This window comes from Paenibacillus sp. BGI2013, from assembly GCF_002843485.1.
Taxonomy (GTDB): domain Bacteria; phylum Bacillota; class Bacilli; order Paenibacillales; family Paenibacillaceae; genus Paenibacillus; species Paenibacillus amylolyticus.
This window is the reverse complement of sequence record NZ_PJFA01000003.1, coordinates 692,058-807,400: the sequence shown is the minus strand read 5'-3', so window position 1 is coordinate 807,400 and position 115,343 is coordinate 692,058. Positions and strand designations below refer to the sequence as shown.

The window sequence follows — 115,343 nt, the reverse complement described above, 5'->3', positions numbered from 1 at the left end:
TTTCATCTTCGCTATGTGCGGAGTCCATCTCCGAAGCTGGTGCCATTCGGAACAGTCTCAACAAGCCGTTAGCCATACCGTTCAGTGCCCATATGAATGGATACATTAACTTGTAGAAGAACGTTAGCAAAGCCGCAGACCACAACGTGATCGTCTCAGACTTTCGAATCGCCATCGTTTTGGGAGCAAGTTCTCCCAGTACAATGTGCAAGATTGTAATAATCACAAATGCAATGGCAATAGAGATTCCATGAACGTAGACTGGCCCCAGTCCAAATGCGGTAAACACGGGCTCTAACAGATGTGCAATTGCCGGTTCTCCCAGCCACCCTAGTCCCAGTGAAGCCAAAGTTATACCTAGTTGGCAAGCTGACAGATATGCATCCAGATTACGTACGATATTGGAAGCATAGATGGCATTTTTGTTGCCTGTTTCCACCAAAGCCTCAATCCGGCTTCCACGAACCTTCACCATCGCAAATTCCGCCGACACAAAGAAACCATTCATTAATACAAGTAAACCAATGATTACTAAATTTAAAATACTCGGTAAGGGGTCACTCAAATTTTCATCCTATTCGCCGTCATTCTTCGGCAAATAGGTCCACCTCCTTCGAAAATGTAGGATATTTGCCATTCTGCCGCTCATATGCAATTTCAACTTCCCAATGCTTCCACCTCCACCTTGTTCTGTCGAATAAAAAAGATATGCTTCTTTTATTATATAATTCTAAACTACACAGTCAATCCGTGTCCTATGACAACGAAATGGCACAAACGCCTTTTTTCTTTAACAAAAGTCTCGATTACGCTGTTTTTTTAACATTTCACAAACAATGATCTACCAGAACCAAACCAAAGAGAGCATCCTCGCTCATGCTTCCGCATGGCTGGATACTCTCTTTTTGTAATACGTTATTTCCTCAGATTCTATCCGTTAATTACGATGTCGACTCAATCTCCACTACAGTTTCTGAAGCGGTATTCCAACGCCATCTGGCTAGTTTCCCGCTTGGGTTATGCAATCCACCGATCCAGAATTCATCCTGCTTCAGCAGCGCCCAATCGACTTCTCCATTCAACACCTGAATTCCCAGCTCCGTTAGCGACAGGACTCCGTCACGGAATTTTTCATCATGCTGCTTGAAATTAGGGAAAGTGGTTGCACCGGTCATCTGAAGAAGGGCATGAGGTCCTTCTGTCATCCGCTTCAGATGTGCCCAGTATTCAAGATCACCCATCCCAAGAATATGCAGCTTGTCCCCTACCTCGCGAAATAATGGATACGGATGCTCCACACCTGCTCTTATGGTCTCCAGTGTTGTCTGTTCAATGAGTCCCAGACCGTTCGATACAGATGGCAGACGGGACAAATGTGCCTTAAAGGCAGCTTTCGCAAAGGGTAGCGCAGAAGTATCTGCCTGCAGGTAATCCAGATGATACCGGAAATCAGTCGACGTATAGGCTTCCCAGAACTGTGCACCGGCTTGTAACTCGTTTTTCTCAATCACATGCCAACTGCCGGACAGACGTTCAATTTGTGTGGAGGTAAGCTGTCCAAGTCCTCTAAAGTGCTCAATCTCTGGATACGAGTCAATACAGAGCAGATTCAGTTTCGTATTCTGGAGTGCTTGTCCTTTGAAATAATGCAATAGATACGATAACATCGTCTGATCATAGAGATCGTATTCGAACCATAAGACAATTTCCTTGTATTGTTGAAACGAATGTAACTTGCGTTCAAGTTCCTCAATCTTCAAGTATTCCGCCTGTGGAATGCCCAAATGCTGTTCTAACACGGATGCCCGATTCTGCCGCTCCTTTGTATCTCCCATCTCTTTGGCTACCGGGCCGAACGTATACAACTCTCTCCATACCAGGATGTCTCCCTGAATTCCACTCTCTCTTAAACGATTGGCAGCATGATCCCCATTCATAATGTGTAACAATCCTTTTCCCCCTTCATACAAGTCACTGAATACAGAGACCAGATCCCTTACTGGCATAGAGCGCTTGAGTTTGGATCGGGCATCGAACAGTCTTTTCTTTAATGCAGGTACCTTCACCCCGAGGAAATCCGATATTTCCTTGAGCGAGTATCCTTCCAAATAAAACAGTTCAACAGCAATCCGCATCGATGATGGCAGTATTGCAATGGAATCACGCAGCGTACGATGCATTTCATTTTGCACCGCTTGTTTTTCCGGATTATGCGACTGATCCTCTTCATGGAATACATGCTCCAGCTCCTGAACTGGGATCATGGTATGCTGCTTGCGTCTTAGCCAGCGATAACACTGCCTCTCCACGATTACCTTGAACCACCCGGGAAAAGCCTCAGGAGCTTCCAACTTGGACAGATTGCCAAAGGCTTCAGTAAATGCTTCCTGTACGACATCTTCAGCCCAAAATGTATCTCCTAAACGATTGTAGGCAACAGCAAGAGCCATCCCGCGATATTGAGACATCAGTTGTGCGTAAGCTTCGGTTTCGCCCTTCATCGCTCCTTCAATCCATGAATTCAATGCTATGGACTCCCTTCATATAAGCATGCTGCTTGTTCTATTCATGTATAAGTGCCATGTTATCGCCAAAAGGTTACGTATGACTTTAAACCTATAGTAACCTTCGTATATATGTTTATGTAAAAGCTGTCCTGTCTGCGGATTACCTCCACATTCAGGACAGCGAAATAAATCAGTATGTGTTAGACATGTGACATGTCAGTTATCAATCAACATGATGAAGTGCCAATGATTATCTGCTTGGAGCTTGCGGGTAATTGCCTACCACGCCCGGATATTGATACAACAACGGCTCATCAAATGTAGCATAGTCGAAGTTGACCATCAACAGCATGATTCGTCTACCTGTCTTTGGGTCACTGATGATAATATGGTCACGTCCCGCTGCTTCAATGATACCTTGGAATATGCGAGCGTTCCATTCTTTATTGCCTTCATATGTCATGTAGAACGTACCGAATTTCCCAAGGTTCAAACGTAAAATATTCTCAATGTATGACTGCTCAAACTGTGGAGCAGTTGTTGTAATCACTGCACCCGTTGGTGTCATTGGGCTTCCACTGGATACGAGTGGCGGTACACTTGTGGAGCTTGGTGATACCATCCCTGGCGTTGGTGACATGGCAGGCATTCCGTTACCGATTTTGTAAGACGTACCTTGAACCTGAGAATTGGCTTGTTGACCCAACACGGAATTCGCTTGCTGACCCAGTGTTTGAGTTGTTGGTTGATAAGGCTGATTAATCATGGTGATTCCTCCCAAAATTTAATATACTTCCGGACAGTCATCGCCTGTCGGACTGAAGAAACAATGCGCTTTGAAACGTCCTGTATTTTGCTGGTCATACCACGTTGGTGGGCAGTCGCCCACAGGTCGGAAAAACCACAATGAATTGCTCGCTGGCCAGATGCGCTCTCCATTGATCACCCGTTGTGCGAGACGAATCTCGGACTGTCTTGCCCGTTGGTAAAAGTACCCCTTCTGTGTTGACTCGTAGCCTCCTGGATTCTGGAATACCATACGATTGATATCGCGAATATCCTTAAAGTCCAGACAATCCACCAGCACCCGGTTCACACCTACATTGCCCACAAGCAACATACCCTGATCGCCGTCACCTTCAGCCTCTGCCCTCATGAGCCTAGCCAGCAGCTTGACGTCCTCTGAGTTGGCTTTAATAACAGCCATAGTCTGTTTCCTCCCTTGTTTCAGCTGTTCATCACCGTACATCGTATTGTGCAGGAGCCCATTCGGTGACACGATTCCATCTTTTTTCCATAAAAAAAAGCCCGGAACCTCACCCAAGGTGAAGTCCCGAAGCAACTCGTTTCTTATAATACTCGCCTGTTTAAGGCTTGGCTTCAATCCAATAATCATAGGCATGAACAATGTTACCTTGGTAAGCCTGATGTTCGGCCAGCAGATCCGGAAGCTTGGCAAGCTGAAGTTCCATCTCCGCTGCCCCTTTTTCATAAAAAGAAATATGAGGACCTTCGTGGTTCTGCTTCATTTCTACCGAAATCATTAACCTTTTTCCCAAACGATCCGCGATCTCCATCTCCTGACTCACAACAGCAGCAATCCCATTGGAACCTTCGGCGTTGTTACGGAAAGCCATCAGCGACACATGATCGAGTGTACGGATCATAAATTCAGTCACAGATGTATCCTTTCCTGGCAACGCGAAGCTATCCAACCATACAGCAAGGTCTGCGCTTGTTTCGAGATCACTATCCTTCTTTGTTTCTTCCTGGAAAAATGTAATGTTGGCAGCCCATTCGGTCAATAAGGTGTCCCGACTATTCTCCCACTCTGGCAATGTGTAAGGCTCAATATCCAGATGGATGCCTTCAAATCGTTCATCCGGCTCGGATTCGGCATTATAGTTTTTCACATAATCAATCAAGCGCTTAATGCGTGGACGATTCTCCTTCTTACCCCAGATCGGATGTCCACCCATCGCATGGATCTCAATGCCCTGCGCTTTTGCCCGTTTCACAAAACTGCGATAGCTGGAATAGGGTTGATCCAGGTCCAACCTGACATACAACCAGTTAATATTCTGCTCTCTAGCAAATGCTAGTATGTGCTCTCCCCCGTCATTCGTCACCTGAGAGGCCTCCCAGATATACGTTCCCCGAATCTCTGGCTGATTGGATGGAGTCTCCGGTGATGGCAGTTCCGAGGGCTCCAGTTGTCCCCAGTATACGATGTCATGTACAGCAGAACCTGCGTAGGAACTATGCTCGCCGAATGCGGAGGCAACTTCTTCAATAACACTTTCCAGTTGTGCTGCACCTTTCCCGGCAAATGACGTGAACTCCTCGCCAGGCATGGGCTTGGTGTTCAACCCAACCGTCACGCTCACATTGCTGGCATCTGCCCAGTTCATTTCCTGTTCAATCAAACGTATGATACCATTGTTCCCTTGCGCGTTATCACGGTAAGCGAGTAAAGTGACATGCTCCACTTGTTCAATGAACCAACGTGACAATGGTTCGTTATCTGCATCCTCAGAAACTCTATTTCCTGTGACGGTATAGGAATCCAGCCAAAATGGCAGGTCAATATTCACTGCAACTGCGCCATCCTGTCTCACTTGCTCAAATAACAGATTCATATTGGCTACCCAGGATTGTACCAGTGGCTTAGCATCTTCTTTCCAGGCTGGTAACACATAGGGCTTGATATCCAGATGTATGGCATCAAATTGTTCGTTGGGCTCAGCAGCTTGATTGTAATCACTTACCCAAGACGCTAATCTGAGCATGGGGCCTTCACGGCCACTGAGTGCCCAGGATGGATCGCCTCCCAGCGCTTCAACCGCAATACCTGCACGGCTTGCTTGGGCTATAAACGTCTGGTATACCTCTTTGGACAGCGCCATGTCTACATTCACGTACAGCCTGTTTATCTTATGTTTAGCTGCATTGGCCAACAGCTCATCTCCGTTGCTAACAGACTGTGCCTGCCATACCCAGGCCGCCCGTATATCTGCGCCGTCTGCTTCAGCAGGTGACTCATTCCCTATCATTATCATCCCTCCGATCAGCAGTAACAGCCAAAATACCTTCCGGGATTGTTTCCCGAACATATACTCCCTCCATTCCTCTACTGTTGTAAAATCACATTTATTATAGCAACCGAGTTATTAAAAACAAATAAGCCCAAGTGCTTAACTTGGGCTTATTACTCTTATGTTGGATAATCTTAGGGCTTGCCCGAGTCAATCCCGGTTCTAGTCCTCATATATCATTTTTCGGGTCATGCCTCCATCAATAACGAGGTTGGTCCCTGTGACAAAGGTATTGCTTGGGTCAGACAAATATAGACAAGCACGGGAGATATCCGAAGGAACACCCACACGACCGGAGGGATGCTGTTCATGATCCTCCTTTTTCAATTTCTCCACGTCTCCTGTCTCAATCCATCCCGGACTGATACAATTGACCCGAATTTGGTCCTTGCCCAGTGAGACCGCCAGCGCATGTGTCAGAGCTACAATCGCTCCTTTGGATGCGGCATAAGCTTCGGTATCCGGCTCAGACATCAGTGCACGGGTAGAAGCCATGTTGATAATGGCACCCCCGTGTTCATTGCTTTTCATATGTTTGGCTGCTTCCCGACTCGCCAAAAAGCAACTTCTCACATTGGTATTGAGTACATCGTCCCATTCTTCCAGCGTCAGCTCATAGGGTGATTTCCATTTGGCGAGTCCTGCATTATTCACCAAAACATCAATTTGTTTGAATTCTTCCACGGTTGTCCGAAAAAGATTCGTAATATCCTGCTCGCTCCGAACATCACATTGGACAAAGATGGCTTCTCCGCCTTCATTACGAATGGAAGCTGCGGCTGCGGCACCCTCGGCTTCCTTGTGATCGGCAAGTACAACTTTGGCTCCAGCGACCGCATAAGCTTCAGCCACACTTCGTCCTATCCCTTGAGCGGCACCGGTTACAACAACGACCTGATCTGTAAATGACATATTGATTGCCTCCTCTATGGTAATGATCTTTTGATCATAATCTCATTAAGCCTCTTCTTATATAAAAACACGTTAGGCCCATTAAGAAACGCTTGTCCAGTAAATAATCAAAAAAAGCTCACGCCATTCTGGCGCAAGCTGCTCAGTTTAACCCCGTAGGCGTTCAGAATATACGCGATTATATCGCTCGAAGCCTACATAACGCGTTCCTTTGAACGAGAGCCGTCCTTCATCCCCCTCAGCGCACAAACCATACTCTTCGCCATTGACTTTGAATTCGAGCCGATCTCCACTTTCTACTTCAAAGGTGACGTAGTATAACGTTCGTGCTGTACTACCCGGTTCAGATTGCGACTGACTCATCTTCATCCGTCTGCTGGTGATACGTGAAGGCACGGTCAATAGCGGCTCCGAGTTGTTGCGTCCCCACTTCCATACCTCCTTTCCCATCGACAGAAGGACTATACCTATAATCAGAACAAATACAACCGGAAAGACGGTTCCAAACAAATCAAACATCCAGGATGATTCAATGCCCATGTCTCTCCCTCCGTTCATACAACTTAGGACAGCCGGAGTCTTGACCCGTCTCCTGTAATGTATATGCACGTAAACAAGGAACTTGTTATCCGGATTGAAATCCAACGATGTGAAGGGAAAAACCCTCCGGCAGAATACCGAAGGGTTGCTTCAGACGAAAAATAAGTACTATTTCATTATCTAATACATGCTTAACTAGCAGCCCTGTTTTACTTAAAGGTTGTTGCAAATCGTTGATCCGACAATATAACCTGATTAACCTGTCCCTCTTTTGTCAGCATAAACGATGCACGATAGATAGCCAGATCATCTTTTTCCGCTTGCAGCGACTTCTCATCCAGGAATGTTTCCTTCTGAATATGATAGGCATAATCGATATTACGTTCAGATTCGACCAAAACATGTTCCTTGCCATACAGATCGAGAATCTCTTGATGTGTCATCCCCGCCTCTGCCCCGCGAGCCGTCTTAAAGTACCCTTTCGAATCCTTATTCAGGATTATACTAACGACCTTGGCATCCCTATAGCCAATCGTGATCCCTTTATTGTATTGATAGGATTGACCCACACCGGTTGATGTTCCCTCGCCGAGAATTTTCTCCGTCTCTTCCTGACTCATTCCATACGTAATCTTATCCTCACTGTCGGTCTTCGTCACAGCCAGATCCTGTTCTGAAAATTCATTTGGATTGAATTTGCTATTGCTGCAAGCCGTGACCATGATTAATAATAATGCCGCAACAACCCATGTAATTTTTCTCCAGTGTCCATTCTTCATGTACTCACCTCTGATGTTTTTCCAATATTTTATCATATTATCAACTGAAAAAATAATTAGTAGTGACGTTTTCACCATTCCTCGCAAACAAAAAGAGTATCCGATATGTAGTTACTCCTGTACCATTATCCGCTCCAACTGAGATAACAGCCTCAGGTAAAGCACTGCTATCTCAGTTCAAGCAAACCCATGTTACCCTTGTGGATGCATATTTAATAAAGCTGAGGACAATTAGCTAGCCTGTTAACTGATTCACGCTAATTGTGTGATCACAAGATGTGCCGATACAGGTCTTGTTCCGCCCGCAAGTGGCGTGATTGTTAATGCAGTAGCATTACCAGCCGGGTTCCGCACGGTCAGAATAGAATTAATCACGGTTGTCTGCACTAAAGCCATACCCACAATCTGAGACGTTCCCGTTGCTCGCCCAACTACAGTAGGAGCCAAATCTGCCCCATTGAGAGTTAAGATTAATTGACCGGCTTCATTGATGCTCACCTGGAACAAAATCTGATACGTACCAATGGCTGCCAGATTGAATGAACTAGGCCCCGTACGGGCGATAGTTGTTCCACTTGTCGGCCCATCCTGAGGAAAGCTTACATCAGTACCGGGAGCAACCGTTGCTGCATTATCAGGTGGCATCAGTGCGAAAAAGTCAGCAAATCCCAGTACGCTTCCGGCTGCTCCTGTTGCACCTGTACCTCCCGTGGCTCCAGCTGGACCAGCTACTCCTGTCGCACCCGTCGGGCCTACTGCTCCTGCTGCACCGGCTGGCCCTGCTGGGCCTACCGCTCCTGCTGCACCGGCTGGGCCTGCCGGGCCTACTGCTCCTGCAGCTCCTGTCGCACCCGTCGGCCCAACAGCTCCAGCAACACCTTGAGGCCCAATTGCCCCGGCAGGTCCAGGATTACCCTGCGGACCTTGTGGCCCTACGGCCCCTGCTTCTCCCGGAATCCCCTGTGCTCCCATAGGTCCAGCAGGCCCGACCGGACCTTGAGAACCTACCGCTCCAGCAGGACCAGGCTGTCCCTGAGGCCCTTGTGGACCAGGTGGCCCCCCTGCTGGTCCTTGAGCTCCAGTTGGCCCTTCAACCCCTTGTTTACCTGGAATACCTTGTACGCCCTGTACGCCTTGTATACCTTGTGGTCCTGTTGGGCCAACGACAGTAGGGGTAGATATATTCACTTCTGGAGGCGGACATTTTACTTGAACGAACTTTTTGACCACTTTCAATCGGCGTTCTTTTCTTTTAACTTTACACGGATGGAATGTTGCTTTTTTTCTCTTCATACGTTTCTTCACTTCTGAATGACTCACAGTGTGGACACCTCCCTATAGACATGGTTTAACGTACGTATGTAGATGAAAAGATGCGTGGACGAACAACCATTTTAACCAAAAAACTCCGCTAATTATCAGGTAAAACAATAAAATCAGTAGCAACTGCCTATACGTTTGATCTATTTTGTTCAAAACCATTAATTGAGTCGAGCTGGTTTACGTGAGGAGATTTGTTCAAAAAAACTCATGCCATTTGGGCATGAGTTGCTTGGTTTAACTAAGCAGACGTTCCGAATAAAGCAGATTAGTTCGTTTAAAGAAATATATCTTGTCCCTTGAAAGAGAGCCGTCTTAAATCTGCATCGGGTGTACGACGATATAGGAGTTTTGAGAAAAAGGTAACCACGACCTCCATAACATGTTGAGTTCATTTATGCTGATTTTTCGATTGTAATATTCTTCATTACAATTAATCTTGTGGTCTAACGATTCTGCCAAGTAAAAATGCGTTTCATCATAACCAACGACGGGAACAAAATGTAAATAACGTTGTTTGGGATGTACTCTAATAAATAAAATAACAGGCACACCTTGGCTGATCTGTTTTTTCAACGTATTCACATTTCCTCGTAAGTACATTGCCTGATATCCTAGTTTTCCGAAAAAAACAACGACCGCTTTGGGATATACCGTCCCATCCAGTAATTTGCGAGGATAGGTTTCATAAAGCTTTGTTCCGTTGGACTCCAAACCGAAATGTCTCAAGACAAACGCACTGGAAAATGCAGCGCATTCGTAGTTTTTCTGAATATCTAACCGATTTGAAGATTGAATGTAATATGCGCTTGGCACATTGACTGTGTACATGCGATCTTTCTTAGGGAAACTGAAATAAAGGGAGATCACCCAGAGAATAATCAACCAAAGTAATACATTGAGAAACAATTCGTGACCTCCTTCGTCTCATCAAGATGTCTTTTAAATGTTCATTCAACACACCAGTTCTTTAAAACCCATTCTTTAATTTGTTCAGCTACTCCCTCTACTGTAACTTCTGTCGTATCAACTGTTTGCATTGGCGGGTCAAACGCAGTTTCCGAATTCTGGAGTAACCAATTGGCAAAATTCTTGTGATCTTCAACCAGGTTCTCGTCCCACCCACGGGCTCTTAAACGCGTCTCGCGAGTAACATCGTCACAATGCAAGTTCATATATAGAATCCGATCAAATCGATCTATGTAATCCGACGATGCAATGTTTTCCGGAACCATCGTTCCGCATAAAACAGTCCCTCGTCCACTTAGCGATATGTTATACGCAATCCTCAACCAATTCTCTTTGGCAATCTGCCAATCCACGTTATCGATGATATCCATATCAAAGACGTCAAATTCGGGAAGTTGCTTGCGAACAAGCGAAGAGATCGTTGTTTTTCCTGTTCCACTTGCGCCTGTCACTATAAAAAGCGGTAATCTTCTCATAACTCGCTCCTTGAGTTAAAATAAATTTTGATTTATTACGTTCTCCATTGATCTGCTTTCAACCCATAAATAATCCTGTTTAAATATGCACCGTTAATATATTCGTAATCCCTTAATTCACCTTCACGTTGAAAGCCTAATTTTTCAGGAATTGCGCGGCTTTTGAGATTATCTGTTGCTACGCCAATTTCAACTTTATTTAATTCAAGTTCATCAAATGCGTAATCAATTAAATTTTTAATCGATTTTGTAATAAGTCCCTTACCCTCATATTCCTGACCAAGCCAATATCCTATTTCAGTCTTCTTGTTTTCTTGATCAATGTACAAGTATCCAATAGAACCAGCAAGCTCGTCTCCACACCAGATTCCTAACCAATAACCATCATCTTGAGCATAGCGTATACGTGTTCCCTTGATGAAATTTCTTGAATCCTCTTCTGTTAATGTCATACTGGGGAACTTCAACCACGCTCCTATATGATCCCTGTTTCGATCGATCAGATTATATAATTGGGGTGCATCTTTCATTGCCAATAGTGATATATAGGTAGCAGTATCCATTTGATATTTAAACATAGCCCACTCTCCGATTCATTTCATTTAATCACCGTTTTCTTGCTTTAATGACAAAGGATACAGGTAACATCTTCGCTCTTTTAAGGAGACTATCGCTATTATTATGTAATTGCATGATATCCTCATCAGATTCTTCTATCATTTGTTCAATGACAAATCCCGCTTTTGCTAGAGCGTTGACATAGGTTGATATTTGACGATCAGTTAAAACTAATTCTCCCTGACAAAAATCAGGAGACACCGCATACCAAGATTCAGCAGAATATGACTTATTGAAAACAAATCTATCATTTTCTTCAACGACACATCTATGAATTGGATGAGACCAGCTGAAAATAAAAATGCCATCTTTCTTTAAATAAGAAGCGATTCGGCTGAAAGTACCTTCAAGATCGGTTGTCCAACCTATGGCATAAATCGAATACACAGCGTCAAAATAATTAGTAGGAATCCCACATTCCTCTTCCATGGGTGAACATATCAATGTTGCAGAAATACCGTAAGTCCTCAAGAGTTGTTGTGTCTTTTCTATCTGTTTCTGGGATATATCCATCCCCCACAGTTCATCTGCTTTGCGATCCCCATGATACTGCAAGGATTGACCATTTCCACAGCCCACCTCTAACATCTTTAATCCTGAGACATCTCCAAAAAGTTGGTGTTTTTCTTCTGAGATAAATGCTCCATAATGTGGAAGCACAATTGCTCTCAAAAAGTCATTCCCTTTTGTATCCCAATAAAAGCTGTTTGTTTCATAAACACTGTACTTGTTCATCTGATAGTCTCCTTTATACACCACATTCAGAACATCACTTGTTACCTTCGTTGAAATATGTAATCTCATTGCCATTAAGTAAGCTTTTAAAGCCGTTCTTGTAGTAAGGCATAAGCTCATCTGCCCGTGTTATATCCAACCATGCAATCTCAGAGATTTCGTCTGGTCTTGATATCTCTTCTCTCCCTCCGACGATTTCCGCTCTGAATGTGATAAAAATGGCATGTTCATTGATTTCTTCAAATTTACACTCGTTTATTGCTACAATACCGTGGACGCCAACATCAAGCCCTGTTTCTTCTTTGGCTTCCCTGATTGCTGCTTGTTCCCATGTTTCATCGGCTTCAACAGCTCCACCAGGCAGCGACCAGCTTGAACGCCCTACATTTATTACGGCAAGCACTTTAGACTTGGATGGATTGGTTAGTAGTGAGTAAACTACATCGACTCGTTTCATAGATTGAACTTCCTTCCTGGAATTGATCTTCCTATGTTTTTGATATAAAATTCATAGCCTCAAGATACATAAACTAGCACACCCATGTACATCAACTAAGTTGGTCTATACTCTCCTTGAAAATTAAATTGATAGCTTTCATCTACACGGATATATCCGAGAATACAATGTCCTCTTTCTCTGTATAAAACGCTAGAGTAGTTTTTATTGTCTGTGTTCCCCTCTGCAACCAATAATTGATCACCGTCACAGGCCAAAACAATTCCAATGTGATCGTGAGAATTATCCGTTAAGAGCTTCTCATAAATGACTATATCACCACGCTCTGGTTCAAATCCTTCTTGCATATCCCGATAAAAGAATCCTGTTTCAGCTAGCTGAGCCCAGTCTAACCAAGCACCCACCCCAGCTAATCGATACATTCGATTAGGATATCTAATAGGGAGTTTTATTCCAACTTTCATACAACAATGATATACGAATGCGGCACACCAATTGGCTTCAAGTACTTTACAGATATCAGAATCCGGCCAATACCTGCAAATTTCCTGATATCGTTGATCCCCTGAAGTACCAATAATATTTTGCTTTGCCAGCGTTTCTGCGAAATCAGCTAACTTAGAACGCCGCTCTTCAGTATTTATGTGAACTGTTTGCACATTAACATTAACGTCTGCTTTTATATTCTCCTTCGAAATCCCCAATTCAGTAAATACATTCTGTATTCTACTTATCTCTGCCTTTGATAAGTTTCTATTTGGATTCTGGAAGTATATCTGAAACAGTATGGCATCTTTAATAACTTCTTCATATGGGCCATGAACTAGATGTGTATCTTCCTGATAGAAGATTGACTTAAGAATGATAGACAATTCATCTGTCGTAAAAATTTCAGCACTGCGACCAGGAAAGTCTTCGATTCCTGTTTTGTAGAAATAAAAACCGTGGAGTAACCCTGCAATCGCAGTAATTTCCGAATCCTGTACTCTTTTCATAGCAAGCATGGAAGCGAAATTAGAAACCCCATAAAGATGAGCCAACATACCTTCCTTGTTAATACTTTCCTCAAGAAGCATTTCATGAACGAGACTACGAACAGTGTCCAGCCGTTTAGATTTCTTTCCTGAACTCAAACTTTGGCCTCCCTACCTTTCTTGACTGGGTCATATTCGGCTTTATTCCTAGACCCATATCTATGATGAATCTGCAATTAAAGGTAATTTTAGAGAATACACTGTAATATGTAACACGCTTAAATATTATTCTTATCACTGAACTCAATGCAAAAAGGTTGCATCTCAGATTTTAAACAATACTCTATTCTTTCTCTGAAGTTTTTCCATTCGACTTTTAAAATGGCTTCTTCGATCGGAAAGAAACCAGACTCTAAGCTCTCCGATGATGTGATTAATTCTCCTCCTATTGGTTTGGCTAGGAATAATGTATTACATATTGAATTTTCAATATTTTGAAATATTCCACAGAATCTGATGATTTCAATGTCGATTCCGGACTCCTCTTTCGTTTCTCTGACCGCAGCTTGACTTAGGGATTCTCCTTCTTCTACTTGACCACCTGGCATTTCCCATCCTCTTCGTGGTCCTCTAATAAGTAATAATTCATTTTTGTCGTTTATCACGATAGCAGCGGCAGATAAAATATGTTTTGGAGGGCTCATTTATTCAACTCCTTCTAGAGAGATTAATATACGTTTGAAGAACAATTTATTGGCACACTAAAAGAAGTTATATATCCCATCTTCAAAGTAATTATATTCTTCATCCGTTATTCTTAACTTTCCATACCCGTTATAAAATATTTCTCTATCTCTTTCATTATCAAAAGCATTATGTTTCGGTCTAATGGCTAATGCTACATCATATCTTGGATCGCCATAAGCTGCTCCTGCCCAGTCAATAACTCCAACAATATTGCAATCATTAACTAGCACATTATCTATAGTAAAATCTCCATGGATGAAAGTGTTCTCTATTGGTTTTGGTCTTGCTTCTTTCAACTGTTGAAGTAGCTCTGCTGATCCGTCTACAGCAAAGTGAGTTAGATTATATTCTGCTTTATTAAGCATTGTATCTAACCAAGGACTGTCATTGTTCAATAATTCAACAGGACAAGAGCATTCATGTATTTTCTTTAAACAAAGCCCAAAGTTAAAAATCGCTTTTTCTTTACTTTGGAGGTCAGGCATCTTAGAGAGAAATTCTCTTAAACTTATTCCATCAATATAATCCATCAGAAGCCATCTCGATGTGTTCTCAGTATGAAATGAATATACCTTTGGAACAGGGAGTCCCGTATGGTAAAGGTATTGGAGCACCTTATATTCATCGGATAACCATTCATTATAAAGATCGTTTTCTGTCTTCTTGATGATGTACTTTTGATCAAACGTATCCAGTATAGCCACAGTAGAAGTATGACCTTGCTTAGGAAAAGTGATTTTCTGGACTTCCCCTATATGTTCTTTTATTTCAATTGGGAGATCCTGAATATTCATAGTTTCATCCTTTCTACTATCTCATGCTCTTTCTGATCATGTTCTCGTCGATAATTAAGCTCTAAAAGTACAAATCCCATCCCATAATAAAAGCAGCAAATAGGAAAGCCGACATGCCAGACATGATGTATACCGCCTTTTGCTTTTTACTATAGCTTCTTTTCAGCAGTTTGTAGAACAACAAGACAAGATACACCACAGCTAGAATCACATAAACCAGGTTCAAGATGAGATGTATGCGCAATGAAGAATAGGGGGAGAAGCCTAAGGCGCGCATGAACAATAGGATCGTATTCAAAATGAATGCCAGACTGGCGATATTAATGACAATATGATATTTATCGAACCCTGTACCGGGTCTTTCCCAGTTGTTTAATTTGTATTTGGATAACCGAATAAAATAGCCAATTATCGCTCTCAAACTGAGCAGGATCGCAATTGCAAGAGCAATAAAAGATGCTTTGATCAAGTTTATCGTTAAGTTGGATACGGGCAAAAAGTCATTATAAGGAATGGAGGCCTTCTCAATAGCACCGTTACTCTCAACAACATTTGCAAAGTTACTAAGCTCAAATGTTGTATACTTCTGCAGACTTAACATCGAATATGCCTTTGTAAAACCGGAAACGACCCGTCGCGCAGGCAGATAATATCCTCCACTCTCAGATTCAACTGAATTCGTGCTGAAACTACTTCCATACACCTTCTGGACAAGACCAACGTTATAAGCCATTTCATTTGACTGGTTTGTCATGACTACTAACCCAAAATTAGATTCCGGGTCAAAAACAAATTTACTTGAAAATCCCGCCGTACTTCCAGCGTGTTCCAGTGCAGGCACCCAGTATTCCACTTCAAAGAAGCCATGTGCAATTCGTGGAGTTGAAGTCCCATCGTAATATAGACTTGTTGACAGCATCTCGTCTAAGGTGTCATTGTTCGCAAATAATAAATTACTACGATCCACCGGCATTAAGGCTGCAAGAAATCTAGCTGCATCCTCTGCTGTGCCCATGGCGCCCCCCGCAGGGTACAAGCTTATGTATGCTCTATTCTTAGAGATGAGTTTCAGATTCGTAGTGTACCCCTGAATCTCGTTTCTTCGTTTCAAGACGTTTAAATTATCATACTGTGACGGGTGAATCGAAGTGTCTTTCATATTCAGCGGTTTAAATATATGTTCGTTGACATATTTGTAAAAGGGTTGTCCGCTTTGTAATTCAACGATGTAAGCAGCCATAGCCGTACCATAGTTTGAATAAGCAACGACACTCCCAGGTTTATCGATCTGCCTCGGTTCAAATTTTTGTAAAGCTTCACCTAATTCCACAATATCACTCTCGGATGAATACCATAAATCGATCAATCTATCCTCCCATCCTGCGTTATGATGCATAAGGTTGATTAGGGTAATGGGAGCATCGTATTCAAGATTCTTTAGAAATCCTTCCGGCAAATAGTCCTGAATATCGGTATCCAAATCAAGCTTTCCCTGTTCTACAAGCTGCATAACACTCGTCCAAACCAATAGTTTAGAAGTTGAACCCCATTCAAACACAGTAGAGGTGTCTGCTTTTCTCTGTTGCTCAATATCTGCGTATCCATAGGCCTTATTCACAATAGTCTCACCGTTCTTGATAGCTACAACCGAAACGGCAGCGGTATTCTTCTGATTAGTAGCCACATATGAATCTATTGTTTCCTCTAGCGAAGACAACGCAATCCTGGAGGGCGTTGTCTCCACATTCTCTACCTCAGCGTTTACAGGTACCGCACATGTCGTAATGATGAATGCAAGTATCAGAACACAAGCGATTACTTTATTAACATAGTAATATCTTCGATTAATCTTCATTAGCCACTCTCCTTCAAATTTTTTATTCATTGTAGAGTGTTAGTTCTATGGATTAAATAGCGCTTAATTCATTTGTTGAAATGAGGAAGTCTCAACCAGTTAATTACCAAGTAAGAAGTGATGAAGTACCAAAGCTTGAATAACTTAGTAAACTGCTGATCGGTCGGAAATATGCCGTTTTTTCTCCAATCTGTAACAATATCTTTACAACTAACATTTTCTTGTGTGTTTATTCCGTTAATACTTTTGATTTGGTGACTGCTGTGACGTGAATAAGGGCCAAATAAATCAGAAGCATTAAACATACCAAAGAAGCACCCTTATAATGAGAATTACTATGAATTTGTTTATCTAGCGAATATACCAAATGGTTTACTTCAGGTCTGATAGACTTTTTATCATATAAGCTTTTGTTTCGAGTTATATCCATATTTATGGTCTCTAGAATATTGCTTAGCCTTTTAATAAAATCAGATTGTGTGTAACTATATAAGTTAGCCCATTCATACAGTACTATGCTAATTTCTTTTTTTACTATTGCACCCTTAAACAGATAAGAACTATTGAATATGTCTTTATTATTGATCGTAACTTTTTCAAATGCGGACAAATTATATGTTCGAAGAAGCTCGGTCATCTGAATTGCCCATAAATACTCTTGAAATGAATTTGCTTCTACGTAATGTTCTTTTCCTTTGTTCATGATATGATTTGCATACTTCAAAGCTCTTGAATCAGCGATTTGAACATCTTTCGTTTCTAGCACATTCTCTATGTCGCTTATATTAATATGCTCCCCCTTTTGTACAACTTCTTTAGTAACCTGATGACTCCAAAGGTGTCCTAATTTAGAGTGCGCTTCATAGTAGCTTAGGAACACGCGATGTAATGAAAAAAAATTACTTTCACCTACACTTGAAATCATGTTATCCACATCTTTATGATGAACCCGAAATAAGCGCTTTTGCTTGGTAGCGTACCCATCTTCTACATTAATTGTTTCTCCATCCTCAAAATCAATATAAAAAGAATTTAACGCAGGTAATGTATCAAAATGAGCAGAAACAATAAGTCCGGAATTTTCTGAGGATAATCTATGCAAGTTAATTTCTCCTTTTAATTCGTAAATTCAATTCCAAGTAGATTCAATTCATTTATACTAACTTCATGCCCCTATAGTTTTCGTGCCTTTATCACAAAGGTTGCAGGGAGCATCTTTGCTTTAGTGGCAAAATCATCATTTTGCAGTTGCATTAATTCATTAAAGTAACATTTTTTTAAAACAATTCTATTCTCTTCTGCAGCAACACATTTGTGGATGACAAAAGTTGTCCTTTGGTATCCCAAAACAAGCCATTGGTTTAATAAATACTACGTTTATCCATGTCACCTTCCTCCAAACTAAGATTCAATAAAACAATTCCACATTTTGAGTAATTTACCTTAATTATTTCTATAATAACCCATGCTGCAATATTTGCGAAGTGAATTTAAAAGCGCATACATTTCTCTCCAAATCAAAAAGAACCCTCCCGCAGGAGCGTTCTCCGTGATTGATCCGTGTATCATTAGCCTAAGCGTACATTAGATCCATATACCCGCGAGTTACATCTCCACCTTCGGCTGGTTCGGGTTGGTCTGCCTGTGCGTGTTCTGCCATGCAAGCCTTCACTGCTTCCTCTGTTGTACAACGATTCGCATCGTCACATGTGTAGCATAATTGAAGCATATATCTGGTTAATTCATCCGCCTGCGTGATTTGAGTTTGACCGTTGGTTCTCATCTTCATCACTCCTTCTCTTGTTGAGTTAAATATATCACCTTCTAACATATTTATTTGTGATTTATTTCACAAACTAAGCAAAAAAAGAAAAGGAACCCCTTAGGCTCCTCTCCTTTCTCCTATCTATTCACATCGATAACACTCTACTTTAGAGTACTTTCCAATGTCCACCGCCGTCCACCGTTTGCAATAACAACGATCTTTTGGCATCTGTATTTTCAACCAGTATCCAGCCAAGCTTGGAGGTAACCATCTGCATCTTCACAATCTCAGGATAGTCTTCGAGAATTTTCTCCAGTACACTGCTTGCAGGAAGAGCACTCCACGTTTTGCCCGCATCCTTGGTGTGGTAGGTTATGCCCTTTTGCATCGCCCAACCTTCAGATGCGTTCAGAAATACTGGTGAAAGGTTACGATTCGCACCTGTTTGTTTGTTTAAAGTGAAATTGGACAGCTTCCAGCTCTTACCGCCATCGGTGGTAAAGAATCCATTGAATGTTGTGCTCTCCCCTTGAGAACAGGACATTGACATCCAGGCTGACTGCGCTTCACGTCCAAAAAATTGTGGTGAACTAACACTGAAATTACCACACCCGTTGAATTTGTTTCGATCAAAGAAGGATGGTCCAGTATTCCAGTTCTCTCCGCCGTCTGATGTTACATACAACTTCGGTGTGCCGAACTCCAGCGCTGTTAAGAAACCATGCTTTGGATCCGAGAAAGTCATGCCCGTGGTGTATCCACGTTTGGAAATCTCTTCTGCTTCCTGTTTGCCATCTTCATCACTGGAAGACATCCGATTCCAGGTAATTCCACCGTCCTCGGTAAAGTAAAGTTTCTTGTCCTGTTTACCAATAGCGGTATCGACCGTGGTGAGAATCCAGCCTTTTTCAGGAGATACAAATGAGATCGCAGTCACTTTATCCGTCTTGGACAGAGAAGACAGACTCCATGTCACGCCCCCATTGTTGGTGCGAAGCACCATGGTATCTGTTCCACCCATACCTTCACGAACAATCCAACCGTGCGCACGATCTACAAAATAAATGCTTTGTCCATATTTAGGGTTAGCCGGAAATTGTACATTTTCCGAAGGTGAAATATTGGTCCAGGTCTTTCCCTGATCCTGAGTGTAGTACAGGCGCAGCGCATTCCGCGTCACCCCCCACGCCAATCCTCCGTTGTCATTGAGCAACTGAAAATCGGTCAAACGGGTCTGTATCTGGTACTTGGCCATGTCTGCAGATTCTGTACTATTCACAGGGGGAACGACAGTTAACGTCTGCCCTGTATTCCCGGCGTCCTCCTGCTGCTGCGGAGGTTCTGCTACCGGAGGTTGATCTGAGTCGGTGCATGCAGCCAATACAGCTGCTATACCTATAGACAGCAATGCTGTCTGCGCGATTTTAATCCATTGCGAACGCAAGTGGGTTCCACCTCTCTCATCCAATATACAGGCGCGCATGCCTGTCCTATGGCGTTTTTATTTACGATTCATCAGAATCCACTGCTCCTATTCTACCACAAACCTTATGTAAAAGGCTCATTGCCCACTCATGGTCGGCCCGCTCCCTTTTTCCAGCTCATACTCTGGGCTATAGGTCGCACATTTATTACCATTAATTTCATCCTAAACTGTTTTTCGACGGAATAATTGGTAAAAAGACATGAAATGTGAACTATTTTATAGACAACACTCGCTTTATATTCTCTAATCCCTTAATATGGATGGGAGTATAACCCAAAAAGGAGAGGATATTGAACATGACAAATAGTGCAGCTCTGAAACCAAGTCGTGTCGTGATTGTAGGCATGGGTGCGGTGGGAACAACAACGGGATACACGCTAATGTTGAGACAGCGTTCGTCCGAGTTGGTATTTGTGGATGTGAATCATGATAAAGCAACCGGCGAAATGCTGGATATGAACCACGGTCTTCCATTTACGGGAGGCGTGAAAGTATGGGCTGGCGATTATTCCGACTGCAAAGATGCAGATATCATTATTATTACAGCGGGTGCTTCCCAGAAACCGGGCGAAACCCGGATTGATCTGCTGAAGAAAAATGCAAGCATTTTCAAAGATATTATTGAGCGTATTACTGAAGTGAATTCTCATGGTATTTTACTGATTGCAACCAATCCTGTAGATATTTTGTCCTATACTTCATGGAAACAAAGTGGATGGCCTGCTTCCCGTGTCATCGGTTCAGGTACATTGCTCGATAGCGCACGTTTCCGTTACCTGATTGGTAAAAATAAAGGGATCGACCCGCGTAGTATTCACGCACACATTATTGGTGAGCATGGAGATTCCGAAGTACCGGTATGGAGCCTGGCTAACGTTGCAGGAACAGATCTGGAATTGGATGAAGAAACACAACAGGATATCTTCGACCGTACCAAAAATGCAGCGTATGAGATTATTAATGCCAAAGGAGCGACTTCCTATGCAATCGCCCTTGCTCTGGACCGCATTGTAGCTGCAATTCTCGGCAACGAAGGCTCCGTTCTGAACGTATCCACGTACCTTGAAGATTACAATGGTGTATCGGATGTTTATCTGGGTGTTCCATGTGTTGTCGATCGCAACGGTGTGCGCGAAATTCTGCCTCTTCCGTTGAATGAAACCGAAAAAGTGGCTTTCCAGGCTTCTGCTAACAAATTAAAAGAACAGATCGCTGGACTCGAGTAATTCAATCGCGCAATCATTCATATCGTGAACGATTCAGCACGTTAAAAGTTGTAAATTAAGATATCTGTCTTAGCCAAAAGGGCCATTTGTTTCTTCTAAAGAGAAGAGGCGAATGGTTCTTTTGTTTGATTTCTATTATAGGCCTATTTAGATTTCAGATATTAGTTTACATAATATTAATTATGTTTAAATATCCACCATCCAAATCAATAACAAAAAAAGCCTGTCACTTGGACAGACTACTTTTCGGATTAAATATTGGCTTTTTTCTTCTAATATGTCGGAAGTTTTACGTCCAGCAGAGCCATAGCCTCTTCTTTCTCCCTACTGGTGACGTGTGTGTACACGGTTGTTGTTTGAATCGATGCATGACCAAGCAGTTCCTGTACCGTACGCAAGTCGGCTCCACGCCGTAACATCATGGTCGCGAACGAGTGACGCAGCTTATGACTGGAGTAGTTTTGACGTTGATTGGCTGGTGATTCCTGCTGGAAGCGTTCAAAGGTTTCCGTAGATATGAGCTGGATGCTGCGAATCGACAGTCTCTTCCCTTTTTGCGAGACAAATAGTGCTTCCTCTTTTGGCCGCCAAGGATCGAGACGCTCAGCCATCGCTTGAGATAATACTTTTGCCACAGTCTCCGGTACAGGGAGTGAGCGCCATTTACGACCTTTACCAAATACATCTAATGTACGCCGCTCCGCATTATAGTCTTTGCAATCCAGAGCATGCACTTCTCCAACCCGTAATCCCATATATCCCATCAGTAGAAAAACAGCCAGATTACGTGTACGATACTTGCCTTCTACCGACTCCAGAAAACGTGTCAGCCCACTTTCATCAAGGAAAACAGGCGCACGGTTTTTCTCGGTTTTGGATTTTTTGATCCCAAACGCCGGATTATTCGTTAACAATTCGAGTTCAATGAGGGACTTGTAAAAACAGTTCACCGCCGCATGTTTGCGATTTCTCGTGGCATCACTAACCCCACGCTCCCGCGCGCGGGACAGAAAAGACAACACATGCAGCTTTTTGACCTGCTCCAGTGACTTTCCTTGAATGGAGACCAGGAATTCCACCACGTCACCGGTGTATGATTTTACCGTATGGCCTGTATATCCGGCGTCCTTCATCCATATGTGAAAAGCTTCTAGCTCGTCCGCATATTGCTCCTGAATCTCCTCGGTCATCATCTGTCTACGTCACCTCAATTCGGTTCTTTATAAATTGACTAAGATTATTTACACGGGCACTGCGATGACAGAACAACCTTCTTAAGCTGAACAGAGCCCCTAGGCTTCATCCACAATGACAACGTCAATTAGTGGAATGATCGTTTCGGGTTTGCCTTGACTGCGAGTAAGTACAAACGATGGCAATGGATTCTCGTGCAACCCATTCACGGATTCACAGATCTGAGTATACAGATCCATATGCAACGTCTCGCCTTCACCCGCCACATCAATAACAGGCCAATCATTCTGCACACAGGCAGGCCAATAAGCCAGCTCATTCGCAGGTACGATACTTAATTGCTGAATGGACGGATCAATACGGTAGATCCCTTGCCGTTCAGGTTCATCGCCCAGCTTGTCCACGGCGAGTATTCGAGCAGACTGCTCATCTGGTGCAGAATAGAGTGAATAACACCACGGAGTCACGCCCCAGGCGATCGCCATCAGCCCCTCATCCAGCAAAGTATCCGACAAGTTTCCTTCAGCAAATTGTTCGATCAGATTATGGTTACCCGGTCCTATCAGTGCCTCTACACGTTCAGCGAGTCGAGGCAGGTCAGCGAGAATAAATCCTCCTCTGCCGTAGGAGTCAAACACATGATGGTTTCTGCTCCACACAGCTTGAGATGGGGAACTCAACGACGCTGCATCTGCCGGGAAAAGCGATATATATACGGTGATAACTTGCGCATACTTAACCATTGCAAGTTGTTCTGGTTCGAGTGTACCTTCAGCAATACGAGGTGTTTTCATATGCAGGGAGATTCGAAGTTCGTATTCCCCCTCTGTAAATGCTGCCCAACTAAGATTAACAGACTGTTCAACGCCTTCAATAGATGCAATGGAGATTGAGCTATCCGGTTTCAGGTTAACAGCATACTGCACGTATGCCAGCTCCTGACCATAGATGATATTGGCATCCTGACGATTGACCGGTGAATCCAACTGTTGTGCAATGACAGATACTTTACGTCCATCCTTCAGAAGGCGCTGCGGATCAATATCTAACTGTAGGTCACCTGCACCTCCTGATTGTGAAACAACTAATTGTGCCTCTGCAAGTACGGATGAGTCAGCTAATGCAAATCCAAAAGCTGCATTTTGATGATCTGAATTCGTATGTAATGGTGTGTTCATGATACATCCCCTCTCTTATGTCTGATGGCATGTCACATCCCCAAATATATTTCATATTTGGCTTAGCCGCAACCCCGCCCCATGATTAAGTTGGTTACGTCCCTTATTACTTACCCATATATGAAGAAAATTCCAACCTTCCCCTGCTGTTATCTTCCTTTATCTTTCTATATAAAAAAAATCCCCATGCCGCTTCGCCTAAGCGATACGAAATGAGGAAAAATGAAGATGTTCTCGGTTAAAGACGTTCTCAACTAATCTATTTATCCTTTGCTCTGAAAGCACTCTCAATCCGGCGTGCCGGATTCAGATGACTGTAATGCCTTCCATACGCAAAGTAGATAATTAATCCGATGATCAACCAAGCAAAAAACGTAATCCATGTCAGCGCTGCAAGGCGTGTCATTAAGTATACACAACCCAAGGCACTCAGAATCGGAATCAGTGGCACAAGTGGAACGCGAAATCCGCGTTTGAGATCCGGGTTATTTTTACGCAATACGATAATGCCCAGACTTACAACTGCAAAAGCAAACAACGTTCCGATGTTCGTAAGCTCCGCCAAATGTCCCAACGAGATGAACCCGGAGAACAGAGCCACGATAATGCCCGCAACCCATGTCCCTACCGCTGGTGTCTGACTCTTGCCACTAACTTTGGAGAAGACAGGTGACAGCAGGCCATCACGAGACATGGAATAGAGCAGACGTGTCTGACCATACATCATGACCAGCAATACGGTCGTAATGCCGGCAATCGCTCCAAGAGATACAATCCAAGACAATCCCTTCAATTGAACAAATTCAAATGCAAACGCAACTGGATCACTTACATTCAACATGTTATAAGGCACAATCCCTGTGAGGATCAACGATACAACGATGTAGAGAACGGTACAGATTGCCAGTGACGCAATAATTCCAATCGGCAAATCCCGTTGTGGCTGCTTAACTTCTTCTGCCGCTGTGGAGACCGCATCAAATCCGATGTAAGCAAAAAATACGGTTGCTGCTCCAGCTGTTACACCTGAGATACCAAAAGGCAAAAATGGCTGCCAGTTAGTTGGCTCTACATAGAAAACACCTACACCAATGAAGATCAGCACAACAATAATTTTAATCGCTACCATGATGCCGTTCGCACGAGCCGCCTCCTTCACCCCTCGGGTAAGCAGAAAAGTGATAATTAACGTAATGACCGCAGCTGTGATGTCAAAATAGGTTCCCTTTTCCGGGCTAAACGCACTCGTTAGCGCATGGGGTAACTCCAGTCCGAATCCGGACAATAACGTTTGGAAATATCCAGACCAGCCACTGGCTACCGCCGCACTAGCAAAACCATACTCCAATATCAGATCCCATCCCAGAATCCAGGCAATAACTTCACCAAAAGCCGTATAGCTATACGTGTACGCACTACCCGATGCCGGTATGCTTGATGCAAATTCCGAGTAACACAATGCCGCGAATGCACATATGATACCTGCCAGTAAAAATGACAGTACAAGTCCCGGGCCGGCATACGTTGCGGCAGCTACACCAGTCAACACAAAAATCCCTGTGCCGATAATCGCACCTACCCCGAGTGTGGTTAAGTCCAACGGACCAAGCGCCCGTTTCAATGCACTGCTGTTATCGCCCCCGGAGGCAATTGGTTTTTTACGAAATAATGAAGATCGTTGTTTGTTCTCACGCATAGTCATGTTCCTCTCGTCATGAATCTTGAATGTGCAATATGTGCTATGGATGTAGCAGCGATTGGATGGCTTCCCATCTGTTCTATGAAAAAGTCATTTGTTCTATCTTATCGATCACCTATAAAAACCTATCGAATTCTACACGTTATCGCGTTGCTTGGTTAAATTTATTTTTGTAGATCACTTATTTTGTTCTTTTTCCGCGAAATTTATCATGATCTGTTGCACGTGGTTGAATATGAAAATGGATTTAAAACAAAACTGCGTATAATTTATATTATGCGCAGTTTTTATGAGCCTATTTTCCCGCGAAAAACATCTTTGGTTCATTGTTATCTGAAGTTAAGAAAAAGAGAGCTCTTTTCGTCTTTTTCCGCTGTATCTTCCTCCCTTATCCTGTCTAATTCCACGATATGAAGGCATGTAAAAGAGCCACATATCATTATGCGGCCCTTCATTTCTTACTATAGGTAGAGGTGTATATAAAAATACAAACTGACTTCATTTCAGGTTTTTATGAAAAAGTAAATTATGAGAAAGCAATTCTCTCTGCATCTGACATCCGGTATTGGGTTAACAAATAATCTTTGCTCTGCATCGCCGCATGACGAATCGCATCCAGATCAACATTCAACAGCTTACCCTCTCGCTTCACAAGTCTACCTGCCACAAAGACCGTATCCACGTTGGATGGATTGGCAAATTGCACAACAGCGCCGATTGGATCATGAACGGGGAACATATTCAGATCGGTGGTACGAATCATGATCAGATCCGCTTCCTTCCCTGGGGTCAACGTACCCACCTTCTGCTCCAATCCCAACGCTTGGGCACCAGCTGAAGTTGCAAATCTCAGCACTTGGCTGGACTGCAAGTTCAACTCACCAGGCATCTCACCCTGCTGCAAAAGTTGTTCATTGGCTCTGGATCGTTCAGCTTGAAGTGCGAACTTCATCTGCGAGAACATATCTCCGCCTGTAGACGTCACCACATCTACACCAAGTGTAGGTGTTCCCCCATGTTCAAGAAAATAGCCGGTGGCTGGATATCCATGCCCCATCATCATTTCAACCTCAGGTGTGACCGACAAGGAAGCGCCGCTATCTGCCAGCATTTTGTATTCATCCATGCCCATGGTGTTGCCATGAACGATATTCACCCGTGGACTTAAGAGTCCCGCTTCGTACAAGTGGCTAATCGAGCGATCCACAGATCCCCAACTGCCAAATCCGGCATGCATGGAACAGATCGCATCCAGTTCTTGTGCTAGCTCGATCTCTTTCACGGTTGTATCCCAATGACTGAACTCCGGACCACGAATGGCAAGCCCATAAGTAAGCAATTGATCCCGTGATGAAAAATAACGTTCTTTGACTCTTCTCACATCATTATTCGAATACGTGAGTTGACTATCCCGATTCCAGTAGTCCGTCTCACCAGGTAATCCGTGAGCAAATACCGCCCGAATGCCAGCATCCTGAAGTCCACGAATCAGTTCATCCGTATGGTCAGGGGAATATGGCATGCTCCAATCCATTACTGTCGTCACTCCTGCGTTAAGCGCTTCCAAGGAACCGAGCAGGTTGGCAATATAACTATCTTGTGGGCGGAGCTTGCTTCCCATCGCACCATAATAGAGATTTTGCAAATAAACTGGTAACGACCAGTTGGTTCCCGCTGTTTTGACAAGTGATTCCCACATATGCCGATGCGTGTCCACCAGCCCAGGCATAATAATCATCGATGAAGCATCAATGATCTCCGCATCCGGAATATCCAGGTCGGGCTGAACCGCCATGATCAGTGAATCCTGAATCAGAACGTCCGCCCTCTTATACTGTCCAATTTTAGCATCCATCGACAACACACAGCCATTTTTCAACAGATAACTTGTCCGCACAAGAAACATCTCCCATCTATTTTGGTTTGAAAGACGATCACATCCTGCTTACGAATCTGTACTGCTTCTGACTATTTTTTCGCTAGTATATATACATTATATAGTTATTGTTAGTATTTATCAATTTTGGAATTTGCGTTTCGCCCGAAATCTTCTGACCTTCATCAGATTGCCACACATCTTATCATCACAGTACTTCTGTGTTCTGCTTCGGGTATCATCATAGAACATCCAGCGACAATCCGAATTATCACAGATCCGAATCCTGCCGCCTTCTCCCTCCACCAAAGTCATGGCAAAATCAGCAGCTACCTCAGCCATAACCTGATGCCAATGTGTTTCTACAGCTACCAGTTTGAGTTTCAGTTCCTGATCAATTGTAGTCAATGTCCTTCTCACATGCCCTGATTCCATAACGCCGTTCAACCATTGTTTTTCTATATCCGTTAATGATGCTCCAGAAGATAAGCGGGCTCCAAGAGCTATCAATTCATTCCTGAAATTTCTCATCGACAACTCCTCTTCTGGAGATGCAGGGACAGAAGCGTTAAGTTGCCATCGTTCCAGAAAATCTTGCTGCCAGTTCGCCTTCCCAAGTCTGTCCTCCGATCGATCTCCCCCACGCCAATCGTGATAATCGCTGTTTACAAAATCGGTCCATAATCTGTCCATACATATACCTCCGTTCATGTAACCATCTAAGTAAATAAAGAAGGTTACAACTCATCTTTGATGTGTTATATTAAGTGTAACCTCATTAATCAGTTTTAGCTAGTTACATCACCTATCACAATTATACGCAAGGAGGAAAAGGCAATGACGAACACAACAGCACTAGATGTGTTACTTATTCAAAAGGATGATACTTGGGATCAATGTAATTGGATTGTACCTTTGTCGAAATCCTTGGAGGGCCTTACAGCAGAACAAGCAGCCTGGATTCCACCCTCAGGGGGATTAAGCATCTGGCAGTTGGTTAACCATATGTATTATTACAACCATCGCTTATTATGTCGCATGCAAGGTAAGGAGCCTACCCTTCCTGCTGTAGACTCCAATGAATACACATTTGGGAATCCGGGAGATGCAACGGATGCAGCTGGTTGGAATACACTGATGCAGGGTACAACTCGATTAGCCCAGCAGTTGCGAGATCAATTAGCTGCACTACAAGAGTCTGATCTTGAAGCCGCATATATGGACTCCGAAGAGAAATGGGCACACGAACTGGCTCGCTGGGTACTCCATGATGCGTATCACGCAGGCCAGATCGTGCTCCTTCGCAGACAGCAAGGAAGCTGGAAAATCGTTTTCTAAAAAAAATGCTTGAACTGCTAGCGCTTACAGGAATAAGATGAACTTATTAATGTTACAGCTTGTTCAACACACTATATAATTGAATAGGATCTTCGGGGTAGGGTGCAATTCCCAACCGGCGGTGATGTTCTTCGGAACCAGCCCGCGACTCGCTAATTGTTCTTAACGAAGGACATTCAGCGACTGACTTGGTGTGAATCCAAGGCCGACGGTACAGTCCGGATGAGAGAAGATCAACACATTGACATGCCGTTCACGGGAAGGCCTCTTTCCTGACGCATGTCCTTGGATGAGCCCCCGTTTATTTGGTATATACCAAAACGGGGGCTTTTGTCGATTTTGCCAACTGAAGATTCCGTGTTCTGACGAAGGAGTCCTGAATATGGAAAAGACATCAGCAGCATCACCTGTTTACCGCAAGGAACGAAGTAATACCGGATTCTGGCTTGTAGTTCTCGGCGCCGCCTTATGGGGTGTCGACCCACTCTTCCGCATTATTTTGCTAAATACAATGACATCCACGCAGATTGTACTGGTGGAACATATCATCGTCAGTCTTATTGCCATTCCCGTACTGTGGAAATTTCGGGCTGATCTGAAAAACCTGCGTGCTCGCCACTGGATTGCCGTGATTTTTATCTCATGGGGAGGATCAGCACTCGCAACGGTATTGTTCACCATGGCACTAACACATAACGATCCGAATACGGTGCTTTTATTGCAAAAAATGCAACCACTCTTCGCTATCGTGCTGGCTAAACTGTTATTAAAAGAAACGTTGCCACGTCGCTTCGGTGGATTGTTCTTCATAGCATTAGCAGGAACGTACCTGCTTACATTTGGCTTCACATTGCCATTAGGTAACTGGGACAACTGGATTCATGCTGGAAGCTTGTTATCCCTTGGGGCTGCTGCCTTATGGGGAGGTTCAACCGTTATGGGACGATTGATGCTGGGTCAGGCGCGTTATGAAACGGTCACCTCTCTTCGTTTTGTCGTTGCTCTCCCGCTCCTGATCTTTATGACGTGGAACGAAGGCGCAGCATGGACGTTTCCGTCCGGAACGGGTGAACAGACCGCTGTCATCCTCAACATTCTCGGTCAGGCATTGTTACCAGGTTTGCTCAGTCTTCTGTTGTATTACAAAGGTCTGTCGTCAACCAAAGCCTCTGTTGCAACTCTCGCAGAACTTAGCTTCCCGATGGCCGGTGTGTTGGTGAACTGGATTGCTTTCCGTACACTGATTACATGGGAGCAACTGCTTGGTTTTATCCTGATCTGGGTGGCCCTCTTCGCCATTTCCAGACAGCAGGAAAGATCATCAACTGCGGCCGATGCTGCACCGAAGCTGCGTACAGAGTAAGTGGATATATCTGAGGTCCACATATAAACAAATAGTCAAATATAAAATAAAACCATTGCACATCAAATTAGATGAGCAGTGGTTTTTTATTTCCATGACTCGATATTACTCGTTCATTTTCTCAATTAGTAATATGAGCTATTAACCCTGTGCTTTATTTCCATATCGCAAATGCAAATCCCCCTCTTTTCCCTCCAACCTCATAACGAGTATGCATATCATCGCACTACGATTCTTCTATGTTTTGTCTTTTGTCTAATCCGGTGGTACGATGACATATGGAATAAACAGATGAATTATATTCAGAGAGGAACGATCATAATGTCTTCATTCTCATATACCTCCTACGACGCCGTAGGTTTGGCTGAACTGATCCGATTCCGGGAAGTATCCCCGGTTGAAATGCTTGAAGCGGCGTTTGCACGCCTTGAAGAAGTAAATCCGCAACTTAATGCGGTTATTCGTACATATGAATCTCGTGCACGGGAGGAAGCCGGTTTGGTTCGACCTGGAGAACAACCTTTTGCCGGTGTTCCCCTGCTCCTAAAAGATATCTCGCAATCCTTGGAAGGTGAATTTCTGACTTCAGGCTCCCGTTTGTTCAGCGAGCATCGTGCATTGCGCAATTCCAATTTTGTCACTCGACTCCGTGATGCAGGCTTTATCTTCATAGGACATACCAATACGCCTGAATTTGGTTTGAAAAATATTACCGAGCCCCGTCTTCATGGTCCCACTCGCAATCCATGGAATATCAACCACTCTCCAGGTGGTTCGAGTGGTGGTGCCGCTGCTGCTGTAGCTTCGGGTATTGTTCCTCTTGCCGGAGCCAGTGACGGAGGAGGTTCGATTCGTATCCCGGCTTCCTTTAGCGGATTGTTTGGATTAAAGCCAACCCGCGGGCGCACACCTGTAGGACCGGGAGTTGGTCGTCAATGGCAAGGCGCATCGATTGATTTTGCCCTCTCTCGCTCGGTTCGGGACAGTGCTGCATTGCTTGATACGTTACAAGTCATTCAGCCCGAAGCTGCGTTCCATGCTCCACTCTTTCCAGGCAGTTACTTGGCTGATATGAGCTATCCACATCAACGCAAACTGAAAATTGCATACACAACGGATTCGCCCGTGGGAACACCTGTCAGCGCAGAAGCCAAAGAGTCTGTATACAAGCTCGTTCGCTGGTTGGAAGATCAAGGTCATCATGTTGAAGAAAAACTGAGTCCAGTCAATGGAGTTCGGTTGATGGAGAACTATTACATGATGAACAGCGGTGAGATGGCTGCGATGATCTCTTCCATGGAACGATCCATGGGCCGGGCTCTGACCTCCGATGATATGGAGATTGAATCTTGGGTTCTGGCTGAAGCAGGCAAAAAGGTGTCCGCTGCGGAATTTGTACATAGCTTAGCTGAATGGGATGTAGCTGCAGCCCAGATGTCCACTTTGTTCGAGCGTTATGACTTCTACGTCACACCTGTTAATGCTTTTCCTGCGCCTAAGATTGGTGAATTAACGCCTCATGACGAACAGATTCGTAACCTAATGCGGATTAGTGAATTGGACAAGACCCAGCAGCAGCAACTCATCTATGAAATGTTTGAGCCAAGTCTTACGTATACACCGTTCACCCAGCTTGCGAATCTGACAGGTCAGCCTGCGATAAGTGTACCTCTGCATATGACACCTGAAGGGTTGCCAATGGGCGTTCAAGTGATGGCAACCAAGGGACGCGAAGATTGGTTATTACATCTGGCTGGACAGCTTGAACAATCAGACCTCTGGATCGGGATGAGAGGTAATCCACTGTTCCCAGCATAAAGGCATATAATGTGGTTTGTGTTTAAATTCACCATTGGATGTTCCTGCCTGAGTAGAGTACGGCGCCATAACAGTGCATGAAAGCTTCATCTGCTCCGCATACTGAAAGCAAAAAGTAGCGGAGGAATGTGACGGATGAATACGAATCAGCGCCATAAACAGTCTTATCGTATCCCAGCCAAAACGGGATATGCCCTGAAAGTAAGCAAGGGTTCTTTACTACGCATAACGGATCTGGAGGGACAGCAAGTCATTGATTTTGTGGCATATGATGCTACGGATGCTAACCATCGCTTGGATCCCGGCGTGACAATGGACGTATTGCGTACTTATCGAATTAAACCAGGACAATTTGTATATTCCAATCAGTATCAACCTTTACTCAAGATTGTCCGTGACACCGTTGGGGTACATGATTTCTTCAACTCTGCTTGTCGTCCAGAGATGTATGAGGTGTTATACGACAAAAAGGATCACGCCAGTTGTTATCACAATCTGAACACGGCACTAGAACCCTTCGGAATCTTACCGCCGGATCAACACTATCCATTTAACCTGTTTATGAAGTCCGTTGTAGACAGTGAAGGCAAGATTGATGTTGTAGCTCCCGACTCTCGTGCAGGTGATTATATCGAGATGGAGGCATTAATGGATCTCACAATTGGGCTCTCCGCCTGTCCTTGTGAGGAAAGCTCATGCAACGGATACAACTGCACCCCTATTCAATTGGATGTGGAACTTTAACAGAATGACAAGGCCTTGACGCAGTATGAGATAAAAGTAGTTTGTTCTAATTCACTCCTTGCGGGAATACGATGACTTGTACCCATTTTCTGTGACGACTGGTACAATTCATCGAACCCGTTAAGGAGTGAACGTGTTTATGTCTGTACTGTTCAGTTATATCATTCTGGGAATATCATTGTCCGCTCCAATCGGTCCGATTAACGCCGCCCAACTCGACCGTGGAGCCCGCCACGGATTCATGCATGCCTGGATTCTAGGACTCGGAGCTATGTTTGCAGATTTGGTGTATATGCTGCTGATTTATTTTGGAGTTGCCCATTTTCTGGACACGCCGTTCATGCGCTCTTTTCTCTGGTCATTTGGCAGTTTTATTCTGATTTACACGGGAGTGGAAACGCTCTCGAAGCTAAAGCAAGGCATTCAGGGTACATCTACTGCGGAAGCAACTGTTCGAAAATCATTTATATCCGGATTTTTGATGGCCCTGTCCAATCCACTGAATATTTTATTTTGGCTTGGGATCTATGGCTCTATTCTCGCGACAACTGTGAAACATACGGATACCGCTCATTTGCTGCTCTACAGTTCAGGCATATTCATTGGTATTCTGGTGTGGGATGTCATTATGGCTGGCATGGCCAGTCGATTCCACAAACATAGCAGTGAGAATGTATTGCGCTGGATCTCTATCATTTCGGGAATCTGCCTGATCGGATTTGGTTTGTATTTTGGGTACGAAGCTGTACGTTCCATATTTTTCTGACAACAAAATCAGGCTGGACAGTCACCCAACTTCCCCCACATTAATACTGTAACGGTATCATGTGGAATGGAGTTGGGAATCAATGGCGGAGCTGTATAGTGCCGACGAAATAAACACCTTGTTTGAGCGTCTTCCATCTTGGCAGCAGGACGCTTATTCGCAATTTGGTAAAATGATCGCCGACGAAGATAATACGTATCCATGTGTACCTGGACGAATGGGATTTCTGTCAGGACATTTGAGGTACGGATTTACGTGTGACCCCCGATCTGAACATGCTGCCGAAGATATGGCCGATCTGCTTAGACAATATGGTCCTGTCTCCAGAGACACCGGTCATTACGCTTCCATGGTTGTGATCTGTGAGACGCCAAGTGATCTGAAAGATCATACAACGGTAGAGCAATATCAGACGTTATTCTGGCAAATGCTCAATCGGGTAAGTTCACACGATACCGAGCCGTGGCCGGAACATATTTCAACCGATCCTCATGATTCATCATGGGAGTTTTGCTTTGGCGGAGAGCCTTACTTTTGTTTTTGTGCAACTCCTGCACATGAACTCCGAGCCAGCCGGCATTTTCCTTATCTCATGTTTGCTTTTCAACCACGGTGGGTATTCGAATCCATTAATGACAACACCCCTCTTGGCCGTAAAATGAAAACCTTAATTCGCAAACGTCTCGCTGCATATGATGCTGTACCTGCTCACCCTTCGCTGATGTGGTATGGTCAGCAGGATAATCTGGAATGGAAACAGTATTTCCTGCCTGATGATGAGCAGACACCTTCCAAATGTCCATTCATGCGGATGAAGCAAGCCTTAGGCAAGTTGACGAAATAATCTTAAAGCACTCATAATCCGTTGTACGACCTCCACGAAAGTTGCTGAGAGTTGCTTATGGTTTGGATGGTGCTGACTGCGATGCTTTCGAGCCACGTACCTTATGAACAACATACGTGATGATCCCAAGGAACACCAAAAGTCCCACACTTGCCAGCAGACCCGTTCTGCTGGCTTTTTCCATCGCTGTCCCAGCCACAGCAGCTACAATTAATACTATGGCAATCCATACTTTGATGCGATTCCACTTCACGGGCTTCATTTTTTTAATGTACGTGATGCAGATGAGCAGCCATGTATACATTAATACCAGACTACCTGCTGTCGTCACATATTCAAACAAACTCTTGGGCATCCATAATGCCATCAAAGTAGACAGGACTAATCCAGCCGCTGTGCAACACAATGCCTGAAGTGGTATGTCCTTTTTTCCCCAGGTCTTCGTGAACAGTTTTGGTGCATCTCCATCTTCTGCGAGTTTCACCAACATGGACGTAATGGCATATAACGAAGCCACCATCGTCGAGAATCCGGCTATAATCAGAATTCCGTTGAGAATGTGGACCACAACAGTGAATCCAATGGTTGCCATGGCTTTGACAAGCGGACTTTCATCTGGAGTTAACTGAACTGAAGGCACAAGCAACAGGATCAACGCAATTGCAATCACATAGAGTGTACTCACCGATAATAGCATCACTCGACCTGATTTCACTGCATCTTTTGGTTCTTTCAGGTTAGCTGCCATCAGGCCCATAACCTCGATCCCGGCAAAAGCAAAGAATGCATAAATGAAACCGGTCCATACCCCTTTACCCCCATGCGGGAACCATTCATTCTTCAATTGCTCGGGTGTGACTTTTACAGGTAACCAACCCAGACAAGCCGCTCCTGCTATAGCTATAAATGCAACCGTTGCAGCAAGTTTGATTACAGCAAGAATATTCTCCGTTTTGGTTAATCCCTTTGCTCCCAGTGCAGCAATGAACAGACCTATAGCGGCATAGATCGCAACAAATGCCCATAGCGGAAACTTGGGAAACCAGAATTGTGAGAACAGCCCAAGTGCCGTTAATGAGCTGCCCATGATGAGCATTTCAGAGAACCAGTACATCCATCCACTACCAAAACCAGCCCAAGGTCCGAATGCTTCGCCCGCATACGTTCGAAAAGCACCTTCCTTAGGATCATCTGCCGTCATCTGCGCCAGCGCAACAAATACAAAGTAAGTGCCCGCAGCAGCGAGCAGCAACAATACAAGTACAGATATGCCGGCCCAATGAATCGCCAGACTGGTCCCTAGAAAAAATCCCGTTCCCAGTGTGCAACCCGCGCCAAACAAGGATAGGCTGACCCAACTTAGTTTTTCGTCGTCGTTTTTACGGTGTTGCTGACTTTTCATGAAGTTCCTCCTTCTGCCTTATCCCCTTACGATTTACAGGTCATGGAGGTTTTATGTCTGTATTACCAAAAGAATTATTATTAGTTTACATAATAATTAATATGTTAAGATTATTCTGATAATGAATTTAAGGTGTATGCTTTTAGAGATTATTCATAAAGATATATTTTCAATTTGATTAAAATTCGCAAAAAAAGGGGTTGACTTCAATCGCTTAGAATGGTTTTCCTTTTAAACTTGGTGGTGCGTGAATGTGGCATATGAGAGATGGTAACTAAGGTGAGAAAATGATCTCTCTATTGTGAATTTTTCATATGTTGAAATATTATAACTCAGTCGTTATTTCTTTTACATTGAACGTAGATTGCCTATTTTTCGTATTTTCTCAATATCTTCGTCGTTTTTTATAAATTTAGTCGCTTATAAGAAGGGATATTTCCTGGGATTTTTCCTCTTTCATCCTTTGTCACCCGTTTTGAACTAAGCTGACGTATAGACATTATTCCCTAAAATTTTTCGCAGCCCCTGATCCGAAAGTTATTGTGAATTTTTCATATGTTGAAAATATTTTATGTTGGTCATAAAAAAGCCGCCATATGGCGGCTTCGCTAATATTTCTGACTTAAGTCCGGCCAGTCCAATCTGCTCCGGCGATTTCTTTCCATCGTGCTCTAATTTCATCATACAATTCCTGTGGGAGTTGCCCTTTAGCCACAAGATCAGCATTTTGTTGCCAGCGATTGGGCTTGGCTGTTCCTACAATAGCTGTGTCTACACCTTCGGTACTTAGCGTAAAACGCAGTGCTGTTTCCACCGCTGCCTGGGCATCTTCACCCAGAAAACCATAGTTCAGTTCACTTAAGCGCTTCCAGTATATAAATGGATAAGCCTCTTCCGAAAGTGTATCATACGTCCAAGCCGCATTGGCAATTGGTCTTTTGGCGATGACACCCATGTTTCTTTTTCTTGCCTCAGGCAACGTAAGATCAATTGCTTCCTGATCTGCGATATTTAATGAAGTCTCCAGGCTGTCAAATACTCCGGTCTGAATCGCATATAGCGCATCTGTTGTATCCCCACTGTATCCGATAAACCTGGTCTTACCTGATTCCTTGGCACGCTGTAGCACTTCGATCACTGCTCCTTGTCGGAGTACTTCTTCGGAGCAGCTATGCAAATGGATAACATCCACATAGTCCGTTTTCAGCCTTTTCAGACTACGGTCAATCGTTTGCTCCAGTACTTTGGCATCCCAATCCGGACCTTCGATCCCGGCAGCATGTCCACATTTGGTGAACAAATAGTAGTCATCACGCCGATATGACAACACCTCGCCGATTAATTCCTCGCTGTCACCGTAACATTCAGCCGTGTCTATCACGTTTAATCCAGCATCCAGGGCACTATTCAGCAATGTCGCTACATCCGTTTTGGATACATTTTTTCCTATTTCCGCTCCGCCAAATCCAAGTGTACTTACGTTCATGCCAGTATTACCGTACTTGCGCGTTTCCATGGTTATCTTCCTCCAAGTTCAGTGAATTGGGTACAGATAAATAGAAATACAGATTAACTTCAACTTCCCTTATGTTATTACCCATGATTTGGTTATGCCACCCACTTTTCCAAACTGCAACCAACTTCATTTATTTAAAAGCCATAAATGGACATTCCACCGTCAACCAATAACGTCTGACCCGTTATGTATCCCGCTGCATCTGATGCCAGGAATACAACCGGCCCTACCACTTCTTCCAGTTCTCCCACTCGCTGAAGCGGTGTACGGCTTACAATTTCCTGCAAATACTGGGGATCATCCAGCAGTTTTTCAGTCAGAGGTGTTCGGAAATACCATGGCCCTACTGAATTGACACGGATTCCATACTTGCCCCATTCCAGTGCGAGCACTTTGGTCATATGAATTAACGCAGCTTTGGTCGCGCCATATACAACCCCTGTCCGCAAAGCCGTGTGACCGCCTACCGAAGAGATGTTAATGATCTTCCCAGTCCCACGTTCTTTCATATGCAGACCCGCCAACTGCGAAGCGAAGAAAGCCGATTTTAAGTTTGTCTGCATGATGGTCTCCCACTGCTCGTCCGTTACTTCAAGTGCTGGTGTCCGTATGTTCATACCTGCGTTATTCACCAGAATGTCCAGACTACCCATCTCCGAGATTGCCTCTTGAAACGACTCTTCCATTTGTTCTTTTGATGTCACATCCGCAGTCAGAGCTAGCGCTTTACGCCCTGTCTGTTCATAGATGTAGGCTGCTGTCTCCTCAATTTCTTTCATCGTTCGGGATACAAGTACAACGTCACTGCCTGACTGGGCAAGTCCAATCGCAATTGCTTTTCCGATCCCTCTCCCTGCACCTGTCACCAGTGCTGTCTGTCCATCGAGATGGAATGTGGGTACGTTCATGTCACTCACTCCTTCATCAGATTCTTTATTTCAGCATTCAAGCAGAATGCTTTATATGTAGGTAAACCCCGATGGGAATCAGGTTACAAAATACTGGCTTGGATTGCCCAGTTCCGGATGGAACTTTTCTCGAAAGCGGCCTCCGGTATAATCCCCTATAATTTTTCGCCAGAACGCCTGCGCAATGACATTGTTACGAACCTGGGTCACTTTCCATCTTCCTGGAAAACGTTTAAACAGCTCATAGGCTGCCCGAGTGCCCACCCCACTGCGCCGATATTTTTGCATCACAAAAAACTCAGTCAAATAGTAGTCATTATCCTTACTACCAGGCTCCAATTTCTCCACCAGAGCAAACCCTGCAGGTGCCCCATCACTTGTAATCAAAAAAGGAAACTTGCGGTCCTCTTCTGCCCAGAATGCCTCCAGACCGGGATATTCCGGAAAAATGCCGTTACTGTCCACATCAATATTCAGGTATTTGGTAAAATCATATAGATAAAATTGCATTAAATGCCGAATCACCTGACTGCGTTCCCGGGGAACCAGTTCTATTTTCATATTCATCCGGTTCACCTCCTCTGCTCTACGTATACTAATTACTTTAAAGGTTTACGCGCCGAAGGGCAAGGAAGCATACCCTACTTACTGCCTGCTTTGGTGAACAAGCTGTGAGCATGTAAATTATGGTACACTAGAGCATAGAATACTATTAAATTGAATATTAATCTTATATGTTTTTCACATGGAGGTGTCGAACTTGACCAACGTGCAAAAAGAGATTGATCGACGCAAGCTGGATGACAAACTACCTTCCATGCCTTGGTTCGTTCAGCAATTCATGGACTACAAGCTGCCTGACCTGTCCCCCTCTACCCTGCTCGAATATCTGAGAGATTACGAAGCTTTCTTCGGATGGTTGCGAGCAGAGGGGCTATCCGAGGCAAGCTCTAATAAAGAAGTTACCTTGACTGAACTGGAAGTCCTTCGCATGGATTCGGTTACCGCCTATCGGTTATTTCTTACAACCAAACGGGAAGGAACCAATTCCAGAATTACCGTATCTCGCAAGCTCTCTTCCCTTCGCTCCCTTTTTCATTACCTGAGCCAGATTGCGGAAGATGAAGACTTTTATCCTTTGCTGAAGCGGAACATTATGGCCAAAATCGAGATCAAGCGTACCCATAAACCCAAGGACACCGCTGCCAAACTCAAAGGTAAAATTCTGGAGGAAGAGGAGCTGCTGGAATTCATCGGCTATATTCTTGAAGGTTACGCTGTCGATATGGAGAAGAATAAGCAGGCCCTATACTCCCATGAAATCAACAAAGAACGGGACGCCTGTATTGCCAGCCTGATTCTGAATTCCGGCTTACGGGTGTCGGAGGTCGTGAACCTGAACGTCGATGACCTTGATCTGAACAACAAACTCCTGTATGTCTATCGCAAAGGTAACAATGATGAGACGTACAAAACTCCCGTTTATTTCAGGGAACAGGCCAAGGACGAACTCGCAACATATATGAACCTGCGGCAATCACGTTACCGCACGCCCAAGCGGGAGAAAGGTCTGTTCATTGCTTTGCGTAACGGAGATTCTGAAGGCAGTCGAATGACCAAAAGAGCGATCCAGGCTATGATCATGAAATACGCCAAACGTTTTGGCAAACCTTATCTAACCGTGCACAAATTACGCCACTCATTCGCAACCGACTATTATTTGCAAAATGATATTTACAAAACGAAGGAGCAGCTTGGACACGCTTCTACGGAAACGACCGAGATCTATGCTCACCTTACCGACAAAACGATGTCCGAAGCCATCGAACGCCGTACTGACGACGGGATGTAACATCCCGAACATAATAAAAGCAGCAAACCACATCAAGGATTTCGATCCGAGAAAGGTCTGCTGCATTTTTTTGTTTTTTTGCATCATTCAAGGAGAAGAGCACAAGCAGAAATAATTTGGTTTACATAATAAAAATTACGTTATATTCAAAGGGGATCAATCACGCTCTCTGTACATTCAATCATATCCAGCGATCATAATATCCCACTTTTGACGTTTCTACCATTAGACTTCACCATTCTGCCTACACTCGCTCTCAACCATCGCTAGCAACGCTTTGGCTATATCCTCCGTTTCATGAACCGAGTACCATGTTATATCTCTGCTTACGGTACTCCGCTCTATAAACTGCTCTGAAGGTAACCATGAGATTATACCCACTACCCCTTTAAGTTGATTAACCAAGGTCAGATCTTTCTCTTCTCGAACCATCACAAATTTGGGATAAGAAACATTCTTGAATCCTTCAACAACAATCCAATCATAATCCGATAGATAGCTCAGCATATCCTCCAGCTTGGTTGCCTGTCGCTCCATAATCGCAGTACGTTTCTCTGACATGATAACCACCGCCGAAGCCCCAGACTCTCCAAATCGATAAGAATCCGTTCCTTCTTGATCCATCTCAAAATGATCATGACCATCATGCTTAATTGCTGCTACTTTAAGTCCCATAGAAGAAAAGTGCCCGATCAGCGCGGCTGTCAGGGTTGTCTTGCCTGTGTTTTTGTATCCAACAATCTGTATGATATGTGGCTTTGTATCACTCATTGTAGTCATCCACCACTACCTCACATGACCTGAGGGCAGTTTGAGAATACGTACCTGCTCACCCGCAGGAATGCCTTTTTTCTCAGGTGGAACAACAATCAGGCAATCACTGTCCTTAATGGTGATCATCACGCTGGATTCATCTACACGGGCGGCAGCCGGTATTGCGTACACCATGCCGTTGCGGATCTCCGTGCGTCCACGGACGAACCGTGTGAAATTATTAACTTTGGTGTACTCTTCTTCCAAGATCGCAGTCCATTCTTCCATATAAGGATGAGCATCCGCCTGCATGGAACGTATGGTTGGACGAACAAACAAACCAAAACCTACAAAACAGGCCCCCGGGTTACCCGAAAGTGCAAAAAGCAATTTATCTTTATATATAGCAGCTGTGGTCACACTGCCTGGTCGCATCGTCACTTTGTTAAACAACATCTCCACATGTTCTTCCAGCACAAGTTCGCCCATAATATCATAATCCCCGACGGATACACCGCCTGTGGTCACCACGATATCATTATCTTGAATGGCTTCTTCCAGTTTGGCCCTTGCCGTATTCACATCGTCTGCAATAGAACCGTACATCACAGGCTCTCCACCTGCTTCAACAACCAGAGAGCGCAGCATGTAACTGTTGCTGTTCCGAATCCGACCTGGTTGTAATGGCTCATCTACATCAAGCAATTCCGTGCCGGTTGCGAATATCGCCACCTTTGGACGTTGAAATACAGGAACTTCTGCTATGCCAAAAGTAGCTAACACGGACTGCTCTCCTGCCCTGATGATCGTTCCTGCTTCGAGCAGTTGCTGTCCCTCTTGGACTTCCAGTCCGATTGGGGTGATATTAGCACCCGACAATATGTGCCGTTTCAATGCAATCCACTGTTCTCCATTCTCTACCTTGCTCTCGGTCATCTCCATCATAACTACCGCATCCGCACCTTCCGGAACCTGTGCACCCGTCATGATGCGAGCCGTCGTACCTGAAACAATGGTGTGATCCGAGGTGTAGCCGCAAGGAATTTCATCAATGACTCGAAACCAAACTTGATGATCACTCGATGCATCTATGGTATCTGTACTGATAATCGCGAATCCATCCATACCCGATCTCCTGAAGAATGGATACGGATGGGGGGCCTGAATCGTCTCTGCAAGTGTGCGGCCATGAGCAGATTCAAGGTGAACTTTCTCTATGGAGCCTACAGTAACTCTTGCAGCTATTTTGGCCTGGGCATCCGGTACCTGTACAGCTGTACGATTGAATTTGGCAGTTGTCATATCATGTGAATGTGAGTTCATTTTCAAAAGTATTCTTACCTCCTAAAGACTATCATCTTTTAAGAAAGTGTAGCCCGAATACTGTAAGATAACAAGTACATCACTTATTGAATGCTGTGACAAAATCTTATTTCTTACAGGTGTAACATTCCTTGACCTATGTTCAACATGAAAGGCATCTTGTCTGCCCATAATATAAGTGACAAAGGGAGGCGATGATCATGAGTAATCGATGTGAATTATGCGGAAGAGAACCTGTGAATACGACCGTTCATCATCTGACACCGAAAGAAATGGGCGGAACATTTCTGCCAACGGCCAACCTGTGTATCCCCTGTCACAAACAGATTCATTCGCTATACACCAATCGCGACATTGTAACCCTTGGTCTCACTGATCTGCAATCCTTGAGACAGGATGAACGAATGATTCCATTTATCCGCTGGATTCGCAAACAGCCTGCTACAACGATTCCCCGTGTACGTAAATCCAATCATGTTCGCAAATTGTAAACCAAAAAGAACAGCTCCAAGGTAAATGCGCGGATAGAGATAAATCCGTCATACCTTTTCCTGTTCTTTTTGGATTGAACTATATGTTGGGCAGCCAAGCTTATAATTAAATCATTATCTTCGCCTCTTAATTCGGCCGCCGCCCACTCTGGTTTTTGGTTTTTTGTAGGATTTCTTAGGTGAATCAAACAACCCACCACTACTCTTGTTGCGATCAATGGTTCCCTTGCTCTGATCCTTGTTACGGTTGAATAATCCTCCGCCAGATCCCACGCTTGAATCTTTATCGCTTCCGCGCCTTGTAATCGTACCTTTCCGATCAACAGTAATAGGTGGAGCAAGCTTCTTGTCATTACTTGTTGGTGCACGATAAGATCCTGCACTCGGTTTATACGTATCTTTATTGGTATATCCTCGATAGTTGCCATAACCTCGCCCGCCAAAAGAATCGAACAGATTACCAATTAATGTAGCGGTGAGGTAACCTTGTAAAAAAGATGAATCGTAGTTCTGCCGAACATATTCCTTGGAGTCCACCTCAACCAATGTATCCTCCGGCTTGTTCGGGTCTTGTTGCAGGTGATAATACTCGTCCTGATACACGAGGAACATACGCTCTGTATTCTCTGCCGAGATTTGATCCGGTTGCCGCTGGTCAGACAATTCCTGAGCCACTTCCGGAACGGTACGGTCCGAAGCCCGGTACACATAGGACGTTGAGTTACCACTGCCGTTAACCGATTCAAGCGGATATGTGTCCTGAACAGAAGGCGCTGCTCCGCACGCGGACAACAGAGACATGACAAGGCTGAGGACCAGCATTAATTTTAATCCATGTGCCAAGCGTTTTTTCATTGGAACCTCTCCTAGCTCGAATGAATCACTTTGATATCCGCAGGAAGAATGGACTCACCCTCATACAGTGTAAATCTTCTGTCTTGCCACTCCACGCGAAGAAGCATATTATCATCCGACTGATACTGCCATACCAATTGTTCTCCAGCCTGGCCATATGGAGTTCTACCTGCCGTTGATACCATGCCTCCATACTCTTCCTCCAGATGATATGCGCGCCCATCCAGGTCCAGCAATGTAGGCACCTCATCAGGCGCATCAAGCCTGCCATCAATTGGTGTATATAGGGCGTAACGTGTGAGTTCCCGTTCTTCGATATGCAAATATCGAAATGCGGTACCATCCTGTAGCGTGAGCACAACTGCATTTCGAGCACGATTTTGTACCCGACCAACGACTTCATAAGTGACCAGAGAAACCTCACAGATATCACCAGGTGCAAGCTGAAGCATCGTTTTCTCTGCCTGCGGTGGTTCAGGTTTCGTTAGTATTCCTTTAATTCGTTTCCATACACTCATGAGAATTACTCCTGTTCCTTATCTTATAAACAAGCTGCAATAATCAGTGCGCCCACGATATGTAAAGCGCCAGAGAACAACCCGTACCCTGTCTTCCCTTGCTGAATTCCCGTATCCAGATCCAGGTTGGCCCATTTGCGAATCATAAAGTGTACAACACTCTCCAGAATCAACAAAATGATAAAGGATACAACGGAGACCAGCAGTGCTTCTCCCAGGTGACCGGCCGTAGAAATGGACGTAGCGAGTACATATCCTTGTGCAAATAATTTCATAACCATACGTGTAGTAACGGCCATATTGCCAGCCTTAACTTCAGCAAAATCCTTATATTTCGTGAACAGTGAATCAACATACATCAGGACAAACAGCAAAACCGAACCAGATCCGGTCCAGACCAGCATCGCCAAAATGTTCAAATCCATTTACACAGCCCCCACATATCAACATGAACCGCATTTAAAAGCGAAGGAGAAATACTCTTCTCCTCCGCTGGTTAACCTTGCTGACAACCAAGGTATTAGTTCTTATTATCGTACTGTTTCATCAATGCTGCGAGTTCATCTTCAACAGCCTGATCTTTACCCAACTTCTCGAACTCTTCATCCAAAGATTTTCCTTTGGAAGACATTTCGTTACTTGCTTCAGCCTGTGCTTCCATCTGCATCATTTTCTCTTCCATACGCTTCATACCAGCACTTGCAGTATCAGAGCCAAACCCATTCAACGCTTTGTTGATTTCCGTTTGGGCTTTTGCTGCATTGTAACGGGCTACCAGTGTTTCACGTTTGTTCTTCATTTGAGTCAACTGCTTACGCATTTCGTCAAGCTTGCCACGCAGGTTATCTGCAGAAGCCTTGTTTTGGTCATAGCTGGTTTTGTACTCAGCCATCTTCTCTTCAGCAGCCTTTTTCTCTTCCAGGGCACGTCGAGCCAGATCCAGATTCTGAGCACGTGCCGCCGTATGCGCCTGCTCTTCACGTTTCTTCACAAGAGCTTCCTGCTCTTCGAACAACTGCTTGAATTTCTTCTCAATGGCGATCTGTTGAGCTACTGCTTTCTCCGCATCTTCCAGATCCTCTTGCATGTCACGGATATATTGGTCCGTCATCTTGATTGGATCTTCCGCCTTGTCAATAATGGCGTTGATGTTAGACATAGTTAGATCACGCAAACGTTTGAAAATGGACATTATGTTATTCCTCCTAGTCGATATTACATCGTATATAAACATACATACGTAACAATCTACAACTCGTTTCAATTTTAGCAAATAAAATCAAAACATTGAATGGTTCTTATGTCAGGAAAATCGTTTATCTTTGTTCAGATGATCCTCCATCAACCTCTCTGCAGTCTGCACGATTTCGTCGATCTGCATCCGCGTGATGGAATCAAAATGGATACCCATGATCACCGTAACGGTTACTTTCAGCTGCAAGGCAGCCTTTCGGGCAAGCCGCTCACACAGCTCTTGTTCTTTATGCCCAGGAATATGTACTGTCATCCCGCTTACGCGCTCATGATCCACGTAGAACGTGGCTACTGCGCCAATATGTGCCTTTCCTCCGGTAACGAGAAAAACCTTATCTTCTCCTGCTTCAATCACCTGTAAACGTATGGATTTCAAATCATATGTACTCATACCCATCCACCTATCCTTTTCTATATGTTATATATGGAGGAATTATGGCTGTCATGAGCTAAATCGGCAATGAAACTTCTCACACTGCGCATATTTTATGGAGCTCCCGGGCATACCAAGGAGAACGTCATTTTGGAAAAGGAGGCCGTTATTATGCGCGTACGCCTCATTATGCTAATGGTTATCGTTATTTTTCTCGGAGGATATCATGCTCCAGTTTCATCGCGGGATGTTTCAAGCCCGCCAAGTGAATCCGTATCAGGTTCGGATTCTGCGGAAGAAGAACAACTGACATTGGGACAATTACGTCAAAAATATGCCGATACGTTCAAAACCAATGGTCCTTCAACCAAGAAGGTTGCACTGACTTTTGATGATGTACCTGATCCACGATTTACTCCACAAGTGCTGGATGTATTGAAGAAATACAATGTCAGAGCTACATTCTTTATCGTGGGTAGTCGTGCTGAGAAACATCCGGATCTGGTGAAACGCATCGTTAAGGAAGGGCATATGGTTGGTAATCACAGCTACAATCATCCTGAATTCAGTAAGCTGTCGATGAATGCCTTTCGCAAACAAATTTTACATACCGGGGATATTATTCGACGTTTGGCAGGATATACGCCCAAGATGATTCGGCCGCCTTATGGAGACATTAATGAAGAACAGCTGAGATGGGCTGCCAAACAACACTATAGCATTGTGAACTGGAACGTAGACTCCCTGGACTGGAAAGGCCTTTCAAAGGAACAGGTGAAAGATAACATCCTCTCTGCCGTGAAACCTGGCTCCATCGTTCTGCAACATGCTGGAGGCGGTGTAGGATCAAACCTGAACGGCACGATTGAGGCTTTGCCTGAAATCATTGAGGAATTGCGTAATCGGGGATATGAACTGGTCACCTTGGACGAAATGTTGGGATTGCCAAAGGCCAAAGATTAAGATGAACGTGATAGAAAATAAATTAGAATATTAAAAGGGTGCTGTTCAATCGCGAATTAGCGACTGGCAGACACCCTGTTTGAATTCATTTAAAATGTTATTTTCTCTCTACTTCAGAATGTACAGCTCGATATCCTGAAATCCAAATGAGCTTACAGACTGTTTGCTACCGGGGATAAAGATATCAATCCGGTGACCTTTGATTGCACCACCCACATCCCGCGCTGTGGCTACAAAAGCCTGTTTTGGCAATCCTGGATGGCTATGACCAGTTACCAGTACTTTGGTTCCGAGTGGAATTACACTTGGATCAACTGCAATCGTGCCCAGTTCAAGGTCATTTCCGAAATAATCGACTGCACCCCATCCTCCATTTTCAGACGGATCTGCAGAGTATGCCGTTGCTTTCACGTTAACGGCTTTGCTGTAATCGAATGTTTTACCCCAGGCTTGAACCACTTTGTTATCTGCGTTAACGTCCAAACTTGCTGTGGTAACTGTTTTGGCTGGGGTCTTGCTCTCCGTTGCCGCAGCGGCTGCAACATTGTTTGCCTTACCGGGAATCGTAATTTTCAAACCACCATAAATGTTGTAAGCCGAAATGTCGTTGTTTGCTTTAACCAACGTGTTGAGTGCTACTCCATATTGTTTTGATAAGGTGTAGAAGGTATCCCCTTCTTTGGCCACATGAACTGAATCGGCGTGAGCCGGAACGGCTTGAATGAGCATTGCTGTTGTCATTAATGCTACTGCTGTTTTGGCTATACGTTTCTTGTTAATCATGGTCTTCCTCCCTCATTGTGCCTGCGAAGTTAGTTGTCGGATTCGGATGAGGAGCCCACCCTATAGGTTATTCGTTACATTTGAAACGTTATGTACCCAATTCACCCCAAGCAGTGTGCTGTAGATCTTCCCCCTGCACAATCTGCATCGTTACATCCCCCACACTCCCTGTCCGGAAGTTTCGGCAGAGTTCAATATATCACAATTTTGTAACCTGAACTTGTAGTAATTCTTACCAAATGGTTTTTAGCATGTCATCAACTGTAAGAATACTGGATAATTCAGAAAAGTTGGCGAACCGACTTCTTTATATTTGGTAACAGAAAAGTTACTTTTCCGAATCCACACGTGATTATTATCCATAAAAAAATAGCGTTACCGACTCGAAGTCAGTAACGCTATTTGATCACATCGTTTAGAGTACTTTCGCAAGAAAATCACGTGTACGTGAATTTTTGGGTGCTCCAAACACCTCATCAGGTGTTCCCTCTTCCACAATAACCCCGCCATCCATGAACAGGATTCGGTCTCCCACTTCACGTGCAAAACCCATCTCATGTGTTACGATGACCATCGTCATTCCGCCTTCTGCAAGACGTTTCATGACATCCAGCACTTCACCGACCATCTCAGGGTCCAGTGCCGACGTAGGCTCGTCAAACAGCATCACATGCGGCTGCATGGCCAATGCTCTAGCAATGGCGATCCGCTGTTTCTGTCCACCAGACAGCTGATTCGGGAATGTATCTTTTTTATCGTACAAACCCACGGTGTTAAGCAGATCAGAGGCAATTTTCTCCGCTTCCTGAGTGGATTGTTTCTTCACTTTAATCGGAGCAATCGTGATGTTTTGCTGTACCGTTTTGTGTGGGAACAGGTTGAAGTGCTGGAACACCATGCCCATTTTCTCACGAGTTGCGTTAATGTTATGCTTGGGGTCCGTGATTGACACGCCTTCAAAATCAATCTCTCCTGAGGTAGGCTGTTCCAGCAGATTCAGACAACGCAAGAAAGTACTTTTACCTGAACCGGAAGGACCGATGACCACGACAACCTCACCTTTGCCAATCGTCACGTTTATGCCCCTAAGCACATCGTTATTTCCATAAGATTTGTGTAATTGTCTAACGTCTATCACTTGCACTCAACTTCCTTTCCAGTCGTCCCAGCAGCTTGGACAAAATGAACGTCATTACAAAGTAGATGGCTGCTGCAATTAGAAACGGACTCAACCCTTGGAACGTAATGTTCTTGACCACGCTAGCCTGATACATAATGTCCACCATACCGATAACGGAGATAATGGAGGATTCTTTGATGATAGTTATGAATTCATTACCGATCGCTGGTAATACAGCTTTGAAGGCTTGTGGCAATATGATATAACGCATCGCGGCGCCTCTTCCCATACCTAATGAACGCGCTGCCTCCAACTGACCACGATCCACACCTTGGACACCTGCACGGAAAATCTCCGCCAGATAGGCACCACTATTGATTGAAAGTGTAATGATACCTGCCTGAAGTGCAGTGAAGTTAATGCCAAAGCTCAGGGAAAAACCATAGTAAATAATCATCAACTGTACCAACATCGGTGTGCCACGGATCACTTCAACGTAAGCCGTACCAATCCAGCGCAAGATTGCAACGTCATGCAAACGGAACAAACAGATGATCAATCCAATAATTACCCCGAAGATAACCCCAAGTGCAGACAACAGAAGTGTGTATCCTACACCTGTAGCATAGAAACTTTTGTACTCCCAGAATACTTGGAAAATATTTTGTGATTTGTTCGCTTTATCCGCCATCAAGAGGCTGGCGTCCGTCACCATCTGATTGATTTTATCTTCGCTTTTCAGTCGCTCCAGTGTTCCATTTACTGCAGCTAGCAGCTCGGTATTACCTTTACGAATCCCGATTGCCGCTTCTGCTTGCTCTTCGTCCGGAACAGCAGCAGCAAGTCCAATGATATCGTCCAGATAACCTGCAGCAACGGTATCTTCAACGATTGCCGCATCAATGCGTTTTGTTTGCAGTTGAAGCACGATATCCGAGATTTTATCCAGCGCAGTAAGCTTCGCTCCTGGAATACTCTGTCCGATCGTTTCCTGAATGGAGCCTTTCTGAACGCCAATCTTCGCATTTTCAAGTTCTGCCATAGTTGGATATTTGTCTTTATCCACATTGCGAACCATAATCACTTGTTTTGATTTATAATAGGTGTCGGAAAAATCGATACTTTTCTTCCGCTCATCCGTCGGCGTCATACCTGAAATCACCAGATCAACACGCCCGCTCTGCAATGAAGGCAGGAGACCGTCGAAGCCCATATCCTCAATCACAAGCTCAGCGCCAAGATCTTTGGCAATCTCTTTGGCGATCTCAATATCGAAGCCGACGATTTCATCTTTGCCATTAATCACTTTATGGAATTCGTATGGTGCAAAATCGGCACTTGTACCGAGCACCAGCTTTTTACTGTTTGAATTATCTGTAGTTCCACTTGCAAGTGCCACAGGAACGGCAGTCGTCAGCAGAATAACAAAGGTCAACAGCATCATGGTGTAACGACTTATTAATTTCAACCTTTTTCTCTCCCCTTACAATACTTTGTATGCTTCTCATGTTGATGACTGAGTCATTATAAAGTACAATGCATGATTATGCAATGCATTTTGACAATACAAATCTTGACTTGTTTCTGAAAAAATAAAGCAAACATGATATAATCAATGAATTATTTTCATTTTTGCATAAGGAGTTTACTAATGACAGCTAACAAATCACAAATTCTGACGGTTATTGATCAATATGCTTCCCGTTTTAAAGCCATTTCATCATATATCGGTGCCAACCCCGAACTGGGAAATGAAGAGTTCCTTGCTTCTGCTCGTCTAAAAGAAGAACTTGTCTATCACGGGTTCACTGTAGAGGCTCCTATCCTTGGACTAGACACAGCTTTTATTGGAACCTATTCAGCCGCTAAACCCGGCCCTACCATTGCGTTATTGTGTGAATATGACGCGTTGCCGGAGATCGGTCACGCTTGTGGTCACCATCTGATCTGTATGATGAGTCTTGGAGCTGCAGTTGGGCTGAAATCCATTCTGGATGAAGTAGGTGGAACGATTAAAGTGTTTGGCACCCCCGCTGAAGAGACACGTGGTGCCAAAGTACCGATGGCGGAAGCAGGTTTGTTCGATGACTGTGACGTCGCTCTCATGGCGCATCCATATTATGCCTACGAAAAGTCAGGCAGCTCGCTGGCTATTGATGCTGTGCAATTTGAATTCCATGGCCGATCTTCACATGCCGCTGCAAGTCCGCACGAAGGTATTAATGCACTTGATGCTGTCATTCAAACGTTCAACGGGATTAATGCATTCCGTCAACAAGTGAAAAGCACCGTTCGGATTCATGGTGTGATCAACAACGGAGGTCAGGCAGCAAATATCATTCCTGACTATGCTTCTGCGCAATTTTATGTACGGGCAGCAACTCGTAAAGAACTGAATATCCTCACAGAACGTGTGATTCAGATCGCTGAAGGTTCTGCTCTCCAGACAGGATGCAAGCTGGTGACATCCAACTATGAAACGTCCTATGACGAGATGGTTACCAATGAAGCATTCTCAGCTGCGTTTAGTCAAAATCTGATGGAACTTGGGATCCCGCAAGAAGAGATTGTGAGTGGTAATGATCACGGCTCTATGGACATCGGTAACGTTTCCCTGAAATGTCCTGCAATTCATCCCTACATTCGTGTTGTAGACGAGGTGCATACACTGCACTCCATAGCCTTCCGTGACCTTGCACTTCAGGAGCGTGCGCTGGATGGCATGATTCTGGGAGCCAAGGCACTTGCAACAACAGCCTATGACGTACTGAGCCAGCCAGAGCTGCTTCAAACCATCCGCACGGAGTTCGAGCAAGCTATTCGCTAAAATTCACTTTCAACATGTTATATAGGGGTGCCCTGAACAATCTTGAATTCCAAGCTGTTTAGGGCACCCTTTTTTCTAAATTAGCTGTAAGTATATTCAGCACAAAGCTGGAAATGCTGTGAAAGAAACCTTTGAAAACGATGAAAATAATACATTTTATTACAGTAAATGTGATTCGTTTGCTGACTAACTTGGTTAATTATAACTATAAGTGCGTGTTCAAAAGACCGGTTTTCAGTACCGAGAAGATGGGATGAAGCGGTCTTTTGAACAACCTCTATAACTTATCCTATATTCAGGAGGTGCTGTCATGCTGCTCGAAGCCATGTATCATGTTCCTCGTGACAAATGGGCTTATGCCTATAATTCGTCTACCATACATCTGCGCGTACGAACCAAACGTAATGATGTGCAATACGTGACTGCACTGACCGGAGATAAGTACGATTGGAATGGAACGTACAAGGAAATTCAATTGGAGAAGGCTGCTTCAGACAATATGTTTGATTATTGGGAGGCTGCCGTCAAGCCACAATTCAAACGTCTCACTTATATATTTCGGATAACTGCGGGTTCAGAAGATGTTTTTCTAGCGGATAATGGAATTCATTATGAGACCCCCTATCCAACGGGAGGATATTATGAGTTCTCGTATATACATGAAATTGATGTGTTTAAGGTGCCCGAGTGGGCCAAAGAAGCCGTCTTTTATCAGATCATGACGGAACGGTTTGCTAATGGAGATCCCAAGCTGAATCCAAAAGAAACCCATGACTGGGGTGGCAAACCTGAGTTGGACAATTATTTTGGTGGAGATTTGCAAGGTGTGCTGGATCATCTGTATGACTTAACTGAACTTGGAGTGAACGCCATTTACTTTACCCCGTTATTCCAGGCCAATTCCTATCACAAATACGACACGATTGATTATAAAAAAGTCGACCCCCATTTCGGTGATAATGCCCTGCTTAAACAATTGACAGAAGAATGTCATCGCCTGGGTATACGTGTCATGCTTGACGCGGTGTTTAACCATTGCAGCGAAGACTTCCCTCCTTTTCAAAACGTTCTCCAGAATGGAAAAAACTCTAAGTATGCCGATTGGTTCCACATCAATGAGTATCCGGTTCAGATCAAGGACGGTATACCAACCTACGATACATTTGGTTTCTATGGCAACATGCCCAAGTTCAATACAGCCAACCCTGAGGTTAAGGCATATCTACTTGATGTAGCTGAGTACTGGATCAAGGAAATTAAGCTGGATGGGTGGCGTCTGGATGTAGCAAATGAGGTGGACAACCATTTCTGGCGTGATTTTCGCAAGGTTGTTAAGGCAGCGAACCCTGAAGCCTATATTGTTGGTGAAGTATGGAGCGACTCCTTGACCTGGCTTATGGGAGATCAATTCGATTCCGTCATGAATTATCCATTTGCCGACAAAGTGCTTCAGTTCTTCTGTGGTTCAATGGACGGTTATAACTTTGCCAACGAGATGGGTTCACTTATTATGCGCTATCCGCAGCAAACCAACGAAGTGATCTTTAATATGCTGTGCAGCCATGATACTCCTCGCCTGCTCACCCGGTTAGGAGAAGACAAACGCCGATTAAAGTTGTCGGTTGTATTTCTTTTCACCTATATCGGTACACCTTGTATCTTCTACGGCGACGAAGTTGGGATTAGTGGTGATGCTGACCCGGATTGTCGAAAATGTATGGAATGGGACCCTGCCAAGCAAGACAGAGAACTGTATGATTTCTATCGTCTGATGATTGATTTACGCAAAAGCAATGAAGCCCTGCGCAAAGGACGCTTCCGATTCCTCAAGGCGGATCACAATGATCCCTGTATCGTGTACGAGCGTGTGGATGACAACCTTCACTTTACCGTATGGATGAACAATACACCTCAAGATCGAACGCTTTCTCATCCCATGGAAACAAAAGACTGGAAAGATGCATTAACTGAAGAGCCTGTGTTTCCAGCCGATGGAATGATGAACATTAAGCTTGACCCCTATGGGTATCGCATTTTGTACAGACAGCTTGATCCGGCAACTATCCAACACAACTGAGGTTTAAATTCTAAACAGTCATATAAAAGAAAAGAAAAACACTTCCACCGTCTCAGATGATACTTCATTCTGAACTTTTGGAAGTGTTTTTCTTTATTTGATTAAAAAAAGCCACAGCATGATATGCTGTGACTTATTCATGATTGCATCAGTTTACAGGGTCAAGTGTGATCCGACGATAAATGTCCATATATTCTTCAGCTGAGACGTTCCAACTGTATTCTCCGCCCATTGCATTTTTCACAATTTTCTTCCAATGTTCTGGCTGTTTGTAGATCTCCTCAGCACGCCGAATGGTACTCATCATGTCATGAGCGTTAAAGCTTGTGAATGAGAAACCATTACCTTCTCCAGTAAACTCATTGTATGCCTGCACAGTGTCGTTCAGACCGCCTGTTTCCCTTACGAGAGGCACACTCCCGTACCGCAGAGCCAGTAGCTGACTAATACCACATGGTTCGAACCTCGATGGCATCAGGAAGATATCACTGCCTGCATAGAAACGGCGGGATAACCCATCGTTAAACGTGATCTGTGCAGACATTTTGAGCGGATAACGATTCGCGGCTTCACGGAACCAGTGTTCATACATAGGCTCTCCTGTTCCCAATACCGCGAATTGAATGTCATCATAGTACAGCAATTCATCAAGGATACGGCAGACCAGATCAAGCCCCTTAGAGTCGACGAGTCTTGTCACCATCACCATGAGTGGTACATCAGGACGAACAGGCAATCCAAGTTCCTTTTGCAGTTCAATTTTGTTCTCCGTTTTCTTGGACAGACTTGTTCTGTATTTCACTGGAATTTTGGTGTCCGTTGCCGGGTTGTAACTCTTGGTATCAATCCCGTTCACAATCCCGCTGAAACGATCTCCAAGTGAACTGAGCAGTCCGTCCAGGCCGTATCCATAATAAGACGTTTGCACTTCCTGTGCGTATGTTGGGCTTACGGTTGTCACATGGTCAGCGTACACAATTCCTGCTTTCAAGAAATTGACGTTACCGTAATATTCGGCTCCATCCACGGTGAAATATCGATCGTCCAGCTCAAGGATATCACTGAATAACTCATGCGGGAATACCCCTTGGTACAACAAGTTATGTATGGTGAATACCGTACGAATATCACTGTAGAATGAATCATGTCTGTAATGGGCTTCAAGCACCAAAGGAATCATTCCAGCATGCCAGTCATGACTGTGCAACACGTCAGGCTTGAATTCAATCTGTGGCAACACTTCGAGAACTGCACGGTTGAAAAAGGCGAAACGTTCGCCATCATCCATATAACCGTACACTCCATCACGCCCAAAATAATACTCATTATCCACAAAATATACTGGAATCCCATCATGAACAAGCATTTCTATCCCACAATAGGGTCTGCGCCAGCCAAGAGGCACATCCGTTGTAATTACGGGCTGTAACGCGTCTTTATACTCATCGGGAATACCCTTGTACTTAGGCATAATCACCCGCACATCTGCCCCGCTCTTCTTCAAAGCAAACGGGAGAGCACCGATTACGTCAGCAAGGCCTCCTGTTTTGATAAATGGATGTACTTCAGCAGCAGCAAATAGAATATTCATGCCTTTGTCCTCCTCTTCGGTTTGAGCGTGTTGCTTTCCTTTTTATTCTTCGTTTTTGAACTGACGGAAGTTATACTCGCAGGTGATTCATCCGTTTTCCGACGTGTGTTCTTTTTTAGAATCACGATGCTAAGCGGAGGTAATACCAATTCGAGACTATGCGGATGCCCATGAAAAGGAATCTTTTCGGTAGGCAGTTGCATATCATTAGTAATGCCTGAACCGCCGTACACGGAATGGTCACTGTTCAGAACTTCGGTATACATACCGGGACGCATGACACCAATCCGGTAACGCTCCCGCTTGACCGGCTGAAAGTTAATGAGCACAAGGAGTGTATCCGCAGGTTTTTTTCCTTTGCGTACGTATGAAATGACACTCTGGTCCTGATCGTCCGGAGTGATCCATTCATAACCGTCCAAGGAATGATCAAGCTCCCACAAAGCTTTTTCACTCAAGTACAGGTTAGACAGCTCACGCTCAAACTTATGCAAATTGCGGTGACTGTCATAATCCAGCAAGAACCAATCCAGTTGATCCTCATCTTTCCATTCGATGAACTGGCCAAAGTCTCCACCCATAAACAACAGCTTTTTCCCTGGGAAAGTCATAAAATAGCCCAGAAAAGCACGCATGCCGGCAAATTTCTGCTCATAGGTTCCTGGCATCTTGTCGAGGAGCGACTTTTTGCCATGAACAACCTCGTCATGTGACAGAGGTAGCACATAATTTTCAGCAAAGGAGTATACGACCGGGAAAGTCAGCAAATGATGTTTGGAAGGACGCTCATGAAAATCAGATTCCATGTAATCAAGCGTATCGTTCATCCAGCCCATGTTCCATTTGTAGTTGAAACCCAGACCACCTTCATCTACAGGTAAAGTTACCATAGGCCATGCACTGGATTCTTCAGCCATCATCAATGCATAAGGGAAATACTTGAACACCGTCTCATTCAGCTGCTGCAAAAAGGCTACAGCTTCCTTGTTCTCCAGACCACCTTCATCATTGGTACGATATTGTCCTGGCTGCTTCTCAAAATCAAGCCGTAGCATACTCGTAACCGCATCAACACGGAGTCCGTCAAAATGATACATCTCCATCCAATATAATGCATTGGAGATCAGAAATGAACGAATCTCAGGTTTCGAGTAGTCAAAGCTAAGTGTGCCCCAGCCCGGCTTCTCTGCTAACATCGGATCTGCATACTCATACAAAGGCGTACCATCAAACATACGCAACCCATGAGCGTCTTTGGCAAAATGTGCAGGTACCCAATCCAGCAATACGCCAATCCCGGCCTGATGTAGTGTATCCACTAGATACATCAGATCTTTTGGATGCCCATAACGACTGGTTGGCGCATAAAACCCTGTGTTTTGGTAGCCCCACGAAAGGTCATATGGATGCTCACTGAGGGGCATCATTTCAACATGTGTATATTTCATTTCTAATAAGTAAGGAACAAGCAAATCAGCCATCTCGCGATAACTATAGAGGCTTCCGTCTTCTTTACGCTTCCAGGTTCCCATGTGCATTTCGTAAATATGTAGAGGTTTGTTATACATGGCACGTTGTTTGCGTCTCCAGGCTCCATCATTCCATTTGTACCCTTCGATTGAACTGGTGACAGAGGCTGTCTGAGGTCGAACCTCTGCTTGAAACGCATATGGGTCCGCTTTGAGCAATTCTGTTCCATCTTCCGTTAATATACGGAACTTGTATAAAGTTCCTTCGCTAATTTCCGGAAAAAAACGACTCCAAAATCCTGATTCGGGTATCTTATATAAAGGTTCCTTTTCGCCTTTCCATTCATTGCGGTCCATAGCCAGTCCTACTTCTAAGGCGTTTGGTGCCCACACGGTAAAGCGATACCCCTGAAGGCCATCGCAAGTCTCAGGTTGCGCGCCCAACATTCGATAACTGTGATGAAGGTTACCTTCATGAAATAAATAAATATGCTCCGGCAATATGTCCGGGTGTGCTAACGGTTGAATGGCCAAGAGATCACCTTCTTCTCAAGAAAATAGATATAACAGTAACCATTACCCCATTCTAGCCAAGTTGAAAAGAAAAATGCGGTGAATTAGAAAATGTTGTTCATTTTCAGAATTTTTACAGTAACAATCGTTTCATCTGCTCTACTTTGCGTTAATGATGTACTACAATGCACAATATTTTGGGAGGGAAACGATTATGTTTAATAAAGATTGCATCGCTATGCTGTTGGCGGGAGGAGAAGGGAAGCGATTAGCCCCTTTAACCTCGAGTATCGCAAAACCCGCTGTACCGTTTGGCGGGCACTACCGGATCATCGATTTTCCTCTCAGTAACTGCGTAAACTCAGGGATCGATACTGTAGGAGTATTGACGCAGTACCAAGCGGAATCTTTACACGATCACATCGGTGGAGGAGAACCATGGGGACATGGTAACTCAAGTGAGGCAGGAATCTCCTTGCTTCCATCTTATCATACAGGAAATGACGAATACTTGGGAACGGCGGATGCTATTTATAAAAATATCGACTATATCGACCAACAAAACCCCGAAAATGTTCTAATTTTGTCGGGTGACCATATTTATCATATGAATTATCGCGATATGTTGGAGGCTCATCAAGCCAATAATGCCGCAGCAACGATTTCAGTTATGGAAGTTCCATGGGATGAAGCACATCGCTTTGGAATTATGGCTGCCGATGCTGATTTGCGTGTAACCGAGTTTGCCGAGAAACCGGCTGAACCAAAAAGTAATCTGGCTTCAATGGGCATTTACATGTTCAAATGGGATTATCTGAAACGCCATCTCTTGCAAGATGCGGCTAACCCTGAATCCAGCCATGACTTCGGTAAAGATGTTATTCCTCAAATGTTGAACGAAAATAATCCCCTCTTTGTCTATAACTTTAATGGTTATTGGAAAGACGTAGGTACGGTTAAGAGCCTATGGGATGCACATATGGATCTGTTACACAACGAGGAAGACTGGAGTCTGCAAAAAGAAAACTGGCCGATGTTTACTCGCGACTGGCGCACCAAACCAAGTGCTTACAAAGCAAGACATACAAAGATCGAACATGTTACTTCCATGATTCACGACTCTTGTGCAATCGAAGGTCGTTCAGAACGTTCCGTTATCTTCTGCGGCGCAGAAGTGGGTAAAGGCTCTGAAGTTAAAGACAGTGTCGTTATGCCTAACGCACGCATAGGCCGTGGGGTTCACATCGAACGTGCCATCATCGGTGAAGGTGCAATAATCAAGGACGGTGCAATCGTTAAAGGTACGGCGGATGAAATTGTGGTCGTTGGACCTAACGAGATCGTCTCTGCCAAACCGGCTGTCCGTACGCAACCTGTTCGTATGTTGAAAGAAGTATATGAGAAAAGTGGGCGCCTGCGCGCTGGTGAACTTTCTTCATAATGAAGTAAACATAAGATGAAAAAGGCGAGCCTCAGATGGCTCGCCTTTTTTTGGTGTTGATATGGATATTATAAAGCGTACATGCTCGATCATCAGATAGAAAAATCTCTTATCTTTTGAAACCTTAAGACTTTTCTAGATCTGATTTTGTATCGCTAGCATCACTAGCTGTTCGCTCATCTGTGACTTCAGCATCACCAGACGCGGTTACAGATTCTTCTGGACCCATCTCCTCAGCCACAGCCGGTAACGTAACCGTAACGGTTGTACCAGATCCAAGTTCACTCTGCATCGTGATCGTTCCCTCATGCAGTTCTACCAGTTCTTGCGTAATCGCAAGACCCAGTCCCGTTCCCCCATTTTGATGATTCACCTGGAAGAAGCGGTCCCGTACTTTGATTAGGTGTTCTTCACTAATTCCGATACCGGTGTCCTGAACAGCTGCAATGATCTGACCATTCTCCTCTTTGACCGACAAGAAGATCCAGGAATTCTCATGTGAAAATTTGATCGCATTATCCACAACATTCAGGAAGACTTGTTTCAGTCTGTTACCGTCTCCATGGACATTATAAGCACGAGTCTCGTCCGTTTCCAACTTGAGATGGACCTGTTTTTGTTCCGCTTTGGCCCAGACATTCAACATCGTTTCCTGTACAATTTCACGAATGTTGACGGTTCCTTTGACCAGCTTCATCTGATTCTGCTGCAATTTGGAGAAATCCAGCATCTCTTCAACAAGTCCAATCAGTCGTTCGGTTTCCTTGGAGATAATACCCATACCGATACGGGTTTCTTCCGGATCATAACCGCCTGAATCGAGTGTCTCACTCCAGCCCTTAATACTGGTCAAAGGTGTTCTTAATTCATGTGAGATCGAAGAGATAAAATCATCCTTGATCTGATTACTCCGCACAATCTCATGTGCCATGAAGTTAAGTGTTGATGCCAATTCGCCCAGTTCGTGCTTATAATTCCCCTTAACCCTTACATCCAGCCGTCCTCTAGCCATTTGGGCAGATACTGCGGTGATGTTGTTAATTGGACGTACAATGGAATTTGCCATACCAATACTGATGATCAACACTATAGCAAGCACGCCAACACCGACGGCAGCGGCGAGTAGTCCCATATTCAACAGCTTTGAATTCACATCTTCAAGTGATGTCAGATATCGAATAACATAAGTATTTTCGCCGCCCAGATCAAACTTGTGTGAAACGGCCATGACGGATTCTCCAGTACCTGGTTGTCTTCCAATCCAGCGTCCCATATCCCCATTCAGAGCCTGCATAATATCACTGGTTTGGAGCACAGCACGGTCAGATTCAAAAGCAGTCGAACTCGCCAATACGCGCCCGTTCAGATCCAAAATTTCCAATTCAGTATTGGACAATGCCAAGTTCACAAGGAGTCTAGACAGATTATTGCCATCCTCCGTAGTATTCTCACGAGCGATCGGCTCGAAAAAGTCCTTTGAATTAGAAATGTGGGTACTAATCGTATTGTAGATACTCTCATAATAATACCTTTGAACTGCCAACATAAATACGAATTCGACCAACAGCAGAGCGAGAAAAACTACAAAGAAATAATGTAGTACGATCTGCCGTGTAATGCCTTTTTTAATCATTGCTCCCGGCCCTTCCATTTGTACCCGTGACCCCATACAGTCTGCAGGTATTCGGGCTCGGAAGGATTGTTCTCAATTTTTTGACGCAGACGACGAATGTTGACATCCACAATTTTTGGATCACCCATGTACTCTTTGCCCCATACGTGATCTAACAACACATCGCGGCTGAGCGGTGTATTTTCTTTTTCCAGGAAAAACTGAATCAAGGAAAACTCCGTTGGAGTCAACTCAATGGCTTCATTCTGTTTTTTGAATTGCTTCGAGATCAGGTCCAGTGAGAATGGCCCGGACTGGAACGTAACCTTTGCCGCAGTTTCCCGATGCACGTTCACTCGACGCAATAAAGACTGAATACGTGCAATCAACTCTGTTGGGCTGAAAGGCTTGCTGACGTGATCATCTGCACCAACGGAGAGTGCGTACACTTTATCCTGTTCCTGAACTTTCGCGGTCAAAAAGATGATGCCCAGACGTTCATTGGTTTCACGGATCCGTCGACACACCTCAAATCCATCAATACCTGGTACCATAACATCCAGCAGAGCCAGATCAATATCCGGTACTGTCTGCAGTATGCGAAGCGCTTCATGACCGTCACCCGCTTCAAGCACTTCGAATCCGTTTCTCTTTAAATTAATCACTATAAAACTGCGGATGGATTCTTCATCCTCAAGAATAAGTACTTTACTCATTAAGTTCTCCCTTTCTATTCAGCTGAGAAGTATTGCTCAGTGCATCTTTACCCGCCTCTGATTGTGCTACCCGTGAAGCAATAACCCGATCTTTGGTACGCGTAATTTCCTTCCAGCTTTTACCCTTCTCCTGTTCCCACTTGGAAAGGGTGAAATATTTGATCTCTGCTACGGTTTCGTCCGTATCAATCATTTTAAATCGAATATATTTTTCCTTCTCCGATTTGGTGTCAATAGTGATCTTACCGTACCACTCTGGCTTGAGATTTAGATGGAATAAATCAGCATCATCTCGGAATTGGAATGAGACAAATTTCTTGCTATCTTTGCCATCCCACTGATAATAGGTGTAAAACCACAACCGAGAGTCAAATACGTAATGCTCCCAACCTTTTGGAGTCTCTTTGAGCCCAAACTCAATAATACCATCATTATCAACATCACCGCTTAAAATTTTGTCATCTCTATACGTTTGATCCGGTGATTTGAAAGCATTGACTAACTTGTTATCTTTAACATACATAATTTGCGAGAAGGAACTCCGATCATCCAGCTCGGCATCCAGTACAATGCCCATCTGTCCTTTGGCAATCTCTCCGCCCAGAGCATTATAAACTTCTTTAACGGTATAATCGGTCTGCACCCGATCAACTTCCTTGAAGCTGCCATCTTCGTACTGGTATAACGCAATCGTTGCAAAACCGCTGTTGTTCAGCGAAATGATAACAAAATCACTTTTACCATCTCCGCTCAAATCCAGCGTGTTCCCCTGCGCATCATCAATGATATATTGATTATACGGAACTCCACCCAAGACCTGCTCCAGTGCCCCGCCCTTGTAGGAATATGCAGTCAGGGCTTTCTGCTCCTGCAGGCTTACACCAAGAATAATATCCGGATTTCCGTCATTCGTAATATCCAATACTTTAAAGGATTGCAACTCATTTCCCGGCACATCAAATGTAAGTTTTTTAACCCATGTGCCTCCCTGCTCTTCCAAAATCATGCCATGGATTCGCACATTCTCATTTGGTGTCTCATAAAAAACAATCGCTTCCCGAGTTCCATCCCCATTCAGGTCTTCCACCCGAATCATGCTGGTATTATTCATATCCTTGGGACGAATCAATGTACTCTCTGGCGGCAGTTTAACCTGAACCACGTTGTACAGTTTCTCCTTATCGGTGGACATCATTGGTTTTCTCATCAAACCCTTGGGGTCACTTATGACTGTGCATCCGCTTAGAACAGAACCAAGCATAATTGCCATAGTTCCTGCTGCTACAAAGCGTCCCCACCGTGAATTAAACAATCTCATCACTCTTTTCAATAGTTTAAATCTGGTTTTTTTCTTGCTGTGTCAGTCTTCGTCCACGAATATCAAAAGCAATCTTGCCTTCTGCCAATCCCCAGATCCGTGTGGCATGTTTCTCAGCAAGTTCAATAGGCAGTACTGCAATGACTGTTGCACGTTCTTCTTCACATAATTTGCGCAGCGTTTCCAGCACCGAATCTGCTGTGTGAGGGTCAAGACCAATCACTGGTTCATCCGCCAAAACGACTTTGGCACCGTGAGCAAGTGCTCTTGCAATAGCAACACGCTGCTTCTCGCCACCACTGAGCTTCTCTGCTATTTGATGTGCTTTATCAAGTAATCCCAATCCTTCGAGATAATCCATAGCACCCATATAATCATCGGAACGTACCATACCGGTTACCATTCTCCATACAGGAGTCTGACCTGATCGTCCGATTAATACATTTTTAAGAGCCGTACGTCTAGGAAATAATTCTGGATTTTGTTCCAAGTATGCCCATTCCCGTTTGATTTTCCGTTTTCCGGACCAGCCTTCTTTCAAAATCTCGGCGCCATCCACCGTAAACCGGCCGGAATCCCATTTTTCCATCATGGCCAAACATTTAAGCAACATGCTTTTACCGCTACCGCTTGAGCCAACTACAGCTATCATTTCACCCTGTTGCATATCAAATCGAATATCCCGCAGAACGGGAACGCGGTCCACGCCAACGGATTTACTCAAGTTCTCTACTCTGATCATCGCGATGTCTCCTCTTGTCCATGTTTTTCCCTACCACTAGTGTACTCGGAAATGGACATCAATTTCCATGCGAACACCAGCTTCTATTTTAACACAGATTCGAGCTCAGGTTTACGACGAAATAATATACCTGCCACGCCGAAAAGAAGGTACATGATTCCGAGCAAGGTGAACATGCTTCCGGGTGAAATCCAGTTGATCATCTGACCACCCAGATTCGGTCCAATAATACTTCCAATCGTGAAATGAAAAGACGCCACAACGTTGGCTGCAGGCAGCAACACTTTAGGCAGAATATCTGCGGCATAGGCCAGGCCCAGTGAGAAAAAGGAGCCGACCAGGCCGCCTGCGATTGTTAACAATACAAGCGTCCACCAGAAATGCGTACCTGCCACTGGAACCAGCATGAAGATGATTCCCCCGCTGATGCCCGCAAACATCAATATCTTCTTCCGCCCATATCGGTCACTCAACATTCCGAGAGGTAATTGAAGGAACAAACCTCCAATCCCGATAAAAGGAAGTAACGACGAAATCTGATTGGTATCGAATCCAATACGTAGCCCATAAACGGGGAAGTTACTATTCATACCCGCTTCCATATATCCGTATAAGAGTGCTGGTAAAAGTGCATACCAGGCCCATGCCAGACTACGACGGAAGCGACGTTCAGGCAGTTGGCCATGCTCTGCTTTTTCCGGTTTTGTATCCGGAAGCTTCATTAATACCAGTATAAGCACTGCTGCTATACAGATGAACAAGACCCAGAAAGGGACAGCATCACCGAAGCCAAGCAGCTTAATTCCCAGCGGTCCAATACTGAAGCCCAGCCCGTAGGACATGCCATATAGTGATATGTAGCGTCCACGCTTTTCAGGTGCAGTAACAAGTAGCACCCAGAGCTGAGCCGCATAATGAAGTGCGCTGTCTCCTATTCCAACGATCAGACGCAATATGAACCATATTTTAATATCTGGTAAATACGGAAATAGTATTAAAGGGACCATGACTAATATCAGGCCACCTACAATCAACTTTTTGAAACCGAATGCACCCAGTAGTCTCTCCGCAACGAGAGTCATGGCAAAAGAGCCAATGTACAACGCGGCGGCGTTTAATCCGTTTAAACCTGGTGAAACCCCTTTTTGCTCCAAAAAAATCGAAAGCACAGGTAGCAAAAGCCCCTGACTTATTCCCGCCACCACAATAACCGTAATCAAAATGAGATAGTTGGCTGTCGAGTGTGATAGTTTGGGACGAGTAATCGATGACACGAATTCATTCCTCCTGCGAGCACACAAAGAAAAATCGCCATCGCTGACGACTTTTGTATGTTATACATATGGTTTTAAACTGCTATTCAAAGATCAGGGCTTTGCCCCGGACTTGAACATTATAGTGGACAACGCCCTGCAAAACAAGCCATAATAGAGGTTGTTCAAAAAGTTCACTTTTGATTACGAATCATGCCTAGTGGCATCATCAGCTTCGAAGATGAATTTCAGCCGAAATGTCCGTTGCTCACGTAGTTTTCCTACGCTCCGCTACTCCATTTCCATCTTCTTGGTACTGAAAACCAGACTTTTTGAACACGCACTAATCGTACTTAAGTCGCTGCGTACATTTAGATGTGACGGGAGGATTCTGCAACAATATGGCTTATCATGTGACAATTGATGTTTCACCGATATATGAAATGCTCAACAGCTTTCTGGTTTATGTCACGAAAAAATGGATTCAGCATCTGGATATTGGTCCTGAATGGATTCTGGAAGTGGAAGGCAAACTAAGTTCCAATGTACGAGCTGCGCTCGCACCTGCTGCCACTTGGCCTTTTGATGATTTTGATGTTTTGTTTGCATGGGCAGCCTATCAAAATGATACATCGGAGAATCGTGATTTCCTGGACATGCTTGCCGGAATGACAGCGGAAGACCTGTTTGCACGTGTTTCTCCTCTTCTGCCGGCTCTTACAATAGAAGAATCTACGCGCATTCGGAACAGTTATGTCCCATTATTGCGACTATGGGATGAACACTACTGTCAGAATATGAGCGAAGATCAGCGTGTGTGGCTGGAAGAAGATGCCGAAGAAAAACGCATTTTGCTTGATAAAATGGGCTCTGAACTGCTTATTGAATATGCTACAGCGGGCGTTCTTGTTGAACCGATGCCTGGACTGAACGAAGTCATCCTCTTCCCAACGGTTCACAATCGTCCTATTAATATGTACTGCTTCTATGAGGGTATGATGATCATGCAGTATCCCGTAGATGCACCTGAAGAGAACGAAGACCAGCCACCAACATGTCTTTTACGTTTCACCCATGCGCTGGCTGATCCCGAAAGACTTCGCCTGCTTCGTTACGTATCGGATGAACCCAAATCCCTCGCTGAGATGTGTGAAGAATTGGGTAAAGACGAAGACACGGTCAAAGACCAGGTTATGGCGCTACGCATCGCAGGTCTGCTACGGACCCATCTGCTCGGAAGTAACCGTAAAGAGAAATACAGTATTCGGCCGGATGGCGTATCTGAATTAAATATGTTCCTGGAATCCTATATTCGCATTTAATTTAGTTGAACCATTGTGGATTTACTGGCTACAAGGAGTGAGTTAGATCATGAAAATAATGAAACAACATATTTTGTTTGACCTTGATGATACACTCGTATATTGCAACAAATACTTCAACCTGATTTTGGGAGAGTTCTTTGAGAATATGCAAGAGTGGTTTGATGGACATTCTCTGACAACACAAGAGATTCGGGAAAAACAGCTGGAGATCGATGTAACCGGAGTGAACAAGCTTGGTTTTGCGAGTCATCATTTCCCGCAATCCCTGATTGATACCTATCGTTATTTCTCCGGCAAGTTCGCCAGATTAACCTCTCCCAGAGAAGAATCTTATCTGAGCAAGTTGGGTATGAGTGTGTACGATCAGGAGGTTGAACCCTACCCTCATATGGTTGAAACGCTTGAGAACCTCAAGGGTGCTGGACACTCCCTCTACTTATATACCGGCGGCGAAACCGTGATTCAGCAGCGCAAGATTGATCAGATGAAACTCTCAGCTTATTTTGATGATCGGATCTATATCCGACAACACAAAAACGTCGAGGCACTGGAAGGCATTCTGTCTAATGGTCCGTTTGATCGTCGTGCAACATGGATGATTGGCAACTCACTACGCACAGATATTATGCCTGCGGTAAAAGCCGGAATTCACAGCATTTATATCAAACAACCGAATGAATGGCAATACAACATCGTAGAACTTCAGCCTAATCCGGAAACGTCGATGTATACCATCACTGCACTGGAAGAGGTACCAAAAGTCATACACGAAAATATACAACAGCAGCAACAGAAAAGGACCCTTGGATAAGGGTCCTTTTGCTGTATGTTAACTGTTAACTAAGATCAAGCATCCTGCTTCTCGCCAGATAATTTGCCTGTTACCACATCTTGCAAAATAATACGTGCTTTCACCGTACTCCCGTCTTTTCGTTTGAACGACAATACTTGTGTACTGCCCTTCTCAATCAGCGATTTTAACATCGTACTGGTGATTTTTTTGCCTGCATACTCTTTCCAGACCACAAATGAACAGCCTTCCTTGAAACGTGAGCATCCATAACCCTTCTTGCCCTCTATAATCTGACCCGAGCAGCCAGGAGAAGGGCAAGGTGCCAGTAACTCTCTCACTCCAGATGAGCTCGCACTTGAGGACGGCGCCTTGGTGGTCGTGCTTTTCCCACTGCCAACTCTCGATGAAGATGCCGAAGTCTGACGGGACGTTTTTACAGTTGAACCGCCACTAGCCGTCTTGGCTGATGTCCTTGTATTGCCTGCCTGGGTTCTGGCTCCCTTGCCTTTCCCCCTGCCTGCCCGTGAATCTTCTCCAAAAGCATCTGCTGGTGCTGGGGCTTGTACACGCACTTTCTCAATGATGGACAAGGTGAATTTCTTAACGTTCTCCATGAACTTGTCCTGACCCGCCTCACCTTTGGAAATCTGATATAACCTTCTTTCCCATTGCCCGGTCATCTCAGGTGAAGTTAACAGATCTACACCCGCGCGACGAATCAACTCAATAGCCGTTCTGCCTTTGAGCGTTAACTGCATTTTCTTCCCTTGCAGCGTAATGTAACCTACGTTTTTGAGGCGTTCAATTGTAGCCGCACGTGTAGCCGGAGTACCCAGGCCACTATCTTTCATCGCGTCTCGCAGCTCTTCATTCTCGATCTGCTTGCCTGCACTCTCCATCGCTTTCAGCAATGTTCCCTCGGTATAACTCTTGGGAGGCTGGGTCGCCTTCTCCTTGAACTCACTCTTCGTGCATTGAACAGGCAATTCAGGTTGCACACTAAAAGCCTTGTCCGTCCACTCTTCAGCTTCCTCTTCCTCATTGCCGTTTTTCTTGGTCTTCTTCTTGCCTGCACCGCCCTGTTCCTGATCTCCAGAACCGAGAACCACTTTCCATCCGAGGGACAACAGCTCTTTGACAGATGTCTTAAACTGATGTTTCTCCACTTCGGTGAGCACGGTATGTTGCTTATACTCTGCCGGAGGATAAAAGTGAGACAAGAAACGTCTGACAATCAAATCATAGATGTTCTGCTCATCCTTGGATAAGGTACCTGGTCGCTTCAAAGTAGGTAGGATCGCATGGTGATCCTCAACCCTGCTCGGATTACATACCCCTTTATTATTCTTATGAACAAGCTCCGGCTTGGCCCCCTGCGCAAGCTCACTATAGGTACCATTTTTAAGCAGGTTTAGTGTTTTTTGCATACCTTCAATATTCTGTTCTGTAACATAGTTGGAGTTTGTCCGCGGATACGAAATTACCTTGTGTTTTTCATACAAGGCCTGTGCGATATCCAGTGTTTTTTTGGCTCCATACCCAAACTTGGCATTGGCTTCACGCTGTAAAAGGGTCAGGTCATACAAACGATACGGATACTCCTTCGTCTGCTTCGCTTCGTATTTGGTAATCTGCCCTGTCTTGCCCTTCACACTGGCTGCAATGGCCTCTGCTGCCTCCGCATCGGTCAACTTATCTCCCTGACGCAGTCCCCGGTACTCAACACCTTCCTGCCGAAACCAGGCGGCTACTTCATAAAAGGTCTGTGACTGGAACGCTTCAATCTCGATTTCACGATCGTAGATTAGCGCGAGTACCGGCGTCTGCACACGGCCTACAGACAACAATGCATTATGGCGGGTTGTAAACGCCCGTGAGGCATTCATCCCGATCAGCCAATCGGCTTCACTTCTGGCGCGAGCAGCATGGGTCAGATTTTCAAATTCAGAGGCATCCTTCAGACCATCAAAACCACGTCTAATGCTCTCTGCCGTCAAATCCGATATCCATAAACGCTTTACAGGCTGACGCAGCTTCAATTGCTGTTGTATGAGGGCGAAAATGTACTGACCTTCTCTCCCTGCATCGCAAGCATTAACGATCGCTGAAGCCCGTTTTGCCAGTTCTCCAATCATTTTAAGCTGATCTTTAGTCCTCGGATTGGGTACAATCTTGAACTGATCGGGTATGATCGGGAGGTCCGCTATATTCCAGCGTTTGTACTTTGTATCATAGGCATCCGGTTCAGCCAGTCCAAGCAAATGCCCTATCGCCCAAGTGATGATGTAATGTTCACCCTCCAGATACGTGCGATTGTTCTTGGCCTTTGGTTCTATGACGGCGGCAATGGTTCGACCCATGTCGGGTTTTTCCGCTATAACCAGTGTCTTCATCCGTCCATCTCTCCTCCTTCACCGTCCGCATGACGGCAAAAAGGGGCATTCCGCCGACGGAAGCCCCTTGCTTCTGAAACTCATTATATCAGATTTTGGATTCGGGAGCACCTTCCCGAAATGAATTATCCTGCTGCCTGTTCCTTTAATACATGCTTTTGTCTGCACTCTTTGCATACTCCTTGGAAATCCAGACGATGATCCGTAACAGCAAAGCCATACTGACGCTCGATTTGTTGTTCCAAACGAAGCAGACCATCTTCCATAATCTCTTCCACTTTACCACATTCTGTACAGATCAAATGATGGTGGTGATGGGAACCGTCTGTACTTCGCAGATCAAAGCGCGCAGCGCCGTCACCAAAGTTAATCTTTTCAACGACCTGAAGGTCACTCAGCAGTTCGAGAGTGCGGTATACGGTAGCCAATCCAATCTCAGGGAACTGCTCCTTAACCAGCAGAAATACTTCCTCTGCGCTAAAATGATCCTTTTCATGTTCAAGCAATACACGTACAGTAACTTCCCGTTGTTGTGTTAACTTATATCCTTTTTCAACCAATTGATTTTTAATGTGAAAGATCTGTTCTGAAATGGACTTGTCCCGGTTACTTGCCATAGCAGGTCGCACCTCCGATTTATATTCATTGAAATTTACTTTTATCGTACGGATTCATGGTTTCAGTTAATCCTTATTTATAATCATTATAATATAATAATAAATCTTTATCACTTAAAAAGCAATGATATTGCTCACACTTACATGAAATATGTAGTCAAATTGGTTAAAATAACAGCAAACAACCCTCGCTGATCGCGAAGGTTGTCATTGATATCTTGTTCTATACTTTACACCAGAACCGAAGCACCCATCAAGTATTTGTCCACTTCACGAGCAGCCTCCCGGCCTTCATTAATTGCCCATACAACCAAACTTTGACCACGACGCATGTCACCTGCTGCAAATACTTTATCCACATTGGTGTTGTATTTGCCGTAACGTGCCTTAACGTTTGTGCGACGATCTGTTGCAAGTCCCAGTTGCTCTACCAACGTTTGTTCCGGTCCATCAAAACCAATGGCAATCATGGCCATCTGAGCCGGGAATACACGCTCTGTACCGGGAATCGGCTGATAAATTTTGCGACCAGTCTCATCCACAATACGCTCGATCTGTACTGTATGCAATTCTTTGAGGTTCCCCTCATCGTCTCCGACAAATTTCGTTGTCATGATGGAGAACTCACGCGGATCTTGACCAAACAACGCTTTGGCTTCCTCTTGCGCATAATCAAGTGTGTATACGTTCGGGAATTGTGGCCAAGGATTATTAATGCGATCACGCTCCATAGGCGCTTGTGTATGCGTACCGAATTGAGTGATCGTACGACAACCATGGCGCAGCGATGTAGCCACACAGTCAGATCCTGTATCACCGCCACCAATGACGATAATATCTTTATCTTTAGCGGACAGATATTGACCATCTTCCAGATTGGAGTCCAGATAACTCTTAATACTGCCATTCAGGAAATCCATTGCGTAATGAACGCCTTTTAAGTCGCTGCCTTCAATATTGAATTCACGCGGCTTCGTTGCACCACCGCACAATACAACAGCGTCATACTCATCCACCAGCTGTTGTGCTGCAATATCTTTACCAATCTCGGTGTTCGTAATGAATTGAATGCCTTCTGCTTCGAGCAGATCAACACGACGTTGAACTACGTTTTTATCCAATTTCATCGTTGGGATACCGTACATCAGCAATCCGCCGACACGGTCCGAACGCTCATATACGGTTACCGAGTGTCCTGCTTTATTCAACTGAGCCGCAGTAGCCAATCCCGCTGGACCTGAGCCTACGACAGCTACACGTTTACCCGTACGTTTTTCAGGAGGTTGGGGAACCACCCATCCTTCTTCGAAACCTTTTTCAATAATAGCTTCTTCAATGGTTTTGATGGTTACAGGCTGACCAATTAAGCCAACTGTACATGATCCTTCGCAAGGAGCTGGACAGACGCGACCTGTAAACTCTGGGAAATTATTCGTTTTGTGAAGGCGCTCAAGTGCTTCTCTCCACAGTCCGCGATATACAAGATTATTCCATTCTGGAATCAGGTTATGCACGGGGCAACCTGACGTGCCACCAATCATATCTATACCTGTATGGCAATACGGGGTACCACAATCCATGCATCGTGCACCTTGTGTTCTGAGCTCTTCTTCAGCCATGTGTTTATGAAACTCTTCCCAATCCTTAATCCGCTCCGCTGGCTCACGATCTGTTGGCAGTTGACGTTTGTATTCCATAAATCCAGTAGGTGTAGACATCTTACGTTTTCCCCCATCCGTTCTTGTCTTAATCCCTTCATGTGCATGGTTCTATATGAAATGGATTACTCATTACTTGAGTTTTTGTCTATTGTATCACAAAATCTTCTCGAAGATATTTCAATTATAGTAGCATTTACTGTGCTGAATATTAAATGGATTATCCGCATAATTATTTGTATTTTATACATCATATCTTTCAAGTCTACCCATGGTCAATACCCTTATTTTGGTGTTAAATGTGATTTTGAACTGCGAAATCTGGTGTGTGTTAAAGAAATAAAAGGTCGAAACGTTAAGTAAATGTCAGATAATTTGTCATCAAATCCAACATATTTTGCTATAAATCGTTCTCAATTCCGAATATCAGACCTGTTTTAGGGCTTCACAACGTTAAAACCCCAAAACTTTTACACTTTTTTACTGTTTAATGCTTGGCCGTATGTATAATATACATAAATACCAATTACTCATGTGATATTAATGTTATATGTATTCGAGTTTAAACAAGTGACTCATTTTTTTTATAAAGAAAAGACGCTGTTCACGAATATTTCGCAATCAGCGCCTCTCATCATACAAATACGACCGAAGTCAGGAATTTCTTATGTCATATTTACCGTTTACGTTCGTAAAATTCGAATGTATACGCATGAACATTTTTTTCATCCTGTTCGCCTTCAATCTGTTCAATCAGTTCCCATTCGGACCAATCCACTTCAGGGAAAAACGTATCTCCCTCAAAATTCTCATGAATTTTGGTCACCACAAGACGATCTGCAAGTGGCAGGAACTCACGATACACTTGGGAACCCCCAATTACGCACAGTTCCTCACCTTTGGTTACACTCAGACCCTCCTCAATCGTATGTACGACTTCAGCCTGTTCCACCTTGTAGTTCAGATCTCTTGTCACTACGATATTACGACGCTGAGGAAGCGGCTTACCGCCAAAAGATTCCCACGTATTACGTCCCATGATAATGGTTTTGTTCAGCGTACGTTGTTTGAAAAAGGCCATATCCTTGGGTAAACGCCATGGAATCGAATTATTTAATCCGATCACACCGTTCTCCCCCATTGCCCATACCAATTCAATACTCAAGGGTAATACACTCCTTCAATCCAAGTCTCTTGTCGAGATTGAACACATAATTAGACTGCAATTGGAGCTTTAATGCCCGGATGATGCTGATAGTTCTCAAACTCAAAATCTTCAAACTTATAATCAAAAATAGAATCCGGCTTACGCTTGATTACCAGCTTAGGTAAAGCATAAGGTTCACGCTCCAGCTGCGTTTTAACCTGATCAACATGGTTAGAGTAGATGTGAACATCCCCTCCAGACCAGATGAAATCACCCACCTCAAGATCACATTGCTGAGCGATCATATGAGTCAAGAGCGCATAACTCGCGATGTTAAACGGCAATCCGAGGAACGTATCCACGGAACGCATCGTAAGCATACATGATAATTTACCCTCTGCAACGTAAAACTGAAACGCAAAATGACAAGGTGGAAGCTTCATATTATTGATCTCAGCCACATTCCATGCGCTGACAAGGTGACGACGTGAATCCGGATTATTTTTGATCGAATCAATGACTGCGGCGATCTGATCAATTTTTTCTCCGTTTGGGGCTTCCCATGTACGCCACTGCGAGCCGTATACCGGACCGAGATCCCCATTTTCGTCCGCCCAGTCGTCCCAGATCTTCACACCGTTTTCTTTCAAATAAGATATATTGGTATCGCCACTCAAAAACCATAACAGTTCATGAATAACCGATTTGAGATGAATTCGTTTGGTTGTTACCAGCGGAAATCCTTCGGAGAGATCATAACGGAGTTGTCTGCCAAATACAGATTGTGTTCCTGTTCCTGTACGGTCTCCTTTATGCACGCCGTTGTTCAGAATATCCTGCAATAAATCGAGATAGTTTTTCATGTTGAAATCCCCTCACTAAAGAATATTTACACTTACCACTCCATGACAGAACAACCTTCCGATCGCTGTTATCCCCAGATTTTTTTAATCTCCTTTTCCAAAGGTAAAATCCGGGGATAAAGGCGAAGCGTATGCTTCCGATGTAGCTTTCCTTCAGAAAGCTTTTAGCTCCGCTTCTTCAGGTTTTTTCCGTCCTCTACGTTCTCGTGTAAAAGGTTAGTTTAACTAAATATATAGACCGCGATTGGCTTGGAGCCACATCATGACTGATCATTACTACAGTGTACCACAAATTGAGTTGTTGGATAAAATCAATTCACTGAAACTTATGAGCGTGTAAATTTTCATCATATCACATACACGAGTATTTTATATTTCTCGACTCTTGCTCAGAAAAAAGAGACGAATAACGCGTTAACGTCATTCGTCTCTTCTGATATACGTATAATGCCGGACGGATCCGAAGCTTAGTTGATCTTAACGGGAGATGATGTGGATCGGGTGACCCATAACCAATTCCGCAGCTTCCATCACGATTTCGCCCAAAGTTGGGTGAGCGTGAATTGTGAGAGCCAGATCTTCCAAAGTAGCGCCCATCTCAATTGCCAAACCAAGCTCAGCAATCAAGTTGGAAGCTTCCAGACCTACGATTTGGCAACCCAATACAAGGCCGCTTTCTTCGTCAGCTACGATTTTCACGAAACCTTCAGCGTGGTTCAAAGATACAGCACGGCCGTTACCCGCATAAGGGAACTTGCCTGCTTTTACTTTGTAACCTTTTTCTTTAGCTTCTTTTTCAGTGTAACCTACGCTGGAACATTCTGGATCTGTGAACACAACAGCTGGCATACATTTGTAGTCAACTACAGATGGTTGTCCTGCGATTGCTTCAGCAGCCACTTTACCTTCATAAGAAGCTTTGTGTGCCAGAGCCAGACCAGATACGATGTCACCGATAGCAAAGATGTGAGGAATGCTGGTACGACCTTGGTGGTCAACTTTGACAAATCCACGCTCGTCAACGTCAACACCAATCATGTCGAGACCCAGTTCTCCATCTGTGTTTGGACGACGTCCAACAGTTACCAGCAGGTAATCTGCAGTTACTTCTTTGGACTCACCATTTACAGAGTACTTAACAGTTACATCTTTATCCGTTTGCTCAGCACTTTCAGCTTTTGCACCCGTTACGATTTCGATGCCTGTTTTCTTCATGTTTTTAGCCACGAGGCTAGTCATGTCTTTATCGAAACCTGGCAGTACTGTATCCAAACCTTCGATGATTGTTACTTTTGCACCGAATTTGGAGTACATTTGACCAAGCTCAGCACCGATATATCCGCCACCGATAACGATCATGCTTTTTGGTACTTCAGGCAAGTTCAGAGCTTCTGTCGAAGACAGAATGCGTCCACCAAATGGGAAAGGTTTCAGTTCGATTGGACGGGAACCTGTTGCAATAATTGCATTTTTAAATTTGTAACGTGGAGACTCGTGGTCATTGAATACACGAGCTTCGTTTTCGTTGATGAACATGCACTCACCGTTGAAAACTTCAACTTTGTTGCCTTTGAGCAAACCAGCTACGCCGCCAGTCATTTTCTTAACAACGCCGTTTTTGAACTCTTGAGTTTTGCTGAAGTCCACTTTTACGTTCTCAGCAGAGATACCAAAAGCTTCACCGTGAAGTGCAGACTCATATTGGTGTGCAGCAGAGATCAGGGCTTTGGATGGAATACATCCACGGTTCAAACAAACACCGCCCAGTTCGGATTTGTCTACGATCAATACGCTTTGGCCCAGTTGAGCAGCGCGGATGGCAGCTACATAGCCGCCAGGACCCGCACCAATTACTAATGTGTCGATATTGAGAGAAGCGTCGCCTACTACCATATCTTACACCTCCATAACAAGCAGCTCAGGGTTAGCGAGCAGCTGTTTAATGTAATTCATAAAGTTTTGTGCTGTTGCGCCATCGATGATACGGTGGTCAAAGCTCAGGGAAAGAGCCATTACAGGTGCTGCAACTACTTCGCCGTTTTTGATCACTGCTTTTTCGCTGATGCGTCCTGTTCCGAGAATAGCAACTTCAGGGAAGTTGATGATTGGAGTGAAGAACATACCGCCAGCAGAACCGATGTTACTGATGGAGATTGTGCTTCCTCTCATTTCATTCGCGCTCAATTTGCCTTCACGACCACGAGCAGCCAGATCACGGATAGAATCAGCAATCATCCAGATGGATTTACGATCAGCATCTTTGATAACAGGAACGATCAAGCCGTTGTCTGTATCTGTAGCAATACCGATGTTGTAGTATTTTTTGTAAACAATTTCGTTAGCTTCTTCATCAATCATAGCGTTCAGAGCCGGGAATTGGCGGGAAGCCGCAACCAGTGCTTTAACGATGAATGGCAGATAAGTAACTTTTGTTCCTTTTTTCTCTGCAATTGGTTTCATGCGAGTACGGAAAGCAACCAATTCAGTTACGTCCACTTCGTCCATGATTGTAACGTGAGGTGCTGTGTAAGCCGATTTAACCATTGCATTAGAGATCGCTTTACGGATACCTTTAAATGGTACGCGCTCTTCTTCAACGTGTTGATCAGCTGCAGCTGCTGGTGCTGCGGATTTTTTCTCTTCTTGAGCCGGAGCTTCGGAAGATGCCGCTGCGGAAGAACCGCCACCGTTTTTGAAGGATTCAACATCTTCTTTGGTTACTTTACCGTTGTTGCCAGTGCCGTTAACCTGAGCGATGTCTACACCTTGTTCGCGAGCAAATTTACGCACGCTTGGTGTTGCCAGAACGTCTTTGGCAGGTACTGCCGGAACGCTGTTGTTGCCGCCTTCTTTAGCTGCATCCGAGCTGGAAGCTGCTGCAGAAGAACCGCTTGTGTCAGCTCCGCCTTGAGCTGCATCTTTCTCTTGCTCGCCTTGATCGCCAGCAGGAGCGTCGTCTTGCTCAGGAAGTTCGCCTTCTGCATCGATGATCGCTACAACTTCACCAACGTGGCAGACTTGACCGTCTTTAGCGAATACTTCTGTAACTGTTCCGTTAACCGGACAAGGTACTTCTACAACCGCTTTGTCGTTCTGTACTTCCATGATGATGTCGTCGTCAGTTACTTTGTCACCGACTTTGATGTGCATCTTGATGATTTCGCCTTCGTGCAGGCCTTCGCCCAATTCAGGGAATTTATATTCAAATTTAGCCAACTGAAAAACCTCCTTGATTATGTGCTCAATCCTGAAAACAACCCTTAACTCCAAGAAACAACTGTTACTGCTAATGCAAATAACTGTTACTCAAGGGGCTAATGGCTGTTTACAGTGCAGCTTGCGCTGCGGTGTGAATCACCATACTGCGCCTTGCGGCATGTCAGATGATTAAATTAGAAATTTACGACTTTGTTAACCGCAGCAATGATACGCGCCGGGTTAGGCAGCCATGTATCTTCGATTTGTGCAAATGGATATACAGTGTCCGGACCAGCTACACGCAGAACCGGAGCTTCCAAGTGCAGGATTGCTTTTTCATTGATTTGGGCAATGACTTCAGCTGCAACACCTGCGCTCTTTTGAGCTTCCTGTACAACAATTGCACGGTTTGTTTTCTTAACGGAAGCAACGATAGTATCGATGTCGATCGGGCTAACCGTACGAAGGTCGATAACTTCAACTTTGATTCCTTGTTTTTCGAGTTCATCTGCTGCTTTCACAGAAGTGTGAACCATCATACCGTAAGTAATGATCGTTACATCAGAACCTTCACGAACAACGTTCGCTTTGCCCAATTCAACAACGTAATCTTCTTCAGGCACTTCTGCACGGAAAGCATGGTACAAGTTCAAGTGCTCCATGAAGAATACAGGATCGTTATCGCGAATAGAAGCGATCATCAGACCTTTTGCATCGTAAGGGTTAGAAGGAATTACGACTTTGATACCTGGTGTTTGCGTGAGCAGACCTTCCAGGGAATCTGTATGCAATTCTGCCGCTTTTACGCCGCCACCGAATGGTGTACGGAATACGATTGGAGAATTGTATTTTCCACCGGAGCGGAAACGCATACGAGCAGCTTGCACTACCATTTGGTCAAGGGCTTCGAAGATAAAACCAACGAATTGGATCTCAGCAACCGGACGGAAGCCTTGTACACCCAGACCTACAGCCAGACCACCAATAGCGGACTCAGCCAATGGTGTATCAAATACACGCTCTTCGCCAAACTCTTTTTGCAGACCTTCCGTTACACGGAAAACACCGCCTACATTACCTACGTCTTCACCGAAAAGCAGAACGTTAGGATCACGTTTCAACTCCACGCGAAGCGCATCACGGATTGCTTCTTTCATGTTCATTTGTGCCATTTGCTTCATTTCCTCCTTAAACATTGACAGTTCACATTTGAATTCGTACATGTATACCGGGACATTAAAGTCGCGGATGTTTATGCTTTATCGGAAAAAACTTATTGGAAATCAGCTTTTTGCTCTTCCAAGTGCTTAGGCGTTTGTTCGAACATGCTGTCGATCAAGCCTGAAATCGTCATTTTCTCGGTTTTTTCCGCTTTTTTGATCTCTTCATTTACTTTAGCTTTTGCTTCTTCTTTCACACGTGCTGTATCTTCTTCAGTCCAAAGACCTTTTTTCTCCAGATATTTAGCGAAACGTGCGATAGGATCTTTAGCAGACCATTCTGCCTCTTCTTCTTTTGTACGATACTTGGAAGCATCATCCGAAAGGGAGTGAGGACGGAAACGGTAAGTTACTGCTTCGATCAATGTTGCGCCTTCTCCGTTACGTCCACGCTCAGCAGCTTCCTGAACAGCTTTGATAACAGCGAAGATGTCCATACCGTCAACTTTAACACCTTTGATACCTGCTGCTACCGCTTTGTGAGCGATGGAAAGAGCTGCAGTTTGTTTAGCAAAAGGAGTAGTGATGGCATAACCATTGTTTTGTACAAAGAAGATAACAGGCAGTTTGTATACACCAGCGTAGTTCAGACCTTCATAGAAGTCACCTTCAGAAGAACCGCCATCACCTGTGTACGTGATAACAACTTGTTTTTGTTTCTTCAATTTGTAACCCATAGCGATACCCATTGCATGCAGAATTTGTGCACCAATGATGATTTGTGGCATCAATACATTAACGCCATCTGGAATTTGTCCACCATGTTGGTGTCCACGGGAGTACAAGAATGCTTGATAAAGAGGAAGTCCGTGCCATACGAGTTGCGGAATGTCACGATAGCCAGGACATACAAAGTCTTCTTTTTCAATTGCAAATTCACTACCAACCATTGTCGCTTCTTGACCAGATACTGGAGCATAGAAACCAAGACGACCTTGACGGCCAAGGTTTACTGCACGGTCATCCCAAGTACGGGTAAATACCATGCGGTACATAATTTCTTTTAATTGATCATCGGAAAGTGTAGGCATCATGTCTTTGTTAACAATTTCGCCGTCAGGAGACAGCACGGACAGAGCTTCTACATCCTCTGTATACACTTCATAAGGAACCTTGCTCATTTTTTTCTTCACCTCAACAAAAAATTTGAATATCAAGTTCCGCTGTTATAATATTATTATACACCTGTTTCACTCCATACGTCAAAGAAATCCGTAATTTTTTTATGTTTCCTGCCGGATTGTATGTATAACAGGGGCTTAATATTGGTATAACAGCATAATACATGATTGCGTGTTTGACCTAACCCCGCACAAGGGTAATCTTACCGTATTGCGCGGTCGAATGCAAAAAATTAACCGAGAAAGGTGACGTTTTATGACGGATTCCCGCTATTTGAAACGCACGATTGTGAAGGAAGAGATTGAAAGTCGCTATCTCGGAGAGAAGCGAACGCTCCGTATTTACCTTCCTCCGGGCTATAACGAATTGCTTAGCTACCCTGTCGTTTATTGTCAGGATGGCGAAGAATTTTTTAATTTCGGACGAATTGCTACAACAGCTAACCAAATTATTCTGGACGAAGGAGCCGAACCTTTCATTATTGTAGGGGTTCAGGTCGATGTGTCTGTGAGAACGCAGGAATATGCTCCATTTGGAGATCGGTTCAAGGCATATACCACTTGCTTCGCTGAAGAGATTATTCCCTATATAGAAGAGAAATATCCTGTGCGCCGTTCTCCGCAGGAACGCATTCTTGCCGGAGACTCGCTCGGTGGCAGTGTTTCGCTTCATCTTGCTCTGTTATATCCGGATCTGTTTACACGTGTGATCAGCATGTCTGGTGCCTTCTACTCTGCTTCACAGGAGATCTATGCCGCAGCTGAAGATCTGTCTTGGCTCTCGATCTGGATGATTGTTGGCTTGCAAGAGACTGATTTCGAGGCAGACACGGGTACGTATGATTTTGTTCAATTAAACCGGGATACTCGAGAATTACTGGAAAAGCGTGGTGCCCTCGTCTCCTATCAGGAGAAAGACGGAAAACACCAATGGGGTTTTTGGCAGAAGGAATTGCCCGAAGCATTACTTTATTTTCTCCAGGAAAGATAAAAGGACCACTTTAACAAGCGGCTGAAATGCCGCTATTTTTTTTCATTTTAATGATACCGCTTACAATTGTAACCTGAAAAAGAAGCAGGATATCCTGCTTGCTTTAAGTGCTCTAATCCTGCTTCTTTGTCCAATTACAAATTAAGCATGAATTCCGTTTACTTTTTAGGCTAAGGAATGTTCCGCTTCAATCTTACTCAACAGAACATCGCAGCCTGCGTTAACCAGCTCGTACACCTCTTCAAAATTGCCTGTGTGATATGGGTCAGGTACTTCTCTGAGTTTTTCCTTAGGAAGCATGTCCATGAACTTGATGATGTCCGCCTCAGCTCCGCCTGGAACGTTGCGCACATTATCTGCATTGGAATTATCCATACACACAATGTAATCAAATTGAGTAAAGTCTTCGCTGGCGAACTGTCTTGCTGCCATGTTGGCATAAGAAATCTGGTACGAATCAAGCAATTTTCGCGTCCCTTCATGCGGAGGTTTACCAACATGCCAGTCCCCTGTACCCGCAGAGTCCACACGAATCTGGTGTTCAAGCCCCTTCTCCAGGACTTTGTGACGCAAAACGGCTTCAGCCATTGGTGATCTACATATATTGCCCAGACATACAAACAAAACATTAATCATATTAATCCCCCTTGCTTAACGTACCTTGAAGTACCGACGATGTTGGCTGTGTCACAATGTTCTCCGGCTGAGGACTGACGTTTCCGGTCTCAGATGGTACGAGCGAACGACGTGGCAGTTTCCATTTATAATGTACAGAACACATCCGGAAGAACACAACGGCCGCAAAACAAAATAATAATCCAGCATTCGTTGTTAACCAGCCCATACCTATAACAAAACCGGCTGTCATTGCCCATACAGCATAGATTTCGTCACGCAATACAAGCGGTTTACGTCCAGCAAGCACATCACGAATAACGCCTCCACCAATACCGGTCATTACTGCTGCAACGATAACTGCGCTAATAGGATGTCCCATGTTCGCCGCGTAGAGCGCCCCTTGAATTGCAAATGCTGCGAGTCCGATTGCATCAAACAGCGCCTCTGTTCGCTTCCAGTGACTAATCCACTTGAGAGGTAATATAAACGCAATCGCTACTGATACTAGGGCTAACATAATAAGTGATCCCTGACTCCACAGTGTCGTTACAGGTATACCTATAAGTACATTCCGGATAATCCCGCCTCCGAATGCCGTGACAAGTCCAAGCACTAGAACACCCAGAATGTCATACTCCTCTTCCATTGCCACGAAGGCACCGGACATTGCAAATGCGATAGTGCCTATAATGCTGAATACTTCAAAAATGTGTAAGTCCAACCTGTTCAAACCTCACTTTTCAAGTCATCTCCATGTCGCTCTACCCATTGTATCCGCGAGCACTGAAATTGTGCAACCACATTTTGTGGATTATACTGGTTTGGTGAATATATTTGTACAGGTTCCAACATTATATTTGAACAATGGACTATTTTTCTCTGAATTAGGAAGGATGAAATAAAATGACGGCGAAACGGATTATTATTTTTACAGGCGGAAACTTATCTGTAGAATTACTTCAGGAAATACGAGAAGATGATATGATCATCGCGGCCGATCGCGGTGCATTATTTTTAATTGAACACGGAATTCAGCCACACATTGCAGTAGGAGACTTCGACTCCATTAATGAAGAGGAACGTATCATTGTAAGTAACAATAGCATTCGGTTCATTACATGCGACCCTGTTCACAAAGATCTTACTGATACAGAAATGGCTTTTGAGACAGCGCTAGATTACGAACCTTCTCACATCTTAATGTTAGGTGCTACAGGTACACGTATGGATCACACACTCGCCAATGTACATATTATGGTTCGCGCGATGCAGCATCATATCTCCTGTGCCATTCAGGACAAGCACAATTACATGACACTGACCACATCCAAAGCTGTGGTTGAGGACCGTGACTATAAATATGTTTCTCTGCTCCCCTTGACTCATGAAGTTACTGGAATAACTCTAGATGGTTTTATGTATCCGCTAGATCAAGCCACCATTCGCATGGGACAATCCTTGGGTGTAAGCAACAAGCTCTTAGGCTCCTCCGGTACAGTCACTATTGATAGCGGCTTATTACTGATTATTCAGAGCAAAGATTGAATCTATTCGTATGCTTCATAGTTATTTATTACGTTTTTGTAACCAGTGATTCAATCAAGAAAATAGGTTCACACATAATAAAGACCCTTGATATTCAAGGGTCTTTGTTGTTTCATCATTATTCTTCATTCGTCAATGATTAATTTTTTGACATTTTTAATCATATTTTAATAAACATACCCAAACCATTGTGGTGCAAGGGATTACACTCCCCTATCCAATTTCTAGGCTGTTACAAAGCTGTTATACTCGCTCTAGCAACTTAACGAAAACGAATTTTGGAGGTACTAACTAACATGAAAACAAACATCTTTGTCCAAAAGGCCGTAACCGTCGGGTTGTGCGCTACACTAGGTTTTGGAGCTGTATTAATGACTAACGCACCTGTTGCACAGGCAGCAACTGCTTCTGTATCCACAGGTCAACAGATTGTTAACTATGGTAAACAATTTACTGGAACTCCATATAAATTTGGTGCTTCAACCTCAACAACCAAAGTTTTTGATTGCTCTTCTTTTATGAAATATATTTTCAAAAAGTATGGTGTAGATTTGCCGCGCACTTCCGTGAACCAATCCAAAGAAGGTAAAGCTGTGTCTAAAGCTAATCTCCGTGTCGGAGATCTGGTATTCTTCTCCAGCGGTAGCCGTTCTACCGGTTCCAATGTCACTCACGTAGGCGTTTATGCGGGAAATGGTAAGATTCTGCATACGTACGGATCTCCAGGCGTAACCCTCTCTGATCTGGACTCTGGTACTTGGAAGAGAACGTATGTTAAAGCTCGTCGTGTACTTTAGATTCACATCATAGCTAATGAGTAAGGACCGGGGGTATTATCCGGTCTTTTATTTTTACCCTCTTTTTGCCACACTTTAAACTGGTGATTCATGGAACTAACCTTCGTAATCTAATTTTTATCATGCAACATATAACCGATCCCACGCACAGTATGAATCAGTTTCACACTTCTTCCCTTATCCACCTTAACCCTCAGATGTTTGATATACACATCCACAACGTTGGTATCCATCGCATACTCATATCCCCATACTTCCCGCAAAATATCACTCCGGGTACATGCTTTATTCACATGCAGGGCCAGAAATTCCAGCAATTCGTACTCTTTTGGTGTTAATGTCAGGTATTCACCCGCACGATTTACCCGTCTTGAACGCAAATTCACTTTAAGATCATGTACTACAATTACTTCTTCGCCCTCTGGTGTTGCATTCGCAAAAACACGCAATAAGTTTCGTATTCTGGCAAGCATTACGGTCATGTGGATGGGTTCCTCCATCACGTCATTAGCTCCATAATCCAGCCATTCCACGATGAACTGAGGAGATGCATTTGAAGTAATAACCAGTAGAGGTATAACCTGACCTTTATCTAACCATCGTTTTAATTCTAATTTCTGATCCTTGCCACAATGTTTCGTCCCCTCTTCCCGGTCTACCAGGATGATCAGGTTAATATGCAACAACGAAGGCTCGACGGATTGGTTTAGTTCAGACCACTCCATTCGTTGCACTTCATACCCTTCGCTACATAAAACATCCTGAATAAGGCTGACCTGCTCTCCTGCTCCAATCAGCAAAATGGCTGTTTTCACTCTTTTTCACCCGGCCTGTCTCTATCCCCACCGCTCGCAGCAATGGTTGGTACAGATAGCATGCCGTAAAATGAAAAAGTCCATTCCCTCAAGGGAACAGACTTTGCTTCTTTCTTGCTTTAACCAAAGTAGCGATGGACAAGCGTACGTGCTTCAGCTGTGTCTTTTGTTCCGTGTACGAGGACACGTCCATCTTGGAAAATAACCATTCTATGGACTCCTGTTGTAAAAGAAACCAGAAACGGATTGGATTCCACTTTTCCTTCTTGAAGCCTGTTCAGGCGATCTGCTGTATGTTGAAGATCCAGATTCATGCGCCTTGCAGGTCGGATCTGAACGGTGTCCCTGCCACACAACACATCTGTTTTCTCCAGATTGGACGCAGAAAGATATGGATACGTTGCCGAAGTACCGCAGGAAGGACAGTCTTGCTTTTTCGCACCATCCACATTGATGGATATGTATTCGTTCCTCCACACGTCAAATGACAATAACTTACGTCTCAATGCATTTGCATTGCCACTAAGTAACTTCATCGCTTCTGCGGTCTGATTCGCCGTTACCATCTGTACGGCTTGAGGTATGATGCCAGACGTATCACAGGTATCTCCACCCAGAGGGACTTCACCCAGCAAACAATTTAAACATGGCGTATCTCCGGGCATAAACGTATAGGTAATACCATAACTACCTACGCATCCACCATAAATCCAGGGAATACCGTGCTTCTGTGCCATATCATTAATAAGTAGTCGGGTATCAAAGTTATCCGTTGCATCCATGATCAAGTCTGTATGCTGAACGAGTTCTTCCAACTCATCTACTCTGACGTCCAACACTTTCCCTTCCACATGAACCGTGGAATTAATGGCAGATAAACGTTTTTCCGCCGCCATTGCCTTCGGTATCCGCTCAAGCGCGTCCTGTTCTACATATAATTGCTGCCGCTGCAGGTTACTCCACTCCACATAATCACGATCCACAATCGTTAAGTGTCCGACTCCTGAACGAACTAACGTTTCTGCAATTCCTGTTCCGAGTGCGCCAGCGCCTACAATTAAAACTCTGCTGCCCTTTAATCTGGCCTGGCCTTCCTTGCCAAGTGGCGCGTACCGTTCCTGTCTGGAATAACGATCGGCCTGCTCGGAAGATGTTATTTGATCTGTCATGTATGAACCATTCCTTCCACCGGACTACTGGCTGCTGCATAACGCTTTACGGGAATCATGCCTGCCTCATATGCCAATCTACCGGCTTCTACCCCCAATCGCATCGCTTTAGCCATGCTCACTGGATCCCCTGATCCGGATACGGCTGTATTTAACAATACGCCATCGGCACCAAGTTCCATCGCATAAGCAGCATCTTTTGGGGAGCGCAATCCTGCATCCACAATTACAGGTACAACGGCCTGCTCAATGATGATCTCAAGGTTATAGGGATTGATGATACCTCTACCAGCTCCGATGGGAGAAGCGCCAGGCATTACAGCATGTACGCCAAGTAATTGTAGCCTTTTGGCCAGAATGACATCATCCGAAATATAAGGCAATACCGTGAAGCCCTTTTCCAGCAAAATTTCGCAAGCCTTGTACGTTTCAATCGGATCTGGGAGTAACGTCATTCCATCTCCGATGACTTCGACTTTTATCATATCACAAAGTCCTGAAGCCCGCGCAAGCTCGGCAATCCGCACCGCCTCTTCCGCAGTGGAAGCCCCTGCCGTATTCGGAAGAAGTGTGTATTTATCCAGATCCAACGTATCCAGGAAATGCTTCTGGTTACGCTCTTCCAGATTCAGACGACGAACAGCAAAGGTCAAAACTTCCGTTTCAGATGCTTCCACAGCCTGACTTTGCACTTCCAGATCCGAAAACTTGCCTGTTCCAAGCAACAATCTGGACTCAAACGTATATTTACCAATGTTCAACATCATCAACCGCCTCCTACAAAATGTACAATCTCGATTCGATCGCCTTCTCTTAATGCCGTCGTTTCATGATACTCACGCGTTAAAATATGCTTGTTCAGCTCTACAACTACAGTCTTGACTTGCAAATCAAAAGATTGGAGTAATTTATCCACACGATTCAATCTGTCTTCAATCTCCATCCGTTGACCATTAACGATGATATTCACTGCACCACTCCCTTTCTGTTCAATCGCTCAGGGCTCAGCGCCTCAATTCCGAGTTCTTCTGAGCTTTTGCCAGCGAGCAACTCAGCGATAAGCCTACCTGTTATCGCACTAAGCAAGATACCGTTGCGGTAATGTCCAAAGGCGGCAAACAACCCGGGTATACTCTTGCAAGCACCTATATAAGGCAGTCCATCGGGAGTTGCCGGTCTTACGCCTGCCCACGCTCGTATAAATTGTGCTTCCTTCATCCCAGGCACCCAGTGGGTAGCCGCTGTTAGCAGCTTCTGAACACCCTGTACAGAAACGTTCAAATCCGTTCTGCCTGGCAGACTGGTTGCCCCAAGCCAAACCTCTCCATTGGCTTTGGGAACAATATAGATATCCTCTGCATACACCGTTCTATCAGGTCTGTACCCTGCATGTTCATCTGAGAACTGAACGGCGGCTATTTCACCTTTTACCGACCACACAGGCAAGCTCAGATTCACATGTCTCATCAACTCTTCACTCTGTAATCCAGCCGCTATAATGACATGTTTGCATTTCATCTCACCGATCGATGTGGTGATCCCCTGCACACCGTGTTCGTTTGCTTGCACACGTATATCCTGTATGTCCTCCATAACCCGTGCTCCCAATGCTTGAGCGGATTCAGCATATGCCTTCGTTAGATGGACAGGAAGAATCTCACTCTCGTAAGGTCTGTAGTAGGCTCCATACGTATCTCTGTTAAGCCATGATGCCTCCTGTTGCACAACGGAACGGTCCCACCACACCTCATCAGCAGAAGCAGACAACGCAGACTTCCGATTGTTCTTATAGCTACTTAATTCACTGTATGAACGAAAAGGAGTTAGGAATCCCTGGCGTTGCAGGCCAGTCTCTACCTCACTGAGTGTAGCCATTAGCTCCTGTTGCTCGATAAGTAACTGTCTACTCTGCCTGGCGAGCTTAGCCATCAAAGGATGAGCAAAATCCTCACTGTCTGCTGCCAGCATCCCAGCCGCTGCGCAAGAAGTCCCTCCTGCAATCGCCGAACGCTCCAGTAACAGCACATCCTGTCCACGGGAAGCAAGTTCATACGCAATGGCACATCCAACAACGCCTCCGCCTACAATAATCGTTTCTGCATGAATTTTATCCGGTCTAGCAGTAATGATCTCTTTCATCATCTCATCTCCTTGATTCAGCGGCTCAGACTTTCTGTAGCAACGATAGCCTGCCTTAATAATGCAGCAGCCCGATCCGGGGAATCGCTCGCCCACACATTCGAGATCACAGCGACTCCCTGTGCGCCTGCAGAAAGAATAGCGTGAATGTTTCCCGGTTCGATGCCCCCAATCGCCATGACAGGAATGGAGACACCAGAGCACACTTCAGCCAGAGCATATAATCCTCTTGGTTCAAGATCAGGCTTACTGTTGGTTGAGTAGACATGCCCGAAGAAAAGGTAATCGGCTCCCCGTTCTTCAGCGATTTTTGCCTCATCGATTGAATGAACAGATACACCCAGACGAATTCGCTGGACATTGCTTATAACAGCAGGGTTGTAGTTACGTATAGCCTCTTGCCCCCAATGTACACCGCCATAGATGTCATTCTGTGGTGGCAGTTCTGAACCATTGATAACGATGCGACAAGATGGAACGCCAACACCACGCAGACTTTCAGCCCAACCGATCTTTTGTTGCCACGAGAGTTGTTTCTCTCGTATATGGATGTAGTCCACCCATGGCCAAACGTCCTTTGCAGCTTTTACAAAAGATGCTTGATTCCCTACACCCGTAGATACAACATGCAGTTCAAATGATCCGTGTACACGTTCATGAGAAATTACCGTACTTTTCATCTCCTTCCATACGTGAATGCTATGAAAACACAAAAAAGCCACTCCCGTAGGGGAGTGGCTGCGTATTAATTATAGGACCAGATGACTGACTGATACATACAGTTCATTTCGTGCAATAAAGCTATAGACCTTATAGCCATAACGTTATACACGCAACTGCATGTTTCAATTTACTAAGCAAGACGGTTGAATTCTTTCGATTGCCGTTTGCTCACGTCATTCACTGAAACGCGCTCGCCACTTCCCTACGCTGGTATGATCCAGATCAGGTGCAAAGGGTCCGGAATCGCATTCTTCCATCTCAGCCGCATCGTGCGGCCCCCCTAGTGTTCATATGAAGTTGTAGCCTATATTACCATAGACGGATTTTTTTGTCACCGTTCATTTCTGCTGAACGTTGCTTGAATCGTCTAGTTTTTCTCAGACCATTCTTCGACATTCCATGTTTTGGTGACCCAACCCTCGTAGAAATCAGGTTCATGAGATACAAGTATCACTGTTCCCTTGAATTCTTGCAACGCACGCTGCAACTCAGCTTTGGCCGTTACATCCAGATGGTTCGTCGGCTCATCGAATAGAATCCAGTTGCTTTCACGCATCAAGAGTTTGCATAAACGAACCTTCGCTTGTTCTCCACCACTCAGCATGTTAAGCGGACGGGTAATGTGCTCATTTTTCAACCCACAGCGAGCGAGATGACCCCGGACTTCATTCTGGGTCAAATGTGAAAACTCATTCCAGACATCCTCAATCGGCGTGATATTTCCAGCACGGACTTCCTGCTCAAAATAGGCCGTTTCGAGATAATCTCCCAAGAAAGTCTTTCCACTGAGTGGAGATATTTTTCCCAGGATGGTTTTCAACAGCGTCGATTTACCCACACCATTACAACCTACGATGGCAATTTTCTCACCACGTTCAATTGTCATTGTCATCTTAGGCAGCAAAGGATACGTATATCCAATTTCAAAATCAATGCCCTCAAAGACCGTTTTGCTGCTCGCACGGGCATCCTTGAATTTGAACGTTGGTTTAGCTGCTTCATCTGGACGATCAATACGTTCAATTCTGTCCAGCTGTTTCTCCCGGCTCTTCGCTCGACCTGAAGTTGAAGCACGTGCCTTGTTACGCTGAATGAAATCTTCCTGCTTCTTGATGTACTCTTGCTGCTTCTCGTATGCATCAATATGCTGGGCTTTATTCATATCAGCCATCTCGAGGAACTTGTTATAGTTCGCTGCATATCTCGTTAATTTGGCAAATTCCAAATGATAAATGACATTTACGACTTCATTCATGAATTCCGTGTCATGGGAGATTAAGAGAAACGCGTGTGGGTAGTCCTTCAGGTAACGTGACAGCCATTCAATGTGCTCTACATCCAGATAGTTGGTCGGCTCATCCAGTAAAAGAGCTGTAGGTTTCTCGAGCAGAAGCTTGGCAAGAAGCACCTTGGTACGTTGTCCACCACTTAGAGCTGCGACATCTCGATCAAGACCAATTGCGGATAAACCAAGACCATTGGCCATCTCTTCCACTTTTACGTCAATCAGATAAAAATCGCCCTGTTCCAGTTGTTCCTGAATATCGCCCATCTCTTCCAGCAACTGCTCCAGCTTATCTGGATCTGCATCTGCCATCTGGTCCGTAATATTCATCATTTCTTTTTCCAATTCAAGCAACGGAAGGAATGCATCCTTAAGCACGTCACGAATGGTTTTGCCTGGCGTAAGCTTCGTGTGCTGATCCAGATATCCATAACGGACCTTAGGTGTCCATTCCACTTTTCCACTATCTTTAAGCAATTTACCGGTAAGGATGTTCATTAATGTGGATTTACCCACACCATTGGCACCAACAAGTCCTACGCGCTCTCCGGCAAGTAAACGAAACGATACATTTTTAAATAACGTGCGATCTCCAAAATTGTGACTTACGTTCTCTACTGACAATAAACTCATAAGATGAGGTTGCTCCTATCTATTAGACATTACTTTTGTTATTGTTCCGAAACCCTATTCTAGCACAGGTCCAGTCTTTTCTGAAAGTAATGTAAACAGTTCAGGAACCTCTTACATGATTTTGTCATACAGGCTAACCTAACGATTAGAGCATTTATATTCGAAATAGCCTTGTGCAGCTGCTTGTCTTGCGTCTGTGAACACCTCTTCAGCACGGTAACCATTACCACATGTGGAGGGGTAATAGTACCTGATACCCGTTAAAGGATCTACCCCACCTACGATGGCCGTTTTCTTCACAAGTCTGCCTCCACCAATTGCATAATTGTTAATCTTCTGGTCACCCACACCTATACCTTGGATAAAGGCCATAATCCCTGTATCGTTAATGGAGTTGTACCAATCTTCCTGCGCAATCAGGGGCATCGTAAACGTATAGGAAATACCGTTCTTTCTGGCAAACTCATTATGGCGGTTAATCACATCAGCCAGATCATCCTGTACAGCAGCCACAATCCGGCTTTGTCTAACTTGTTCAAATACGCTGGTATTCTGAAGTAAAGGAATCTGTGTGCTTGAAGCCAGTTCTTTTTGAAATCCTTCAATCCATTTCCCTGCGTTTGCGTCATAGGCATATACGTAGTCGTCCAGTGTAAAGTTAATACTGTTACCATTAGAATCTGAATATGTATAAGGTTTCTTGGGGCTCCACACTTGCCTTAAAGAATCTTCACGGTTACCTGTCAACTCTGTTTCTGTGGACAACATATAATAGCCATCATAATCCAGAATAACCACGGCAGGAATGTAATTAAACATGTTTCGAATAGCTGCGGGATCATCCTGAATCCCCATATTCAAAGCCATCGTCTGCGTAAATGTCAACAAGGCAAGCTCTTTGTCCGCTTTAACAAACTTGGTTGAATCATAACCGGCTTCATCATTTTGCTTCTCATTTTGATGCATCACTGCACCTGCATCCATGACTGCAGTTTGAAGTGCAGATCTGTATCGTTGGCCAAGATATTGAGCCTCCTCGGCATCTTGCGTATGGAGTGAGATGATCCAAAAGAGCGGGAAAAAGATCAACACAAATACAATGGATAGTTCAGTAATCTTCATTGAGGACCATACCTCCGTATGTTACAAATACTGCTGAAGCCTGAACCGTGCCACTCAACCATTCACGAATGAGCATGGAAGGTGTACGATTTGTATTTTGGAGCGTCACGGTGAAAAAATCCCCTGTCGTCAACGTATATCTTCGGCCAGGATCATCAACCGGTATCACACCTGAGGATGGGAATAGTCTTTCTCGAATCTGAGCTGCATAATATCCATCCTGCACCACTTCATAGGTCCCGTTAAAACTGTTATTGTCCATCGGGTCTATATAGTGAGGTACATATTTCTTATGTAAATGTTCCATCGACACCTCATACACATTGCCCGTCTGGGCCAGTTGCTCCTCAAAATCAGCCAACATTCGAGGTGAAATATACCCTTTCGTTCGGACAGCATCAACAAAACGTGTTACATTCTGAACAGCCGTTATACGTGCTATATCATCCTGCCGATCGGCTGTTTCAGCAGCTGGGTACACATAGAGCAGAAGGACTGCGAGCAATACGGCAAGCAGCTTGGATGCGGCATTAATCAATTCACACTCGCCTCCTTCCAAAAAACAATCTTGAGCAGTTCTCCAGTTTCATTTCGTATAAACTCTGGTCTGTAGGTGGCATCGAGCTGGACAGGAATCGTCGCTGTTTTGCTGACAAGTGGATCGATCACATACGAAGTCCCATCTACCTCCACAGGAATGCCTGTGCCTGTCATCTGTCTCACGGTATGCAACACTTCCGCACCATTATACTGATACGGATTAGTGGTACGCAGTGTTGTTGTCAGCCGACCTTCCATGCCTGCTGTTGTCTGTACTCTGTCGTTCAAGGCCGCTGATAAAATCTTAACATTCTGTTGCCCGTACAGGCAGGCTGTCACAAAAAGGACAACCGCCGTACAAAACAACATGAGATGCTGTGTATTCCGGGACATGTTATACCAACTCCTGTCAGGATTGCTGGAAGATCAGCCCTCTTACCACGTTAGAACGGTCTTTTACGATAATGGCTTTGAATTTACCACTTGGATTTACATATTGATTGTCTTTTTCACTCATGGTTTGGTTAATAATACCCACCTTATCTTCAGGTCCAATAACAGAGCCATAATCCGCATTATTGAGATCCTGAGAAATATTCAACTGATTACCGTACCATTGACCAGCTACATTTTTACCCGTAATCACTTTAATACCAAACTGTTCCTTGTCCGCATATTTACGTAGTGCGTTGGTTACCTGAGATCCACTGATGGTTGTTCCGTCATACACCGTAAATGCGGCCTGAGACAACTCGGTCTGGATATCAGCAAAATTGTTCTGGGCCGTCTTGGTTGCCTCCTGAGCCGAAATAAACAACAGAACTACAATTGTGATCAAAGCGATTGTTAAGAATATCCCTGCTGCCACCTTTAAAGCGCTTGATGCATTGTTCATGATAAATCCTCCCAAGTTATAAGTTATTAAACTATTTCAGACTGTCACACAGATGAATTGTGCTACAGTTTCTGAATTTGCTCATAATAAATGCTCATCTGCAAGAAACTCATACCGACCAATGGAATGACCAGATACAAAAAGATAAGGGCGTACATAGGTGTAAATCCGATGGTTCTGCCCCATGATGCTTTGACATCTATCATTTTGCTGTATTCCTGCTTGCGTTGTTCAAAATAAAATTCCATCATGCTCTCGAGATCATCGAAGGCTTCACGTATTGAGATTTTGCCAAGGGCAAGCTGTAATTTATCAACCAGTCGCTGGAACTCGGGCAAGCCCGCCTCTTCCTTTAATTGTTCAAGTGCAAGCTCTGGTCCATGTTCAAAATGCAACAAACATTTTTGGAGCGGGCGCTTGAAAATGACGGCAAATCGATTTAGCCACTCCAATATCTCCTCGACTGACATCCGGTCCATCTCACGCAAAATGGAAATCACTGTCTGGAATTGATAGATTTCATGTCGCATATCCAACCTTCGCATTTTCCGCTGAAATAACATGAGCCATACGGGCATGTAGTACCCCGCTGCACCCATGAGAATGGCTATAATCATTTCCCACCAGCGTACATATTGTTTGTTATATACCTCAAGTTTCTGCATAATGCGCGTGATGGTCTCATTCTGGGTATCATGGTCTAACTGAACTGGAGATAACTGCTGTAACGCTTTGGAGACTTCTTCGTATGTAGCTCCTCGGTTCATTTCTACACTTTCCAGCACGGATTGATCCAACGCTGTTTTTTCCTCAGCTTTCCTGAGATCCGCTTCAGCCATTGCACCAAACATTCGATCATCGCGAATTGGATCATACAAGATGTGGTTACGTTCAACCTGGTGCAACAGCAAGATGCAACCCATTGTAAGGACCAAACAACCTGCGAATAACAACACTCGTCGAATGGCAAGCCATTCGTATTTCAACTCTGAACTGCTCTCCCTCATGAGCCGTATCGTTTGACTGTACTGTGTACTGCCAGGTTTCGCCGCAAACAACATCGCCAATTTCCGTATGAAGATTTGCTTGTACAGAAACTGATCCAACCATGAATGCTTATGCCCTGACCGATAACGGGTCTCATCGTATTGCTGGAGTCTTTGCAGAAGCAAATAAGCAAGGATGATGATCACATAGATCGATATTTTGGTAACAAAACCGATTTTGCTGCGATAAAATTCATCCATCGTTGGGAAACTGACTCTAGCCCAGCGTTCGATCGGAGCGGTGAATAATACCGGAGCGAGCGCGATGATATTAAGTCCTTTGAGCAGGTAATCCAATTTATCACGCCGCAAAATCTCCAGATGAATCTCCTGAGTCAGATTACCAAGTCCCTTGAGATAGATAGACCCTTGTGCTCTGTCCTTATCCCCGAACTCCATGACCATATAGGAAACGCCTGCGAATCCTTTGAGAAAACGGTTGGGAGCCACTTCATAATAACGCTCAAGTGCTTCATTTGGATCTGGAGAAGTTAGAGCTTCGTAGATCAGTCTTACCTGTTCTGCTGCTTCTCCTGTACCTGCTTCAGCGGCTTCATAGAGCGCTTCCTCAACCATGCCATGCTGATGATACCGATGCCTTACATCTGCAAAGAGATCCAACATCTGCACCAGCAACCTTTTCTCCATACGACTAAGGCACATATCCAATACCAGGCTGTTTAGTACCACAGCACAGAGCACGGACAGTATTACAAAAGCGATACCCGGCTGCAGAAGAAACAGAATGACACTTATGCCGCCATAACCTCCAAGAATAATTAGAACCACTGTCATCGTCAGCCTGCGAAGTGAGGGCTCATCCCCAACATGGCGGAATGAAATACGTTTCTGCACCTGTAGAATATAAGCTGATAGCAATGGCACTTTCATTCCAAGACGGTAGGACTGCAACAAGATTGATCCCAGTCCTTTGAATCCCTTCCCGCTAGGAACAAAAATCACGCCGGATTGACTTGTTGAACCACCTCCTCTGTGACGTAACATACTTAAAACCAGAAGTGTAATCAGCAAACCCCCTGCACAAATACTTAATACGAGGAGCAAAATCCATTTAATTGTCATGCTGATCACCCCAGTGTTGCTTCATAAACTGTTCGAACTTCTCAGCATCCTGTAATGTCATTTGTTCTCGCATATCCACCATGCATCCAGAGGAGATTGGAGCTGTTGCAACATACGCTCCATCTCTGTACTCCACAACATTATGAAATGTAAAACCTGCCCTCTCTTCCACGCTATCACCTTGATTCGCACGAGGAAGACACTCCGTAATTCGTTCGATATATCTTCGTCCCTCAGCATCTTTCTTCATATGAACATCGAAGTTGATGACACTCACAACCTGCTCCTCAGCAATATGCTCATGCTGGAACATACCTGTCTTGAGCAAGGAATTTCGGAGGGAGAAGACCAGATCACGAAACGTTTTGGCATGGTGGGTAAACAGGGTGAACAGACTGGCAACCTGAGACATTTGAATCATCCATGCGGCCACCTCATCACTCGCAACCTCACCGAGTATATTGACGGTACCATCCGTTTTTTTCTGCAAATCAAGCCCTTGTTGACCTGAAATGTGTTCAGTCTCTCGGAAACTCAAAATATTACGTCGGCTATAGATCCGTCTTAATTGAAGTTCAAACGCCATCTCCTGCACCCGAAGGGTGTACGATGCATAGATGTGTTTGACCATAGCCATAAGCAACGTCGTTTTACCAGAACCCTGTGCACCGGTTACAGCTGTAATCCGGCTTCCTTTCATCAGGTATTGAAGCAATGTGATTGGCAGATCTGCGTTGTTACCCGTAATCAACTGTTCAAGTGAGGCATTCGGAATATCGAACTTCCGGACGAAGAACGCCCATGATTCTGCAAAAGGAGGACGAACCACAACGACACGAGAGCCGTCTTTCATCTCATTCACTTTGTATCCACTTGCTTCCGACAACTGTCCGGGATAATTGTATTTGTATATATTCTGGCATACCCTTTTCAGTTCACGGATGCTTCCGAATGACAGAAAGGATAGATGAATGGACTTACCTTTATAGAAAATCCAGACACTTTCCATGCCGCTAAGCGGTTCTTCATGTGCATCATCCTCCAGTCCTTGATCCAGCAAATCATTCCATGATGCCGGTTTTCGAAGTCCCATATTATGAACAGCATCAAGCATACCGCTGACACCACCACTAACACCGTCAATACGTTGGTCCCTTATCTCATCAACAACCGAGAATCCTTTATAATGTTGGTAGATACGTTGCACGATGATATCCGTCTTTTCTCTGAATCCAAGCTCTCGATATTCGCACTCGAACACATACTGAATATCCTCCTCAGAGATATAATAACTTCCTCCATCGTCCGTACCTTCCTCCATTCTCAGTCTGCCAAGATCGTAGGTATCAATCATTCGGGAGAGTGCATCCACACCGAATTGCTGTCGGTACAGATAAAATACAATTTCGAATCGGTCCTGGATCGTCAGCAAATCTGGTTCTGCAAACAAAATAACTTCATCCACATTTGATTTGTTCAGCCCTATGCTTCGGGTCAGGAGATCCCCTATCAGATTTTTGACATACGTTTTGTCGCTGATACTGCCTGAGACACAGCCCTTCAGTGCTTTTCTCATCTCGGCACGCTGATTAATTCTTCGACGATATTCTTCTTCATGCAGACCCGCATCCGCGAGCTGACTATGACTAAGCTCATGAAGTGAGTTCTTCACCTTCTCAATCAACATGTCAATCGTGAATGATTCCTGTTCAGGAACACGAGCACTCTTTGCACGAAGAAACGTTCTATACTTGAACCAGATATAAGTCAGGCACAGAATCAAAATCAAACTTATCCATATGGTATTCCAGAGCATCGGAGGTTCACGCTCCCCTTTCCAGCCTCTTCAGAACTGTGCGCATACCTGCACCGTCCATAATCAGGCGAGCGAGTTCGCTCATGCTTGCAGCAAAACTCCCTTTACGAATATCCTTATCCTCAGTCAAACTTTCCAACTGCAAGTATCTAGCGACATCTCGCCGATTCATTGCATCCAAGTATCCGGTTGTGTACGGTATCGCAGACATCGTGCCTTTGTATCTGAACTGGCGCCGAATATTGGAAAGCGTTGCACGGGAATGCGAATCGTATTTGTTAATGACAACATGTATATTCTTATTGTTCATTCGTTCTGGCAGGATCTTTTCAAAGAACAACTCCAGATTTCGCATATTTTGATCGAGATTAATTACAACATAGTCCGCCAGCTGTAGCTTGAGCTGTGAATCAACACCAGCATGATCTGCATCCAGAAGAACCAGATCGTAATACTCGTTAGCTACATTTAGTAGCTTTTTCACTGTCTCACCATGTTCCTGCGGGGAACGTTCCATCTCATCAATTTTTCCGGTTAGGAAATCAAGTCTTTCCTTCAGAAGTGGCTTGGTATAATCCCTGAGATTGTGCTTATTCAGACTGCCGCTCGAATGCAGCCGTTCAATCGCATCCCAGCCACCCTCTTCAAAGGAGAACATAAAATCCGCTGAATCCGTATCTTTGGATGGTAGAGCAGCTTCTGTGCCAGTTCCTGCAAAGCCTGCATTAACAAGTAACACTCTTGTCCTGTAGTGAAGTGCCATCGCATAAGCACTAATTAATGTGCTTGAAGTGCAACCTGTTCCTGCAAAAGGGCTCCAAAAGGTAATGGTGCTCATGCTCTCATCCTCTCTGCTTCTTTCATCGCACGGCGACTGCGAACACTTTCCCAACCTGTTAACTGCTCGACCACGCGACACAACGATTTTTTGTAATTTCGTGACAGAGGTCCAAGATGAACCCGGCGATGATGCTCATTCTCAAGCTTAACCGCAGCTGTTAACTCATCCCACGGAAGCACTAAGGATTCTCCTGTCCACACAAATGGACTGCCTTCCAGATACGCCCATAGATAACGAGCTTTAAGCTTGCAGTCAACCCCGTTAATTAAGAGCCGCTGAAATGACAGCTCACCAGGTAATGACTGTTCTTCAAGCAACCGCTTCAACCATCCCTTGCCACGTTCCAGATTGTAACGCTCATAATCACTCACCCAGACTCTTACATCAGCGGTTAGCCAGAGATTACGTGAAGCAAAATGTGAGGTCTCCATGTCATATAACACATAGTCATAACTATCCAATCGCTCGCCATTTACTTCAAGATGATTCTCTACTGCTGCTGAAGTAACAAAATGACAAGCGATATCAAATCCTTCAAATTCCGTAATTCGCAAAGACTGCTGACTGTCACCTACACCGTACCCATACTTCTGCTGTAAGGTTCCATCTACGAGCAAAACCTTGTTGCCTGTCGAAGCCAGTATCTTGCAAAGATATAACATCAGATCATTCTTCTCACATAAACCCGCAAAGATCCATGTATGCATAGATGTTACAACCCCTTTCTTTTTCTTAAACTCCCTGTTATCTGAATTATTCTAAATTAAACCTCGGATTTCACTCTATTCTCCACCCGTTAGCAAGCTCTGTTGTTCTGTTTGTGAAGCATCAGCAGGATCATTTACGCTTCCAGAATTAGCTCCTGCTCCGTTTCCTGAACCATCATTCCACATCACTCCATCCGACGTTGCCGGATTATTTGATGATGGACGACTGTTATATGTAACTGAGGATTGTGCCACATCCTGTTCAACCCCTTTTGACGGTGCTGTCATGGAGGCGGCCAGTGAACTTTCAAGCGAACTTCGCACCTGTCTGGATAACTCCTGCTCGGCTCGTCGAACAATATTCGGATCACTCTCCAGCAGTTTTAACACTTCTGAATTGGCAGGATACGTCGCGATTGCAGGTGTCTGAAACTGTGGTTCTACATAGGTTAAGGCATAGATTGAAGCTTTATGTAAATAGGCATCTACAATTGCACTTGAGAGTGACAGAATTTCTTCCTCCGTCATCGTAATCCATAAGGTAGCTGCATTGAGTCGTTCCACTTTTTTCTTCGATAAGAGAACATAGTCTTGTCCGGTAGGGAATTGGATACGAACATCAATAATATCTCCCTTAACAAGTGAGGACGGCAGTAATACAACTTGCAGCTCTCGATTTCTTAAATCAGGCGGAGCCGGTACATCCTCATACACCATCTCGGTGGTAATGGCAGTTCCTTTTTTCAACTCTATTTTGGCCACTTGGCCTTCCATCTGCTTGGTACTGGACCAGAGGTTTCGCGGTGCTTGTGCATCCGGAACAGCAATGAGCTTCAGATCCTCCGGTAATATCGGTTCACCTGCTTCAATATCCCGAATCGTAACCCATCCTTGTGCTCCCGAATCCCATTGTTGCTTTAATTCAGCTTCCTTTTCCTCATATGCCGATAAATAACGGGCTTCTACAGCTGACCTGACATCCCCCATCGTTTTGACATTGTAAATAACATATCCTCCGAACACCAACCCTACAGCTCCTGCTCCGATAAGTCCGGCATAGATCAGTTGACGGCTTTGTTTTCTTAATTTAGACAAAAGAGGCTCTCCTTTCGTAATCTTCTAATCATGTACTTTCCTTCTTGAAAAGAATGAACGTTTCTTGGGCTGCTGTGCCATCATATGCATTAAAATATGTGAAAACACTTTATCCATCTGTGCGTCCTTGTCAAAAGGATCAATATGTAACGGCAGACCATATACACTCGATGTATCCAGAGCTTTACGAATGCGCTGAACTGCTTCACTTGCTGCCAGGGGCAGACAATAGATCCATTTCTCTCGTGGATACCGATGATGTGATCGAATAAAGGCGCCAATCTCGGCCTGTCTCCATTCGGCACCTGAGCCTATAACAATGGGAAGATCTGCACGCAGGAATTCTTCCAGCCGGTTCTGGTCCTGACCACTACCGAGATCCATCACGATGAACTGATAACTCCCCCCAAGCAAAGACAAAATATCCGCTCGCCCGGATTGTTTCCAATAATGCACACCATCCACTGCAAACTGTCTGCCTGCTGGCACCGGTTTACCCGCTTGAGCGATTTGTTGAATCCTTGCAAAAGATTGAGAGCGAGGTGACATTTCAATCACAGCTACTTTGAAGTTTTGCCTTTCGAGATAATGACTGATAGCTATAGCCGTGTGGGTAACCCCTACACCAGATGAAGCACCAGTCAAGGCAATAACTCTTGTTCCGCCATTCAAGGTCATCGTTGTATCTCCACCAGACGTTGTCCCACCGGGTATTCGGAGCAATTCCTTCCGCACCTCATCGGCAGATTGGAATCGCTCTTCGGCATTATACCTTAACAGTCTTCTCGCCACAGGGATGTATGTCCGTGGAACATCACTTCGGATAGAGCTTTCCACACCCTGAATCCATTCCGTATACGCACCACTTGTCATAAGATACAGGAGCAATGCTCCGAGTCCATAAAGATCTGAACGCGCATCGGTCTGACCCGCGCCATACTGTTCTGGAGCGGCAAAACCAGCGGTTCCCAACTTAACGGTATCTTCAGCACTTTGCGGTTTGTAACTTCTGGCGATACCAAAATCAATTAATCTTACTTCATGTTCCGGCGTGATCATGATGTTTGAAGGTTTCAGATCCCTATAGATCACAGGTGGATTCAGATTATGCAAATAACTCAACACATCGAGCAATTGAAGTACAAGCTCCGTCAACTGCTCCATCGGGATCTTCCCACGACACTGCTTGAAATACTCACTGAGCGTTAACCCGTCGATGTATTCCATCACCAAGTATGTGTACCCGTCTTCATCCGGGACAAAAAAATCAACAATTTGCGGCAATCTTGGATGGCGAAGTGATGTCAGAAGAGCGGCTTCCGTCTCCATACTGCCTTCATATGGCATAATCGTTACACTTTCTTTAATTGCCCATATCTTGCCCGGCAACTTCAGATCCTCCGCCTCGTATACATGGCTCATTCCGCCTGTTCCCAGAATGGATACGATACGATATCTACCTCCCAGCAGGCTTCCGCGTTCCAGCCTGGCCGGATGTCTCATACCAATTCCTCCTTCAATACACAACAAAAAAGGGAAAGCTTCACCGAAGAAGAACAGACCGGATATCCGGTTTCGTTCACTTCGGGATGCTTTCCCTCAGGTTTGTTATGGTTAATATTGGTATCATTATAGTACAGGCAGGAATAGATTGTAAAGCACAAAATTTAATGAGCTTAATCGAATCAATTTCATAATGCCTTTAGCTACTTTAATCAAAGCTAGATCTCTTAATATTTGACCATATAAAGTGTAATTTCTTCTCGGTTATGGAACAACTGCTTGGAACGTTGAATCTGCATCCGCGAACGCTCAAACGTATCGATGACATCTTTAATCATTGCCAACGGTTTTTTATGCAATAACTTCACGGTAACAATCGCTGTTCCTCCGGGTTGCAGGCTATATAGAAGATCCGATACAAGTCGGCTCATCAGCTTCGGACTCCAACTCATGTCACATACGAGTAGATCGAACTCTCCTTCGCGGAAACGAACATCCCCTGCATTCTTTTTCAAGAAAGTCAGTTTGGGTGATGCCAGCAGCGTTGCATCCATCTTCGCAGGATCTACCGCCGTTACTTCAAGCCCACGTTCAAGCAGGAACGAGGTCCATCCACCTGGTGCTGCACCGATATCAAGTGCTTTATGAAATGAAGTAAAGTCAATGCCAAACGTTAGCTCGGCTTCAAGCAATTTGAATTTGGCCCGCGAGATCTGCCCATCTTCTTTTTGAAAACGTACGGCTCCCCCGCTCCAGTCTGACAGGTTCTGTTCAGGTCTGGATATGCCGGCATACAACATATCATTCGTTGCAAATACAGAAATGACATATTCAGCATCACGTACAACCCATTCACAGTCTAGCTCATCCAGCTTTTCAGTTAGCAGTTGCTTCAATGCGGCTGCATTTTCTTGCCAAAAGGCCCCTTCTGTCTTCCGTACCTGTAGCACGACAGAGGCACCGTTCAATTCCTTATGATTCAACACAAATGCAATCAATTTCTCAATAGACTGCTCCGAATCTTCAGTATTCTCCTGAAACTGAACAGGTTGAATATGACGTAAAAACGTTGGATACTCTGCCCACAGCTTATCTGCAACTTCTTCCTCCGCTACAGGCAGACCCGCAAGCAGTATTTCTCCTGGTACGAGTACCGTGCTCTTCACCGCACCAAACGTACGGCGCAACTCTTCCTGAGCATAAGGGGCAAAGCCATGATTGGCTGTGCAGATAAAACGGGAGAAGTTGCCTTCTTCCCAAGACGATTGTGTACTCAAATTGTGTTACCCTCCAGAACGTACGCGTATCCACGGACGAGCATTATCCCACTGGATATCGACCGGAACATCGTACGTATGCTTAATTGTATCTTGTGTCAAAACTTCATGTTTGGGGCCAGCTGCCGCAATACGTCCATCGCGGATCAAGGCCACATGTGTAAATAAAGGTACGATCTCTTCAACATGATGTGTTACATACACAACTGTAATGTTACGCTGGCGCAGACGATCAATTTCAGCCAGCATTTTCTCACGTTCATATAAATCTAGGCCGGCACAAGGCTCGTCCATAATCAGCAATTTTGGCTCGGCCATTAATGAACGAGCGAGCATGACTTTTTTGCGCTCCCCTTGGGATAACGTTCCAAGCGGGTTGTTAGCCAGGTTGGCAAAACCCATGTCATCCAGCAAACTCATTGCCTTTGCTTTTACTTCATCAGGAATCGTCTGATAAAAACGCAAAAAAGCATACGCTCCTGTAGCGACGACTTCCCATACCGGATCTCTTGGCGTGAGTTTCTCAATCAAAGTTTGGCTGATATAACCGATTTCCTTACGTACTTCCCTGACGTCACATTGTCCATACAAATTACCGAGTACTTCAATACGTCCCTGGCTTGGAAACATATATCCGTTCATCATTTCCAACAACGTTGTTTTGCCAGAACCATTCCGACCCAAAATAACCCAATGTTCGCCTTGTTCAATGCGCAAATGTACGTCATCCAAGATTTGATTCTCTTCTCGTCTAAGTGAGACATGTTCCATCGAGATTATACTCATTTCAGCACCGCCTTCCGGATCTCCGAGAGCAGATGCTCCACAGAGCTCATCCGATAAACCATTTTTGGAACATCTTGCTGGCCGTCAAATAGCATCACTGCTGGAACGCTTGAAATTTTAAATTGTTGTACAAGTTCAGGAATGTCATGAATGTTCATTTCCAATAAAATACCTTCTGGCAGCATGTGCTCTACTACCTCTAACATACGGCGGGCTGCCGCACATGTCCCACATAAAGGGGTATATATAAATACAGCCTGTGGCATGCCTTCCCATACACTGCGCATTAACATTTTGGATGTAATTGGCTTCATTAACTTTCTTCTCCCGCGGCAACACGCAGCATGACCTCACCCGTCATTGGCCCATTATGAATGGTTACCGAATCCGGTTTATTGCTATATAACATCTCGTACATCTGGCGTTTCCCAAACATACTGGACGTATGCAAATAGATCTCACGCGGAAATAAACCTTCTCGTACAATAGATGCCGCGACCTCACCGCCATTGGGCGAATCTGGACCAAGCTCATAATCCAGAGACAAAATGTCCACGTCACCTTCTCTTAGCAGCATCAGGCACTCTTCTGCATTCGTTGCCAGAACAAATCCTTTCGGACATGCCCGATAGTCATCCAAAAAAACATGCATACAATCGCTCCTCTCCCCATTATAACCAGGAACGCATGAGCGCTATATCATCACGGTGCGTTCCATCTTCGCCCGTTTCTGTCTCGAGCACAACAACCGCATTTTGGAACTCAGGCGCCTTTAACAATGCTTTCATTGATTCATTTCCGATATATCCCTGTCCGATCCTCGCATGTCTATCCTTACACAAACCAGACGCATATTTGGAATCATTAAAATGGACAGCAGCAACATTATCCCAATACCCGAGCATCCTGCCCTTATCGAGCATCGCCGCTTCGTTGCCTGACGACCACAAACCTGAAGCAAAAGCATGGCATGTGTCAAAACAAAAAGCAATATGCTCCGGATATCGGCTTAATTTGCGAATCTGTATCATTTCTTCCATTGTCGTGCCCATCGGGCCATGATCACCTGCCTGATTTTCAATCAGTACCTTTGAGTGTCCATTCCAATTCTCCAAGGCGGTATCCAGACAATAAATGAGGTTCTGATAACCCTCCAGCGGATCGTTTGTTTTGATATGTCCAAAATGGACCACCGTCCCAACAGAACCGCAAGCATTCGAAATTTCAAGATCATTGCGAATAGAAGCTATTGTAGCATGAAACCCCGCCTCTCCACGGGTCATGCCCAACGCCGGATTCGTGGGATAGGGTGAATGTGCAATCGATGCAAGTCCCTGCTGTTCACACCAATCCCTGCACTGCTCAGCATCCTTGAGATCCAGACTTTTCAGGCCAAGACTACGCGGGTTCTTCGGAAAATATTGAAACGCCGTTGCCCCCATCACATGTGCTCTCTTGGCTGCCTGAAGAAATCCGCCTCTGGTGCTGACATGTGCCCCGATTCCGGTTTTAGGCTTCATGCTGGCATTTCGGACAGAAGAATGCCTTCTTGCCCGTAATTTCCACTCGTTCAATCGTTCCCCCGCAGCGCGGACAAGTCTCGCCTTCCCGATCGTACACGCGACATTGCTCGTCAAAACTTCCTGTCTTCGTATCCCCTAGCATCAGCGGCATTTCCATATAACCGCCCTCAGAAGCTGCTTCACGCAACACAGACTGCATCGAATGGAACAAACGCTCCGTCAACTCTGGTGAAGTCGCGATGTTCTGCGTTTTGGAGCTTGGTCTCAGACCGGCAGCAAAAGCAATCTCATCCGAATAACAATTGCCAATCCCCGCAATAATATGTTGGTTTACCAATGTTGTCTTGAGCGTACCCCGGCGACCTTTCAACAGAGAAGCAAAACGTTCCACATTCATCCGTCGATCTAAAGGTTCAGGTCCAAGATCAGACATCGCCTCTTCGGTTTCTTTCGAAGTAAGCAGATGTAGATAACCCAAGCGCAGTCCAATGAAAAATAAAATGTGATCGCCAAACTGAATTTCCACTTGCGTGGAACGATCAGGACGTTCTTCTTCCGTGCCCCAGAAAATCATACCACCCAACATGAGGTGCAGTACCAGACGTTTGCCATTAGCCAAGTGGAAAATCAGATGCTTCGCTCGGCGCTCAACAAATATGATGCGATTACCTGTAAGTTCATTGATAAACAGATCAGGCTCCGTATTTATCGTTTTATCGCGGTTAATTACAACACCTGTAATCAGTAGATCAAGTATTTTCTCGGACAGCAAGGTCCGGTAATTTTCCATTTCCGGTAGTTCCGGCATCGTACATTACCCCTTTTTGGAAGCTTGGTCTGCCTCTTGCGACAGCCACTCCATCAATTTATGCAAATCTTCAAACACATGATCAGGTCGAGCCTTCGCTGCTTGAATGTGTCCATCCATATTATCCCGTGTTGTCACACCGGTAAGGACCAACAGCGTCTCACATCCTGCTGCCACTCCAGCAGCAATATCGGTTCGCATATTATCTCCGATCACTGCCACTTCATGAGACGCCAGGTTTAGCCGGCTAATGGCTGACTTCATTATAACACTCGATGGTTTGCCTATGACTGTAGGATGAACTCCGGTCGCGGCTTCAATTGCTGATCCAATAGTCCCCGCCCCAGGTGTCAGTCCATCATCGGAAGGAAGCTGCAGATCCGGGTTGGTCATGATGAATTTTGATCCCGCATTAATCCACCTTAGCGCCTTGGTCAGTTTATGATAGGAAAATTCACGATCAATCCCCTGTATCACGTAATCTGGTGCATCTTCCGTTAGCTGTAGTCCTGCTTTTTCTATGGCTTCCAGCAGTCCTGCTTCTCCAATACATGCCACTTTTGCACCCGGGGACTCTTCAGCAACATATTCAGCAGCCGCCACAGCAGAAGTACATACTTGAGACGCGTCGGCAGGTATGCCCATCCCGTTCAGATGATCTGCCACACCTTGTGGTGTACGGGAAGAATTATTTGTTACGAATAAATACGGCTTTCCTAGCTCTTGCAGTGTTCGAATAAGCTGATCGGCTCCTTCGATACGATGTCTGCCATGATAGAGCGTACCATCCAAGTCAATCAGATAGGCCTTAATCACACACAGCACTTCCTTTCTTCATTCCATTAACGTTTCATGTCCTTAATCAATTACCTCGAACTTGACCGCGAACCTATGTATTCAGGCAAAAAATAATGGCTTGCTGACATATGCACACAACAAGTCGAACCGGATCGAACACCGACGGTTTAACTCGCGCGTCTTCTGTACAAGCTTGTCATTTCCTGCGCTTTCCCGGAAAATAATTTGAATCATTTCCCTCTTCATATTGCCCATCCTACACGCTTTCTGACCAGATTGCAAAAGGGACCGCGGGAGTTCCTCTCCCTCAGTCCCGTGCAATTACCCGGATCTTTATATGACGTGTTTAGCCGTGCACTGGTTCGCAATCAGGGTTAAGATTCTTGCTTGCGATGCACGACAGGAATAAGCTGGTGTTCGTTTGCAAGTCTGGTATTCGGGAATACGGACTGCGCCTCTTCCAAAAGTGGCTGAAGTTGATCCTCATCCTTATAGCGTGAACTGAAGTGAGTCATGATTAGTTGCCCTACATTGGCTGCTCTAGCCGCTTCTGCCGCTTGTTTAGAAGTACTATGATAGTACTCATGCGCTGTATCGGCCAGATCATGCATGAATGTAGCTTCATGTACAAGTACATCTGCATTGATGGAAAGTGGCTGTACGTTGTCACATGGACGTGTATCACCCAATATGGTGATCACCATACCACGCTTGGGCGCTCCCAATACATCTTCTGGACGAAGCGAATCACCGTTATCCAGCGTAATGGTTTCTCCACGTTTCAGTCGGCCGAACAATGGGCCTGGCTTCAAACCATATTCCGCCAGTTTGGCTGGGTCCAGGCTTCCTGGACGATCTTTTTCGGTAATCCGGTATCCATAACTGTCAATCCGATGCTCAAGCAAAGCAGCTTCCACGATAAAACTGTCATCCTCGAACAGGACACCGCCCGTATGTTCCACGATATTCAGATCATAGTTAACCCGGGATTGGCTCAGCTCCATTGTTGTACTGATCATTCGTTCCGTACCTGGCGGACCATATACGGTTAATGGTGTGGTGCCACCTTGATAGGCTCTGCTCGAAAGCAGTCCTGGAAGTCCAAATACATGATCACCATGCAGGTGAGTAATGAATATTTTCTCCAATTTGCTTAGTTTAAGCGGAGAACTTAAAATCTGGTGCTGCGTTCCTTCCCCGCAGTCAAACAACCACAAAGCTCTGCGCTCATCCAACATGCGTAGCCCAATGGAAGTTACATTCCGTTGAAGCGTAGGTACACCAGCATTAGTTCCCAGGAAATATAGTTCCATTCTGGATCGCACCTCTTTCTGTTGCCAGCAAAAAACCTCCGACAATGCGGAGGGCTTTGCCTGACACTCTACTGAATTTATGCCTTCTCTACATTAAAATACTTGGCTTGCGGATGGCTGAATACCATCGCTGATACGGAAGCTTCAGGTTCCATCATGAAACCTTCCGTCAATTCCACACCGATATCCTCAGGCTGCAGCAACTTGAACAACGGCCCTTGGTCTTCCAGATCCGGACAAGCCGGATATCCAAAAGATACCCTGATCCCTTGATAGCGTGCACCATGACGTTGCTTCATGGTCATCTGGGCAGAATCCGGGAATCCCCATATATCTCTCATCATATGATGCACACGCTCAGCTAATCCCTCTGCTACTTCAAGCGCTACGGATTGCAGAGCATGTGAGCGAAGGTAATCCCCTTGATCTTTCCACGCCGTGGATAGTTCACGCACACCGTGTCCGGCCGTAACAACCATGAAACCAACGTAATCCATCTGACCGGATTCAACAGGTTTCAGGAAGTCGGACAGGCACAGGAACGGCTCGACTTTTTGACGTGGGAACGTAAATGTATGCAAAATATTACTGGTGTCCTTTGGATCATAGATAATGACGCTGTTACCACTGGACTGAGCCGGGAAGAAACGATACATGGCATGCGCCTGAATAATCCCGTCACGAACAGCCTCTTGCATGATATCATCCACGACTGCTTTCAGGTCGGTAGCCTTCTTATCACCTGAAGCAAGCAGTTGTTCTACTGAACCGCGCAACCCCAGATGATGTCCAAGCAACATCTGCATGTTCACGTATGGCAGGATATGTGATAAAGGATAGTTACGCATCGTATGCCGATCCAGATCAGGCGGGACAAGAACCGGATGATCTACAGCAATATCCGAACGCTCCACTCGCGTAAGCTCTGGAAGAGCCTGAACAGCTACAGCACCTGAAGAATCAGCTTCTTTCTCAGCTTCCATCTCCAGTTGCATCACTTCACGTGAAACGGGATTCATCAATTTGTTCGCCAGATCCAGACCATCCATCGCATCTTTCGCATATACAACCATTCCGTTATATTCAGGACGGATACGATTTTTGGTGAATTTACGTGTTAGCGCCGCTCCACCAACCATAATAGGCACATCAATACCTGCTGTTCGCAAATCCTGAGCGGTAAGAATCATCTGCTGCGCTGATTTTACCAATAGACCCGAGAGGCCGATCGCATCGACTTTTTCTTCTCGGTATGCCTCAATAATACGTTCTGGTGGTACTTTTATACCCAAATTAATGATCCGGTAACCGTTATTGGACAGGATGATCTCAACCAGGTTCTTACCGATGTCATGCACATCGCCCTTGACCGTGGCCAGAATGATCTTGCCTTTAACCGAAGTTTCGTTCTTCTCCATGAATTGCTCCAAATATGCTACAGAAGCCTTCATAACCTCTGCACTCTGCAACACCTCAGCTACAATCAACTCATTGTTGTTAAAGAGACGACCTACTTCCTCCATCCCCCGCATCAGTGGACCGTTAATCACTTGAAGTGCTGTATATTTGGCAAGTGCCAGTTCGAGATCTGGCAGCAATCCTTCTTTACTTCCTTCTACTACATATGAAGCGAGACGCTCTTCTAATGAAAGGTTCGAGATTTTTTCCTTCTTCTCAACCTTCTTGTTACGGAACGCCGCTACAAACGCCGCCAGAGTATCATCATTCGTGTTATATAAAAGCTCTTCCGAGAGTCTGCGTTCTTCTTCAGGAATGGAGGCATAACGCTCCAATTTCTCTGTGTTCACGATCGCATAGTCAAGACCTGCTTTGGTACATTCATATAAGAATACTGAGTTCAGCACCTCACGGCCCGCTTCAGGCAGTCCGAATGAAATGTTACTGATCCCGAGGATCGTATGACATTCTGGCATCGCTTCCTTAATCACTCTTATACCTTCAATGGTTTCTTTGGCTGAACCGATGTACTGTTCATCTCCCGTACCTACCGGGAACACCAACGTATCGAAAATGAGGTCTTCTGGTTTGAGACCATATTTGTTCACCAGCAAATCGTAAGAGCGCTTGGCTACGTCAAGCTTGTCTTCCCGACTAATCGCCTGACCCCGTTCGTCAATCGTTCCGACAACTACTGCACCACCATATTTATGAAGCAACGGCGTAATCAGCTCAAATTTCTCTTCGCCATCCTCAAGGTTAATGGAGTTAATTATCGCTTTACCTTGTGAGTACTGGAGGGCCAGATCAATTACTGAAGCATCTGTCGTATCGATCATGAGAGGAACCTTTACTTTTTTTACAACCAATTCAAGGAACTTCACCATGTCTTCAGACTCTTCGCGGTCTGGGTCTTGTACACACACATCGACAATGTGCGCTCCATTTTTCACTTGAGCACGTGCAATTTCCGAGGCTTCTTCATATTTTCCTTCTACAATGAGGCGTTTGAATTTCCGTGATCCCAGCACATTCGTACGCTCACCAACCATGTATGGACGATTGTCCTGTTCAATGTAGATCGGTTCTATACCAGACAATGCCGGTGGATGTGTTCCGTTCATTTCTCTTGGGGGGTACTGAGCAAGTGTGTCGCGCATCGCCCGAATATGTGCAGGGGTTGTCCCGCAACATCCACCAGCGATATTCAACCAGCCCTGTTCGGCAAAAGCACCGATCTTCTGTGCAAGCGAGTCTGGTGACTCATGGTAATTACCATTCTCATCCGGAAGACCCGCGTTCGGGTAACAACTAACGGCAACCGATGCCATTCCAGAAAGTGAACGAATGTGATCACGCATGAACTCCGGACCCGTAGCACAGTTTAGTCCTACCGAAATTGGGTTAAGGTGTTCTAAGGATATATAAAAGGATTCGATGTTCTGACCTGCAAGGGTCGTTCCCATCGGTTCAATCGTTCCTGATATCATCAGGGGCAGTGTAACGCCACTCTGTTCGAAGGCCTGCTGAATTCCAATGCTGCCTGCTTTTACATTGAGGGTATCCTGTGAGGTTTCGAGTAGTAGCGCATCAACGCCTCCCTCTATTAAAGCAAGCGCTTGCTCCAAATAACTGTCGATAAGTTCCTGGAACGTTACTCCCCCAGTTACAGACAGTGTTTTGGTTGTTGGTCCCATCGCACCTACCACATAACGTGGAGATTCAGGTGTAGAGAAACGATCAACCGCAGCTTTCGCAATTCTGGCTGCTTCCAGGTTGATCTCGCGTGCCCGATCCTGAATATCGTACTCAGCAAGCACAACGGATGTGGCACCAAATGTATTGGTTTCAATTAAATCGGCGCCCGCCTCCAGATATTCTTCATGAATGCGCTGGATCAGTTCTGGACGAGTAAGCACTAACATTTCATTACATCCATCCAGATCTTCGCCGCCAAAATCTTCGCCAGTCAGATCAACTTGTTGAATCATGGTCCCCATTGCACCGTCGAGGATTAATATTCGTTGTTTTAATGCATCGTGTAGACTAATCTTATCCAATATCTTCACCCCCGCAAAACGTTAGATCTTAGTTTAACAGAAACTAACTTAATGTGAAAGATCGGGTTTGGTCCCGAAAGATGGCGGGTTTGCACGAATATGAACGGAATTTGAGAATCGACAAAAACAAAGCAATCCGATATAATTCAATTAAACCAAGTGGAAAAGAGGGAAAGAACATGGCTGAAATTGTTATCCGAAATACGAACGAACGCATCACTGGTGACGAAAATGTTCGAAATTTCTTAAACAAATACGAAGTATTATATGAGAAGTGGGACGCTTCCAAACTGAACACTGATCTGCAAAATAACTTTGGATTAACTGATGAACAGAAAACCGAGGTTTTGGAAACTTACGATTATGAAATCAGAGATTTGGCTGCACGTCGCGGGTACCAGATCTGGGATGTCATCACGCTGTCCGAACAAACACCAGATATCGAAGAAAAGCTCGCCAAGTTCGAAGAGATCCACACCCACGCTGAAGATGAGATCCGTGCAATTGTTGCTGGTAAAGGAATCTTTGTTATCAAAGCTACAGATGATGTGGGCTACTTTAATGTAGAACTGTCTCCTGGAGACGTTATCTCTGTACCTGAGAATACACCGCACTTCTTCACTTTAATGGAGAACAAACAAATTATTGCTGTACGTCTGTTCATCGAAAAAGATGGCTGGATTGCAGATCCATACCCTGATCCTACATTTATCAAACAAGCCTAACACTCTCGTGTTACAACTCGCTTAACCAAAACCCCTGTTCAATTGAACAGGGGTTTTCGCATATGCATGTGGAGAGTAGTGTACAACATCGGTGCATTATATAAAATAATGCGGGTATTTCGCCTTTATCGATTCCTGTTCAATAACAACGAGTCTAAGATGAGCTTCCATCACCTGAACAGCTTGCTCGGTCTGACGCTCTGTGATAAGACGATAAATCTCTTTGTGCTGGGAGATAATGACCTCCAGGTTGGAGTCCTCCGCTAGACGTAATAAACGCAACCGATTAAACGGAATATTCAGTTGTTGCAACATTTTCCATGTTCTCAGCTTACCCGTGCCCTGGAACAAAATCTGATGAAACTCTTCATCCAGTTCAAAAAGCCGATAGAAATTGTTTTTTCCTATACAGACTTCCTGCATTGCAATGTTGGTTTCAAGTCGAAATCTGTACTCTTCAGGAAAAGAAACACAAGCCAAAGTCACGATTTCCTTCTCCATCTTCTCCCGCATAAACCTGCCTTCTTCCACATGCTCCAGATTAATATGAGAGACGATCGTTCCACTCTGGGGAATAATGTCCAGCAGTTCTTCTTCAGCAAGCTTCATGAATGCTTCTCTCACGGGTGTTCTGCTCACCTGCAGTTCATCTGCAATCTCTTTCTCTGAAATCTTGGTACCCGGCTTAAGTTCCAGGTGAAGAATTCGTTCTTTTAACAGGTTATATGAATATGCCCGGGTCGAGCCTCTAATTTTTTGATTAAGTGACATGCCTAGACCTCTTTCTATCAGCCGTATTCATTCATCTTAGCACAAATTACCGTTCCACTTATATATCGGTGTGAAACGGTAATCTGGCCAACATCAACTATATTATTGCTTGTTTTCTTTGTAGGCTTTGTACGTGTCATTTGCCAGCTTCAGATAATTAGATAACCCTTGACTATCCAGCTCTTTGGCAAACGTATCGAATTCAGACAAGTCTCGCTCACCCAAGATAAATTTAAGTGTATTTTGATCCGAATAATCTTTCAGTGGTGTACTCAGAAGTGTCACCCGTTCACGGTCCTCTGAGGAGTAAGGAATTGGTGGTTCTGCCGGGATCACTTCCTTGGTATCCTTCATGTCTTGCTGGAATTTCAACTCTTCTTCACTAAACATCGATTGCAGCAGATCTGTCGTACCACCGTAGGCAAATACTCCACCAGAGAATCCAAAGTCAATACGCAGATCCTTCGTGCCTTTAGGATTCAAGCCATTGTAGTTCACATCTTCTACCAATTTACGTTTTCCTTCCTCTTTGGTAAATGTTTCGCCTTCAACGCCCCATTTGGCAAACTCTTGACCCTCATCACTGTAGTATAACCAATCCACAAATTGCATAATGGCTTTGAAGTTTTCGCTTTTTTGAATTTTCCCGGATATCATGACACCGTTTTCAAGTCTGGAGCCAGACATTAATTGCCCTTTTGGCCCACCAGGAACTGTAATCTTCGCAACAGAGTATTTACCTTCTCCCAGCGTTTTGTTCATATCATTTCGGTGCAGCACCACCGTTTGGGAATTACCATTAATCATGAATGATTTGCCGGATACAAATTTCTGTACAGCCTGATCATCATCCTGCGTGAAACTTTCTTTGTCCAGCAATCCTTCGGATACCAACTTGTTAAAGTACGTTAGCATTTCCTTATACTCCGGTGTAGTAGCCGTGTACACAAATTGATCCTGATCTTCCTTATACGTCAATCCGTTACCAAAACCCCATCCAGCCTTGGTACCAAAGCCGGTAGCCGCAATACCTAATGTGCTATTAAATTTGAAACGGTCCGAGAACGGAACGGAATCCGGGTACAGCTCTTTGAGTTTCTTTGCAGCGTCATACAGTTCATCCCATGTGGTTGGGATAGCAATGTTATTTTCTTCAAAAACATCTGTTCTTACGATTAATGTATAATCTGGCCATACTTCTTCATGCAGACCCGGGAGTACATAATACTTGCCATCTTCCTGTCGAAGTCCTTCGATTTCTTCTTCCAATCCCCATTTTTCCACTTTATCCTTGAAGTTGGGCATCAAATCAATATAATCACTAACGGGCAGAATCGCACCGGAAGATACAAAAGCAGATTCTTCACCAGGATAGGTCTTTGGAATAACCAGCGGTGCATCACCAGAACTGATTAGAAGAGATCTCTTCTGAGAATAGTCACTCATAGGAACAATCGTTGGCTCAAGTGTAACACCAGTCATTTCAGTCATCTTTTCGAAAAGCAACCAGTCTTTTTTGTACGGATAGGTAGGTTGATCACTATATAGTATGGAGAGATTAAATGGCTCGGTCGCCTTGAATGTATCCCCTACATTGTACGTCTCCATCGCTGCCTTGGTTTGAACTTCTGTGACGTCACCTCCGGCTCCATTACCGTTGCTACATGCTGCCAGAACAACGGTCATCATTGATGCCAACACCATTTTACCAACAAACTTACGTGGCTTTTGATTCATTTAGGTTATCCCCCTGAATTTGGTTTAGGTTGACCTTGACTTAAAACTTTTTAATCAATAAAAAGCGAAGCGCTCGCCTACAAGCTTTCTGAAAGAAAGCTTCATCGGAAGCATATGCTATCACCGGATTCTCCCTTTTAAAAAGGGAATCGAAAAAATCTGGGGATAACAGCGATTGAAAGGTTATTCTGTCATCGGAGTGTTCCGTGTAAATCATCTGTAGTTCAATTTATATAGCTGCTACGTATTACTGTTTAACAGACCCTAACATGATACCGGTTACAAAGTATCTTTGGACAAATGGATAGATGGTGAGTATCGGCAAGATGGTTAATACCATCGTTACTGACTTAATATTGGCAGCAATCTGTGTCAGGTTATCAGCTGAGGTTGCACCGGCAGATGCCCCACTTGTCGCTCCTGCAATCATATTGCGCAAATAAATGGTGACAGGGAACAGTTCTTTTTTGTCCAAATACAGAAAGGCTGGGAACCAGGAATTCCAATGACCTACTGCGTAGAACAGCACCATGGTTGCCATAACGGCTTTACTAAGCGGCAATATAATGCGTAACAAGATCCCGTAGGTGTTCAAACCGTCAATGGAGGCAGCTTCCTCCAGTTCTTCAGGCATATTTTCAAAAAATGACTTCATGATCAGCATGTTGTATATGCTAATTGCGCCAGGAACAACAAGTGCCCACATGGTGTTGTTGAACCCAAGGGAATTAATCAACACATAGTTTGGAATCAATCCACCACTGAAGAACATGGTAAATACGGCGAACATCGTCAGAAACTTGCGACCCATCAACCTCTTTTTGGACAGGGCATAGGCGAAAATAGTCGTCATAAACATGGAGATTAATGTACCTACTACAGTATAGATAATCGTATTTTTATAATTCGTCCAGAACATGCTGTCACGTGAGATGGTCTTGTATGTCTCCACATTGAATCCTCTTGGGAACAAACTAACCTTACCCGAATTAATATAGGACTCACTACTGAAGGATTGTGCCACGACATTTAAGAATGGATAGAGCGTTATAAATACCACGAACAGCAGAAAGATGACATTGAATACTTTAAATACCTTGTAAGATCTGGATTCCTGCATGGTGCTCCTCCTTTACCATAAGCTTCTTTGTGTCAGTCTGCGTGAAATGGCATTTACGGAGAACACCAGAATCAGACCGATCAGCGATTCGAACAAGCCAATTGCGGTAGCATAACTGAAGTTACTGGATTCCAGTCCAACCCGATACAGGTAAGTGGAGATCACATCAGATGTCTCGTAGATAAGCGGATTGTACAAGAGTAAGATTTTTTCAAATCCAACTGCCAGGAAATTACCCATGTTCAAAATCAATAACGTCACAATCGTTGGCAAGATCCCTGGTAACGTTACATGAATCGTTTGCTTCCACCGATTGGCACCATCGATACGCGCAGCTTCATACAAAGAATCATCAATGGTTGTCAGTGCAGCCAGATACAGAATCGCTCCCCAACCCATACCCTGCCATACCTCGGAAGTGATATAGATTGTTCTGAACCACTCAGCCCGCTGCATAAAAGGAATATTGTCTCCGGTGAAGAAAGCCACCAGTCCATTAATGGAACCATTCACTGCTGTCAGCTGCAGGATCATACCCGCAACGATAACGATAGACAGAAAATGAGGCAGATAAGACGCGGTCTGTACAAACTTCTTGAATCGTTTACTCTTCACTTCGTTAAGCATCAAAGCAAAAATGATTGGAACCGGGAATGTAAAGAGCAATGCAAGTCCGCCCAACATCAGCGTATTACCGAATACTCTCCAGAAGGTAGGGTCCTCAATAAACATTTTGAAGTATCTTAATCCAACCCACGTTTCTCCAAATATACTTCCCCCGGGAACAAAACGTCTGAACGCAATCACATTACCAATCATCGGCCCATATTTAAAAATAAGGAGATAAATGATGGGAAGGATTAATAGTGAATACAGCTGCCAGTCTTTGCGGAACAAAGTTGCTGCCGTTCGTAATCTGCTCTCTTTACGTAAAGATGTCATGGTTAACGTTGTTTTAGCGGTTTCCGACTCCATGTGTTTTCACTCCGATCCAGGACTTGATAAGTAAGAGTAATTCATGTACAGTTCCCATCGTTTCTCCTCTTGTAGAAGACAATAACTCCTTTAACTTCCCCCCCACTACCAAATAGATAATTGCTGAATGTAAGCGATATCAATTTGATGTATTATGTAGAATCACACAATCCAAAGTGCTTCACATCATTAATTAGCACTTACTAAGTGGTGTGATCTCCAAATCGGAAGAAGATACTCTGAAATATTAAGCGCTTACAATCAATCGAAAATAATAAGCAATAACTCCCTGCCTCCATTTAATGAAGTAAGTCAAAAAGATATTGCTTTATGACAATATAAATACTAGTCATACTAGTATGTTAGTTACATTCTAATCCAGCTTCCCTCTAATTTCAATAACTTTTAGCAAAAAAAATAGAGATCTCTTTTAACAAGGTAATTTACTCAACAAGCTCAAATAAAAAAACATTGGTAACTTCAAGAACGACATCATCGTTCATTGAAGCTTCCAATGTTTCAGGGTGCTGAGGAAAGATGTTATAACTG

Annotated in this window: 107 protein-coding genes and 3 riboswitches (1 of these 110 only partly in view); of the genes, 19 read left to right on the top strand and 88 right to left on the bottom strand. The window is 44.5% G+C overall.

Annotation, left to right across the window (positions count from 1 at the left end; all coding sequences use genetic code 11):
- From CXK86_RS11005 to CXK86_RS10905, 21 genes are all read right to left on the bottom strand, one after another.
- On the bottom strand, window positions 1–565 hold the 5' end (the start) of the coding sequence (locus CXK86_RS11005) for a hemolysin family protein (protein WP_076250316.1). It extends 752 nt beyond the left edge of the window; the window shows 565 of its 1,317 coding nt (coding positions 1–565); the start codon lies at window positions 563–565; its stop codon lies off the left edge, out of view.
- A 376-nt stretch (window positions 566–941) separates the two neighbouring features.
- Window positions 942–2,525, bottom strand: coding sequence for a sigma-70 family RNA polymerase sigma factor (locus CXK86_RS11000; protein ID WP_083684348.1), 1,584 nt, complete (start codon window positions 2,523–2,525; stop codon window positions 942–944).
- Window positions 2,526–2,757: 232 nt separating this feature from the next.
- Window positions 2,758–3,216, bottom strand: coding sequence for a spore coat protein GerQ (gerQ, locus tag CXK86_RS10995; protein ID WP_036613981.1), 459 nt, complete (start codon window positions 3,214–3,216; stop codon window positions 2,758–2,760).
- A 75-nt stretch (window positions 3,217–3,291) separates the two neighbouring features.
- Window positions 3,292–3,714 (bottom strand): cell wall hydrolase, encoded by a 423-nt coding sequence (locus CXK86_RS10990; RefSeq protein WP_036613979.1) that lies wholly within the window; start codon window positions 3,712–3,714, stop codon window positions 3,292–3,294.
- Between the two features lie 160 nt (window positions 3,715–3,874).
- A complete protein-coding gene (locus CXK86_RS10985; protein WP_143781233.1) occupies window positions 3,875–5,560 on the bottom strand; it encodes a hypothetical protein in 1,686 nt (561 codons plus the stop codon).
- 204 nt (window positions 5,561–5,764) lie between these two features.
- On the bottom strand, window positions 5,765–6,514 hold the full coding sequence (locus CXK86_RS10980) for a glucose 1-dehydrogenase (RefSeq protein ID WP_076250310.1): 750 nt from the start codon (window positions 6,512–6,514) through the stop codon (window positions 5,765–5,767).
- Window positions 6,515–6,661: 147 nt separating this feature from the next.
- The gene (locus CXK86_RS10975; protein WP_076250308.1) at window positions 6,662–7,054 is read right to left on the bottom strand and encodes a DUF2500 domain-containing protein; all 393 of its coding nucleotides are present in this window, start codon (window positions 7,052–7,054) and stop codon (window positions 6,662–6,664) included.
- 209 nt (window positions 7,055–7,263) lie between these two features.
- Complete coding sequence (locus CXK86_RS10970) at window positions 7,264–7,833, bottom strand: hypothetical protein (RefSeq protein ID WP_076250306.1); 570 nt, start codon at window positions 7,831–7,833, stop codon at window positions 7,264–7,266.
- Between the two features lie 252 nt (window positions 7,834–8,085).
- Window positions 8,086–9,153 carry a collagen-like protein gene (locus CXK86_RS10965; RefSeq protein ID WP_076250305.1) on the bottom strand — a complete coding sequence of 356 codons (1,068 nt, stop codon included), beginning with the start codon at window positions 9,151–9,153 and terminating at the stop codon, window positions 8,086–8,088.
- A 315-nt stretch (window positions 9,154–9,468) separates the two neighbouring features.
- Entirely contained in the window at window positions 9,469–10,062 is a 594-nt protein-coding gene (locus CXK86_RS10960; protein ID WP_076250303.1) for a C39 family peptidase, read from the bottom strand.
- A gap of 41 nt (window positions 10,063–10,103) precedes the next feature.
- Window positions 10,104–10,598, bottom strand: coding sequence for an AAA family ATPase (locus tag CXK86_RS10955; RefSeq protein ID WP_076250301.1), 495 nt, complete (start codon window positions 10,596–10,598; stop codon window positions 10,104–10,106).
- A 35-nt stretch (window positions 10,599–10,633) separates the two neighbouring features.
- Entirely contained in the window at window positions 10,634–11,176 is a 543-nt protein-coding gene (locus tag CXK86_RS10950; RefSeq protein ID WP_076250299.1) for a GNAT family N-acetyltransferase, read from the bottom strand.
- 28 nt (window positions 11,177–11,204) lie between these two features.
- Window positions 11,205–11,951, bottom strand: a complete 747-nt coding sequence (locus CXK86_RS10945; RefSeq protein ID WP_101313677.1) for a class I SAM-dependent methyltransferase — start codon at window positions 11,949–11,951, stop codon at window positions 11,205–11,207.
- A gap of 34 nt (window positions 11,952–11,985) precedes the next feature.
- Window positions 11,986–12,408 (bottom strand): NUDIX hydrolase, encoded by a 423-nt coding sequence (locus tag CXK86_RS10940; protein ID WP_076250297.1) that lies wholly within the window; start codon window positions 12,406–12,408, stop codon window positions 11,986–11,988.
- 95 nt (window positions 12,409–12,503) lie between these two features.
- A complete protein-coding gene (locus CXK86_RS10935; protein WP_256719990.1) occupies window positions 12,504–13,541 on the bottom strand; it encodes a CHAP domain-containing protein in 1,038 nt (345 codons plus the stop codon).
- A gap of 119 nt (window positions 13,542–13,660) precedes the next feature.
- On the bottom strand, window positions 13,661–14,086 hold the full coding sequence (locus tag CXK86_RS10930) for an NUDIX hydrolase (RefSeq protein WP_076250295.1): 426 nt from the start codon (window positions 14,084–14,086) through the stop codon (window positions 13,661–13,663).
- A gap of 57 nt (window positions 14,087–14,143) precedes the next feature.
- Window positions 14,144–14,923 carry a phosphotransferase family protein gene (locus CXK86_RS10925; RefSeq protein ID WP_076250294.1) on the bottom strand — a complete coding sequence of 260 codons (780 nt, stop codon included), beginning with the start codon at window positions 14,921–14,923 and terminating at the stop codon, window positions 14,144–14,146.
- A 61-nt stretch (window positions 14,924–14,984) separates the two neighbouring features.
- A complete protein-coding gene (locus CXK86_RS10920) occupies window positions 14,985–16,808 on the bottom strand; it encodes a serine hydrolase domain-containing protein (RefSeq protein ID WP_083684345.1) in 1,824 nt (607 codons plus the stop codon).
- Window positions 16,809–17,007: 199 nt separating this feature from the next.
- A complete protein-coding gene (locus CXK86_RS10915) occupies window positions 17,008–17,880 on the bottom strand; it encodes a hypothetical protein (RefSeq protein ID WP_101313676.1) in 873 nt (290 codons plus the stop codon).
- Between the two features lie 471 nt (window positions 17,881–18,351).
- On the bottom strand, window positions 18,352–18,561 hold the full coding sequence (locus CXK86_RS10910; protein ID WP_051447324.1) for a hypothetical protein: 210 nt from the start codon (window positions 18,559–18,561) through the stop codon (window positions 18,352–18,354).
- A 148-nt stretch (window positions 18,562–18,709) separates the two neighbouring features.
- Complete coding sequence (locus CXK86_RS10905; RefSeq protein WP_179087842.1) at window positions 18,710–19,987, bottom strand: WD40/YVTN/BNR-like repeat-containing protein; 1,278 nt, start codon at window positions 19,985–19,987, stop codon at window positions 18,710–18,712.
- A gap of 338 nt (window positions 19,988–20,325) precedes the next feature.
- On the opposite strand from CXK86_RS10905, the gene CXK86_RS10900 reads away from it, so the two are divergent.
- A complete protein-coding gene (locus CXK86_RS10900; RefSeq protein WP_036613729.1) occupies window positions 20,326–21,255 on the top strand; it encodes an L-lactate dehydrogenase in 930 nt (309 codons plus the stop codon).
- Between the two features lie 272 nt (window positions 21,256–21,527).
- Here the strand turns inward: CXK86_RS10900 and CXK86_RS10895 are convergent, their stop codons facing one another.
- The 5 genes from CXK86_RS10895 to CXK86_RS10875 all read right to left on the bottom strand — a co-directional run bounded on the left by CXK86_RS10895 (window position 21,528) and on the right by CXK86_RS10875 (window position 27,895).
- Window positions 21,528–22,448 (bottom strand): tyrosine-type recombinase/integrase, encoded by a 921-nt coding sequence (locus CXK86_RS10895; protein WP_047843346.1) that lies wholly within the window; start codon window positions 22,446–22,448, stop codon window positions 21,528–21,530.
- A gap of 99 nt (window positions 22,449–22,547) precedes the next feature.
- On the bottom strand, window positions 22,548–23,627 hold the full coding sequence (locus CXK86_RS10890) for a hypothetical protein (RefSeq protein WP_076250288.1): 1,080 nt from the start codon (window positions 23,625–23,627) through the stop codon (window positions 22,548–22,550).
- Between the two features lie 259 nt (window positions 23,628–23,886).
- The gene (gene bcaP, locus CXK86_RS10885) at window positions 23,887–25,323 is read right to left on the bottom strand and encodes a branched-chain amino acid transporter BcaP (protein WP_076250287.1); all 1,437 of its coding nucleotides are present in this window, start codon (window positions 25,321–25,323) and stop codon (window positions 23,887–23,889) included.
- Window positions 25,324–25,852: 529 nt separating this feature from the next.
- A complete protein-coding gene (locus CXK86_RS10880) occupies window positions 25,853–27,232 on the bottom strand; it encodes an amidohydrolase family protein (RefSeq protein WP_076250285.1) in 1,380 nt (459 codons plus the stop codon).
- Between the two features lie 111 nt (window positions 27,233–27,343).
- Window positions 27,344–27,895: a CGNR zinc finger domain-containing protein gene (locus tag CXK86_RS10875; RefSeq protein WP_076250283.1), complete on the bottom strand. Its 552-nt coding sequence runs from the start codon at window positions 27,893–27,895 to the stop codon at window positions 27,344–27,346.
- Window positions 27,896–28,039: 144 nt separating this feature from the next.
- Between CXK86_RS10875 and CXK86_RS10870 the strand changes: the two genes are divergently transcribed.
- The 6 genes from CXK86_RS10870 to CXK86_RS10845 all read left to right on the top strand — a co-directional run bounded on the left by CXK86_RS10870 (window position 28,040) and on the right by CXK86_RS10845 (window position 34,075).
- Window positions 28,040–28,540 carry a DinB family protein gene (locus CXK86_RS10870; RefSeq protein WP_036673799.1) on the top strand — a complete coding sequence of 167 codons (501 nt, stop codon included), beginning with the start codon at window positions 28,040–28,042 and terminating at the stop codon, window positions 28,538–28,540.
- A gap of 84 nt (window positions 28,541–28,624) precedes the next feature.
- Window positions 28,625–28,778, top strand: a riboswitch (FMN riboswitch).
- Window positions 28,779–28,922: 144 nt separating this feature from the next.
- On the top strand, window positions 28,923–29,903 hold the full coding sequence (locus CXK86_RS10865) for a DMT family transporter (RefSeq protein WP_047843351.1): 981 nt from the start codon (window positions 28,923–28,925) through the stop codon (window positions 29,901–29,903).
- 321 nt (window positions 29,904–30,224) lie between these two features.
- On the top strand, window positions 30,225–31,721 hold the full coding sequence (locus CXK86_RS10860) for an amidase (RefSeq protein ID WP_076250282.1): 1,497 nt from the start codon (window positions 30,225–30,227) through the stop codon (window positions 31,719–31,721).
- Window positions 31,722–31,856: 135 nt separating this feature from the next.
- Window positions 31,857–32,465: a DUF1989 domain-containing protein gene (locus tag CXK86_RS10855; protein ID WP_076250280.1), complete on the top strand. Its 609-nt coding sequence runs from the start codon at window positions 31,857–31,859 to the stop codon at window positions 32,463–32,465.
- Window positions 32,466–32,604: 139 nt separating this feature from the next.
- On the top strand, window positions 32,605–33,231 hold the full coding sequence (locus CXK86_RS10850) for a LysE family translocator (protein ID WP_017688112.1): 627 nt from the start codon (window positions 32,605–32,607) through the stop codon (window positions 33,229–33,231).
- An 82-nt stretch (window positions 33,232–33,313) separates the two neighbouring features.
- Complete coding sequence (locus tag CXK86_RS10845) at window positions 33,314–34,075, top strand: YqcI/YcgG family protein (protein WP_036613709.1); 762 nt, start codon at window positions 33,314–33,316, stop codon at window positions 34,073–34,075.
- Window positions 34,076–34,130: 55 nt separating this feature from the next.
- Here CXK86_RS10845 and CXK86_RS10840 read toward each other — a convergent pair whose 3' ends face one another.
- The 4 genes from CXK86_RS10840 to CXK86_RS10825 form a co-directional block, all read right to left on the bottom strand.
- The gene (locus CXK86_RS10840) at window positions 34,131–35,477 is read right to left on the bottom strand and encodes an amino acid permease (RefSeq protein ID WP_101313675.1); all 1,347 of its coding nucleotides are present in this window, start codon (window positions 35,475–35,477) and stop codon (window positions 34,131–34,133) included.
- A gap of 622 nt (window positions 35,478–36,099) precedes the next feature.
- The gene (locus CXK86_RS10835) at window positions 36,100–36,993 is read right to left on the bottom strand and encodes an aldo/keto reductase (RefSeq protein ID WP_076250277.1); all 894 of its coding nucleotides are present in this window, start codon (window positions 36,991–36,993) and stop codon (window positions 36,100–36,102) included.
- Window positions 36,994–37,127: 134 nt separating this feature from the next.
- Window positions 37,128–37,901 carry an SDR family NAD(P)-dependent oxidoreductase gene (locus CXK86_RS10830; RefSeq protein ID WP_076250275.1) on the bottom strand — a complete coding sequence of 258 codons (774 nt, stop codon included), beginning with the start codon at window positions 37,899–37,901 and terminating at the stop codon, window positions 37,128–37,130.
- A gap of 78 nt (window positions 37,902–37,979) precedes the next feature.
- Entirely contained in the window at window positions 37,980–38,468 is a 489-nt protein-coding gene (locus tag CXK86_RS10825; RefSeq protein ID WP_076250273.1) for a GNAT family N-acetyltransferase, read from the bottom strand.
- Window positions 38,469–38,661: 193 nt separating this feature from the next.
- Between CXK86_RS10825 and xerS the strand changes: the two genes are divergently transcribed.
- A complete protein-coding gene (gene xerS / locus CXK86_RS10820; protein WP_256719989.1) occupies window positions 38,662–39,753 on the top strand; it encodes a tyrosine recombinase XerS in 1,092 nt (363 codons plus the stop codon).
- Between the two features lie 225 nt (window positions 39,754–39,978).
- On the opposite strand, the gene mobB is transcribed toward xerS, so the two are convergent.
- Window positions 39,979–40,524 carry a molybdopterin-guanine dinucleotide biosynthesis protein B gene (gene mobB / locus CXK86_RS10815; RefSeq protein ID WP_076250269.1) on the bottom strand — a complete coding sequence of 182 codons (546 nt, stop codon included), beginning with the start codon at window positions 40,522–40,524 and terminating at the stop codon, window positions 39,979–39,981.
- A gap of 15 nt (window positions 40,525–40,539) precedes the next feature.
- Window positions 40,540–41,829, bottom strand: a complete 1,290-nt coding sequence (locus CXK86_RS10810; RefSeq protein ID WP_076250628.1) for a molybdopterin molybdotransferase MoeA — start codon at window positions 41,827–41,829, stop codon at window positions 40,540–40,542.
- Between the two features lie 200 nt (window positions 41,830–42,029).
- On the opposite strand from CXK86_RS10810, the gene CXK86_RS10805 reads away from it, so the two are divergent.
- Complete coding sequence (locus CXK86_RS10805) at window positions 42,030–42,320, top strand: HNH endonuclease (protein ID WP_101313674.1); 291 nt, start codon at window positions 42,030–42,032, stop codon at window positions 42,318–42,320.
- Window positions 42,321–42,434: 114 nt separating this feature from the next.
- Here CXK86_RS10805 and CXK86_RS10800 read toward each other — a convergent pair whose 3' ends face one another.
- The 5 genes from CXK86_RS10800 to lpdD all read right to left on the bottom strand — a co-directional run bounded on the left by CXK86_RS10800 (window position 42,435) and on the right by lpdD (window position 45,338).
- Window positions 42,435–43,175 (bottom strand): DUF4247 domain-containing protein, encoded by a 741-nt coding sequence (locus tag CXK86_RS10800; RefSeq protein WP_017688102.1) that lies wholly within the window; start codon window positions 43,173–43,175, stop codon window positions 42,435–42,437.
- Window positions 43,176–43,186: 11 nt separating this feature from the next.
- On the bottom strand, window positions 43,187–43,693 hold the full coding sequence (locus tag CXK86_RS10795) for a DUF4178 domain-containing protein (protein WP_076250266.1): 507 nt from the start codon (window positions 43,691–43,693) through the stop codon (window positions 43,187–43,189).
- A 23-nt stretch (window positions 43,694–43,716) separates the two neighbouring features.
- Complete coding sequence (locus CXK86_RS10790; RefSeq protein WP_036613690.1) at window positions 43,717–44,118, bottom strand: DUF350 domain-containing protein; 402 nt, start codon at window positions 44,116–44,118, stop codon at window positions 43,717–43,719.
- Window positions 44,119–44,213: 95 nt separating this feature from the next.
- Window positions 44,214–44,885 carry a PspA/IM30 family protein gene (locus CXK86_RS10785; protein ID WP_076210133.1) on the bottom strand — a complete coding sequence of 224 codons (672 nt, stop codon included), beginning with the start codon at window positions 44,883–44,885 and terminating at the stop codon, window positions 44,214–44,216.
- A gap of 111 nt (window positions 44,886–44,996) precedes the next feature.
- Entirely contained in the window at window positions 44,997–45,338 is a 342-nt protein-coding gene (gene lpdD / locus CXK86_RS10780; RefSeq protein ID WP_076250264.1) for a prenylated flavin chaperone LpdD, read from the bottom strand.
- Window positions 45,339–45,491: 153 nt separating this feature from the next.
- Here lpdD and CXK86_RS10775 point away from each other — a divergent pair, with 153 nt between their 5' ends.
- Window positions 45,492–46,283, top strand: coding sequence for a polysaccharide deacetylase family protein (locus CXK86_RS10775; RefSeq protein WP_076250626.1), 792 nt, complete (start codon window positions 45,492–45,494; stop codon window positions 46,281–46,283).
- Window positions 46,284–46,391: 108 nt separating this feature from the next.
- On the opposite strand, the gene CXK86_RS10770 is transcribed toward CXK86_RS10775, so the two are convergent.
- From CXK86_RS10770 to CXK86_RS10760, 3 genes are all read right to left on the bottom strand, one after another.
- On the bottom strand, window positions 46,392–47,066 hold the full coding sequence (locus CXK86_RS10770) for a 3D domain-containing protein (RefSeq protein WP_076250262.1): 675 nt from the start codon (window positions 47,064–47,066) through the stop codon (window positions 46,392–46,394).
- Window positions 47,067–47,068: 2 nt separating this feature from the next.
- A riboswitch (cyclic di-AMP (ydaO/yuaA leader) is annotated at window positions 47,069–47,263 on the bottom strand.
- Between the two features lie 218 nt (window positions 47,264–47,481).
- The gene (locus CXK86_RS10765) at window positions 47,482–48,204 is read right to left on the bottom strand and encodes an amino acid ABC transporter ATP-binding protein (RefSeq protein ID WP_076250260.1); all 723 of its coding nucleotides are present in this window, start codon (window positions 48,202–48,204) and stop codon (window positions 47,482–47,484) included.
- Window positions 48,191–49,654, bottom strand: coding sequence for an ABC transporter substrate-binding protein/permease (locus tag CXK86_RS10760; protein WP_083684339.1), 1,464 nt, complete (start codon window positions 49,652–49,654; stop codon window positions 48,191–48,193). The genes CXK86_RS10765 and CXK86_RS10760 overlap by 14 nt, the downstream gene beginning before the upstream one ends.
- Before the next feature lie 183 nt (window positions 49,655–49,837).
- On the opposite strand from CXK86_RS10760, the gene CXK86_RS10755 reads away from it, so the two are divergent.
- Window positions 49,838–51,013 (top strand): M20 family metallopeptidase, encoded by a 1,176-nt coding sequence (locus CXK86_RS10755; protein WP_076250259.1) that lies wholly within the window; start codon window positions 49,838–49,840, stop codon window positions 51,011–51,013.
- A 310-nt stretch (window positions 51,014–51,323) separates the two neighbouring features.
- The gene (locus CXK86_RS10750; RefSeq protein WP_076250256.1) at window positions 51,324–53,090 is read left to right on the top strand and encodes an alpha-glycosidase; all 1,767 of its coding nucleotides are present in this window, start codon (window positions 51,324–51,326) and stop codon (window positions 53,088–53,090) included.
- 148 nt (window positions 53,091–53,238) lie between these two features.
- Here CXK86_RS10750 and glgA read toward each other — a convergent pair whose 3' ends face one another.
- Together glgA and glgB are read right to left on the bottom strand one after the other, a co-directional pair.
- Window positions 53,239–54,681 carry a glycogen synthase GlgA gene (gene glgA / locus CXK86_RS10745; protein ID WP_076250254.1) on the bottom strand — a complete coding sequence of 481 codons (1,443 nt, stop codon included), beginning with the start codon at window positions 54,679–54,681 and terminating at the stop codon, window positions 53,239–53,241.
- Window positions 54,678–56,684 carry a 1,4-alpha-glucan branching protein GlgB gene (gene glgB / locus CXK86_RS10740; protein WP_076250252.1) on the bottom strand — a complete coding sequence of 669 codons (2,007 nt, stop codon included), beginning with the start codon at window positions 56,682–56,684 and terminating at the stop codon, window positions 54,678–54,680. Before glgB ends, glgA begins: the two co-directional genes overlap by 4 nt.
- Before the next feature lie 193 nt (window positions 56,685–56,877).
- Here glgB and CXK86_RS10735 point away from each other — a divergent pair, with 193 nt between their 5' ends.
- Window positions 56,878–58,104 carry a glucose-1-phosphate adenylyltransferase gene (locus CXK86_RS10735; RefSeq protein WP_076250250.1) on the top strand — a complete coding sequence of 409 codons (1,227 nt, stop codon included), beginning with the start codon at window positions 56,878–56,880 and terminating at the stop codon, window positions 58,102–58,104.
- A gap of 124 nt (window positions 58,105–58,228) precedes the next feature.
- Here the strand turns inward: CXK86_RS10735 and CXK86_RS10730 are convergent, their stop codons facing one another.
- The 5 genes from CXK86_RS10730 to CXK86_RS10710 all read right to left on the bottom strand — a co-directional run bounded on the left by CXK86_RS10730 (window position 58,229) and on the right by CXK86_RS10710 (window position 63,766).
- Window positions 58,229–59,737 carry a sensor histidine kinase gene (locus CXK86_RS10730; protein WP_036673821.1) on the bottom strand — a complete coding sequence of 503 codons (1,509 nt, stop codon included), beginning with the start codon at window positions 59,735–59,737 and terminating at the stop codon, window positions 58,229–58,231.
- Window positions 59,734–60,432 (bottom strand): response regulator transcription factor, encoded by a 699-nt coding sequence (locus tag CXK86_RS10725; RefSeq protein WP_017688086.1) that lies wholly within the window; start codon window positions 60,430–60,432, stop codon window positions 59,734–59,736. Before CXK86_RS10725 ends, CXK86_RS10730 begins: the two co-directional genes overlap by 4 nt.
- A complete protein-coding gene (locus CXK86_RS10720) occupies window positions 60,425–61,639 on the bottom strand; it encodes a hypothetical protein (RefSeq protein ID WP_143780983.1) in 1,215 nt (404 codons plus the stop codon). Before CXK86_RS10720 ends, CXK86_RS10725 begins: the two co-directional genes overlap by 8 nt.
- A 127-nt stretch (window positions 61,640–61,766) precedes the next feature.
- Complete coding sequence (locus CXK86_RS10715) at window positions 61,767–62,492, bottom strand: phosphonate ABC transporter ATP-binding protein (protein WP_036613671.1); 726 nt, start codon at window positions 62,490–62,492, stop codon at window positions 61,767–61,769.
- Between the two features lie 83 nt (window positions 62,493–62,575).
- Complete coding sequence (locus CXK86_RS10710; RefSeq protein ID WP_076250248.1) at window positions 62,576–63,766, bottom strand: MFS transporter; 1,191 nt, start codon at window positions 63,764–63,766, stop codon at window positions 62,576–62,578.
- Window positions 63,767–64,146: 380 nt separating this feature from the next.
- Here CXK86_RS10710 and CXK86_RS10705 point away from each other — a divergent pair, with 380 nt between their 5' ends.
- Window positions 64,147–65,067, top strand: a complete 921-nt coding sequence (locus CXK86_RS10705) for an ArsR/SmtB family transcription factor (protein WP_076250246.1) — start codon at window positions 64,147–64,149, stop codon at window positions 65,065–65,067.
- Between the two features lie 49 nt (window positions 65,068–65,116).
- Window positions 65,117–65,881: an HAD family hydrolase gene (locus tag CXK86_RS10700; protein WP_036613669.1), complete on the top strand. Its 765-nt coding sequence runs from the start codon at window positions 65,117–65,119 to the stop codon at window positions 65,879–65,881.
- Between the two features lie 35 nt (window positions 65,882–65,916).
- Here CXK86_RS10700 and CXK86_RS10695 read toward each other — a convergent pair whose 3' ends face one another.
- The 9 genes from CXK86_RS10695 to pdhA form a co-directional block, all read right to left on the bottom strand.
- Complete coding sequence (locus tag CXK86_RS10695) at window positions 65,917–68,256, bottom strand: type IA DNA topoisomerase (protein ID WP_076250243.1); 2,340 nt, start codon at window positions 68,254–68,256, stop codon at window positions 65,917–65,919.
- A gap of 125 nt (window positions 68,257–68,381) precedes the next feature.
- Window positions 68,382–68,873, bottom strand: coding sequence for a ferric iron uptake transcriptional regulator (fur, locus tag CXK86_RS10690; RefSeq protein ID WP_036613667.1), 492 nt, complete (start codon window positions 68,871–68,873; stop codon window positions 68,382–68,384).
- Between the two features lie 230 nt (window positions 68,874–69,103).
- Complete coding sequence (locus tag CXK86_RS10685) at window positions 69,104–70,591, bottom strand: glutamate synthase subunit beta (protein ID WP_036673826.1); 1,488 nt, start codon at window positions 70,589–70,591, stop codon at window positions 69,104–69,106.
- A 616-nt stretch (window positions 70,592–71,207) separates the two neighbouring features.
- Entirely contained in the window at window positions 71,208–71,696 is a 489-nt protein-coding gene (locus CXK86_RS10680; RefSeq protein ID WP_076250241.1) for a dihydrofolate reductase, read from the bottom strand.
- Between the two features lie 50 nt (window positions 71,697–71,746).
- Window positions 71,747–72,541 (bottom strand): thymidylate synthase, encoded by a 795-nt coding sequence (gene thyA / locus CXK86_RS10675; RefSeq protein ID WP_036613661.1) that lies wholly within the window; start codon window positions 72,539–72,541, stop codon window positions 71,747–71,749.
- 477 nt (window positions 72,542–73,018) lie between these two features.
- Window positions 73,019–74,434 carry a dihydrolipoyl dehydrogenase gene (gene lpdA, locus CXK86_RS10670; RefSeq protein WP_036613658.1) on the bottom strand — a complete coding sequence of 472 codons (1,416 nt, stop codon included), beginning with the start codon at window positions 74,432–74,434 and terminating at the stop codon, window positions 73,019–73,021.
- A gap of 3 nt (window positions 74,435–74,437) precedes the next feature.
- Window positions 74,438–75,757, bottom strand: a complete 1,320-nt coding sequence (locus tag CXK86_RS10665) for a dihydrolipoamide acetyltransferase family protein (RefSeq protein WP_047843378.1) — start codon at window positions 75,755–75,757, stop codon at window positions 74,438–74,440.
- Window positions 75,758–75,933: 176 nt separating this feature from the next.
- Entirely contained in the window at window positions 75,934–76,911 is a 978-nt protein-coding gene (locus CXK86_RS10660; RefSeq protein WP_036613653.1) for an alpha-ketoacid dehydrogenase subunit beta, read from the bottom strand.
- A gap of 101 nt (window positions 76,912–77,012) precedes the next feature.
- The gene (pdhA, locus tag CXK86_RS10655) at window positions 77,013–78,080 is read right to left on the bottom strand and encodes a pyruvate dehydrogenase (acetyl-transferring) E1 component subunit alpha (protein ID WP_017688072.1); all 1,068 of its coding nucleotides are present in this window, start codon (window positions 78,078–78,080) and stop codon (window positions 77,013–77,015) included.
- Window positions 78,081–78,336: 256 nt separating this feature from the next.
- On the opposite strand from pdhA, the gene CXK86_RS10650 reads away from it, so the two are divergent.
- On the top strand, window positions 78,337–79,071 hold the full coding sequence (locus tag CXK86_RS10650; RefSeq protein ID WP_036613651.1) for an alpha/beta hydrolase: 735 nt from the start codon (window positions 78,337–78,339) through the stop codon (window positions 79,069–79,071).
- 165 nt (window positions 79,072–79,236) lie between these two features.
- On the opposite strand, the gene CXK86_RS10645 is transcribed toward CXK86_RS10650, so the two are convergent.
- Both CXK86_RS10645 and CXK86_RS10640 read right to left on the bottom strand, forming a co-directional pair.
- Window positions 79,237–79,707: a low molecular weight protein-tyrosine-phosphatase gene (locus tag CXK86_RS10645; protein WP_036613648.1), complete on the bottom strand. Its 471-nt coding sequence runs from the start codon at window positions 79,705–79,707 to the stop codon at window positions 79,237–79,239.
- A gap of 1 nt (window position 79,708) precedes the next feature.
- Window positions 79,709–80,410 (bottom strand): trimeric intracellular cation channel family protein, encoded by a 702-nt coding sequence (locus CXK86_RS10640; RefSeq protein WP_036613646.1) that lies wholly within the window; start codon window positions 80,408–80,410, stop codon window positions 79,709–79,711.
- A 182-nt stretch (window positions 80,411–80,592) separates the two neighbouring features.
- Between CXK86_RS10640 and CXK86_RS10635 the strand changes: the two genes are divergently transcribed.
- Window positions 80,593–81,234, top strand: coding sequence for a thiamine diphosphokinase (locus CXK86_RS10635; RefSeq protein WP_076250239.1), 642 nt, complete (start codon window positions 80,593–80,595; stop codon window positions 81,232–81,234).
- Window positions 81,235–81,530: 296 nt separating this feature from the next.
- Window positions 81,531–82,031, top strand: coding sequence for a C40 family peptidase (locus CXK86_RS10630; protein WP_076250238.1), 501 nt, complete (start codon window positions 81,531–81,533; stop codon window positions 82,029–82,031).
- A 110-nt stretch (window positions 82,032–82,141) separates the two neighbouring features.
- Here the strand turns inward: CXK86_RS10630 and CXK86_RS10625 are convergent, their stop codons facing one another.
- The 26 genes from CXK86_RS10625 to metH form a co-directional block, all read right to left on the bottom strand.
- Window positions 82,142–82,846 (bottom strand): response regulator transcription factor, encoded by a 705-nt coding sequence (locus CXK86_RS10625; RefSeq protein ID WP_076250236.1) that lies wholly within the window; start codon window positions 82,844–82,846, stop codon window positions 82,142–82,144.
- A gap of 119 nt (window positions 82,847–82,965) precedes the next feature.
- Complete coding sequence (locus CXK86_RS10620) at window positions 82,966–84,015, bottom strand: ThiF family adenylyltransferase (RefSeq protein WP_076250234.1); 1,050 nt, start codon at window positions 84,013–84,015, stop codon at window positions 82,966–82,968.
- Entirely contained in the window at window positions 84,012–84,779 is a 768-nt protein-coding gene (locus CXK86_RS10615) for a thiazole synthase (protein WP_076250623.1), read from the bottom strand. Before CXK86_RS10615 ends, CXK86_RS10620 begins: the two co-directional genes overlap by 4 nt.
- Before the next feature lie 2 nt (window positions 84,780–84,781).
- Window positions 84,782–84,985, bottom strand: coding sequence for a sulfur carrier protein ThiS (gene thiS / locus CXK86_RS10610; RefSeq protein ID WP_036613636.1), 204 nt, complete (start codon window positions 84,983–84,985; stop codon window positions 84,782–84,784).
- Window positions 84,982–86,154 carry a glycine oxidase ThiO gene (gene thiO / locus CXK86_RS10605; protein WP_076250232.1) on the bottom strand — a complete coding sequence of 391 codons (1,173 nt, stop codon included), beginning with the start codon at window positions 86,152–86,154 and terminating at the stop codon, window positions 84,982–84,984. The genes thiS and thiO overlap by 4 nt, the downstream gene beginning before the upstream one ends.
- 17 nt (window positions 86,155–86,171) lie before the next feature.
- Window positions 86,172–86,834, bottom strand: a complete 663-nt coding sequence (locus CXK86_RS10600) for a thiamine phosphate synthase (protein ID WP_076250621.1) — start codon at window positions 86,832–86,834, stop codon at window positions 86,172–86,174.
- Window positions 86,835–87,059: 225 nt separating this feature from the next.
- Window positions 87,060–87,169: riboswitch (TPP riboswitch) on the bottom strand.
- Window positions 87,170–87,244: 75 nt separating this feature from the next.
- Window positions 87,245–88,795 (bottom strand): ABC-F family ATP-binding cassette domain-containing protein, encoded by a 1,551-nt coding sequence (locus CXK86_RS10595; RefSeq protein WP_076250230.1) that lies wholly within the window; start codon window positions 88,793–88,795, stop codon window positions 87,245–87,247.
- 138 nt (window positions 88,796–88,933) lie between these two features.
- Window positions 88,934–89,917 (bottom strand): hypothetical protein, encoded by a 984-nt coding sequence (locus tag CXK86_RS10590; RefSeq protein ID WP_076250228.1) that lies wholly within the window; start codon window positions 89,915–89,917, stop codon window positions 88,934–88,936.
- Window positions 89,904–90,455: a hypothetical protein gene (locus CXK86_RS10585; protein ID WP_101313673.1), complete on the bottom strand. Its 552-nt coding sequence runs from the start codon at window positions 90,453–90,455 to the stop codon at window positions 89,904–89,906. Before CXK86_RS10585 ends, CXK86_RS10590 begins: the two co-directional genes overlap by 14 nt.
- A complete protein-coding gene (locus CXK86_RS10580) occupies window positions 90,452–90,850 on the bottom strand; it encodes a hypothetical protein (RefSeq protein WP_076250224.1) in 399 nt (132 codons plus the stop codon). Before CXK86_RS10580 ends, CXK86_RS10585 begins: the two co-directional genes overlap by 4 nt.
- Before the next feature lie 16 nt (window positions 90,851–90,866).
- On the bottom strand, window positions 90,867–91,352 hold the full coding sequence (locus CXK86_RS10575; RefSeq protein WP_017688056.1) for a hypothetical protein: 486 nt from the start codon (window positions 91,350–91,352) through the stop codon (window positions 90,867–90,869).
- A gap of 62 nt (window positions 91,353–91,414) precedes the next feature.
- The gene (locus CXK86_RS10570; protein ID WP_076250222.1) at window positions 91,415–93,481 is read right to left on the bottom strand and encodes a hypothetical protein; all 2,067 of its coding nucleotides are present in this window, start codon (window positions 93,479–93,481) and stop codon (window positions 91,415–91,417) included.
- Window positions 93,471–95,297 carry a P-loop NTPase family protein gene (locus CXK86_RS10565; RefSeq protein ID WP_076250220.1) on the bottom strand — a complete coding sequence of 609 codons (1,827 nt, stop codon included), beginning with the start codon at window positions 95,295–95,297 and terminating at the stop codon, window positions 93,471–93,473. Before CXK86_RS10565 ends, CXK86_RS10570 begins: the two co-directional genes overlap by 11 nt.
- 7 nt (window positions 95,298–95,304) lie before the next feature.
- The gene (locus tag CXK86_RS10560; RefSeq protein WP_076250218.1) at window positions 95,305–96,135 is read right to left on the bottom strand and encodes a CpaE/TadZ family protein; all 831 of its coding nucleotides are present in this window, start codon (window positions 96,133–96,135) and stop codon (window positions 95,305–95,307) included.
- Window positions 96,132–96,845 (bottom strand): hypothetical protein, encoded by a 714-nt coding sequence (locus CXK86_RS10555; protein ID WP_076250217.1) that lies wholly within the window; start codon window positions 96,843–96,845, stop codon window positions 96,132–96,134. Before CXK86_RS10555 ends, CXK86_RS10560 begins: the two co-directional genes overlap by 4 nt.
- 75 nt (window positions 96,846–96,920) lie before the next feature.
- Window positions 96,921–97,940, bottom strand: coding sequence for an SAF domain-containing protein (locus CXK86_RS10550; RefSeq protein ID WP_076250215.1), 1,020 nt, complete (start codon window positions 97,938–97,940; stop codon window positions 96,921–96,923).
- Between the two features lie 24 nt (window positions 97,941–97,964).
- On the bottom strand, window positions 97,965–99,443 hold the full coding sequence (locus CXK86_RS10545) for a serine/threonine protein kinase (protein ID WP_101313672.1): 1,479 nt from the start codon (window positions 99,441–99,443) through the stop codon (window positions 97,965–97,967).
- A gap of 227 nt (window positions 99,444–99,670) precedes the next feature.
- Window positions 99,671–100,720, bottom strand: a complete 1,050-nt coding sequence (locus CXK86_RS10540) for an SAM-dependent methyltransferase (protein WP_076250211.1) — start codon at window positions 100,718–100,720, stop codon at window positions 99,671–99,673.
- 6 nt (window positions 100,721–100,726) lie between these two features.
- Entirely contained in the window at window positions 100,727–101,506 is a 780-nt protein-coding gene (locus CXK86_RS10535; RefSeq protein ID WP_370511415.1) for an ABC transporter ATP-binding protein, read from the bottom strand.
- Window positions 101,503–101,820 carry a thioredoxin family protein gene (locus tag CXK86_RS10530; protein WP_036613610.1) on the bottom strand — a complete coding sequence of 106 codons (318 nt, stop codon included), beginning with the start codon at window positions 101,818–101,820 and terminating at the stop codon, window positions 101,503–101,505. The genes CXK86_RS10535 and CXK86_RS10530 overlap by 4 nt, the downstream gene beginning before the upstream one ends.
- Window positions 101,820–102,158: a cyclic-phosphate processing receiver domain-containing protein gene (locus CXK86_RS10525; protein ID WP_017688046.1), complete on the bottom strand. Its 339-nt coding sequence runs from the start codon at window positions 102,156–102,158 to the stop codon at window positions 101,820–101,822. The genes CXK86_RS10530 and CXK86_RS10525 overlap by 1 nt, the downstream gene beginning before the upstream one ends.
- 19 nt (window positions 102,159–102,177) lie before the next feature.
- Window positions 102,178–103,026: a deoxyribonuclease IV gene (locus tag CXK86_RS10520; RefSeq protein ID WP_076250208.1), complete on the bottom strand. Its 849-nt coding sequence runs from the start codon at window positions 103,024–103,026 to the stop codon at window positions 102,178–102,180.
- A complete protein-coding gene (locus CXK86_RS10515; protein ID WP_076250206.1) occupies window positions 103,016–103,837 on the bottom strand; it encodes an Fpg/Nei family DNA glycosylase in 822 nt (273 codons plus the stop codon). Before CXK86_RS10515 ends, CXK86_RS10520 begins: the two co-directional genes overlap by 11 nt.
- A 6-nt stretch (window positions 103,838–103,843) precedes the next feature.
- A complete protein-coding gene (locus CXK86_RS10510; protein WP_101313671.1) occupies window positions 103,844–104,653 on the bottom strand; it encodes a TIGR01457 family HAD-type hydrolase in 810 nt (269 codons plus the stop codon).
- Window positions 104,654–105,009: 356 nt separating this feature from the next.
- Window positions 105,010–105,948 carry a ribonuclease Z gene (gene rnz, locus CXK86_RS10505; protein WP_017688042.1) on the bottom strand — a complete coding sequence of 313 codons (939 nt, stop codon included), beginning with the start codon at window positions 105,946–105,948 and terminating at the stop codon, window positions 105,010–105,012.
- A gap of 77 nt (window positions 105,949–106,025) precedes the next feature.
- Window positions 106,026–109,466: a methionine synthase gene (gene metH, locus CXK86_RS10500; protein ID WP_076250204.1), complete on the bottom strand. Its 3,441-nt coding sequence runs from the start codon at window positions 109,464–109,466 to the stop codon at window positions 106,026–106,028.
- Window positions 109,467–109,645: 179 nt separating this feature from the next.
- Between metH and CXK86_RS10495 the strand changes: the two genes are divergently transcribed.
- Window positions 109,646–110,191 (top strand): cupin domain-containing protein, encoded by a 546-nt coding sequence (locus CXK86_RS10495; protein WP_047843398.1) that lies wholly within the window; start codon window positions 109,646–109,648, stop codon window positions 110,189–110,191.
- Window positions 110,192–110,287: 96 nt separating this feature from the next.
- Here the strand turns inward: CXK86_RS10495 and CXK86_RS10490 are convergent, their stop codons facing one another.
- From CXK86_RS10490 to CXK86_RS10475, 4 genes are all read right to left on the bottom strand, one after another.
- Entirely contained in the window at window positions 110,288–110,962 is a 675-nt protein-coding gene (locus CXK86_RS10490) for a GntR family transcriptional regulator (protein ID WP_036673866.1), read from the bottom strand.
- 102 nt (window positions 110,963–111,064) lie between these two features.
- On the bottom strand, window positions 111,065–112,699 hold the full coding sequence (locus CXK86_RS10485; RefSeq protein WP_076250202.1) for an ABC transporter substrate-binding protein: 1,635 nt from the start codon (window positions 112,697–112,699) through the stop codon (window positions 111,065–111,067).
- A gap of 247 nt (window positions 112,700–112,946) precedes the next feature.
- The gene (locus tag CXK86_RS10480) at window positions 112,947–113,819 is read right to left on the bottom strand and encodes a carbohydrate ABC transporter permease (protein ID WP_036613592.1); all 873 of its coding nucleotides are present in this window, start codon (window positions 113,817–113,819) and stop codon (window positions 112,947–112,949) included.
- A gap of 12 nt (window positions 113,820–113,831) precedes the next feature.
- Window positions 113,832–114,761: an ABC transporter permease gene (locus CXK86_RS10475; RefSeq protein ID WP_339177159.1), complete on the bottom strand. Its 930-nt coding sequence runs from the start codon at window positions 114,759–114,761 to the stop codon at window positions 113,832–113,834.
- Window positions 114,762–115,343 lie beyond the last annotated feature (582 nt).

Bases quoted from the DNA above. Each gene is read 5' to 3' on its own strand.
- CXK86_RS10990 (WP_036613979.1), bottom strand. From the start codon at position 3,714: ATGGCTGTTATTAAAGCCAACTCAGAGGACGTCAAGCTGCTGGCTAGG.
- CXK86_RS10985 (WP_143781233.1), bottom strand. From the start codon at position 5,560: ATGATAGGGAATGAGTCACCTGCTGAAGCAGACGGCGCAGATATACGG.
- CXK86_RS10980 (WP_076250310.1), bottom strand. From the start codon at position 6,514: ATGTCATTTACAGATCAGGTCGTTGTTGTAACCGGTGCCGCTCAAGGG.
- CXK86_RS10975 (WP_076250308.1), bottom strand. From the start codon at position 7,054: ATGGGCATTGAATCATCCTGGATGTTTGATTTGTTTGGAACCGTCTTT.
- CXK86_RS10970 (WP_076250306.1), bottom strand. From the start codon at position 7,833: ATGAAGAATGGACACTGGAGAAAAATTACATGGGTTGTTGCGGCATTA.
- CXK86_RS10955 (WP_076250301.1), bottom strand. From the start codon at position 10,598: ATGAGAAGATTACCGCTTTTTATAGTGACAGGCGCAAGTGGAACAGGA.
- CXK86_RS10950 (WP_076250299.1), bottom strand. From the start codon at position 11,176: ATGTTTAAATATCAAATGGATACTGCTACCTATATATCACTATTGGCA.
- CXK86_RS10945 (WP_101313677.1), bottom strand. From the start codon at position 11,951: ATGAACAAGTACAGTGTTTATGAAACAAACAGCTTTTATTGGGATACA.
- CXK86_RS10940 (WP_076250297.1), bottom strand. From the start codon at position 12,408: ATGAAACGAGTCGATGTAGTTTACTCACTACTAACCAATCCATCCAAG.
- CXK86_RS10930 (WP_076250295.1), bottom strand. From the start codon at position 14,086: ATGAGCCCTCCAAAACATATTTTATCTGCCGCTGCTATCGTGATAAAC.
- CXK86_RS10925 (WP_076250294.1), bottom strand. From the start codon at position 14,923: ATGAATATTCAGGATCTCCCAATTGAAATAAAAGAACATATAGGGGAA.
- CXK86_RS10920 (WP_083684345.1), bottom strand. From the start codon at position 16,808: ATGAATAAAAAATTTGAAGGAGAGTGGCTAATGAAGATTAATCGAAGA.
- CXK86_RS10910 (WP_051447324.1), bottom strand. From the start codon at position 18,561: ATGAGAACCAACGGTCAAACTCAAATCACGCAGGCGGATGAATTAACC.
- CXK86_RS10900 (WP_036613729.1), top strand. From the start codon at position 20,326: ATGACAAATAGTGCAGCTCTGAAACCAAGTCGTGTCGTGATTGTAGGC.
- CXK86_RS10895 (WP_047843346.1), bottom strand. From the start codon at position 22,448: ATGATGACCGAGGAGATTCAGGAGCAATATGCGGACGAGCTAGAAGCT.
- CXK86_RS10890 (WP_076250288.1), bottom strand. From the start codon at position 23,627: ATGAACACACCATTACATACGAATTCAGATCATCAAAATGCAGCTTTT.
- bcaP (WP_076250287.1), bottom strand. From the start codon at position 25,323: ATGCGTGAGAACAAACAACGATCTTCATTATTTCGTAAAAAACCAATT.
- CXK86_RS10880 (WP_076250285.1), bottom strand. From the start codon at position 27,232: ATGTTTCTTGTGCGGACAAGTTATCTGTTGAAAAATGGCTGTGTGTTG.
- CXK86_RS10875 (WP_076250283.1), bottom strand. From the start codon at position 27,895: ATGGACAGATTATGGACCGATTTTGTAAACAGCGATTATCACGATTGG.
- CXK86_RS10870 (WP_036673799.1), top strand. From the start codon at position 28,040: ATGACGAACACAACAGCACTAGATGTGTTACTTATTCAAAAGGATGAT.
- CXK86_RS10865 (WP_047843351.1), top strand. From the start codon at position 28,923: ATGGAAAAGACATCAGCAGCATCACCTGTTTACCGCAAGGAACGAAGT.
- CXK86_RS10860 (WP_076250282.1), top strand. From the start codon at position 30,225: ATGTCTTCATTCTCATATACCTCCTACGACGCCGTAGGTTTGGCTGAA.
- CXK86_RS10855 (WP_076250280.1), top strand. From the start codon at position 31,857: ATGAATACGAATCAGCGCCATAAACAGTCTTATCGTATCCCAGCCAAA.
- CXK86_RS10850 (WP_017688112.1), top strand. From the start codon at position 32,605: ATGTCTGTACTGTTCAGTTATATCATTCTGGGAATATCATTGTCCGCT.
- CXK86_RS10845 (WP_036613709.1), top strand. From the start codon at position 33,314: ATGGCGGAGCTGTATAGTGCCGACGAAATAAACACCTTGTTTGAGCGT.
- CXK86_RS10840 (WP_101313675.1), bottom strand. From the start codon at position 35,477: ATGAAAAGTCAGCAACACCGTAAAAACGACGACGAAAAACTAAGTTGG.
- CXK86_RS10835 (WP_076250277.1), bottom strand. From the start codon at position 36,993: ATGGAAACGCGCAAGTACGGTAATACTGGCATGAACGTAAGTACACTT.
- CXK86_RS10830 (WP_076250275.1), bottom strand. From the start codon at position 37,901: ATGAACGTACCCACATTCCATCTCGATGGACAGACAGCACTGGTGACA.
- CXK86_RS10825 (WP_076250273.1), bottom strand. From the start codon at position 38,468: ATGAATATGAAAATAGAACTGGTTCCCCGGGAACGCAGTCAGGTGATT.
- mobB (WP_076250269.1), bottom strand. From the start codon at position 40,524: ATGAGTGATACAAAGCCACATATCATACAGATTGTTGGATACAAAAAC.
- CXK86_RS10810 (WP_076250628.1), bottom strand. From the start codon at position 41,829: ATGAACTCACATTCACATGATATGACAACTGCCAAATTCAATCGTACA.
- CXK86_RS10805 (WP_101313674.1), top strand. From the start codon at position 42,030: ATGAGTAATCGATGTGAATTATGCGGAAGAGAACCTGTGAATACGACC.
- CXK86_RS10800 (WP_017688102.1), bottom strand. From the start codon at position 43,175: ATGAAAAAACGCTTGGCACATGGATTAAAATTAATGCTGGTCCTCAGC.
- CXK86_RS10795 (WP_076250266.1), bottom strand. From the start codon at position 43,693: ATGAGTGTATGGAAACGAATTAAAGGAATACTAACGAAACCTGAACCA.
- CXK86_RS10790 (WP_036613690.1), bottom strand. From the start codon at position 44,118: ATGGATTTGAACATTTTGGCGATGCTGGTCTGGACCGGATCTGGTTCG.
- CXK86_RS10785 (WP_076210133.1), bottom strand. From the start codon at position 44,885: ATGTCCATTTTCAAACGTTTGCGTGATCTAACTATGTCTAACATCAAC.
- lpdD (WP_076250264.1), bottom strand. From the start codon at position 45,338: ATGAGTACATATGATTTGAAATCCATACGTTTACAGGTGATTGAAGCA.
- CXK86_RS10775 (WP_076250626.1), top strand. From the start codon at position 45,492: ATGCGCGTACGCCTCATTATGCTAATGGTTATCGTTATTTTTCTCGGA.
- CXK86_RS10770 (WP_076250262.1), bottom strand. From the start codon at position 47,066: ATGATTAACAAGAAACGTATAGCCAAAACAGCAGTAGCATTAATGACA.
- CXK86_RS10755 (WP_076250259.1), top strand. From the start codon at position 49,838: ATGACAGCTAACAAATCACAAATTCTGACGGTTATTGATCAATATGCT.
- CXK86_RS10750 (WP_076250256.1), top strand. From the start codon at position 51,324: ATGCTGCTCGAAGCCATGTATCATGTTCCTCGTGACAAATGGGCTTAT.
- glgA (WP_076250254.1), bottom strand. From the start codon at position 54,681: ATGAATATTCTATTTGCTGCTGCTGAAGTACATCCATTTATCAAAACA.
- CXK86_RS10735 (WP_076250250.1), top strand. From the start codon at position 56,878: ATGTTTAATAAAGATTGCATCGCTATGCTGTTGGCGGGAGGAGAAGGG.
- CXK86_RS10730 (WP_036673821.1), bottom strand. From the start codon at position 59,737: ATGATTAAAAAAGGCATTACACGGCAGATCGTACTACATTATTTCTTT.
- CXK86_RS10725 (WP_017688086.1), bottom strand. From the start codon at position 60,432: ATGAGTAAAGTACTTATTCTTGAGGATGAAGAATCCATCCGCAGTTTT.
- CXK86_RS10720 (WP_143780983.1), bottom strand. From the start codon at position 61,639: ATGAGAAAACCAATGATGTCCACCGATAAGGAGAAACTGTACAACGTG.
- CXK86_RS10715 (WP_036613671.1), bottom strand. From the start codon at position 62,492: ATGATCAGAGTAGAGAACTTGAGTAAATCCGTTGGCGTGGACCGCGTT.
- CXK86_RS10705 (WP_076250246.1), top strand. From the start codon at position 64,147: ATGGCTTATCATGTGACAATTGATGTTTCACCGATATATGAAATGCTC.
- CXK86_RS10700 (WP_036613669.1), top strand. From the start codon at position 65,117: ATGAAAATAATGAAACAACATATTTTGTTTGACCTTGATGATACACTC.
- CXK86_RS10695 (WP_076250243.1), bottom strand. From the start codon at position 68,256: ATGAAGACACTGGTTATAGCGGAAAAACCCGACATGGGTCGAACCATT.
- fur (WP_036613667.1), bottom strand. From the start codon at position 68,873: ATGGCAAGTAACCGGGACAAGTCCATTTCAGAACAGATCTTTCACATT.
- CXK86_RS10685 (WP_036673826.1), bottom strand. From the start codon at position 70,591: ATGTCTACACCTACTGGATTTATGGAATACAAACGTCAACTGCCAACA.
- thyA (WP_036613661.1), bottom strand. From the start codon at position 72,541: ATGAAAAACTATCTCGATTTATTGCAGGATATTCTGAACAACGGCGTG.
- lpdA (WP_036613658.1), bottom strand. From the start codon at position 74,434: ATGGTAGTAGGCGACGCTTCTCTCAATATCGACACATTAGTAATTGGT.
- CXK86_RS10660 (WP_036613653.1), bottom strand. From the start codon at position 76,911: ATGGCACAAATGAACATGAAAGAAGCAATCCGTGATGCGCTTCGCGTG.
- pdhA (WP_017688072.1), bottom strand. From the start codon at position 78,080: ATGAGCAAGGTTCCTTATGAAGTGTATACAGAGGATGTAGAAGCTCTG.
- CXK86_RS10650 (WP_036613651.1), top strand. From the start codon at position 78,337: ATGACGGATTCCCGCTATTTGAAACGCACGATTGTGAAGGAAGAGATT.
- CXK86_RS10645 (WP_036613648.1), bottom strand. From the start codon at position 79,707: ATGATTAATGTTTTGTTTGTATGTCTGGGCAATATATGTAGATCACCA.
- CXK86_RS10635 (WP_076250239.1), top strand. From the start codon at position 80,593: ATGACGGCGAAACGGATTATTATTTTTACAGGCGGAAACTTATCTGTA.
- CXK86_RS10630 (WP_076250238.1), top strand. From the start codon at position 81,531: ATGAAAACAAACATCTTTGTCCAAAAGGCCGTAACCGTCGGGTTGTGC.
- CXK86_RS10620 (WP_076250234.1), bottom strand. From the start codon at position 84,015: ATGACAGATCAAATAACATCTTCCGAGCAGGCCGATCGTTATTCCAGA.
- CXK86_RS10615 (WP_076250623.1), bottom strand. From the start codon at position 84,779: ATGTTGAACATTGGTAAATATACGTTTGAGTCCAGATTGTTGCTTGGA.
- thiO (WP_076250232.1), bottom strand. From the start codon at position 86,154: ATGAAAGAGATCATTACTGCTAGACCGGATAAAATTCATGCAGAAACG.
- CXK86_RS10600 (WP_076250621.1), bottom strand. From the start codon at position 86,834: ATGAAAAGTACGGTAATTTCTCATGAACGTGTACACGGATCATTTGAA.
- CXK86_RS10595 (WP_076250230.1), bottom strand. From the start codon at position 88,795: ATGAGTTTATTGTCAGTAGAGAACGTAAGTCACAATTTTGGAGATCGC.
- CXK86_RS10590 (WP_076250228.1), bottom strand. From the start codon at position 89,917: ATGAAGATTACTGAACTATCCATTGTATTTGTGTTGATCTTTTTCCCG.
- CXK86_RS10580 (WP_076250224.1), bottom strand. From the start codon at position 90,850: ATGTCCCGGAATACACAGCATCTCATGTTGTTTTGTACGGCGGTTGTC.
- CXK86_RS10575 (WP_017688056.1), bottom strand. From the start codon at position 91,352: ATGAACAATGCATCAAGCGCTTTAAAGGTGGCAGCAGGGATATTCTTA.
- CXK86_RS10570 (WP_076250222.1), bottom strand. From the start codon at position 93,481: ATGACAATTAAATGGATTTTGCTCCTCGTATTAAGTATTTGTGCAGGG.
- CXK86_RS10565 (WP_076250220.1), bottom strand. From the start codon at position 95,297: ATGCTCTGGAATACCATATGGATAAGTTTGATTTTGATTCTGTGCCTG.
- CXK86_RS10560 (WP_076250218.1), bottom strand. From the start codon at position 96,135: ATGAGCACCATTACCTTTTGGAGCCCTTTTGCAGGAACAGGTTGCACT.
- CXK86_RS10555 (WP_076250217.1), bottom strand. From the start codon at position 96,845: ATGCATACATGGATCTTTGCGGGTTTATGTGAGAAGAATGATCTGATG.
- CXK86_RS10545 (WP_101313672.1), bottom strand. From the start codon at position 99,443: ATGAGACATCCGGCCAGGCTGGAACGCGGAAGCCTGCTGGGAGGTAGA.
- CXK86_RS10535 (WP_370511415.1), bottom strand. From the start codon at position 101,506: ATGAGTATAATCTCGATGGAACATGTCTCACTTAGACGAGAAGAGAAT.
- CXK86_RS10530 (WP_036613610.1), bottom strand. From the start codon at position 101,820: ATGAAGCCAATTACATCCAAAATGTTAATGCGCAGTGTATGGGAAGGC.
- CXK86_RS10525 (WP_017688046.1), bottom strand. From the start codon at position 102,158: ATGCATGTTTTTTTGGATGACTATCGGGCATGTCCGAAAGGATTTGTT.
- CXK86_RS10520 (WP_076250208.1), bottom strand. From the start codon at position 103,026: ATGAAGCCTAAAACCGGAATCGGGGCACATGTCAGCACCAGAGGCGGA.
- CXK86_RS10515 (WP_076250206.1), bottom strand. From the start codon at position 103,837: ATGCCGGAACTACCGGAAATGGAAAATTACCGGACCTTGCTGTCCGAG.
- rnz (WP_017688042.1), bottom strand. From the start codon at position 105,948: ATGGAACTATATTTCCTGGGAACTAATGCTGGTGTACCTACGCTTCAA.
- CXK86_RS10495 (WP_047843398.1), top strand. From the start codon at position 109,646: ATGGCTGAAATTGTTATCCGAAATACGAACGAACGCATCACTGGTGAC.
- CXK86_RS10490 (WP_036673866.1), bottom strand. From the start codon at position 110,962: ATGTCACTTAATCAAAAAATTAGAGGCTCGACCCGGGCATATTCATAT.
- CXK86_RS10485 (WP_076250202.1), bottom strand. From the start codon at position 112,699: ATGAATCAAAAGCCACGTAAGTTTGTTGGTAAAATGGTGTTGGCATCA.
- CXK86_RS10480 (WP_036613592.1), bottom strand. From the start codon at position 113,819: ATGCAGGAATCCAGATCTTACAAGGTATTTAAAGTATTCAATGTCATC.
- CXK86_RS10475 (WP_339177159.1), bottom strand. From the start codon at position 114,761: ATGACATCTTTACGTAAAGAGAGCAGATTACGAACGGCAGCAACTTTG.